Raw genomic sequence first — 115343 nt, forward strand, 5'->3', positions numbered from 1 at the left:
GGAGTTGATGTTCAGGATATCTCAGGAACAGCGGTTGATAATGATACCAGCACAGAGACGACTATCCCAAAATCAGGATCATTAGCCTTTGTTAAAACCGGAGTTTATAATGGCGATGCGACTAAAGCAGTAGTAGGAGATAAGATTACCTACACTTTTACAGTAAGCAATACCGGAAATGTAACGGTAAGTAATATTGTAATCAATGATGCTAAATTAGGAACGACAGCTTTGGCCTTAGTTCCATCTACTTTAGCGCCATTAGCAACAGGAGTAGTCACACAGGAATATACGATTACTCAGGCTGATATTGATGCAGGAGTGGTAAGCAATACAGCTATTACAATCGGTCAGGACCCACAGGGAGTTGATGTTCAGGATATCTCAGGAACTGCGGTTGATAATGATGACCCAACAATTACAAATTTACCCGAAAATGCAAAAATCGCATTGTTGTTAAAAGGTATACTTCAGGATGAAATTCCAGATGGACAAGCTCAGATAGGAGAGACTATTAGGTATGAATATACTATCATGAATATGGGAGATGTTCCATTGTCTAATGTATGGATAGAAGATGCAATGGTGGGCTTAGATATGAATTCAGGAACAATCAATTTGCCTATTGGTGCTATGGACAGTACTACTTTCTCTGCCACTTATGTAATCACTCAGGCAGATATTATTGCAGGAAATGTTAGTAATCAGGCAACAGTTTACGGTACAACTCCATTAGGAAGAGTGGTTCAGGATTTATCACATGAGACAAATCCTCTTGAAGATGGAATGACTGTGGTAGGTGTTGATGGATGTGTATTAAAAGTGTTTAATGCAGTTGCTCCAAATTCAGGTTCAGAATTTGAAAAAATATTATACATAAGAGGTATAGATTGTTACCCTGATAATTCGGTTCAAATATTTGACCGTTGGGGAGTGAAGGTGTTTGAAGTAGATGGTTACGATAACAATGCTAAAGCTTTTAGAGGAATATCTGAAGGTAGAGTAACAGTAAATCAATCCAAAGGACTGCCAAACGGAACTTATTTCTATGTGATTAATTATGTAGACAAAGATGGTAATGGGTTGAATAAATCAGGCTATCTGCATTTAATTAATGATTAATGAATGCAGAATACGAAAAAGAAAGGTTCTTTTAGAATAAAATTAAAATTAATAGTATGAAAACAAATTCTATAATAATACTTCTGTTATTAGTAATGGTGTCTGGTTTTGCCCAACAAGATTCACAGTACACGCATTATATGTATAATACCATCAATATCAATCCTGCTTATGCCGGAAGTCGCGGTGTAACAAGTATTTTTGGACTACATCGTACACAGTGGGTAGGTCTGGACGGAGCACCAACAACAAATGCATTTTCTATCAATACGCCTATACGGAATTCAAGATTGGGTCTTGGACTGTCTTTTGTAAATGATAAAATTGGAGCTTCAGATCAGAATAATATTTCAGCAGATGTATCCTATACGATTCCAACTTCTGAAAAGTATAACTTGTCTTTTGGTATTAAAGCTACTGCCAATTTATTAAATGTGGATTATACAAAACTGGATCGCTATAATGGAGGCAGTCCGGTATTTCAAAACAACATTGATAATGAATTTTCTCCTAACATTGGAGCAGGTGTTTACTACCATTCGGATAAATTATATGTAGGTTTTTCGGTTCCAAACTTTTTAGATGTAAAACATTTTGATGACAATGCTTCGGCTGCTGTTCAGGACAGATTACATTATTATTTAATGGGAGGATATGTTTTTGATGTAAGTCCTACAGTAAAATTAAAACCAAGTGTTTTGACAAAAATGGTATCAGGAGCACCTTTACAAGTGGATGTTTCTGCGAATGTTTTGTTACAGGATAAGTTTTCGCTGGGGCTTTCTTACCGATGGAGTGCTGCTGCTACAGCCATGGCAGGAATTCAGGTTACTGATGGATTGCTTATAGGATATAGCTATGATTTTGATACCACTAGTTTGGAAAATTATAATTCAGGTTCTCACGAAATATTTTTACGTTTTGAATTATTCAACATTCAAAAGAGAATAATAACTCCAAGATTTTTCTAAAAAAATAGCTTATGAAAAAGTATTACATATCAATATTGTTGTTTAGTTTTTTTGCTTTACAACTCTCAGCACAGGTTAGTCCGGACAGTAAAGCAGATAAAGAATACGATAGATTCGCTTACATTGATGCTATCAAGACCTATGAAAGAATGTATGAAAGAGGGTATAAATCGCCCGATATGTTATTAAAATTAGCTAATGCATATTATTTTAATGGTGATTTAGAAAATGCAGCCAAATATTACAAAGAACTTTATGCTGCGGGAACAATCGTAAAGCCAGAATTTTATTATCGTTTTGCCCAATCCTTAAAATCCATTAAGGAGTATGAAAAAGCGGATGAAATGATGGCCAGATTTAACAAAGAAAACGGAAATGATCTTAGAGCCAAATTAGCTTTAACGCAAAAGGATTATCTGGAGGTTATCAAAAAGAATTCCGGCAGATATATAATTGAAAATGCAGGAATCAATTCAGAATACTCCGATTACGGAAGCTCTTATTATAAAGAAAATTTAGTATTCACCACTGCCCGTGATACCGGAAATTTTGTAAAAAGAATGGATCCCTGGACAGGAGAAGGTTTTACTAATTTATATCAATCCAGCATTGATGGCGATGGATCTTTGAAAGACGTTAGAAGGGCATTCAAAAAACTGAATACTAAATTTCACGAGTCAACCCCTGTTTTTACTAAAGACGGAACTACAGTTTACTTTACCCGAAATAACTACAATAACGGTAAACGAGGTAAAGATGCTAATGAAACTACTTTATTAAAAGTTTATAAAGCTACTTTAAAAGGGGAAAGCTGGGATGATATTACTGAACTGCCTTTTAATAGTGATAATTACAGTACGGCACATCCTGCTTTGAGTTTTGATGAAAAAACCATGTATTTTGCTTCAGATATGCCGGGAACTTTAGGTCAGTCAGATATTTATAAAGTAAGTATCAACGAGGATGGAACCTTTGGGACTCCTGAAAATTTAGGCAAAACAATTAATACTGAAGGAAGAGAAACCTTTCCTTATATAACAGAAAAAAATGAACTTTATTTTGCCTCAGACGGTCATCCGGGTCTTGGTGGGTTGGATGTTTTTGTGTCCAAAGCCAGACAGGACGGAAGCTTTAAAGACGTTTTAAATGTAGGGGAACCTTTAAATAGCTCAAAAGATGATTTTGGCTTTTTATTCAACACTAATACCAAGATAGGTTATGTTACTTCTAACAGAGACGGTGGTATGGGAGGAGACGATATTTATAAAGCAAAAGAAACCAGACCAATTGAATATCCGTGTGAACAATTTTTAGCAGGTACTGTTGCGGATGTAGAAACCGGCGAAATGATCGAAAATGCTAAAGTGAGTTTATACGATAGTAGTTATAAGCTTTTAAAATCAGCTACTACAAATGCAAAAGGGGAGTTTGATTTTGGCGAAGTAGACTGTGAAGCTAAATATTATATCAAAACAGAAAAAGAAGCCTATAACACTGATGAGATTTCAACAACAATTGCTGATAATACAGGAAAAACAATTGTTCCTATTACCATAGAAAAAACACTTAAAAAGGTAACAGTTGGAGATGATATCGCTAAGGCTTTCGGAATCAAAATCATCTATTTTGATTTGAATAAATACAACATACGTCCGGATGCAGCTTTAGAATTATCTAAAATTCTGGATGTTATGGTGCAAAATCCAGCAATCAAAATTGATATTCGCTCGCATACCGACAGTAGAAATACAGCAGCATATAATGAAAAACTTTCAGAAAGAAGAGCTACTTCAACTAAAGAATGGCTGATTGAAAACGGAATTGATAAATCCCGTTTGACTGCTAAAGGATATGGAGAATCTCAGTTAGTTAATAAATGTGCTGACGGAGTTGAATGTACAGAAGAAGAACATCAGGCGAACAGAAGAAGTGAGTTTGTTATTGTTTCTATCCAATAACTAAGTTTTTAGTTAGGTTAGTTTTTGTATCGCTATCCTATAACGGGGGTTAATTAGGATAGCATTTTAAACACACTAATCGACCATATATTTGGTTGATTAGTGTTTGTTTAAAAATACATTAAAAATTTCCGGCCAGTTTAAATCAGACTTTATTTCAGAAAGTCCTTTGTAATCGTTGATTTCATCTAAATTTTTAATAGTAAAGAGGTCTTGTTCTATGTAGGGAACAAGGCCTTCTTTTTTTAGTTTTTTAGCTAAATATTCTTGTTCATACTGTCCGGGAGTGGGAATGAAAAAAGCTTTTTTATTGAGTTTTGCTAAATCCATTATGGAGGTATATCCGGAACGGCAAACAATAAGCCGACTTTCATTAAATGCCTGATCCAGCTGACGGCTGTGCATGAAATTATAAAAAGTTACATTATCTTTTTGTTCCTTTTTCTGCTCTTTTTCTATGATGCCTTTTATAAAGAGAATATTGCCATTATAAAGAGGAATCTCTTTTTTTAATTTTTCCTCCAGCATCCCGCGTTGGGGTTCCGGTCCGGAAAGAATAATCATCAAGTCATATTTTTCAGCTGTTTTTTTAGGATGCATTCTGCTCAGCGGACCTATATATCTGATATTTAAATCGGGATTTTTTAGATGACTTAATTCTCCTGCCAGATTTGGTTTTTCTGCTACATCAGGCACCCAGCATTCGGTATATTTTTTTATAATATTCTGATGCAATAAACTCGTTAACCATGTGGTGTTTCCTGTCATAACATTGAGTTGATGCGTAATAAATACCGAAGGCACTTTTTTACTGTAAACCCCCAATCTGTTATCAGAAATAATGCCGTCTATATCATGTTTTTTAATCCATTTTTTTACCAGCCTTTTTTCTTCTAAAATGGCTTCAATCATTTTAGGACAATTTTTAAGCAATTTCCATTTAAAATGTTTGCCGTTTTTTGCATATTCTATTTCGTAGGAAGGTAATTCAAGAAATTTTAGATATGGAAATTCTTTTTTTAATAAGTCCAAAGCAATTCCGTCAGAAGCAATAACGGGAATGTGATTGTTGTCTTGTAAGGCTTTAATAATAGGAATACATCTTGTAGCATGACCCAGACCCCAGTTTAGCGGAGCCACTAAAATTGTTTTACTTGGCGTATTTAAATTCATTGCTTTGTTCATTTTAAGGATAAAAATAAGTAAACAAAGTTGCTATAGACTTTCTTATGAATTATCAAACTATTAAGTTATTATTTCCTAATTTAATAATTACACAGGAATCCGTTTTTAAATAAAAAAGACATTGCGTTTGTCATTAAACACAATGTCTTTAAAATATATTAAAAGAAAATTTTAGTTTTCTTTAGTTACAATCTGCATGGTTTCTGTACCTAATTGTTTTAGTAAAACGGTTTTGCCTTCACTAACGGTTTGAGCAGCAGCATCGTTAAAATGTCTGATAGTATATAAGGTAACATTTTCATTATAACCTACTTTGAATTTTTTAGATAAAATGGCCAATAAATCTTTAAAGTTGCCAAATTTATCCTCCACACAAACAGAGAAACTGATGGCAGAGTTTTGAATCAGGTTTACTTTGATTTTAAACTCATGGAATAATCTAAATATTTCACTAATGTTTTCCTCCATTATAAATGAAAAATCAATAGAAGAAAGCGAAATCAGTAATTGTTCTCTTTTTACAATAAAACAAGGCATAAAGGGTTCCAGAGTTGCTCCTTTGCTCACTACAGTTCCTTTTAATAATGGATTAATAAAGGATTTTACATGTAAAGGAATTTCCTTTTTTTGTAAAGGTTGTAATGTTTTTGGGTGAATAACCGTTGCTCCGTAAAATGCTAATTCAATGGCTTCACGATACGAAATCTGGTTTAGCAAACTTGCGTTTTCAAAATACCTTGGATCAGCATTCATAACTCCGGGAACGTCTTTCCAGATGGTTACACTTTCGGCATTTAAGCAATATGCAAAAATAGCAGCAGTGTAATCTGAACCTTCACGTCCTAAGGTAGTGGTGAAATTATTTTCGTCAGAACCTAAGAATCCCTGAGTGATGTTTAAACTTTTGGTCTTAATATTTTTAGAAATATTACTTTGAGTAAGTTCCCAGTCTACTTCGGCATCACGGTAATTATTATTGGTTTTAATAAAATTACGCACATCAATCCATTGGGTTTCAATTCCCATAAAATTCATGTAATAGCTCAGGATTGTTGTGGAGATAATTTCTCCCATGCTTACAATCTGATCATAAACAAAGTTGTAATTAGGAGATTTATTGTGTGCTAAGAAATATTCTAAGTCTGAAAAGTGTTCATTTACAGCTGCAAATACGGCATGATTTTCATCTTCGAATAAGTCTAATAAAATTTGATTATGGTATTTTTTTATCTCCTGTACCGAGGCATTCAGTTCAGCCGATTTGTCAAAATAATTTTTAATTACTAATTCTAAGGCATTAGTTGTTTTCCCCATTGCCGAAACCACTAATAACACATCCTGATATCCTGCTTTTTGTAAAACGTCATACACGTTTCTTATTCCGGCAGCATCTTTTACTGATGCTCCACCAAACTTAAATACTTTCATATTTTTATTTCTCTAATATTGTTTTAATCTGTTCTTTAAAAAATCAGCAATTCCTGATTCATCCATTTGAGCAACATGCCATTCTTTTAATACTTTTGCTCCCGTTTTTTCATAAAAATCAATCGCCGGTGTATTCCAGTCCAGTACATTCCAGTCAATTCGTTTTACCCCATCTTTTTGTGCCTGCCTGATGATTTCTGAATATAAGGCGTAACCTATTCCTTTACCTCTCATACTGTTTTTGACCACTAAATCTTCAAGATGGATAATTTTTCCTTTCCAGGTAGAATAGCGATAATAGTAAAATGCAATACCTACAATTTCCAAATTAATCTCGGCTACAAAAACATGGAATAAAGGCTGATTCCCAAAACCATCCCGAATCAAATCCTCTTCAGTAATCAATACGGCATCTGGCTCCTTCTCAAATTCTGCTAATTCCTGAATAAGTCCAAGAACGGCTGCCATATCTTCTTTTTTGCCTACTCTAATATTCATAAATTCGTATTATTAGGGTTTAAAATTTAACAATATGACTTTCTTAAATTCTATTAAGCAATTAATTGTTAGCAAATATACAATACTGACAAACTTAGTAAGTTTTATTGAGTCATTATCACAAAAAAAGCGATATTTGTTACTTCAAATTCAAATTATATCGATTTCGTAATGGAAGAAAGCAGTAAAACCTTAGGAGAATTTATTATTGAAAACCAAAAAGCTTTTCAATATTCATCAGGTGAATTATCAAGAATAATCAATTCAATTCGTTTAGCAGCAAAAGTAGTTAGTTATAAAGTAAACAAAGCAGGATTAGTAGATATTACCGGAGCCGCAGGAGAAACTAATATTCAGGGCGAAGATCAGCAAAAATTAGATGTATATGCTAATGAAATTTTTATTCAGACTTTAACCAATCGCGAAATTGTTTGCGGAATTGCCTCTGAAGAAAACGATGATTTTATTACCGTAGAAGGCAAGGATAAAAGCCATAAAAATAAGTATGTTGTATTGATGGATCCTCTGGACGGTTCTTCTAATATTGATGTAAATGTTTCGGTAGGTACCGTTTTTTCTGTGTACCGAAGAATTACTCCAATCGGGACACCTGTTACTCTGGAAGATTTTTTACAGCCGGGAACCATGCAGGTTGCTGCAGGGTATGTAATTTACGGAACATCGACTATGTTAGTATACACAACAGGACATGGAGTAAACGGATTTACGTTAAACCCGGCGATAGGTACTTTTTACCTTTCACATCCTGATATGAAGTTTTCGAGAGACGGACATATTTATTCTATTAATGAAGGGAATTATGTTCAGTTTCCTCAAGGTGTAAAAGACTATATTAAATATTGTCAGTCTGAAGAAGAAGACAGACCTTATACATCAAGGTATATTGGGAGTCTGGTTTCTGATATTCACAGAAATATGATAAAAGGAGGTATTTATATTTATCCTACCAGTTCTAAAGCGCCCAAAGGAAAATTAAGATTGTTGTATGAATGCAATCCAATGGCTTTTATTGCCGAGCAGGCAGGAGGAAAAGCGTCAGATGGTTTCGGACGAATAATGGAAATCAAACCAAAAGAACTGCATGAACGGGTACCTTTCTTTTGTGGAAGCTATAACATGGTAGCTAAAGCGGAAGAGTTTATGCTTAAAGCAAAAAAATAACAACAATTTATATATACAAAAAAGCTCTTGAATGCTAAATTCAAGAGCTTTTTCAGTATGTGAAAAGTAAAAATTACTTGTGCATGTTTTGCATTTCGTAAGCAAAAGTGTCAAAGTCAACTTTTTTGTCAACCAGAGACATTGCTTTTGCAATAATATAATTTACGTTACTTGGCGTGAATCCTAAACCAACGGCAATTTTCTTCAAAACCACTTCCTGTTTGTCTCCTAACTGATGATCAACATGTACCATTCTTGCTAAATCGTATAAGCGCTCCAGTCTTTGAGAGTATAAGTATGGAGGGTTAATCGGATGAATTGCTGGGTTCTCTAAAATTTCTTCGTACTCTGAAGGTGAAATTTCAAGTTTTGTAGCTAGTTTGTCTAAGAAGTTTTTTTCTTCAGCAGATACAATTCCGTCAGCTAGAGCAACACGAACAATCGCAGAAAAATGTCCCTTATTTCTTTGTTTAAATTCGCTATCAAATAAATCTGAAAATGACATAATTATTGTGTTTTTTTATTCGGCAAATATAATTCAATTTTTAAATTATTAATTTTCTTTTAAACTTAATTTAAGGATAAATTTAATTTATAATAAAATTATTCTAATGAATTGCCGGATTGAATTGAGGGGTTTCAAAATTAATCGTAAGTTTACAAACCCTTTATCAATTAATTAGTGCTATGATGTCCCAATTTTTAATCTATTTTCAATTAGGATTAAAACATATTTTAAATATCTATTCCTACGATCATATTCTGTTTTTAATTGCGCTGGCAATACCGCTTTCTTTTAAAGACTGGAAACGGATTTTGCTTCTGGTTACCACATTTACCGTTGGTCATACTGTGGCTTTGTTATTGTCTGTTTACGGAGTTATAGCAGTAAAAGTAGCAGTTGTAGAGTTGTTAATCCCTGTAACCATTTTAATAGTAGCTTTGTTTCATCTCTTTACAGCCGGAAAGTCAGGAAAAAAAGAAAGTATTAATCTGATTTTTTTCATTACGCTTTTCTTCGGAATTATTCATGGTTTAGGATTTTCTAATTATTTTAAATCCATACACCACGGAACAATAACTTCTAAATTGCTGCCTATATTAGAATTTGGATTGGGTATTGAAGCAGGGCAATTAGCAGTTATCTTAGTTTTTTTAATTATTGCGTATATTGTGCAGACTGTTTTTAGATTTTCTAAAAGAGATTGGACTTTAGTTGTGTCGGCATTTATTATTGGAGTAGTTTTGCCAATGATTATTGGAAATGAAATTTGGTTAAGATGATTATGGATCAAAAAAAATTAAATAAATACGATAAAGCTTATTTACGTATTGCTAAGGAATGGGGACTTTTATCTTACTGCAAACGCAAACAGGTAGGAGCTATTATTGTAAAAGACAGAATGATAATTTCTGACGGGTATAACGGCACACCCTCAGGTTTTGATAATTGCTGTGAAGATGAAGAAGGTTTGACCAGATGGGATGTTTTACATGCCGAGGCTAATGCGATTCTTAAAGTCGCACGTTCCACACAATCCTGTGAAGGAGCAACTCTTTATATCACACTTTCTCCCTGCAAGGAATGCAGTAAATTAATTCATCAGTCCGGGATTAAAAGAGTGGTGTATCAAAACGGTTACCGTGACGACTCAGGGATTCAATTTTTAAAAAAAGCAGGTGTAATAGTGGATCATATTCCGGAATTGGAGGATTAAAGTGAAGATAAATTTTAAATACATACCTGTTTATATTGCTGTTATTCTTTCCATAGGAATATTTATTGGCGGTTTTTTAAATTTCTCAAGTCAAAACAGGTTTTTAGTAACTAATAATTCTAAAGCTAAACTCAATAAATTAATTGATTTTATTGATAATGAATATGTTGATGAACTCGATACAGATTCTATTGTTAATAGAACAGTAGATAACATTTTGTCGCAGTTAGATCCGCATTCAGTTTATATACCTCCTTCAGAACAAGTCGTAGCGGCTGAGAATATGAAAGGTGATTTTGTAGGTATAGGAGTTCGTTTTTATGTTTACAAAGATACTGTAGCGGTTATTCAACCATTAGAAAATGGCCCTTCGGCAAAAGCAGGAATCAAATCCGGGGACCGTATTCTGTATGCAGACGGGGCTAGGTTATTTGGTCGTAAATTGGCTAATGACAGTTTATCTGCCAGACTTAAAGGAGAAGAAGGTTCAGAGGTGGTTCTTACTGTTTACAGAAAATCAGAAAAGAGAAAAATAGAATTTAAGCTTAAGCGGGGTATTGTTCCGTTGCAGAGTATAGATGCGGCACTCCTGCTTAATTCTTCAACAGCCTATATTAAAATAAATCGTTTTGCCGAAACGACTTATGAAGAGTTTAAATCTAATTTGCTCAGGTTGAAAAAACAAGGGGCTCAATCGCTGTTGATTGATCTTCGTGACAATGGTGGCGGTTATATGGAAGAGGCTATTGCTATTGCCGATGAATTATTGCCGGATAAACAGCTGATTGTTTTTACAAAAAATAAAAACGGAAGAATTGAAAAAACCTATGCGACCAAAAAAGGTGCTTTTGAAAAAGGAAAATTATTCGTTTTAATCAATGAAAACTCAGCGTCAGCAAGCGAAATTCTAGCGGGAGCTATTCAGGATAATGACAGAGGGACAATTGTAGGAAGGCGTTCTTTTGGTAAAGGTTTGGTACAACGGGAAATGGATTTTGCTGATGGTTCTGCCGTGCGATTGACCGTAGCCCGCTATTATACACCTACGGGAAGATCTATTCAGAAACCGTATTTTAAAGGAACGGAGCAATATTTTAAAGAATCAGAATTGCGTTTTAAAAACGGCGAATTGTATGATAAAGACAGTATCAAAGTAGCAGACAGTTTAAAATTTAAAACACCAAAAGGGAAAATTGTATACGGCGGCGGCGGAATCGTGCCTGATGTTTTTGTTCCGCTTGAATTTGAAAATGCCGATGAAGCAGCGGTTTATATAATGGAATCGGGGATTTTGGGTAATTTTGTTTTTGAACAATTGGATAAAAAAAGAAATACTTTTAAAGGACTTTCATTTGAACAGTTTTTAAAAAAAATGAATGCCACAGATGTGTATTATAGTACTTTTGAGAAATTCATTTCTAAACATATACCTGGAATTCAGTTAGGTAAAAGTAAATCTGTTGTAAAGCGTTATATTAATGCTGAATTTGCAAGGCAGTTGTATGATAATAAGGCTTATTATGATGTGGTTTTAAAACATGATAAAATGATTAAAACGATTTTAAATAAAAAATAAAAAGATGAAAAAGTTTCTGAGTTTATTATTTTTAATGGGGATGATTTTTTCCTGTGCTTCGGTAAAAGATAAAAATCAGCTGACAGGAAATGTGGAATCTGTAACATATGGTAAAGATGGTTATACTGCTAAGATAAAAACCGATGATAATCAGGTTTATCAGGCGACTGTGAGCAGAATTAATCTGACAGATGCACAGGAGTACAGAGTATTTCAAATAGGCGAAAAAGTGACTTTGAAAGGAGAATTTTGGAAAGCAGAAACAGAAAATTACATTAAAGTTACCGATATCGTTTTGGTTAAGTAGTCAGAAAACTATTTAAAGTATTGATAAAGAATGAGACTAAGTGGAAAGCTTAAATTCTGAAAGGTTTGAATATTGAATGTTGTGAAGAAATTTATCGGATACTGTCGTGAGCATGAGTCTGAGTGCCATTATTCCATAAAGTAAGAATATCAGTAGCAACTGCTGCACCGCTTCCTGCGGCAATAGAAAGCTGGCTTCTCCATCCGGCCAAAGTTCCAATAACATAAATACCATCGGCAACTTTATGGTCGTTGTTTTGTAGTTGTATCCTTTGTTTTTCAGGAAGTGCTTTTTGATGTGGGATAACATATTGCATTAATCCTTCAATTGCAAATGTATTTGCTGAGCCAATTCCTACTACGATTATTTTCGTTTTATAGCTGTTTTTATTAGTGATTACAGTAAAATCAGGAGAATTTCCTTCAATGCGAAGTACTTTTTCGTTTGGAATCTGATTAATATGTGGATAGCTTTTTTCTAAATGTTCGATGCTTTCGCTAAGGAGTTCAGACCCTAATTTTCCTGCCGGAATTCCGTAAGCATTATTAAACAAAGCATCTTGTAATGAAGAGGATTTCTGATGTGAGAAGATGCCAATTTTTTTGTCCGTTACAAAGCTTTTGTTTTTGGCTGAGCCAAGAACTAAAGCACATGACATTCCGGAAACTCCGCCCCCTATGATTAAAACGTCAAACATGGATTATTTGTCGTTCATTTTGTCTTCAATTTTTTTAGACATTCTAAAAATGATTAAAATTAAAATGGCACAGCAAGAAGCGGCTATTCCAATAAAAGCTATAGCGTTATCTTCTTTAAAAAGATTTTTAAAATCTAATTGAGTGATGTTAAAAATAACAAGAGCTGCTGCCAGAATCACTAAGATGTTAGTAAAGATTTTCATAATATTTTTTTTGCTTGTAGTTATTAAACAGACCTGATTTTTGAAATAACTTATTACTACAGGCTAAATTATGGGGTAAAATTATAAAAAAATAATTTAGAGCAATACTCCTTTAACATTAGAAGCTTATAATTTAACAGCAGACTGTTAAAATAAACAGATTTTATGATTTCAGATAGTTCTTAATAGGCAGATACGCTATTCTGTGCTGGAGATTGATTATCTTTGCATTTTATAAATTATAGTAAGACAAGTCATGTTTCAATTAGGGAAAACCATAGTCTCAGAAGATATATTGGAGAAAAATTTTGTTTGTAATCTATCAGCTTGTCATGGTGGTTGTTGTGTTGACGGTGATGCAGGTGCACCATTAAATGAAAAAGAAACTAAAATTCTGGAAGAAATATATCCTAAGGTAAAGCCTTTTCTGAGAAAAGAAGGAATCGCTGCAATTGAAGCTCAGGGAACCTGGATAAAAGGAACCGATGGTGATCTGGAAACACCATTAATTGATAACAAGGACTGTGCTTATGTGATTTTTGACGGTAAAACAGCACTTTGCGGAATTGAACAGGCTTATAATCAAGGGATTGTAGACTGGAAAAAACCGGTTTCCTGTCACTTGTATCCTGTTAGGGTAAAAGATTTTACGGAATTTGCTGCTGTGAATTATGATAAATGGGATATTTGTGATGCAGCCTGTTCTTTAGGTAAAGAATTAGAAGTTCCTGTATATAAATTTGTCAAAGAAGCTTTAGTCAGGAGATTTGGAGAAGATTGGTATTCGGAACTCGAAATTGTTGCTCAGGAATGGGCAAAAACAAAGATAAAATAAAGTATTTTTTTCTTGGTTTCTATTTTTTAAATCCTATATTTTACGGCTTTTTACAACGTTTTCGAATTTTTAAATACCTGATTGTTAAAGGTTTATTTTTATTGATGGATTTGAATGTCTTTTCTGTCTTTGTTAAAAACTAGGGGGTATTGTGAATAAGTTTGGCTTTTAATTGCCGCAATATTTCACAATCTTTGTAAAGCTTCAAAAAGCAAAAAACTATCCTTAAATCTCATTAAAAATAGAATTACAATGTCGCAAATTGAACCCATTTTACAAGAGAATAAAAATCGTTTCGTAATATTTCCAATTAAACACCATGATATTTGGGAGTGGTATAAAAAAATGGAGGCAAGTTTTTGGACTGCAGAAGAAATTGATTTGTCTCAGGATTTGCATGATTGGAATAATAAACTGAATTCGGATGAGAAATATTTTATCAAGCATATTTTAGCTTTCTTCGCTGCTTCTGACGGAATTGTAAATGAAAATCTGGCTGAAAATTTTGTGAATGAAGTACAATATGCTGAAGCTAAATTTTTCTATGGTTTCCAGATTATGATGGAAAATATTCATAGTGAAACTTATTCGCTTTTGATTGATACGTATGTAAAAGACGAAAAAGAAAAAGATGAATTATTTAATGCTTTAGATGTTTTTCCTGCTATTAGAAAAAAGGCAGACTGGGCTTTGAAATGGATAGAGTCAGATTCTTTTGCTGAAAGACTAATTGCTTTTGCTGCTGTGGAAGGAATCTTCTTTTCAGGTGCTTTCTGTTCTATTTACTGGTTGAAAAAACGTGGATTGATGCCGGGATTAACGTTCTCTAACGAATTAATTTCCCGTGACGAAGGAGTTCACTGTGATTTTGCGGTGCATTTACACAACCACCATTTGGTAAACAAAGTACCAAAAGAAAGAATCAAAGAAATTATAGTAAACGCTTTAGATATTGAAAGAGAGTTTATCACAGAGTCGCTTCCTGTAAGTTTAATTGGGATGAACGCTGGTTTGATGACTCAATACTTAGAATTTGTTACCGATAGATTATTGGTAGAACTAGGTTGTGAAAGAATATATAATACTGCCAATCCGTTTGATTTTATGGATATGATTTCATTGCAGGGAAAAACTAATTTCTTTGAGAAAAAAGTATCTGAATATCAAAAATCGGGAGTTTTAAACAGTGGAACAGCAAATGATTCTGATGCTCAGAAAATTTCTTTCGACGCTGATTTTTAATATAAAATAAAAGCGGTATGCTTTATCGCCCACGGGCAAAACAAAGATTACAAATAACCCAAAGCAGAGAAGGGATTTTCTGTTTTACAAAACCAAAAAACTTATGTACGTAGTAAAAAGAGACGGCCACAAAGAGCCAGTAATGTTCGACAAAATCACAGAAAGAATTAAAAAACTTTGCTATGGTTTAAATGATTTAGTGGATGCCGTAAAAGTGGCAATGCGAGTAATCGAAGGATTATATGATGGAGTTTCTACGTCAGAGTTAGATAATTTAGCTGCCGAGACTGCGGCTTCGATGACAATTGCACATCCGGATTATGCTCAGTTGGCTGCGAGAATTGCAATTTCAAACTTGCATTCGAATACAAAAAAATCATTTTCGGAAACAATGACCGAAATGTATCATTATGTGAATCCTAGAAACGGTCAGGAAGCTCCGTTAATTTCGGATGAGGTTTTTAAAGTAATACAGGAAAATGCAGAGTTTTTAGATTCGCATATTATTTATACCAGAGATTTTAATTATGATTATTTTGGTTTCAAAACATTAGAACGTTCTTATTTGTTAAAAATAAACGGTAAAATTGTTGAAAGACCACAACATATGTTAATGCGTGTAGCTGTAGGGATTCATTTAGATGATTTAACTGCTGTTTTAGAAACATATGACCTGATGTCTAAAAAGTTCTTTACACATGCTACTCCAACATTATTCAACGCAGGGACACCGAAACCTCAAATGTCTTCGTGCTTCCTTTTGGCAATGCAGGATGATAGTATTGACGGAATTTACGATACGTTGAAGCAAACGGCTAAAATTTCGCAATCGGCGGGAGGAATTGGACTTTCTATTCATAACGTTCGTGCTACAGGTTCTTATATTCGTGGTACTAACGGAACTTCCAACGGAATTGTTCCAATGTTGAGAGTATTTAACGATACGGCTCGTTATGTAGATCAGGGTGGAGGAAAACGTAAAGGTAGTTTTGCGATTTATATCGAAACATGGCATGCTGATATTTTCGAATTCTTAGATTTGAAAAAAAATACCGGAAAGGAAGAAATGCGTGCAAGAGATTTATTCTTTGCAATGTGGACTTCGGACTTGTTCATGAAACGTGTACAGGAAGACGGACAATGGACTTTAATGTGTCCTAATGAATGTCCTGGATTGTATGATGTATACGGAGAAGAATTTGAAGCTTTGTATACAGATTATGAAGCTAAAGGAAAAGGTAGAAAAACTATCAGAGCACGTGAGTTATGGGAAAAAATTCTGGAATCTCAAATAGAGACAGGAACTCCTTATATGTTGTATAAAGATTCAGTTAACCGTAAATCGAACCAAAAGAACTTAGGAACAATTCGTTCTTCTAACTTGTGTACCGAAATTATGGAGTACACGTCTAAGGATGAAATTGCTGTTTGTAATCTGGCTTCGCTTTCATTACCAATGTTTGTGGAGAACGGAAAATTTGATCATGAAGCTTTATTTAATGTTACCAAACGTGTTACCAGAAACCTGAATAAAGTAATTGACAGAAATTACTATCCGGTTCAGGAAGCTGAGAATTCTAACCTTCGTCACAGACCGGTAGGTTTAGGGGTTCAGGGGTTAGCCGATGCTTTTATCATGTTGCGTATGCCGTTTACAAGTGATGAAGCTAAGAAACTGAATCAGGAAATTTTTGAAACGTTATACTTTGCTGCTGTAACCGCTTCTATGGAAATGGCAAAAGAAGAAGGACCTTATTCAACTTATGAAGGTTCTCCAATTTCTAAAGGAGAATTCCAACATAATTTATGGGGATTAAAAGACGAAGAATTATCCGGGCGTTGGGATTGGGCTTCATTAAGAAAAGAAGTAATGGAGCATGGAGTGCGTAACTCATTATTAGTAGCGCCAATGCCTACGGCTTCTACCTCTCAAATCTTAGGAAACAACGAAGCATTTGAACCTTATACTTCAAATATTTATACACGTCGTGTATTGTCAGGTGAGTTTATTGTGGTAAACAAACATTTATTACATGATTTAGTTGAACGCGGATTGTGGAATGAAAGTCTGAAACAAGAAATCATGCGTCACAACGGATCAGTTCAAAACATTGATGTGATTCCTCAAGACCTGAAAGAATTGTATAAAACCGTTTGGGAAATGTCTATGAAAGACATTATTGATATGTCCCGTCAAAGAGGGTATTTTATTGACCAGTCACAATCATTAAACTTGTTCATGCAGGATGCTAATTATGCTAAATTGACATCAATGCATTTCTATGCATGGCAATCAGGATTGAAAACAGGAATGTATTATTTAAGAACAAAATCAGCTGTAGATGCGATTAAGTTTACCTTAAATAATGATAAAAAAGAGGAAACCCCTGTGGCTAATGAAGAAATTAAAACAGAATCTATTAATATTGACGATTATAAAAAAATGATTTTACAGGCACAGGCTGGCGGTCCGGAAGACTGCGAAATGTGTGGAGCATAAATATTTCCTATTAAAAAATATTTATATATAGATATTTTCTATATTTTTGTATTGTAAACAAGAAAGGCTTCTTAATTGAGGCCTTTTATAAAAATAATAACTTTAAATAATTACGGAGGTAAAGAAAAAACAAGAATAGCATACATAAAAAAGGGATATCTTCTAGATATCCCTAACTTGGAAAACTTAATAATAATGCCGTCGGAAGCTTTTAATTAAGTAATATAAAGATGATGAGGTTACCTCACCCGCTTATTTTATACTTCAAAAGTATAAAATTCAAGTCTTCTTTCCAAGTTAAATTTTTCATCACAAAGCATATCTCCCATAAAAAACTACGTTAGTGGTTGTGGATTCTGATGTTGTGATTTATTAACAATAAAATTTAATAACTTTTAAAATAAGAAGACAATGACGAATTTGAATATTTACAGATTTGAGCTTTTAAATAAAGCAAAAGAACAACAAGTCCTAAGTTTTTACAATGAAGAAGAAGACTTGTTAGACACAATGAATGATTTTTGTAGTTATATCCACGAAAATATAAGGAAATATATTGATAATCAAGGTAAATATCGGACTTTTACGCTTGATAAGATTCAAAAAAAAGACTCAGAGGAAAGAATTATTTCTGGTTATTTTGATTCAGCTTATACAGGAGAAAAAGGTAAAGTAAAAGATGGTTCAACCAATCGTTTAAAATTTGATATTTTCAAAAAGGATTTAGTTTCAAAAGATTTCTTCTATTTGATTCATGTTCCAAAAGGAGCTAAACAGGGTTTTCTGATAGTTGAAAAGAAGGAAAATCATGGTGTAAAGCAAATTTTTGAAAATGCTTTTAATAAGTTTATGCAATTAAAAGGAGTCTCAAATTATCATTTGCATTTAAAACAAGCTCCACCTAGATACTTTATAAAAAATTTCTTAGAATATGGTATATTAAAGGAGTTTAGGTTGATAGATGGTGATGAAACTGATAATGTTGGTAATATTAATTTAGGTAAAGAAGAGAGGATTTTTAAACCCAAAGGAATCTCAAATGAAGGTAAGGAATTAAAGAACATATTAGTTGCTCTTTTCAATTCATTTGCTTCAACTGAAGATAGAATTCCTTTTTTAGATAAAGGTGAATTTAATGAGATAGCTTTTGTTTTAGAGTATGGTAGAGCATCAAAAACTTTCTATATTAAAAATAAAGATAAAATTAGGTCAAACGTTGATGTGACAAGTTTAATAGAATTTGAAGATGGAGAACCAACTACTGAGTCTTTAATTAGAATTTCATTAGGTTTAATTAATCTAGCTGCTTAAATAGTTAATGAAACGGTCATCGAAACGATGGCTGTTTTTTTTTTAGAGCTATTCCATTTGGATAACGGAGTTAAAAACGATTCTTATTTAAACTTAAATTTGCTTAAATGGTAATAATTAAAACTAATTCAGTTGGTTATGGAAATTAAAAATTTGTCTAAATACAGCGATGCTGAAAAAATTGTTCTCGCTGAACAATTGTGGGATAGTGTTTCTAAAAATGATTTAGAAATTTCTGATGAGGTAAAAAGAGAGTTGGATATTCGAATACAAAATTTAGAAGAAGGGAAAACAGAATTATATACTTGGGATGAGGTTAAAAATCACTTGAAAGCCATCCGAAGTGTATAAAATTTGTTCGTTAAAGAGCTATTTAAAAAATAAAAAGTCTGTTTGAAAAGTGTTTTTCGAATAGATTTTTTGCTTTATTTGAAAAACATAAAGCCTGATTTCTTTCTGTTTTAGCTAATAATTACTTATATTTGAGATAGACATTGGTCGTGAATTTCTTTTTTTAACACTAAATTTAATAGTATGGAAAATGAAAAATTTGTAATCACAGATAATTTGCAGGCAACCCAGTTTCAGCGCTTTCTGAATTGGTTTGTTGATTTAATATTTATTTATATTTTAATCCTGAGTTTAGGAACTACAATTATTTTAATTGCACTTGCTGTAGATAATTTTGAGTTATCCAATTGGGTTAAAAATATGAGCAAATCTGAAATAGGTGTTTATTCTTTAATAATTGCCTTTTTGTACTATTGGCTTACTGAGATGTATTTTTCCCGTACTATTGCAAAATTAATTACTCATACAATAGTTGTAAACAGTGACGGATCTAAGCCTGCTAAAAAAACCTTTTTTATCCGAAGCTGTTGTCGTTTTATTCCTTTTGAAGTGTTTTCTTTTTTGGGGTCTGTTCCCAGAGGCTGGCATGATGTTTTTTCAAAAACCTATGTGGTTAAGAAGAGAGAATTGCTCAATGTCAGAAAAAATCAAAATAAACTTATTACGGATGTGATGTAAAATGTTGAAGTAGAAATATTAAAGTTTAAAACAGCTATTGTTCTAATGGCTGTTTTTTTATTTTATTCAGAATTTCATAAAACTATCCTGAAATAGTATAAATAGTCAGAGCCTTTTCTAATTTACATTTGTATTAGTACTAAATGAAATAGTTATGAAAGCAATTCAGTATATAAAAAATACAGGTACGGCTATTATTCGTTTAATGTATGCTGTATGTACAAATGATATGATTATGTATTCCAGACAGGCTAGTAATATTGAGGTTTTTGTAGTCGCTTTTTTTATAGAATTCAACCGCCTTTTTATTGCAGATAGTTTATTTATGAATGCCTTGCAAAAACATTTGTTTTTAAATATTAAAAAAGATTTTAAGTATAAAAGTAATTTGTATAAAACAATTCTTTTGGAAAATAAGAGTTGTTTTTTAAAATATCTTGACAGTATTCCATTCAATAAACTGAAAAAAAATACTGTTTTTTAAAATTCTCAAAAGAGAAAAATAGATTATTTTGAAAACAGTTCAATCCTTTCTTCGATGTGTAGATTCAGGGAATAGCAAATATTTTATTGTAAGTTCCGTATATTGTTTTGTCCGTTAATTCTTGTCTGAAAAAATTTTTAAATATAAATATCGAAATAAATCGATTTATTTATTATCTTTGCCTCATGATTACCCCATTAAATATAAAACAGGTAGAAAAAATATCCAAAGCGTTAGGAGATCCTTATCGGTTAAAAATACTGGATATGATTAGTAAGCGTAAAGATTTTATGCAGTGTTGTGAAGTTTCTGAATGTTTTAATCTGGCACAATCAACGATGTCTCATCATTTGAAACAATTAGTAGAAGCTGAATTGTTATTGTCAGAAAAAGAAGGACGGAATCTGAAGTTTGTTATCAATAAAGAAATGTGCGAGGCTTATAGCCGGTATATTGCGAATTTAGGCTTTTAGCCTTTTTTCTAATCATATAAATCGAAATATTTAGATATTTAAATACTTATAATAATTAAATTGTTAATGCAAAAAATGAAAAAATTAGAAAACAAAGTTGCTGTTGTTACAGGAGGGAACAGCGGTATCGGATTAGCAACAGCTAAATTATTTGCTGAAGAAGGAGCTAAAGTTGCCATAACAGGACGTAATAAAGCTACCATTGATGCAGCGGTTTTTGAAATAGGAAATGCAGCAATCGGAGTCATAAGTGATGTTTCGGATATCAAAAACATTGATAAAAGCTACTTGGCTGTAAAAGATACTTTTGGAAAAATTGACGTATTAGTGATTAATGCAGGTGTTTTTATTGCATCGCCCCTTGCTGATTTTACCGAAGAGATGTTTGATCAGACGAGCGATATCAACTTTAAAGGTGTGTTCTTTAGTGTACAAAAAGCATTACCCTATCTGAATGACGGGGCTTCAATTATTCTTACAGCATCCACGGTTGCTCATAAAGGTTTTGCTACTTTGGCAGCTTATTCGGCATCAAAAGCTGCTGTTCGTTCGTTAGCAAGAACTTTATCGGCAGAATTATTAGACAGAAATATTCGTGTAAATGTACTTTCGCCCGGACCAATTGATACACCACTCTTTGCAAGAAACGGGGCTTCAAAAGAAGAAGTAAACGGAACTAAAAATCATTTGGCTTCAGGAATTCCGGCTAAACGATTAGGAACTTCAGAAGAAATAGCAGCAGGATTTCTTTACCTGGCTTCCGATGATTCTAAATTTATGATAGGAGGTGAGTTGTTACTTGACGGAGGTGCAGCAACACTGTAACTATAAAATAAATACTTTCATCATAATTATAAATAGTTTTTTTCAAGAGGATGAAACATCCGGGGAAATTTAGCCCAGACCGGATGTTCACTTTTAAAATTTAAATAAAAATCGTATTCTGAAACGCTTGTTTCAAAAATAATTATATCTTTGCAAAATGTAAATTAAACTCATATGGCTCGCTGTGTAGAATTTAACGAAGTGGAAAAAATTGAAAAAGCAATGAATGTCTTTTGGGAAAAAGGATATAATGCTACTTCAATGCAGGATCTCGTAGATGCTATGCAGATTAACAGAAGCAGTTTATACAACACCATCGGCGACAAACACCAATTGTTTATGAAGTGCATCAGCAATTATTTTGATAATGCGATGACTGAAGTAAAAGAAAAAGTGGTTAAATATCCATCAGCTAAAGAGGCACTGATTAAAATTATTACTGATAAAGCAGATTGGATTGTTGATTGTGATAAAGGATGTTTGGGAATGAAAACAATTTTTGAAATAGCTCCCGATGATTGTAGTGTTCGCAATCAAATGAGTAAAAACAATGATGTTTTTATCGAATTTATAGCTACCGTGGTTCAAAAAGCAATGGATGATGGTGAAATGGATGATTCAGAAGATGCCGCTTTAATGGCAGAATATATTGTTACTTCTTTCACAGGATGGAAGCAATCCTATATCCTTCATGGCAACCCAATAAAAATCAAAAAAATGTCAGAATTTCTGATTAAAAACATATTTAAATAATTTCCTTTTTTTTTTATCTGAATTCTGAAACGTTTATTTCAGAAAACAATACATACTAAAAGCATCATTTTTAAATTACAGCATTGATTCTGAAACGTTTATTTCAGAATAAGTGATTATACAACAAACATTAATATTAATTAAAAACAGCATGAATTCTGAAACGATTATTCCAAAAACAATAGTAATTACCAAATTAAATCAAATCTTCATTATGAAAAAAGTTACTTTTCTAAGCCTAATAGCACTATTTTTTATCAGTTGCGCCGATAAGAATGCAGCTCCTCCAGCTCCTGAAGCACCTAAGTTACCTGTTTTAAGTATTATTAACGAAAATGTGACTACTGAAACCGAATATCCCGCATCAATTCAGGGAACTGTAGATGTGGAAATTCGTCCGCAGGTAAGCGGAAATCTTGACCGTGTTTTAGTAGACGAAGGTGCTTACGTAAATAAAGGACAGACTTTATTTAAAATAAATGAGCGTCCTTTTCGTGAACAGTTAAACAATGCTCTGGCCAGTCTTCATGCTGCTGAAGCAGCTTTGATTAATGCTCAGTTAGAAGTAGATAAATTAGCTCCTTTAGTGCAAAACAAAGTAGTTTCAGATTATCAGTTAAAAACAGCTAAAGCTTCTCAAAAAATTGCTGCAGCCAATATTGAGCAGGCAAGAGCGATGGTAGCATCAGCCAGAATCAATTTAGGATATACGAATGTGATAGCCCCGGTTAGCGGTTACATAGGCAGGCTGCCTAAAAAGCAGGGAAGTTTAGTTTCTGCTACCGATATTGAACCTTTAACAACTCTTTCGGATGTACACGAGGTTTTTGTTTATTTCTCATTGAGCGAAACTGATTTTATCAAATTCAAATCACAATATAACGGTAATACAATTGGAGATAAAATTAAAAATCTGCCTCCTGTAACCTTGATTCTTGCGGATAATAATGCTTATGCAAAATCCGGAAAAATTGATATGGTAGACGGTCAGTTTGATAAAACTACAGGAGCCATTACTTTGAGAGCTACTTTCCCAAATGCAAACGGAACTTTGCGTTCCGGAAATACGGGGAAAATTCGTTTAGGAATCAATCATGACGATGCTATTTTGATACCACAATCAGCAACAATTGAAATGCAGGATAAAGTATTTGTTTTCACTTTAAACAAAGAAAATAAAGTAAGTAAAATGCCTGTCAGCATTATTGGTAAAAGCGGCACAAACTATCTGGTTAGTGAGGGAGTAAAATCCGGAGACCAAATTGTATTAAGCGGCATTGATAAACTTCAGGAAGGACAGGAAATTCAGCCTCAAAAAGCAGCTGTTGAGGTTGCACAAATCATTACTAAAAAATAATTTTTATAAAAATGTTCAAAATATTTATACAAAGACCTGTACTGGCAACGGTTATCTCCATATTGTTAGTCATTCTCGGGGTGCTTGGACTTACAAAATTGCCTTTACAACAGTTTCCTGATATTGCACCTCCCTCGGTTTTAGTAACGGCAGTGTATCCTGGAGCAAATGCCGAAACAGTTTTACGTTCTGTAGCACCATCACTGGAAGAATCTATAAATGGAGTAGAAAACATGACTTACATGAGTTCTACCGCCAGTAATGATGGAACTTTAGCCATTACCGTTTTCTTTAAACTAGGGACAGATGCCGACCAAGCAGCGGTTAACGTGCAAAACAGAGTTGCACAAGCCACCAGTCAATTGCCTGCCGAAGTAGTGCAGCAAGGAGTGATCACCGCCAAACAACAAAATAGTTTCATCATGGCGATTGGTATGTATACTGATGACGAAGCTAAATACGATCAGACTTTTGTTGCCAATTATGCTCAAATTAATATTATCCCTGAAATCAAACGTATTCCGGGAGTTGGTTCTGCCAGTATTTTTGGAGGTGTAAAAGATTACTCGATGCGGGTTTGGCTGAATCCAACTCAAATGGCGACACACAATGTAACGCCTAATGAAGTTATGGCAGCAATTCAGGACAAAAGTCTGGAAGCTGCTCCGGGTAAATTTGGAGAACGAAGTAAAGAGGTTTTTGAATACGTAATCAAATACAAAGGAAAACTTACTAAACCGGAAGATTATCAAAATATTGCTATTCGATCCAATGCTGATGGTTCTGTACTTCGATTAAAAGATGTTGCCCGAGTGGAACTTGGTGCTTACTCTTATAACAGTTTAACACGTTTGAACGGTAAAAAAGGAATTGTAATTGGTGTTATTCAGTTGGCTGGATCTAACTCCAATGATATTCAGATTGCTATTAATAAATTAATGGAGAAAGCTTCGAAGGATTTTCCAAAAGATATCAAACATAATATTTTTTATAGTACCAAAGTGTCATTGGATCAATCCATCGATCAGGTAAAACATACTTTATTAGAAGCTTTTCTATTAGTATTTATAGTGGTATTTATTTTCTTACAGGATTTTAGATCTACTTTAATTCCGGCCATAGCGGTTCCGGTAGCTATTTTAGGAACCTTCTTTTTCATGCAGTTATTTGGGTTTTCGATTAATCTATTAACACTTTTTGCTTTAATTCTGGCAATTGGAATTGTGGTGGATGATGCTATTGTGGTTGTGGAAGCGGTGCATGCCAAAATGGAGCACAAACATCTGTCTCCAAAAATAGCTACACATGAAGCGATGCATGAAATTACGGGAGCTATTATCTCAATTACGCTGGTAATGGCCGCTGTATTCCTGCCGGTTGGTTTTATGGAAGGTTCGACCGGAGTTTTCTATCGTCAGTTTGCTTTTACAATGGCTATTGCGATTGTAATTTCAGCTGTAAACGCATTAACATTGAGTCCAGCATTGGCGGCTTTATTTTTAAAAGATAATCACGCACCACATGATGGAAATATTCCTTATACCAAACCAGGTTTTAAAGAGAAATTCTTTACCGGATTCAATAATAGTTTCGAATCCTTGACCAACCGTTATATAGGTGGATTAAAATTCTTAATTCGTAACAAATGGGTTTCTTTGGGTGGATTGGCTTTAATTACTATTGCTACAATTGTAATGGTAAAAACAACGCCGGCCGGGTTTATCCCGACAGAAGATCAGGGATTTATTGCCATTGCAGTTAACACACCTTCGGGAACTTCGCTTGACGGAACACAGAAAGTAATGACAGAAGCTGAAAATATTTTAAGCAAATTAGATGCTTCCAGAGACGTTACTGCTATTTCAGGGTTTAATTTATTAACTAATTCTACCAGTCCGTCATCAGCGGTTGTTTTTGTATTGTTGAAACCAAATGAAGAGCGTGGCGAAGTGAAAAACATCGACGAAATTATGAATCAGGTTCGTGGTAAATTAGGTGCAATTTCAGGCGGAAGTTTCTTTGTATTTAGTTTTCCTACTGTTCCCGGATTTAGTAATGTGGAAGCTTTAGATTTGGTGTTGCAGGATAAAACCGGCGGTAAACTGGATAAATTCAGTGGAATTTCTCAAACCTTTATTGGCGAATTAATGAAACGTCCAGAAGTTGCAGTTGCCTTTACCTCTTTCAAAGCCGATTATCCGCAATTGCAATTGGATATCAACGATGAAAAAGCCGATCAATTGGGAGTGAAAGTAAAAGACATTTTACAAACCATGCAGGCATATTTTGGTAGTGCCCAGGCATCTGATTTTAACCGATTTGGTAAATATTACCGAGTAGTTGTGCAGGCTGATATTGATGACAGAGCCGATCCGTCATCTATTGACAGAGTTTTTGTGAAAAATAACAATGGCGAAATGGTTCCTATCAACACATTGGTAAAACTAAGTCGTATTTATGGTTCAGAAACCGCTTCGAGATACAATTTGTTTAACTCTATTTCTATCAATGCTATTCCTGCACCTGGATTTAGTTCTGGTGATGCTATTAAAGCAATCGAAGAAGTAGCTGCACAACAACTGCCGGCAGGTTATGCCTATGAATTTTCAGGACAAACCCGGGAAGAGATTTCATCCGGAGGGCAGTCGGCAACTATTTTCTTATTGTGTCTGATATTCATTTACTTTTTACTTGCTGCACAATATGAAAGTTACATTTTGCCATTAGCAGTTATATTTTCTATTCCGGCAGGAATTTTTGGAGTATTTGCTGCAATAGGTTTAACAGGAATCGAAAATAATATTTATGTACAGGTGGCATTGGTAATGCTTATAGGATTGCTTGCCAAAAATGCGATTCTGATTGTTGAATTTGCCGTTCAGAAAAGAAAATCCGGACAAGCATTAGTCAAAGCATCAATAGAGGCGGCTAAACTACGTTTGCGTCCTATTATCATGACATCACTGGCTTTCGTAGTAGGATTAATTCCGATGATGGGTGCTACAGGACCGTCTGCACAGGGAAACCATTCCATTAGTATTGGCGCTGCGGGAGGTATGGTTTCAGGAGTAATTCTGGGGTTATTAATCATTCCGGTTTTATTCATCGTATTCCAGCATTTACAGGAAAAAGTTACCGGAAAACCGATAGCCGTAATTCATAACGAAGAAAAATAAAAAAATGGAAAATTTTATAACGACAATTCTGCTGGCCGTCATTATTGGCATCGGCTATATATCGTACAGGATTTCTAAAGATTTAGAAAGCAGAAAAGATACTTGTACAGAAATTTAATGACAATTTATAAAATGAAAAAATATATAACTAAAATTGTGATGGTCGCCATTTTGATCCTCACAATACTATCCTGTACCGTTTCAAAGGATATTGAAGCTCCCAAAGAGGCACTTCCTGAGAATTTCAGGAATCAAAAGACTGCTGATACCACAAGTAGTGCGGATATTAAATGGAAATCTTTTTTTGAAGAACCTGATTTAGTAAAGCTTATTGATGTTGCATTAGAAAAAAATAACGATTTACAAATTGCGGAGCAAAATATAGCAATTGCTAACTTGAAATTTAAGCAGGCTAAATGGGGAAATGTTCCTCAGCTGAATGCCTATGCTACGGCAGTAACGAACCGTCTTTCCGATAATAGTCTGAACGGATTAAGTACCTCTCAGTTTTTAGGACAAAAACACCTGGAAGATTTTTCAGCCGGATTAAATTTATCTTGGGAAGCGGATATTTGGGGTAAAATAAAAAACCAGAAAAAAAGTGCTCTAGCTGAATTTATGCAAACAGCTGAAGCTAAAAAAGCATTGCAAACTACTATTGTAGCTACAGTGTCAAAAGGGTTTTATGATTTGCTTATGCTCGATGCACAGCTGGAAATTGCCAGAAAAACGTTGGTTCTAAATGACAGTACGCTCTTCATTGTTAATTTACAGTTTGAATCCGGTCAGTTAAGCTCGCTGGCAAAAGATCAAACCGAAGCACAACGATTAGTAGCGGCTCAGTTAATTCCCAAATTAGAGCAGGATATAGAAATTCAGGAAAATGCTTTAAGTGTTTTATCAGGAAGTTTTCCGGATGCTAAAGAAAGGGAAAGTAAACTAAACACAATTCTTGTCAAAGAAAATCTTTCAGCAGGGATTCCGTCTGAGTTGTTGGAAAAAAGACCGGATGTTAAGAGTGCTGAACTGGCGTTAAAAATGGCGAATGCAAAAGTTGGAATTACAAAATCAAGTTTGTACCCGGCTTTGAATATCACTGCCGTAACCGGTGTGAACTCATTTGAGTTTAACAACTGGTTTAATATTCCGGCTTCTTTATTTGGATCAGTAACAGGTGGATTAACAGCTCCGGTTTTGAACGGTAAAAAACTAAAAACCCAATATGAAGTGGCTAAGGTTCAAAGAGAACAGGCAATCTTACAGTTTAAACAAACCGTTTTAGTTGCGGTACAGGAAGTATCTGATGCTCTGGCAAAAATTAACAAGCAGGAAGAACAATTTGCTATTGCAAAACAACGCGTGGAAAAGCTTCAAAAAGCAATTGGAAATGCAGATTTGCTTTTTAAAAGCGGAATGGCTACTTATCTTGAAGTGATTGTTGCTCAAGGAAACCTTTTGGCTGCAGAACTGGAACTCGCATCAATAAAAAAGGAACGTTTGTCGTCAAATGTCGAATTGTATCGTGCTCTTGGTGGTGGATGGGAATAACCGGTTTATAACTATTTTTTAAATAATTTTAAGCAGAAAAAAATGAATTCAAAATTTAATAATTATCTTTTTAATACCGATCTTAACTCTGTGTATCAGAAATTTTGGGTTACTTATGATCTTTTAAATTTAAGTCCCAATGCTATTTTGAAATTTAAAAAGCAGGAAAAGAATAGTCTGATTTCTATCGAAAATTCGAATTTGTCTTATTCAGAAATCCAGTTAATTTTTATGGAACATCAAATTAAATACAATCAGATGGCTTTGTAATCAGGTATCAATAAATGCAAAAACCCTGGCTGAGATTAACTCAGCCAGGGTTTTTAAATAATAAAAAAAAAATTAAGCAAGAACAGTATTTTTGGCAGCAATACGCATTTTTTTAGCGGCATTTACCATTTCAATCAGTGCTTTTTTAGTTTCTTCCCAATGACTGTTTTTTGTAATGTGCGTCTTAAAGAGCATGCAAAAAATGTAGGAGCCAATTTTGTAAAAGATATTGTGGCGCTTCCGGAGATTATTGAGTGCTATAATATTGCAGGTGATTATGATTTTATGCTGAAAATTTTAATCGAAGATATTATCTACTATTGAGAATATAGGAAACACTCAAACTATATTTGTCATGGGCGAAATTAAAAATAGTACGGAATTGAATTTTTGAGATATATATTTTTACCACAGATTTTCATGTGAATCAATAAATGAAAATCTCAGAATCTACTTTTTTTGATGTGATTGTGTTTCCTCGAATTTACCTTATAAATCGTAAAATAAATGTATTTTTGATTTTTTTATCTAAACTTATAAATCTACAATCTACCATCAATATGAACTGGGAACAACTTTTATCTTTAAAAAGGCAAGGCGATACAAGTAAACGATTACGAATTGAACAGGATGACACCCGTTTAGGATTTGAAGTAGATTATGATCGTATTATTTTTTCGGCTGCTTTTAGAAGTTTACAGGATAAAACCCAGGTAATTCCGCTTTCTAAAACTGACTTTGTACATACCCGATTAACGCATAGTTTGGAAGTTTCTGTAGTGGGAAGGTCTTTAGGACGTTTGGTTGGAAAAAAAATTATAGAAAAATATCCGTATTTAAAAGATATTCATGGATTTCACATGAATGATTTTGGAGCTATTGTTGCCGCAGCATCATTAGCGCATGATATTGGAAATCCTCCATTTGGGCATTCCGGAGAGAAAGCTATAGGAGAATATTTTTCTATTGGAAAAGGAAAAAAATACCAGGAATATCTGAGCCCAAAACAATGGCAGGATTTAATTGATTTTGAAGGAAATGCCAATGGTTTTTCGGTAATGACTTCAAGCCGTCCGGGAATTGAGGGCGGGCTTCGCATTTCCTACGCTACTCTGGGTGCGTTTATGAAATATCCAAAGGAGAGTTTGCCCAAAAAACCTACCCGAAATATCTCCGATAAAAAATATGGCTTCTTTCAGGCTGATGCGGCTTTTTTTAAAGAAGCCGCTCAGGATATGGGTTTGATTCCCAATAAATCCGGTGAGGATATTGGTTTTGAAAGACATCCGCTGGCTTATTTAGTTGAAGCTGCAGATGATATCTGTTACACTATCATTGACTTTGAAGACGGTATAAATTTAGGTTTGGTTTCCGAAGATTTTGCTTTGGAATATTTGATTAAATTAGTAAAAGACAGTATTAATACTTCCAAATATAAAACTTTAGAAACTAAAGAAGACCGTATAAGTTATTTAAGGGCATTAGCGATAAGCAGCCTGATAAATGATGCCGTAAAAGTGTTTATCGCTAATGAAGAGGCTATTTTAAAAGGGCAATTTCCATTTGCATTAATGGACAAAAGCAAATACAAAGCTCAGATGGATGACATTATCAAAATTAGTATTGATAAAATTTATCAAAGCCGTGAAGTCATTGAAAAAGAATTAGTAGGTTATCAGATTATACAGACTTTACTGGATAAATTTATTACTGCTTATGACAATACATTTAATGGTACAGCTTCTAATTATGATAAGTTAATATTAAAATTATTGCCGGAAAAACACCATCTGGAAAAAGAGAATCTATATGATCGTTTGCTGCACATTTGTCACTACGTATCCTTGCTTACAGATGGAAATGCATTAGAATTATATGAGACCATTAATGGTAGCAAAAAAAGATAATGGCTTAAAAAGCATATGTAATACCTACTCCTAAAACCTGTTTTAACTGGGTTTTAGGTCCTTCGGTAACCTCAACGCCATCAATTTCTGTTTTGTTTTTGATGTCATCATCGTATAAAATACGGGCACCAATATTTGCTTTTACATATTGATTTACGACTAAATTTAAAGCTAAATCACAGTCTACATCGACATTTCCAAATTTGTTAATGTAGTCTGAATAGAGACTCACATTGCTCACAAAAATCACATTTTTGGAAATTTCACTTTTGTAATGATTTGTAATCAATACACCGACTTCATTTTTAGCTCTTCTTCCTCTTTTGACAATATTTCCGTCTTCATCATAAATCGCTTTTTCGACCCCGAAAGATCCATTGTTAGCTAAATCCTGATCCCACACTAATGTTGCTTTATAAGTAAAAGGAGAAGCGTAAAAAACAAAATCTTTATTTTTCTTGCTATACTCCGCTCCGGTTCCTAAAAACATATATGCCGGTGCAAAGAGTCGTGAAATAGGATTGTCTTTGTTCGGATATTTGTATCCGTTAGTCAGCTGAGTGTTAAAATTAAGTTTTCCCGAATGAAACCAGTTGCTTTCAGGGTTTTTTCGGTATCCAAAAGTAGAATTAAACCGAAAAGCATCGTCGGTTTTACGAACTTCAACACCGTCCTGTTTATTCATTCCGTATCTGATACTGAGTTCGTTCACCCATTTCATGTATTTTCTCTCATAAGTTCGGTTGAAATCTCCTTTGAGTAATCCTGAAATAGAACTGGTACCACCCGCACTCCAGTTTACAAACGCAATTTCGGAAATGTCAAATCCTAAAATGTTTTTGCCGTGCCAGTGTGAGTAATGTGGTTCTATTTTTATAATTTCAGGAAGTTTAACCGTTCTTGCAATTGTGTATCTTAATTTAGGAGGAGAAGGTTTTCTGTAAAAATTATCATGTAATACCGGCTGAAGTATTATTTTAGGGATTGAATCTGTAGCAATGGAATCCGCAACAATTGTATCTTTAACAACCTGCGAAAAACTACTGGTCCCAGTAATAAATAGTAATAACAGAATAAGAAGAGTTTGTTTTTGTACTTTCATTATTGAATCGGTATTTAATGTCAGCAAATTTCTTGTTTTAATAACTCAAAAAGAGTGATTTTAGTGTTTCAACGCTAATTGTGCAATATTGTTGTAATTGGTTTACAGTTCCTTGTCCAATAAACTCATCCGGAATTCCTAATGTTTTAATATTGGACCGGTAGTTATTCTGAGCTGCAAATTCCAGAATTCCGCTTCCGAAACCACCAATAACTGTGCCATCTTCAATTGTAATGATGAATTTGAATTTTTGAAATATTTCGTGTAATAATTTCTCGTCTAAAGGTTTTACAAATGCAAAATCAAAATGGGCAATTTTTTCAGGATTTTCTATTTCGTTCAGCGCCATTTTTACATTGTTTCCTATGGTTCCGCTCGATAAAACGGCTACTTTACTTCCATTTTTGATACAAAAAGCTTTCCCAATATCAATTTTTTGATAGTGACCAAAATATTCTTTTTTCCAATCAGGAATTACACCGCGACCTCGGGGATAACGGATAGCTATAGGATGTTCCAGTCCTGACTGAGCGGTATACATAATGTTTTGTAATGCTATTTCATTCATAGGAGCATAAATAATCAGATTAGGAATGCAGCGTAAGTAAGCAATGTCAAATACGCCATGGTGTGTTGCTCCGTCTTCACCTACTAATCCTGCTCTGTCCAGGCAAAATATTACAGCTAAATTTTGCAAAGCCACATCATGAATGACCTGATCATAAGCTCTTTGTAAAAAAGTAGAATAAATATTGCAAAAAACAGTCATCCCCTGTGTTGCCATTCCGGCGGCTAAAGTTACTGCGTGTTGCTCGGCAATTCCTACATCAAAAGCGCGTTCCGGTAAGGCATCCATCATAAATTTTAATGAACTTCCTGAAGGCATTGCAGGTGTGATACCTATAATTTTTTCATTGGCTTTTGCCAGATCTAAAATAGTCAGACCAAAAACATCCTGATATTTTGGAGGTAGATCCGCTTCTGATTTTGGTATAATTTCACCGGTTAAGCGATTAAATTTTCCGGGAGAATGATAGACGACCTGATTTTCTTCTGCCTGTTGTAATCCTTTCCCTTTTTTAGTAATTACATGCAAAAATTTAGGTCCTTTTATTTTTTGTAAACGCTTTAATTCTTTGGTTACTGCAAAAATATCGTTGCCGTCAATTGGTCCTGAATAATTAAAATTCAGGGATTTAATCATATTATTTTGTCTGGGATTTTTGCCTTCTTTTACCGCCGTAAGATAGTTTTTCAAAGCACCGACGCTTGGGTCAATTCCGATGGCGTTATCATTGAGAATGACTAATAAATTGGCATTAGTCACTCCGGCATGATTCAGTCCTTCAAAAGCCATTCCTGAAGCTATCGAAGCATCACCAATTACGGCAATATGTTGTTTTTCGAAATCTCCTTTCAGATTTGATGCAATTGCCATTCCCAGTGCGGCTGAAATGGAAGTCGAGGAATGACCTACGCCAAAGGCATCATAAATACTTTCGCTCCTTTTGGGAAAACCTGAAATCCCGCCTAATTGTCTGTTAGTGTGGAAAACATCTCTTCTTTCCGTTAGGATTTTATGTCCGTAAGCCTGGTGACCCACATCCCATATTAAAGCATCAGCGGGTGTGTTAAATACATAATGCAAAGCAATGGTTAATTCAATCACTCCTAAACTCGCACCCAGATGTCCTTCTTTTACTGAAACGATATCGATAATAAAATTGCGTAATTCCTGAGCCAACTGAGGAAGTTGGGCTTCGTCAAGGACACGTAAATCAGAAGGAGAATTGATATTTTGGAGTAGACTGCTTTTCATTAGGAATTCTAAAAAAGCAAATTTACGGTTTTAAATTTAAATCTGTTTTTGTATCTGCAGATTGAATTGAATTTTAAAGCAGGAAGGCATTATAAAACGATTTTAAATTATACTGTTATTGTTTATTCGTCTTGCTAAAATTTCAAGATTCAAATTGAAAAAACGCCATAACAATTGCTGCAAGAGATTTAGATCTTAATTTTAAGCTCCCGAAAATTATTTCAAAATCGTACTTTTGCTGTATGGAAAATATTTTCACCGACGAATATTTTATGAAAAAGGCTTTGCAGGAAGCCGAAAAGGCTTTTGAGAAAGGCGAAATTCCTGTAGGAGCAATTATTGTAGTCAATAATACCATCATTGCCCGCAGTCATAATCTGACTGAAATGCTTCATGATGTTACTGCTCATGCCGAAATGCAGTCGATAACTGCTGCTGCAAATTATTTAGGCGGGAAATATTTAAAAGATTGTACGCTGTATGTAACTCTGGAACCTTGCCAGATGTGTGCCGGAGCTTTATACTGGAGTCAGATTTCTAAAATTGTTTTTGGTGCCCGTGATGAACAACGTGGTTTTATGACTCTGGGAACAAAACTACATCCTAAAACTACTGTGGTTTCAGGAATCATGGCAAATGAAGCTGCTGATTTGATGAAACATTTTTTTGTTTCGAGGAGAAAATAATTTTTGTAAACGATTATAATATTCCTCTGGCCTTAATTTCAAGATATTTGTTAATGGTGTCTAAGGTCAGATTTTCGGGTTGTGTCAAAACCGAATGAATTCCGTATTTTTTAAGTTCGTTTACAATAAGCTTTTTTTCAAAAATAAACTTTTCAGCAATGACTTTGTCGTAGACTTGCTGGATTGTTTCTGCTTTTTTAGTGGTTATCTGATTCAATTCGGTATTTTGAAAAAAAACGACTACCAGTAAATGGCTTTTTGCAATTCCTTTTAAATAAGGTAACTGACGGTGGAGGCTATCTAATGTTTCAAAGTTGGTATACAAAATAATCAGACTTCGCTGGCTGATGTTTTTCTTGATGTCCGCATAGAGTCTGGAATAATCACTTTCAAAATAATCCGTTTTAATTTTATAGAGATTTTCCAGAATTTTTTGCATTTGCAACGTTCTTTTTTCTGAAACGACACGGTTTTCTACTTTTTTAGAAAAAGAAAACATACCGGCTTTATCTTGTTTTTTCAGAATCACATTAGACATCACTAAAGTGGCATTTATAGCATAATCAAGCAGACTCATTCCGTTAAAAGGCATTTTCATCGTACGCCCTTTATCAATTGCCATATAAATATTTTGGGATTTTTCGTCCTGAAACTGATTCACCATTAAACTGTTTTTCTTGGCAGTAGCTTTCCAGTTCAGGGTTCTGATATCATCACCGGGAACATATTCTTTAATTTGTTCGAATTCCATTGTATGTCCCAGTCGTCTTATTTTTTTAACCCCGTACTGAAACAAATTATTAGAAAAAGCAATCAGATCGTATTTTCTTAACTGAATGTAAGAAGGGTAGACCGGAACCATTACATCTTTATTGAAAATATAGCGCTTAGAAAGCAACTTTAATGGAGAAGAAATATAAATATTTAAATTTCCAAAATGATATTCACCGCGTTCTGTGGGTCTGAGATAATATTGAAAATCATCAACTGAAGCATTTTTTATTTTTCGTTTAATTTCAAAGTCTCTGATTTGGAACTGAAAGGGAATTTCGTCAATTACTTTAGCATAAACACTAAAAGCATAGAAATTTTTAATGCTAATGATTATTGGATTTTCATCACCGTTAGATAATTTTTCGGGCGTTATTCTTTGTGCTTCTATTCCGTTTTTTGTCAGAAACAAAATGATAAAATCCAAAACGAAAAAGCACATTAAAGCAAGCAGAATATATTCCGCAGCCTGATACAAAGCTGGAAATATAAACGACAGACAAAATATCCCTATTATGCCTGCCAGCAAATAGAAGAACAGCAGATTGATATAAAATTGTTTAAAATAGTTCAATATTTATAGCGCTTATGATTTGTAAAAGGATTTTTTTTTGAAATTTATTTATCTGGGAATTTCAATGTTTTCTAATATTTGTTTAATGATTTCGACACTTGTTAATCCTTCCATTTCACGTTCAGGAGTAACAATTACCCGGTGCTGCAATACGGGAATTGCGGCCTCTTTAATATCCTCTGGAGTAACAAAATCCCTGCCTCTGATAGCAGCAAAACCTTTGGCTGCATTCAGGATTGCAATAGAAGCGCGTGGAGAAGCACCTAAATATAAAAATGCATTTTCGCGGGTATTCACCACAATTTTAGCAATGTATTCAATCAGGTTTGCATCTAGCAGTACTTGTTTTACTAAAGCCTGATAGCTGTTGATTTCACTCGCCGAAATAATGCTGGCAATGGTATCTAATTTTCCGTGATTCTGAAGAGAATGCTCTCTTTGTAAAATTATAATTTCCTCATCCAGAACCGGATAATCAATGTTGATTTTAAACAGAAAACGGTCTAATTGTGCTTCGGGTAAACGATAGGTTCCTTCCTGTTCTATGGGGTTTTGTGTCGCTAAAACAATAAATGGTGTTTCTAATGTATATGTTGTTCCGTCCATAGTGATCTGGCGTTCTTCCATAACTTCAAAAAGAGCAGCCTGCGTTTTGGCCGGAGCACGATTGATTTCGTCAATTAAAATCAGGTTAGAAAAAACAGGTCCTTTTTTAAATTCGAATTCGGATTTTTTTAAATCATATACCGATGTTCCCAAGATGTCCGATGGCATTAAATCCGGTGTAAACTGGATGCGGCTGAATCCTATTGAGAGTGTTTTTGACAGAATTTTAGCAGTTATGGTCTTAGCAACTCCGGGAACGCCTTCGATTAAAACATGACCATTGGATAAAATAGCAACCAGCAACTGATCAATCATTTTATGCTGACCCACAATTACGGTTTCTAATTCTTTTTTTATTTTTTGAATGCTTTCGCTTAATGCTCCTAAATCTAATCGGGATTCAAAGGTTACATTTTCTGAATCCGGATGGCTGTTTTCTGTATTTTCCATTAGCTGATAATTTTTTCTATTGCATTATTAATTTCAATTAAATCTTCTTCAACACATAAGTAATAAGGATCATTCAGACGTTTAATTAGCCATACCAGCTCTTTAATGTCCTGCATGCTTTTACCTGTTTTCAGTTGTAATTTTTTTTCAAAATTCTCGTCTAAAACAGTAGTGTCAATTAAATATTCATTCCTTATTTTTTCAAAAAAATAAATTATTTTTTTATTGATAATATTTTGATGATCGCCTTCCTGATAATATAAATTACCAATAGTCTTTGTAAAATCGACTGTTGTATTGGCTAATGGTTTCACGATAGGAACGATACGCTGTTTCCTCTTAGCATTAAAAATCATAAACAGCAGCATGCCGGAAAGGAACAGTAACCAGGCCCATTTTAAAGCAGGCTGACTCAAAATATAGCGCAAAGGAGAATTAGAAATAACTTCTCCATTTTGGCCTTTTACTAACCAGAAAAGATTACCTTCAGGGATATAAGAAAGAATTTTTTCGGTATATTCAAAATGATTGCTTTTTAATAAATGATAATTTGTAAAACAGGCCGGTTGTGTGTGCAGGTAAAAATAACCTTCTTTGTAAGGTACTTTTATAAAATTAATTTCTTTTTTATTGTCTTTTCCCTGATACCCCAAAACGGTTGTTGTCAGGGTGTCTATTTCTGAAAAGTAAATATTCCCGGCTCCAATATTTAAATTGTATTTTTCAGAACCTAAATTTTTATTAGCCATCCACACATTTACCGTGTCAGATAATTTTAAACTGGAGTTAATGCTGAAATTTAAACTGTCCATTAGCGTTTCAGGAAAATCTTTGCAGCTTATAAAAGCGGTATTGCCATCACCGACAAAATAAAAAAGTTCTTTGTCTGATTTGCTGTCTAAGTTGTAATTTTCAGAGACAGAAAAAATAGTTCCGCGGTAGTCGTACGCTACATCGACTAAAGCATTTTTGCTGTTAAAAAATTCATAGAGTGTTTTTATTACTTTTTGGATTTTGTTTTGTTTAAATAAACCGCTGGCTTCTTTGTCAAAAACATAGAGTCCAAAAGGAATTTTTTCGGTTAAATCATAAGAGGGAAACCAATTTACAGGTTTGGGCTTAACAGCGTCAATATAAACAATGCCTGCTAAAAACAAGATGAAAAAAACAATATATATTTTAATGGTATTGTTCATTTATGAGATGGATTGTAACGTTTTTTCAAATGTTTTTTTTGCTTTTTCAAAAGTGATTTCGTCCAGATCAAATTCGCCGTACCAAATGTAATTGTACAAATAAGACACATAACCAAAGTCATTCCTAATGCTTTCATTTTTTATCTCATACAGATAATCTGAATTTGTTTTTTCAGGATTCCAGTCGATTACATTTTTCTCCGACATTTTCTTCAGTAACCATAAATAATAGTATCGGATAGCTAATCGTTGCTCCCCGGATTTTAAGGTGTCCTTTATTAATTTTTCAAAATCTATATGTTTCAGATTTAGCTCTATATCATCATATTTCAGGATTTTTTGAGCAGTTGATTTCCCAAAAATCCATTGTTCTTCTTTATTGAGGATGAGCTTCACAATACTATAAATAACATACACTATGAGAAGTATTGCAATAGTTTTTAAAGTCAGATTAACATATTTTCCTGAAACATCCATGTTAGGGAGCCCAAAAATCTTTTTAAACCAAAATGATAACCAATTTAAAAAGCGATCCCAAATTCCTTTTTCGGCAATTTTTACATCATAGATAAAATCAGACGACTGATAACTTTTTTTATAATTTGGATCAAATTTCAGCGGTTTAATGATACTGTTGTCAACTAGGATTTCTTTTTCATTGATAGGCATAGTGCTGCTTTTGGCTACAGCCAAAGAATCCTGCGATCGGGAAGAAACGCCTGTTAAAAGCAGAAAAAATAAGATTAATTTATTCACTGTCACTACCTATCAAGTCTATAGAATGGTTAGCCGAAGTATTCTCTTCCGTTTCTTTCTGGCTGTAATAAATTAGCCCCTGATTGACAATAATTAAATTGCTGAGAATATAATTGGCAACAAGAGAAATAACCATTACAACTGTCATTAACATAGGCAGTGCCGAAAATTGTTCGGGATTAATTGGTCCGGACTGAGGTGAAAAATCGGTAAACATATTTACCATGCCTAACAGATACGGTATTGTGGTAAAAATGGTCATTACAATCTGAATAATAATTATCATAATCATTGTTGATCCTACATTGGTCCAGAACTGTTGTTTTAAATATTTAAAACCTAAAGCTAGAGAAGGAAACAATCTGTCAGTTGAATTCAGATAATGATAAAAACTAATGTTTACCCAGCTAAGGGCAGCCGGAGCTGTGATAAAAAACAATGGGATTCCTATGATTATGAAAAATAAAAGGATGTTGAGTCCAAAAATGAGAACTATTATGGGAGTTATTATAAATATTAATGCGATAAAGAATTTAAAAATTTTAAAAGATTTCTGTTTCAGACTCTGGAGTATTTCCGAAGGTTCGATATCATCAGTGTTTTTTTTGTCAAATAAATCAAAATAAATTACCGGAAATGCATATTGTAAAACAGAAATAAAGAAAAATAAAACCATTATAAGTATGGCAAAAAAAGCAATAAAACCGACATTGTCAGTAAGCATATTTACCATTGGGTTCGAATCTAATCCGGGGTTGCCTAAATTAGAAAACAGCGTCTGAAAGTAAAACTGAAAACCAAAAAATACAATTGCAATTAATAGCAACAGCAAGGCACCGTTTATAATGAAATAGTTTTTAAAATAGCTTTTTCCGTGCATTTTAAAAAACAGAAAAGTATCATTAATATAAGTGCTAAACGAACGGTTTTTGTGAAGCTGAAACATCATTTAGATTTATTTTTTTGTTAATAATAAACGGGTATATTAAATAATAAAAAGCAATAAAGGAAAGTGTTGAAATGATAATAAAGACACTTAACCAGACTGGCATTTCAATGGAATACCGGGTGATAAAACCTTCCAGAAATCCAGCTGCAATGGTGAAAGGAATAGTACTCAGGAAAATTTTTAAGCTGTTTTTAAAACCAATTTTAAAGGAATTCATTCTGGAAAAAGTTCTAGGAAATAAAATAGATGCGCCTAATATGAAACCGCATGCAGCTTCTACCACCATCCCAAAAATTTCCATTGTGCCATGAATCCAGATACCGCGAACGCTTTCCCAAAAAACACCCTGCTGGTGGAAAAAATACTGAAAAGCACCGAGCATGATAGAGTTTTGCAATAAAACAGTAAAGGTTCCAATTCCTAGAAAAACCCCATAAATAAAACAACGGGTTCCTACATATAAATTATTGAGTGTTATCCCAATGAAACTCCCCACATTCCCGCCGGATTTATAAACTGCCATCGGATTGCCTTTTTTTATGTTTTCCAAAGTCATATTTACGTAATCGTCACCCAGAATAAGGCGTACAAAATCCTGATCATATTTAGCAGAAACAACTCCGATACTGACGCAACAAAAAAACAGAATAAAGGCATACAACAGATAGCGTTTGTATTGATAGACTAAAAGAGGTACTTCGGCTGAAAAGAAATGTATAAAGCGATTTTTATCTTCTCTTTTGGTTTTGTAAATCTTTTGATATATCTGAGAAGCCAAATAATTCAGATAGATTACCGTTTTACTTTTGGGGTAATAAGTTTGTGCATAAGATAAATCATTTACCAAATGAATGTACAAGTTTGCCATTTCATCAGGATTTTTCTTAGATTTACCAAAAATTGCCTGTTCAAATTCAAGCCATTTTTCTTTGTTTTGTTTTATGAATGCAACTTCTCTCATTGAGGCTAAAATAATAAAATATGTCAGAATTATCGATAAATACTACACAAAATGTTGTTATTAAATTTTCTGCTGCTTCTGTAGGAGAAAGAATGGGTGCTTACGCCTTAGATTTGGTTATAAAAATCGCCTATTTATTTACGGTATTCTATATTTTTTACTGGCTGAAATTAGACCGGATTTTTGGCGGAGACCGATGGACGATAATGTCTGTTATGATGATTTTGGCGCTGCCCTATGTTTTTTATTCTTTAGTTCTGGAAACTCTTTTTGAAGGACAAACTTTAGGGAAGAAGATTTGTAAAATTAAAGTGGTGAAAATAGATGGTTATCAGGCCTCTTTCGGGGATTATATTATACGTTGGCTTTTTCGTCTTATTGATTTTATTTCCAGTAGTGGTCTGGTGGGGTTGACAGCCATGATTATTAGTGAAAAAACGCAGCGACTGGGAGATATGGCATCCGGAACAGCTGTCATTACTTTGAAAAATAAAATTACAATAAACAGTACTATTCTCGAAGAAATAGGTGATGCTTATGTGCCGGTTTATCCTTTGGTTATCAGGCTTTCAGATAATGATATCCGTATAGTAAAAGAAACCTATCAGACCACATTAGTGCAAAAAAAGATTGATTTTGAAATTCTGGGAAAATTAAAAGATAAAATCGAAAGTGTAACCGGAATAACAAAACAATCCGGTACAACAAACGAAGAATTTATCAAAACTATCTTAAAAGATTATAACTTTTATACTCAGCATATGTAATGTGGCAGATAAAAAATAAACACATTAACTATAGCTTTTTAAGCTCACTAGGTTTCAAATTTCTTTGTTTTTTAAAATAATTAGAAAGGTGGCTTTCATCGGTAAAGCCAAATTCATAAGCAATTTGTTTCATAGATAACTGCTTGTTTAAAATTCTTTTTTCTATTAATTGTGTTCGCAGTTTATTGCAGTAATCTCTATAACTCAACAAAAAATTTCGTTTGAAATAAGTACCAAAATAACTATGAGAGATATTAAAATGTGCTGCAATGGTTTTTATCTGAACTAGTTTTGGTTTGTAAATATTCTGATGAATATAAGAGATAATCTGGTCGTTATCTACTCCTGAATGAGCAATTTTTATATTTTGCTGTTGTAAACTTTCTTTAATTAACCCAAAAATAGACAGGATTTGGTAAAAAGCAATTGGCGAAGTCGAAATGTTTGAATTACTGTTATAAGTTCGGATGTTGTCGATGGTATTTTTTAATATCACAGCATATGTTTCGTCCAGTTTTAAAACATTTTCCTTCAGAGATTTATCCCTCATGAAATTCTCGGGTGTATTGAGTAAAAACTCATCACAGGAAAGTTTTTTATTCGAATTAAAATAAGTATCGGTGAATTTTATAAAGAAAAAGCGTGTTCGTTCCTGAATATCAAAATAATGCTCATCATCAGTTGAAAGAACAAATAAATCTCCTGCCTGATACGGAATCAGATTTTTGTTTAACTGATGGATTCCGCTTCCTTTTATAATATAAATAATCTCATAATAGGTGTGACTATGTCTGGGAAGATGGTATTGGTCTTCTTCAAATTCGTCAATGACTAAGGTGTCAAATTGATTTAATTTTTTCATATGTAGCTATTTATTGTTTTTTATAGGTTATATATAATTGCTTCGCCTGTTCGCTATCGCTCGAGTCGCATATCACTATTGATGTTTACGGGGGATTTAGGGTATGCTAATTCCATAGTCTATAGTTGCAAGTTTATGAGGTAAAATTACAATTTTATTGAATTGCCGGTCTGTAAATTTGCAGTGTAAATAGACGTTGAGGTAAAATCAATCTTCGCTAGTATTAATTTTTTAGAATAAAAATGAAAAAAAGTTTGCTTTCACTCTCTTTGGGTGGTTTGACTATAGGGATTACGGAATTTGTGATGATGGGAATACTACCAGATATTGCATCCGATTTAAAAGTAAGTATTCCCATTGCGGGTTATTTAATTTCGGCTTATGCACTTGGAGTGGTTATTGGCGCACCTTTATTAGTGATTATAGCTAGAAATGAGCCGCCTAAAAAAACACTTTTAATCCTCGCGGCAATGCTTGCTTTTTTTAATGCATTATCAATTGTGGTGCCGGGTTATGGTTTTTTCTTTTTAACGCGATTGCTTTCCGGTTTACCGCACGGTGCGTTTTTTGGTGTTGGAGCGGTAGTAGCCAGCAGACTTGCGGAGAAAGGAAAAGAAGCTCAGGCAATATCCATTATGTTTGCTGGTTTAACAATTGCTAATCTGATTGGAGTGCCTATCGGAACTTATATTGGGCATCATTTTTCCTGGCGCTACACTTTTATTCTGATAGCTTTTTTAGGTGTTGTAACCTTTATTTCGCTTTACTTTTGGATGCCAGATGTAGAATCGAATGAGAAAGTTTCGATAAAAGACCAAATGCAGTTTTTTAAGAAGGTCGAAGCCTGGTTGGTTATTTTAATTACGGCAATTGGGGTAGGAGGTTTGTTTTGCTGGATTAGTTACATTGCTCCTTTATTGACTGATATTTCAGGTTTTGAAGCTACCGATGTGCCTTATATTATGATACTTGCTGGTGCAGGAATGGTTGTAGGGAATGTTATAGGGGGTAAATTAGCTGATCAATTTTCACCGGAGAAAACCTTAATTGTTTTGCTTTTGCTGATGGCTTTCGATTTAGCAATGGTATTTTTTTTATCATCAAACCCATATATTAGTTTGATTTTAGTTTTTTGTACGGGTTGCATTGCTTTTGCATTGATTGCTCCTATTCAGATGTTGATGATTCAAATTGCAGTAGGAGCCGAAATGATTGCTTCGGCAGCCATACAGGCCTCTTTTAATATCGGGAATGCTCTGGGTGCTTTTTTAGGTGGTTTGCCTTTGATTGCCGGATTTAGTTATGCTTCGCCTAATTTAGTTGGAGTTGGAATGTCTCTAATAGGGGTTTTAGTGATTGTAATTTTGATACAAAGACGCCGAAGAATTTTAAAATTTGAAACTGTTTAAATTTAATAATTTATATTTTTTAAGAACCGCTTTTGTCCCGATAACTATCGGGAGATTGGCGGTTTTTTGTTTGATTAAAATCAAATTTAAGTATGGCATTCTTTTAAATGTGCTCAATATTTTTATATTATATTTAGCTTGGTTTAAAAAGGAGTCTTTCTTTGATACATTCAATTGGTCTTCTGTAAATATCTTTATAAGTTATTTCTACGGTATAATTGTTAAGTTTTGCTTTTATTAATTCTGTATATTCTTTGTTCTGAATATTATCATTTTTAAAATATAATTTAAATAAAAAATGGGATTGATCTTTGCCAATAGCGCCATTTTTAGAGTTGATTTCAAAATAATCATATTTAGGTTCTGTTGCTTGGAATGGAAAATTTTCATTTTCATCGATTTCACATATTAAATCATAAAAATTCGGATAAATTTTTCCTGTATTATCTAGTATTCTAAATTTAGTAATAATCATTGGTCCTAATCCAATATTATGAATTGAGATTTCTATGGTTTCTTCAGAATTTTGTAGATGTATGCTTCCAAATGGTCTTGCTAGTTCTTGTATAGTCCATTTGTTTCTGTCATCTTCAATTTTTACTAAATTAATACTTATATAAGTTAATATTATGAGATTTATTAATGTAAATAAAGTATTGATTATCCCGCTAAAGTAATTAGCAAAATTAACCCAGTCTTCGCTGTTGTCTGATAATTTTAAGCTCCCGAATTTAAATAAATATAGGCCAATTGTTGTAAAAATTATAATAGAGGTTGATAACCAAACTATTTTCAATAAGTTTTTTGATTTCATCTTTTTTATGGTTCTTAATGCAAATTTTTAATATGAATAAATTAAATATTGAAATTTATTCGTACAAAAATAAGAATTAGATTTTTATAAAAATAGTTAGTTTGAAATCAAAATCCCTAGTCCAGATAGTCCTGAGGTTTCGGGAGAAATCCTTTATTGTTTTTCTTTAAAACAATAAAGATTGTAACGGATAGCTTGAAAAAGCTTCAAAAAAAGCCACAAAAAAACCGCTAATCTTTCGAAAAGCGGTTTTTTGTTTAGTCTTTTATAGCATTTCCTTTTTTGTCAAAGAAATGATATTCTAAATACGTGTAAGCGTCACGTGGTATAATTTTCACCCATTTTTTATGTTCAAAAAACCATTTTGAACGTAATGATGGAAAACCTTTGCTGAGGTAAGCAGCCACAAAAGGATGTGCATTAAGTACTACTTTTTTGTGGTTTTTTAAAACTCTTTCCAGGTCAGATTGGATTTTGTCAATGATTAATATTGGCGCTTCAATTTCACCATTTTCATTGTTTGGATCTTCTTCTCTGGTTTTAATATTTCTTTCTGGTCTTACTCTTTGTCTGGTAATCTGGACTAATCCAAATTTACTAGGAGGTAAGATTTTATGTTTCGCTTTATCGTCGCTCATTTCTTCTCGAAGGAAGTCGAACAGGACTTTGCGATTTTCGGGATTAGACATGTCGATAAAATCCACGACTATGATACCGCCCATATCACGCAAACGCAATTGTCTGGCTATTTCGGCAGCGGCAATCATATTTACTTCCATGGCTGTGTCTTCCTGATTAGTCGCTTTATTAGAACGGTTTCCGCTATTCACGTCTATAACGTGTAATGCTTCAGTATGTTCAATGATAAGGTAAGCTCCTTTACTCATGGAAACTGTTTTTCCAAAAGAAGTTTTGATTTGTCTCTCTATATTGTATTTCTCGAAGATAGGTGTGTCGTTTGACTGATAAAACTTCACAATAGATTGTTTGGATGGTGCAATTTCTTGCAGATAATCCTTTGTTTGTTGGTACAACTCTTCATCATCTATCTGGATACTGGTAAAAGTATCGTTAAAAACATCTCTAAGAATAGAGGAAGCTCGGTTGAGTTCGCCTAATACTTTTGAGGGATGATGAGCAGTTGGTAATTTCTTACACATTGCAGTCCATCTGTTGAGCAGATTCTGCAAATCTTTTTCTAATTCGGCTGTGTTTTTGCCTTCGGCTACTGTGCGAACAATAACACCAAATCCTTTAGGTTTGATGGATTGTACAAGTTTTTTTAGACGGTCTTTTTCTTTTTTGTCTTCTATTTTTTGAGAAATAGACACGCGATCAGAGAAAGGAACTAAAACAATAAAACGTCCGGCAAGAGAAAGCTCAGCGCTAATTCTTGGTCCTTTGGTAGATATTGGTTCTTTTACAACTTGCACTAAGATAGATTGATTGGCATTTATTACGTCTGTAATGGTCCCGTCTTTGTCTATCTCTTTTTCAAACTGAAAGTTTTTTAGGGAGAAATCTTTTATTTTACCTGCGCTTACAAGTTTTATGAATTTCAGCTGGGAAGTGAGATTAGGTCCTAAATCATGATAGTGTAAAAAGGCATCTTTTTCAAAGCCTACATTTACAAAAGCAGCGTTAAGTCCGGCAACCGGTTTTCTGATTTTGGCAATAAAAATATCACCTACCTGAAAGTTGCTTGTCTCTTCTTCTTTGTGTAATTCAATTAGTTTTCCATCTTTTAATAAGGCAAAATCTACGGAATCAGAACTAGATCGAATGATTAATTCTTTATTCACGTTGTAAATTTTTATCCAAGAATTGGTTGTTAGTTGTTAGTTGTCGGTTGTTGGTAAAAACCATCAACCATTAACTATTAACCATCAACTTCTACAAGGATGGATTAAACAATATTTTGAACAGGTATTGAACCCGGAGAAAAGAAGATTAGTAGAAAATAGAATAAAGAGAATAGACTTTTTTGCGCCTATTTTCTATTTTCTTTTTTCTTTCATCTTTTTTCAATTTCAATGAACGTTTAAAAAGAAAAAAGTAGTTAAAAACTACTTTTTCTTTTTGTGACGGTTAGCTCTCGCTCTTTTCTTACGTTTGTGAGTAGCTACCTTATGTCTTTTTCTTTTTTTACCACTTGGCATAATCTTTTAGATTTTATGATTAATAATATTATTTTGCTTCGTTATTTGTTTTTACTCCTTCTACAAAAACTTTTGCAGGTTTGAAAGCAGGAATGTTGTGTGCAGGTATTTTAATTGTAGTGTTTTTTGAGATATTTCTACCTGTTTTCTCAGCTCTTGTCTTTACGATAAAGCTACCAAAACCTCTTAAATAAACATTGTCTCCAGTTTCTAATGAAGTTTTTACTTCCTCCATAAAGGTCTCTACTGTTGCTTGCACATCACCTTTTTCAAGACCTAACTTTTCTGAAATTTTCGCTACGATATCTGCTTTCGTCATTTTCTTTCCTTATTTATTATTCTGTAATAATTTTTTTGAGTGTGCAAATATATGAATTAAAAAAACAATTATTCAAGCTAATTCATTAAATTTTAATTACATAAACTTTTACTTTTGTGAACAAATATTTAATAATGAATTTTCATAACTTGCTAATAAACTGGTATTTACAAAATAAGCGCAATTTGCCGTGGCGAAATACCGCTAATCCGTACCATATTTGGCTCTCCGAAATCATGCTGCAACAGACACGGGTAGCGCAGGGAATGCCCTATTTTTTGTCTTTTACAACTGCTTTTCCAACCGTTTTTGATTTGGCTAAAGCTCAAGAAGAACAAGTCTTAAAATTATGGCAGGGTTTAGGATATTATTCACGTGCCCGTAACCTGCATAAAACCGCTCAATATATAGCGACTGAACGCAACGGAATTTTTCCCGATAACTATAAGGATTTATTGCAATTAAAAGGAGTAGGCGAATATACCGCAGCGGCAATTGCTTCTTTTTCTTATAATGAAGTGGTGCCGGTGGTAGATGGAAATGTGTTTCGGGTGCTTTCTCGTTATTTTGATATTGAAACTGATATTGCCCAGGCTTCCGCCAAAAAAGAATTCGCAGCCTTGGCTTTCGAATTAATGCCAAAAGACAACCCGGCTATTTTTAACCAGGCTATTATGGAGTTTGGTGCTTTGCAATGTGTGCCTAAAAATCCTGATTGTACAATTTGTATTTTTAACGATAGTTGTGCCGCTCTCCAAAAAAAGAAAGTGAATCAGTTACCTGTGAAATCAAAGAAGTTAAAAGTAAGAAATCGATACTTTAATTATGTTATGCTTTCTGATGCTGAAGAGAATACTTTGATTCAGAAACGAACCACAAAAGGAATCTGGCATAACTTATATGAGTTCCCTTTAATAGAAACGTTACAGGAAGAAGATTTTGAGTTTGTGTCTAATGCTGTTCAGCAGGAATTATTTTTTACTAATCCTATTATAAGTATGCAAGCCTGCAATGAAAAAAGCATTGTGCATAAATTGTCGCATCAGCATTTGCATATTAAGTTCTGGAAGCTGAATGTAAAAGGTAAAGTGGAGAATGGAATCTCTAAAGAAGAGTTAAAGCGGTATCCTTTTCCCATTGTAATTCATAATTTTATTGAATCAGAATAGAATTACAGCACAAAAAAATGTACCTTTGGTATAAGTACGACGCATTAATACAACTATGAACGGAACATTAAATAAGGTAATGCTGATTGGTCATCTGGGGGACGATGTTAAGATGCACTATTTTGAGGCAGGCAATTGTATTGGGAGATTTCAACTGGCTACTAATGAGGTGTATATTAATAAGACGACCAATGAGAAAATCGTTTCTACCGAATGGCATAATCTGGTAGTGCGTAATAAAGCGGCAGAAATATGTGAAAAATATTTGTCAAAAGGAGATAAAATTTACGTGGAAGGAAGGATTAAATCCCGTCAATGGCAGGCAGAAGATGGTTCAATGAAGCATACTACTGAGATTCAGGTGACGGAATTTACTTTTTTATCAACTAAAAAAGATACTGAAAACAACAAGCAAAATCAGAGTCCGGAATCCGCAAAAAACACTAACTTTGACACACCAAATAAAGGCTTGCCTATCAATGATTTGCCTTTTTGATTGTTTAACTAATCTTTTTTAATTTGGACCCAGAGCCCAGTTTAAATTTCGTTTATACTTTAGATATTAATCTATTGTTTGGTTTCGCCGGAATATTTGTATTGCTGTTTTGTTCTGCAGTAGTTTCGGGAGCTGAAGTTGCCTTGTTTTCGCTGTCGCAAAAGGATATTGACGATACGCTTCAGGAAAACCTTTCTACAGGAAAAATACTCTCAGAATTATTACAAAGACCTAAAAAACTATTGGCGACACTGCTTGTGGCTAATAATTTTATAAATATTGGAGTAGTTATTCTTTTCTCTTTTATAGGTTCTGATTTGTTTGCGGCTGTTACTTCGCCGGTTTTAAAATTTATCTTAGAAGTTATCGTTGTTACTTCGTTATTATTACTTTTTGGTGAAGTTTTACCAAAAGTTTATGCTAGCAGAAACAATGTTAAGTTTGCTAAAAGAATCGCTTATCCTATATCTTTTTTAGATAATATTCTGTCGCCCATTAGTATTCCGATGCGTTCTACAACTGTTTATTTGCACAATAAACTGGGAAAACAAAGAACAAGTTTTTCGGTTGACCAATTGTCTCAGGCTTTAGAATTGACTGCAACGGATGAAACTTCGACCGATGAACAAAAAATATTGGAAGGAATTGTTTCTTTTGGAAATACTGATACCAAGCAGGTTATGAGTCCGCGTATTGATATTTTTGCATTAGAAATTTCAGAATCTTTTAGTGAAATATACGTCAAGATTCTTGAAAAAGGCTATTCCAGAATTCCGGTTTATCGCGATAATATTGATCAGATTGAAGGTGTGCTGTTTATCAAAGATTTATTACCTTATATTGATAAAAAAGAATTTGACTGGACGACTTTAATCAGAGAAGCATTTTTTGTGCCTGAAAATAAAAAACTGGATAATCTGCTCAAAGATTTTCAGTCTATGAAAAGTCATCTTGCTATTGTTGTGGATGAATATGGCGGTACTTCCGGTTTGGTTTCGTTAGAAGATGTTATTGAGGAAATTGTAGGGGATATTAGCGATGAGTTTGATGATGAGGATATTAATTTTTCTCAAATTGACGATAGAAATTACCTTTTTGAAGGAAAAATAAACCTGAAAGATTTCTACAGAATTGTAGATGTTGACGAGGAATTATTTGAAGAGCAAAAAGGAGAAGCTGAAACTTTAGCAGGATTTATTCTGGAAATTTCTGGAAATTTCCCCGCCAAAGGGCAAAAAATTGCTTTTGAAAACTGCCTTTTTACTATTGAGGTTGTAGATAAAAAACGTATCAAACAGATAAAAGTGACTATTGATGTTTAATTTAAAAAGTGTTCATACAAAGTTTAACAGAACAAAAATTGCGGTGATACCCGTCTTTTTTGGATTAATACTTTTTTCCAGTTGTAAAGATAATGTGTTGCCTAAACCCGCAGGTTATTTGCGACTGGATTATCCTGTGGCTGAATATGAACATTTTGAAAATCAATGTCCTTTTGCATTTGATATGAATGCTAAGGCAATTATAAAGGGCGAAAAAGACTGTGGTTTTACCATTTCGTATCCCAAGATGAAAGCCACAATCTATCTGACTTATAAGCCTGTGAAAAATAATCTGAATATATTACTTCGCGATGCTCAGAAACTTACTTTTGAGCATGTTATTAAAGCTGATGATATTCTGGAACAACCCTATTTAAATCCGGAAAGGAAGGTATACGGAATGTTTTATCAGGTAGATGGGAATGCAGCGACTAATTCCCAATTTTATGTAACTGACAGTACCAGGCATTTTTTAACAGGTTCTGTTTATTTTTACGCTAAACCTAATTTTGATTCTATTATGCCGGCAGCGAGTTATATTAAAAACGATATGCAGCATTTGATGGAGACTTTATCTTGGAAATAATTTTTCTTTTAATAATTCTGTCTCGTTAAAATTGTACAATTCAGACTAAAATAAAAGCTTTGGAATCAAAACAAGTAAAATGGGGTTATTTAGGTTTGCTTTCCTTGGTTTGGGGAAGTTCTTTTATTCTAATTAAAAAAGGGTTAATAGGATTATCAGCTATTCAGGTGGGTTCTTTGCGAATTATATTTGCGGCTTTGTTTTTGTTGTTAATAGGATTTAAAAGTTTATCGAAAATCCCAAAAGATAAATGGAAATTTATAGCCTTAACTTCTGTATTTGGAACCTTTGTTCCTGCATTTCTTTTTGCGCTGGCTCAGACAGAAATTGATAGTTCAGTAAGCTCTATTTTGAACTCGTTGACTCCTTTGAACACCTTGGTTTTAGGTGTTTTATTTTTTGGTGTTGGTTTTCAGAAAAGACAAGTTTGGGGTGTTTTTATAGGATTAATTGGGAGTTTGCTTCTTGTTTTTAACGGAGCACTTAATCATCCGGGTCAAAATTATTATTATGCTGTTTTGGTTATTATCGCTTCACTTTGTTATGCGGTAAATGTCAATTTGCTTAAGCGTTTTTTGTCTGATTTAAGTCCAATAAGTATTACCACAGGAAATTTTTTGTTTCTGATTTTTCCGGCATTAATTATCCTTTATTTCACTGGATTTTATGATGTGCTTGCAGTTGAAAAAGTACAGCATTCTGTATTGTTTATTATGATTTTAGGTATAGTAGGAACCGGAATTGCTAATATTTTGTTTTTTAAATTAATTCAAATTTCATCACCGGTTTTTGCAACTTCTGTAACGTATTTAATTCCTGTTGTGGCTTTCTTTTGGGGATTGCTGGATCATGAAACGTTGACAGCAGTTCAGTTTTTTGGCGCATTCATTATTCTGATAGGAGTTTATTTGTCAGCTAAAAAATAGTGGAGTTAAATAAAAATAAGAAAGGCTGCCCGAAAGACAGCCTTTATGTTTTAAAAATGATTTCTTATTCAAAAAGAGGTTTTTCTAGCGGATTTCCGTATTTGTCGAAATAGAAAATAGGGATGTTGAGTTTTTCTAATTCCGGAATGACTTCTTTGCCTTTTCCTACAATGATTATTCGGCTGTTGTCGATTAAGAAATATTTATTGGCAGCGTTTATAACGTCTTCTTTGGTAACTGCATTGATGGTTTTAATGTAGTTTTCGTAGAAATCAGCTGGTAAATCCTCAGTCTCAGTGTTTAAAGCATATCGTGCAACTGATTCCGGTTTTTCGGCTTTCATTACAAATCGGCCTATATAGCTGGCTTTGGCGTTATCAAGTTGTTCTATGGTTACTTTTTCAGTCCTTATTTTTTTGATTTCTTTGATGAACTCAACTACAGCGCTGTCGGTTACATTGTTTTTTACAGCAGACGACGAGCGAATACTGGTTACATATTTTCCTGCGCCAATACTAGTACTTGCTCCGTAAGTCCAGCCGTGAGCTTCTCTTAAATTCATGTTCAGGTAGCTGTTAAAACCTCCGCCTAAAATGTAGCTTGCAATTACCGCCGGAAAAAAATCCTTTTCATTCATTCTTAATTTATAAGTGTTTACTAATGAGATTTCAGATTGCACCGCATTAGGAACGTCAATAAAATTGATTTGGGTTGATGCTACATTGTCGGGATCAGGATAGATGATTTTGTTAGTGTTTGTTCTTTTCCAGGAACCAAACAGTTGTTCGACAAGTGGTTTTATTTCTTCATATTTAACATCGCCTACTATGGCTAAATAAGCATTCTGAGGCGCAAAATTAGTATTGTAAATTTTTATGATATCTTCTAGTGTGATTTTAGAAATGCTTTCTTCAGTCATGAATTCACCTGACGGATGGTTTTTTCCATATGCCAGTGCATTAACTAATCTGTTGGCTACGGTGGAAACGCTCTTTTCCTGAGAGCGTAACCCTTCGATTGCTTTTGCTTTTTCTTTGTCTAATTCTTCCTGAGTGAAATTTGGATCCAGAGCTCCGTAAGCCAGAAGTTCCAGTGTGCGTTTTGAAAATTTAGAAAGTGAACTTCCGTAAGCGCTATTAGAACTAAATGAAACACTGGCTCCCATAAAATCAATTTCTTCATTGAAGTCTTCCTTTGAAATCCTGCTGCTGCCGTTACCTATCAGATTGCTGCATAATTCGTCCATTCCTTTTTTCTCTCCTTCTGCAAATGGGGGATTGTCTATGGTTAGGTTATAAGTTACTTTGGGTAATTTATGATTTTCAACAACCATTACCTTTAGTCCGTTTGCTAAAATAAAAGTTTTTGGTTTTTTTATATTGACAACAGGAGGTTTTCCGGCTACAGGTTGTTTTCGTTCTTGTGCTTGCATCATTGCGGTGACTAAAATTAGAATGATTAAAATACTTGATTTTTTCATGGTTCGAAAGGACTTAGTTTTCGTTTTTTTCAGGATTAGGAATGTAATCTAATAAAAGACGCTGGTTTGGATTAAGGTATTTTTTTGCAACGGCCTGAATTTCTTCTCTGGTGACAGAACGGTAGATGTCAATGTCACTATTGATAAGATTTACATCTCCATGAAGTAAGTAATATTTGGCCAGGTTTTCGGCAATTCCCTCTACGCTTGAATTTTCATTGATATATTGATTTTCAAATTGGTTCAGTAATTTTTGGTAATCTCTCTCGGAAATTAAATTGGTTTGAATTTTCACTATTTCTTCGTCAATTTCTTTCAGTAAATCTTCATTGGTAAAATTAGTCATAGGCAGACCATATATAATGTACATGCCGTAATCCTCCTGATTAAAACTTACAGCTCCAATCTGTAATGCTTTTTTCTGATCGTCAACTATTTTTTTATATAGTTTTGAACTTTTTCCGTCACTTAAATAAACGGAAATAAAATCCAGAACACGGGCGTCTCTGGTTTTCATTGAAGGAGTCCGGTATGCAGCTACAAGCATCGGGATCTGGATGTTTGGGTCGATATGAGTAGCTTTGATAGTTTCGGTTATTGGTTTTTCAACAAATGTTTCTCTTTTTATCGGAGCCCCTTTTTTAATCGGTCCAAAATATTTCTGAACCCAATCTTTGGTTTGTTTTGGTTCGAAATCTCCGGCAATCACCAGAACGGCATTGTTAGGGACATAAAATTTTTCATTAAAGGCTTTAAAATCTTCCAGTTTGGCCGAGTTTAAATGTTCGGTAGAGCCTATAGTGGTCCAGCGGTAAGGATGGTTGATGAACAGGTTTTCTTTAACAGCCTGGATTATTTTGCCGTATGGCTGATTGTCATAACGGGAGTTTTTTTCTTCCTTAATTACCTGTTTTTGGGTGTCAACACCAATTTGATTAATCACGGGATGCATCAGTCTTTCAGATTCCATCCATAAAGCCAATTCTAAATTATTGGAAGGAAAAACTTCATAATAATAAGTACGGTCATCTGAGGTGTTAGCGTTGTTTACGCCGCCATTGGCAGTAACAATATTAAACCATTCGCCTCTTTTAATGTTTTCAGTTCCTTCAAATAACAGGTGTTCGAAAAAATGTGCAAATCCTGTTTTGTTAGGGTTTTCGTCTTTAGAACCCACATGGTACATTACCGAAGTGATTACCACCGGAGCACTGTTGTCCTGATGCAGGATAACGTGCATGCCATTATCTAAATCATATTCTTCGAAAGCTATTTTTTGAGCAGAGGCGACACCGCCAAGGAAAAGTGCAGTACTTATTGCCATTATTGTTTTTTTCATATTAAGATTAATAAAAATAAGGTTGCAATACTTTAATGAGTAATATTGTTTCTCCAAAAATACTTTTTTTTAGTATTGGTTGTGTAGTGTGGTTTTTTTTAACAGAAAAATAAGTTGTAATCCGGTTTCTAAAGTATTGAAAATAAAGTAAAAAAGAGAATAAAAACTTTTTTAAATTTAGGGATTGTGTGATAAAAAAATAATTGTATATTTGCAACCTTAAAAATCAATAAATCAATTTGGTATGTATGCAATCGTAGAGATAGCAGGGCAACAATTTAAAGTAAGCAAAGACTTAAAGGTTTATGTTCACCGTTTGTCTAACGAAGAAGGATCAAAAGTTTCTTTTGATAAAGTTCTTTTATTAGATGACAATGGGAATGTAACTTTGGGCGCCCCAGCTATAGAAGGTGCTTCAGTAGAAGCTAAAGTGTTACAACACTTAAAAGGAGATAAAGTTATCGTTTTCAAAAAGAAAAGAAGAAAAGGATACAAAAAAAGAAATGGTCACAGACAATATCTTACTCAAATTGTAATTGAAGGTATTACTGCAGCAGGTGCTAAAAAAGCGGCTTCTAAAAAAGCAGCAGCTGAAGCAACTACAGAAACAGCTGAAGCTCCAAAGAAAAAGGCAGCTAAAGCTAAAAAAGAAGATACTCAAGAATAATAACAATATTAAAACTAAAACATCATGGCTCACAAGAAAGGTGTCGGTAGTTCTAAGAATGGTAGAGAATCAGAATCAAAACGTTTAGGTGTTAAGATTTTTGGAGGACAGGCTGCTATCGCAGGGAACATCATCGTAAGACAAAGAGGTTCAAAACACAATCCAGGTGAAAATGTTTACATCAGTAAAGATCACACCCTACACGCAAGAGTAGACGGAATTGTTAAGTTCCAAAAGAAAAGAGACAACAAATCATACGTTTCAATCCTTCCGTTTGAAGTAGAAGCATAATTGATTTTCTCAATTTATTTAAAAACCTGTTAGCGGACGCTAACAGGTTTTTTTTGTGCTTAAAAGTTACTGATTCAATCAAATGGTTTTATAAAATATTTTAGCACAGAAAATCTATTTGGTTAATATCTTTTGCAAAAGCAATATTGCTAGTTAGCTATTGAATCTGGTATTTTTAAGTTAAGCAGTTACAGAGTTTCCTGTGTAGTATAAACAACAAATCCCCTGCTTAATTTAAAAACAAGGGGATTTGTTGCAAAAACCTGAATTAATAATTGTCTTAATCCATTGGGCCTCCGCGTCTCTCGCCTCCAAATCCTTCCGGACGTTCCCCTCTGCCTGTATTTCTGTTTTTTCCGGGAGCTTTTCCGGCAAAGTTTTGGATTTTATAGGTCAAAGAGAACATAGCATAACGTCTCAAGACAGTATTTTCGTTATCGCTAACCGATGTAGTCGAAATACTTCTGGTAATACTCTGATTTTGGTTTAAAAGGTCATATACTTTTACTTTAGCAACAAATGCTTTGTTTAAGAAGGTATACGATAAACTGGTATTCCATAAGTAAAAACTTTGATTGATAGAATTGTAAGTATATCCAAAATCATTACCCCAAATCCAGTTAGCAGGCCAGTAGCTTGTAGTTTGAAGGTTAAGTCTGTGAACCACATTAGATCTAGCGTTTAGAGTACTAATGTCGTATTTTGTTTCATTGTAAGAGAAATTATAAGAAGGAGCAATGGTAAAAAATTCGCCATAATCATAATTAAGATATACTCTTGGAGAAATTCCGATAGCTTTAGCTCCGTATAAAACACCGTTAGTAAAACCTTTGGAGAAGGAATGATTAGCATTTAAGGCTATTCCGTAGCGTAATAAATTACCTTCTTGTTTGATGGATTTATTCCAGCTGGCACCTGCTGAAAGCGAATAGGTACCTGAAATGTTTTCATAAGAAGTCCGTCTGTTATTGTCTTCATCATATATAGAAGTAGTGATTACATCATTATTATAAAAATTACTGTTAAGATATAAATTGTAACCGGAACGGGTACGGAAATCAAAATTTCTATAGTTAATATTGGCACTATGTGTTTCTGTAGGATTTAAGTTTGGGTTTCCTGTTACTGTGTTTAAGGTATTTGATACGTTCTCTATAGGAAGTAACTCTGATGCTGAAGGCAGAGACTGACTGTAATTGTATCTGGCTGTGAAAAATTTAGAACGGTCTATTCTGTACCGGATTTGTGCGCTGCCAAAAGGCAGAACATACTTTTTATTTAAATCAATTGTTTCTCCTTTGTAAAAAGAGTGGTTGTCGTATTGTACAATTGATGTTGTAGAATTGACGTCAAAAGTAAATTTGTTTTTTTGAAATCGTATACCGGCTTTTGGAGCAATACTATTTTGTTTAGAAGTCAGGTAAGTGGTTTGTTCCTCATTTAAGTTGGTATATACATCATTTCCGATATCATCATAGGTTTTGTTATCGTTAATATTGTTTTGAAAATTATATTCCATACCTATTTTAAAACGAATAGAATCGGTTACTGGTTCAGTGTACTCAATTTCGGCAGAATAAGAGTCGCTAATACTGTTGTTTTTAATGTTTTGATCCCGAATGACTTGTCGGTCTGTTATGTAATAATTTGTTTCTGATTGGTTAAAGTTGTTCGAATTTGAATTGTTATTGCTGTTGTTGAATACAAAACTCAGGTTTCTTGCTCTTTTCTCGAATGTTTTATTAAAGTTAATGGAATTGCTAAAGCTGTTGGATTCATTTCTGTTTTCGGATTTAGAGTACGCATCATTAGTTAATGTGCCATCTTCTGCAGTTGTAGTGCTGTTAGATTGAGGATTGCTTTCTGATGTAGAAGTGCTGAATCTTGGCGCAACAAATAATCGTATGCTAGGCGATATTTTATATTCTAATTCCACATTCGCCTTATTGCTGTTGTTTCTGTTGTCTGTTATAGATTCAGAAACTGTGTTGAAATTTCCGTCAGGTCTAAAATTAGTCGAGTTAGATTTATTTATGTTCTCCGTATGAGTATCAGTATAATTGTAATTGGCGTTTACCTCAAAATCTTTAAATAATTCATCAGAATAATTAAGTCCTAATAAGTTTGATGTGGTGATACCATTGGCCTGACTCCTGTTAACAGTTGAACCTCTACTGTTTCTTCCGCCGCCCATATTGTCAAATACTTCGTCCTGAGAAAATCCCTGAGCATTAATATTATTAGAGGAGCCGAGCAAACTTATTTTTCTGTTGTTATTAAAATAGTTTACTATAAAGCTGGATTCATAACGATCATCGGTACCGTATCCGCCAAGGAATTTTCCAAAATAGCCTTTGTTTTTTTCTTCATCAATAGTCAGATTGATGCTGGCATTGTCTGAAGCTGCCTGATCTTTAGAATATTCTTCTTTTTTAGTTTTAAAGTCAGAAACCTGAATTTTATTGATGATTTCAGCAGGCAGATTTTTTAAAGCCATAGCACCATCGCGGTCAAAAAAGGGCTTCCCGTTTACTAGAACCTGAGTCACTTCTTTTCCGTTGGCAGTAATTTTACCATCACTATCCACTTCGAGTCCGGGAAGTTGTTTTAGTAGTGTTTCAACATTCGAATCCGGACGAACCTTAAATAAAGCAGCATTGTATTCTATTGTATCATTTTTGACTCTGATTGGTGGAGCTTCTCCTTTTACAACCACTTCGTTAAGTGTATTGGTTGATTCAGCAAGATAAATGTTGCTGAAATCCTTGTTAGCGGTAAGGTCTTTTTGCTCTTCTGTAAAAGTTTCAAAACCTACATAAGTCACTTTTAAAAAGACAGGTTTGTCATTTTTTTTAACTGCAAAATTAAAATCCCCGTTTTTATCTGTAAGGGTGTATTCCAAAATAGTCGAGTCTTTTACTGTCGTAATATATACTGTAGCAGACTCCAGCGGAAGTTGTGTGTTGATGTTGAGTACTTTTCCTTTTAAAGTATAGCTTTGGGCATTAGCGTGAAAAGAAAATGCAAGTAAAAATAGAAATGATAAATATTTACACATGATAATTTGGTTAAACTGAACATAAGATGTTAATTAAAAGAAAAGGTTTAACTGCAAGTGTAAATTTTATATTTGTTTTTTCCGGATGTTATTGAATTATCGTAAAAAAAACCCTCGCTCCCGAAACTTCGGGACAGCAAGGGTTCTGCTTTATTAAAAAAAAAGACTAAGCACTATTGACTAGTGACTAATCACTAAAATTTAATATCTGTAGTACTCTGGCTTAAACGGACCTTCAACTTCAACACCAATATAAGCCGCCTGGTCAGGACGTAAAGTTTCTAACTCAACACCTAATTTAGCTAAGTGTAAAGCTGCTACTTTTTCATCCAAATGTTTTGGTAACATATAAACGTTGTTTTCATATTTATCAGAGTGATTCCATAATTCAATTTGAGCTAAAGTCTGGTTGGTGAATGAGTTACTCATTACAAAACTTGGGTGACCTGTAGCACAACCAAGGTTTACTAAACGACCTTCAGCCAAAATGATGATATCTTTTCCATCGATTGTATATTTGTCCACCTGAGGTTTGATTTCGATTTTAGAAGCACCGTGGTTTTTGTTCAACCAGGCCATATCAATTTCGTTATCAAAGTGTCCGATGTTACAAACAACAGTTTTATCTTTCATTTGTTCGAAATGCTCTCCAAGAACGATATCTTTATTTCCTGTAGTGGTAATGATGATATCAGCATTAGCAATTACAGTATTTAATTTCTTCACTTCATAACCGTCCATTGCAGCTTGTAAAGCACAAATTGGATCGATTTCAGTAACTGTCACAATAGATCCTGCACCTCTGAAAGAAGCAGCAGTTCCTTTTCCAACATCACCGTATCCGCAAACAACAACTCTTTTTCCGGCTAACATCAAGTCAGTTGCACGACGAACTGCATCTACAGCAGATTCTTTACAACCGTATTTGTTATCAAATTTGGATTTAGTAACCGAGTCGTTAATGTTGATTGCAGGCATTGGCAAAGTTCCGGCTTTTACTCTTTCGTACAATCTGTGAACACCAGTTGTAGTTTCTTCAGAAAGACCTTTAATTCCAGGAACCAATTCCGGGTAACGGTCAATAACCATATTAGTTAAATCTCCACCATCATCAAGAATCATGTTTAATGGTTTTCTTTCTTCACCAAAGAACAGAGTCTGCTCAATACACCAGTCAAATTCTTCTTCATTTAAACCTTTCCAAGCGTAAACTGAAATACCGGCAGCAGCAATAGCAGCGGCAGCCTGATCCTGAGTAGAGAAAATGTTACAGGAAGACCAGGTAACTTCAGCACCAAGAGCAATTAAAGTTTCAATTAAAACTGCAGTTTGGATTGTCATATGCAAACATCCTGCAATACGAGCACCTTTCAATGGTTGTTCGTCTTTATATTCAGCACGAAGCGCCATTAACCCTGGCATTTCAGCTTCAGCCAGTTCAATTTCTTTTCTTCCCCAGGCGGCCAGAGAAATGTCTTTTACTTTGAAAGCCACATAAGGCGTAGTCGTTGTACTCATTTATAGTATATTTGTAATTATAAATTTTTTGCAAAATTACGTAATAACTTATTATATAAAAAGGATTCGCAAACATTTATGAAATGTTTAATGTCTTAATCTTTTGAATATTAACTGAATAATTTTATTTTAGTAAAGAGCTTATTTCGTTTAGAAGCTATTCCCGTTATCCGCTGTATCTTTTACTCCTTAAAGAAAGGAGTAAAAGGATGCCGCTACTACCGGGGCTAGAAGGACAGCTGAGTTAAGAGGCAAAACTCATAACTCATAATTCATAATTTAAAAATGCCTTTATACAAAAAAATACAATTTAATAACAACACTCAAATTTATATTTGGAAAATCACTGAATCCTACGAACAATTGTTTGCAGAAGTTAGTTTGACTACTAAATGTCAATTGCGAATTAAGGGCATGAAATCGGAATTGCATCAACGTGGTTTTCTAAGTGTCCGAAAATTATTAAATGAAGCAGGTTATACCGATTTTGACTTGTATTATGACGAATTTGGGAAGCCACATCTTCAGGATGGTAAACATATTTCAATTACTCATTCTCATGAGTTTTCATCCATTATTATCAGTAATGAAACCGTAGGAATTGATATCGAATTGCAAAGAGAAAAAATTATTCGCATTGCTGACAAATTCTGTGATGCAGAATTCCAGTACTTAGACCGCGAAAAAACAGCCGAATACATAAAAAAACTCACGGTAATCTGGGGTGCTAAAGAAGCTATTTTTAAAATCAGAAACGAAAAAGGAATCAGTTTTAAAGATCATATTGCAGTCGGGGCATTTAGCTTAAATCAAACCGGGACTACTGCGCATTTAAACTTTGGAGGGTTACAGACACAATTTGATATTTATTTTGAAGAAGTGGAAGACTTTACACTTGTTTACGCATTAGAGCAATTGTAATTTCTCAACTATAAAAAACTTGTTTTTTTTATAGTTGTTGCTTTTTAAGTTTTCTAAAAAAAATTACTGGAGCCAGGTAGTTTCTTAAGAGATTTTTAAAAACGCTTAATTTTTTTTCACTGGTGTATCGGACTCTTTTAATCTGTTTTTAAACATATTAAGATAAAGGAAACTACCCATTTTGCGGGCTCTTCGTTTCAGGATTGCTGCATTTTCTCCTTCAAAATGTTCGTCTAAGGTCTGAAACCAGTGATTGAGCCAGATTCCAAACTCATTAGCACTAATTTTACCTTCAAAATGAGAATCTACTTCATTATGCACTGCATGAGGGTTTCCTTTGTATTTCTTAACCGCAAACAAATTGGTTTCCCAAAAATCAGTCAGTTTTTCCAAATGTGCATCCCAATCTTTTATCATCGTATTAAAATAAAAACCAATTTCTTCATCTGTTCTTATTTTAGCATAGAACTGATGTACTAAAAATTTGACATCAGTTCTGCTTTCTATTTCTTTCATATCAGGCTATTTATGATGATTAATAAAATACTTAAAAACACACTGCTGATAATTAAATTAAAAACGGTTCTATGACTCAGTTGTGCGAGAATAGAAGTGTTGGCAAAAATATTAGCAAATACAATAATTGCCAGTTGAACCATTTGGACTACAGATGTGCCATTAGAAAGTATAAACATCGCTGCTGTAGCTCCCAGACAGCTTTGTCCGATTATAGCCATAGTGGCAGAACCAATGTAACTTTTGTTGAAATTTTCGAATGTTGTGTTATAAAGTGTCATGATATATTTGTTTTATAGGACAAATTTACCACGATAAAACACCTCAGTTTTATGACTAAAATCATAAAACAAAAACTTTTTTAGCGGTATACTTTTCGGTTGATAATTTTTAAACAGCCTTTTTTTTCTAATGATTTTATAGCTCTGATAACCGTTTCTACTCTTAGACCTGTTAGATCAGCTAATTGCTGACGGGTAAAATTAATCAGAAAACCGGCTTCTTCTTTTTTAAAACGGAATTGTTCTATTGAATAGTCTATTAAGCGTAAAATCCGGTGTTCCGGATCCTGAGAAGAAATTTCGGCCGCCATAACCGATTTATAATACAGCCGTTGCGATAAATTTTTAATTATTTTTAAACTAATCTCGGGATTGTTTTTAAGTAATTCCAGAAACTTGTTTTTTGTGATTGAAATTATTTCACAGTCAGTTACTGCGACAGCATTAGCAGGATAGGCCTGATTTATAAAAAGTGGCGGTTCTCCAAAACACTGATCCTGATGAAATATTCCCTGAATAAATTCTTTACCTTCATCATTATAATTATTCATCTTAACTTCACCTGAAATAATTTGATAATAATAGGCAGGCTGATTGCCTTCTTCAAAAATAAGTTCTCCATTTTTGAAAAGTTTTTTTATTCCGCCATATGCTTCCAGTATTATTCCGGCAATCATTGTAAAATTTTAAGACATCTAAAAGGCTTACAAATATAATTGTTTAGAAATAGTTCTTGTGGTGTAAAAACTTTTTACTTTTACATTCTCATGGAAAAAACAACAATCTATCAGGAAATACAGCTAGCTAAAGCTGCTAATCAAAAATTATTAGCCATTCTTCTGGATCCGGATAAAATAATTTGGGAAAAATTAGATAGTTTGATTTTTAAGATAAATCAATCACCGGCAACGCATGTTTTTATCGGCGGAAGCCAAGTAGAAAGCAACATTTTAGACGATTTGATTGTTAGAATAAAACAAAATTGCATTTTACCAATCGTTCTTTTTCCGGGGCATCCTTCGCAGATTTCTAAATATGCGGATGGAATTTTGTTTTTATCATTGATATCCGGAAGAAATCCGGATTACCTGATAGAACATCAGCTTAATGCCGTACCAGTTTTAAATAAAACACAACTCGAAATCATTTCAACGGGCTATGTTTTGATAGAAAGCGGACACGAAACCGCTGTAGAACGCGTTAGTAAAACGAAGCCTTTGGACAGAAATAATCCGGAATTAGTTTTGCATACTGCTCAGGCCGGAGAAATGCTGGGGAATAAACTGATTTATCTTGAGGCCGGAAGCGGTGCTAAACAGGCAGTTCCATTAGAAATGATAAGCCAGGTTTCTAAAAATATTCAGATTCCCTTAATTGTAGGTGGTGGAATTGTTGATTTGACGGCTATTGAAAAAGCCTATCAGGCAGGAGCTGATTTAGTGGTAATTGGAACTGCTTTTGAAAAAAATGCTGATTTTTTTAACACTAAAATTAAATTATAAATGATAGATTTTTTTTTCGCACAATACGCGAATTATCCTGCGTCAGAAATTGCACTGGAATTAATGGGAGTTTTTTTTGGATTGGCCAGTGTATGGTTTGCAAAAAAAGATAATATTCTGGTCTTTCCCACAGGGTTAATTAGCACTTTTATTTATGCTTATTTGTTGTGGAAATGGGAATTGCTTGGTGATTCTATGATTAACGGTTATTATTTTATAATGAGTATTTATGGATGGTATCACTGGACCAGAAAAAAAGGCGGAGAAGAAGAATTTCCTGTTTCTTTAATAACCAAAAAAGAAAAAAGTACTGCAGTTGTTATTTTTATATTAACTTTAGTTTTTGTGTATCTGGTGTATCAGTATTTTGATAAATTTATTAACTGGTTCAATTATGTAGATACTTTTTTAACCGCAACTTTTTTTGTAGGAATGTGGTTAATGGCAAAACGAAAAATAGAAAACTGGATTTTTTGGATTGTAGGAGATTTCATTTCAATACCTTTGTATTTTTTTAAGGGATATACCTTTACGGCTTTGCAATATTTAATTTTCACAATTCTGGCGATATATGGCTATTTAGAATGGAAAGAAATTTTAAATAAAAAAAAGACTGAAAAGAACCTCTTTTTTAATGATGCTTTATAATAAATATATGAGTGAAATTACTGTTTCCGGGTTTGAAAGATCTAAATTAATTAATGAGTTAAAAAGAGTTAAAAGTATGGGGTTTTCAGATCAGGATTTTGAACAAATCAATGAACACGGTGTTTTATTAGAAGATATTAAAAAGCAACTGGCAATTTTTAAAAGAGGAATTGCTAAAATGGAATTAATAGAAGCTGCAACCGTAGGAAATGGAATTTTAAAATTAACTCACGAAGAATTTGTTGAGAAAGCAGTTTTTTTTGATGAGCATAAAACAAATCTTAAATTATTAAAATTTGTTCCTGCATCAGGGGCTGCAAGCAGGATGTTTAAATTCCTGACCACATTTATGAATGAATATGATATTGATAAAGAAAGTATTAATGCTTATATCAATAGAAAAAAAAATACGAAGCTGCGTGTTTTTATTGTGGGGATGGAGAAGTTACCCTTTTTTGAGATTATTTATAAAAAATTAAAAGAAGAACATCCGGATTTTGACTCTTTTTCCAGAGATTACAAAAATTATTATTTTATAAAATTCATGTTGGATGCCAGGTATTTTGATTTTGCATCCAAACCTAAAGGAATTTTGCCTTTTCACAAATATGCTACTACAATTGCTACACCTATAGAAGAACATTTATATGAATGTGGTTATTATTCAAGCAGCAATAACCAGTCATACCTCCATTTTACAGTTTCAGAAGAACATCAGGAACATTTTGAACAGATTATAGATAGAGTAAAAGACAAGGTAGAAATAGAAACTCAAACCAGTATTAATGTCACTTATTCGTATCAGGATAAAAAAACAGATACTATTGCCGTAACTATGAATAATAAGCCTTTTAGAAAGGAAAATGGCGAATTGCTTTTCAGACCGGGTGGACATGGAGCTTTGTTAGAAAATTTAAATCAGCTTGATGCCGATATCATTTTTATTAAAAATATTGATAATGTAATTCTGCATAATAATGATACGATAGCACTTTATAAAAAAGCACTTGCCGGCATTCTGTTAGAGCTGCAACAGGAAATATTTGCCTGCCTGAATCTAATTGACAGTTTTACTGCTACAGATCATCAGATAGAAGAAATCAAGGTTTTCCTGAAAGAAAAAATAAATATAGAAGTCAAAGCAGATTTTGATTTATACACTTTCGAAAATAAAATCAAAGTGCTGAAAAGCATTCTGAACCGTCCCATCAGGATATGCGGAATGGTTAAAAATGAAGGGGAACCTGGTGGAGGACCTTTCTGGGTAAAAAATGGACACAAAGAAATTTCATTACAGATTGTAGAATCTTCGCAAGTAGATTTAAGCAATAAAAAGCAGGTTAATATTATGAAACATGCAACTCATTTTAATCCTGTGGATTTAGTTTGTGCCACAAAAAATTATAAAAATGAAAAATTTGATTTACATCAGTTTGTAGATCAGGATAGTGGTTTTATTGTAGAAAAAAATTATTTAGGAAAAGATATTAAAAGCTACGAATTGCCTGGTTTGTGGAACGGAGCAATGGCAAACTGGCTGACTGTTTTTGCAGAAGTGCCTCTGGTTACTTTTAATCCGGTAAAAAATGTAAATGATTTATTAAAAGAGGCGCATCAGTCTTAAAAAAAGATGGAAATTCAAAAAATTATATCAGAGTTACATTATAAGGCGGTCAGAAGCAGTGGTGCAGGCGGTCAAAATGTAAATAAGGTTTCGTCTAAAGTGGTGCTGTCTTTTGATTTGAAAAACTCGCAGGCATTATCAGAGGAAGAAAAAACGTTGTTAGAAACAAATCTTTCTTCAAGGTTGACTACTGATGCAGTTTTGATTCTAAATTGTGATGAAGACAGAAGCCAGCTAAAAAATAAAGAAATAGTTACCAAACGATTTTTGGAACTAATTAAAAAAGCATTGATTGTTCCTAAAATCAGAAAAGCAACTAAAATTCCTAAATCAGTGATTAAAAAGAGAATTAAAGACAAAAAGAATCTTTCGGAAATAAAGAAAACTCGCAGAAAGCCAAATTTTTAGGATCAAGATTCATAGAATTAATTATTAAAAAAATTAAATCTTTGTTCTTAATTTTTTTATCTTAATTCTTTTCTATCTTTGCGCCGTCTCAAAGGGGTGCTTAAATCTGAATTTATTTCAGATTCTGAAACAAGTTCAGAATGAAGCTGAGATTATACCCAACGAACCTGAGCGAGTAATGTTGCTAAGGGAAATAAGGATAAATTAGTAGTTAAAACTGTTGATTTATTTATTGAACAATTTATTACATAACAAAAAGAATAATTCCCCCTTTTATTCGTAAAAAAACAATTACGGATGAAAACTTTTTTTTCCAGCCGAAAAGGCATAAAGGCACAAAGTTTAAGGTTTTTGATGTCTCTTTTCTTTTCTCTTTTCTCTTTTCTCTCTTTTTCTCAGGTAAAGGATACCACTAAGGTAAATCAACTTGATGAGGTTTTGGTTTCAGCAGTTCGTGTCACCACAAAAACTCCGGTGAGCTTTTCTAATTTGGACAAAAAAGAAATAGCTCCACGCAATTTAGGACAGGATATTCCAGCTTTGATGAATTATTTGCCTTCGGTGGTGAGTACATCTTACGCAGGAAATGGAATTGGTTATGCGGGAATTCGTGTTCGTGGTAGTGATGCTACCCGTGTGAATATTACAGTTAATGGAATTCCGTATAATGATTCGGAAAGTCACGGAACTTTTTGGGTAAACATGCCTGATTTTGCCTCTTCGGTAGAGAATATGCAATTACAACGCGGAGTAGGAACTTCGACTAATGGATCGGGGGCTTTTGGTGCAAGTTTGAATTTATTAACCGATGCTTATTCAAAAAAGAGCAGTGGCGAAATTGCTAATTCTTTTGGAAGTTTTAATACCAGAAAGCATACAGTAAAATTTAGTTCCGGTTTAATGAATGATCATTTCGAATTAGCTGGACGTTTGTCAGCTTTAAAATCAGATGGTTATGTTGACAGAGCAAGTTCTGATTTAAAGTCTTATTTTTTACAGGGAACTTATGTGGGCAAAACCACTCTGATTAAAGCCTTGGCCTTTGGAGGAACGGAAGAAACATACCAAGCCTGGAACGGAATTGATGGTGCTACTTTGGCTTCTGACAGAACTTTTAATTTTGGTGGAATTTATACAGATGAATCCGGGAATACTCGTTTTTATGACAACGAAACCGATAATTACCAACAAGACCATTATCAGTTGCATTGGAACGAGAAATTTTCCTCTAACTGGAATACCAATTTGGCTTTTCATTATACTAAAGGGAAAGGTTACTACGAGAATTACAAAGAAGACGCTGATTTTGGAGATTATGGTTTAAATCCTGTAGGATCAGAGGTTACAACTGATTTAGTGCGCCAAAAATGGCTGGACAATGATTTTTACGGGACTACTTTTTCAGCAAATTATAAAAATGAAGCGTTGGATGTTATTTTAGGCGGAGGCTGGAATAAATATGAAGGCGATCATTTTGGAAAGGTAATTTGGGCACGATTTGCTTCTCAAAGCGAATTAGGAGATCGCTATTATGAAGACTTTGCTTCAAAAACGGATGGGAATGTTTTTGCAAAAATCAATTATCAAATTGGAAATTTTGTCAATGTTTATGTTGATGCACAGTATAGAAATGTACACTATAAGGCCAATAGCGCAGAAACAGGATTGGTAAATGATAATTTTAATTTCTTTAATCCTAAAGCGGGTTTGAATTTTACGTTAAACAATAAAAATGCTGTGTATGTGTCTTATGCCAGAGCTAATCGTGAACCAAACCGAACGGATTATGAAGGCGGAAATGTGAAACCGGAAAGAATGGATGATTTTGAATTGGGTTGGCGATTTTTAACTCCAAAGACACAGATAAATATCAACGGTTATTATATGAAATACAAAGACCAGTTGGTTTTAACAGGTGAGTTGGATGATGTAGGAAATCCGGTTCGAACTAATGTGGGCGAAAGTTATCGCTTAGGTTTAGAGGTTGATGCGAGTTTTCAATTGGATAAAAAATGGGCAATCCGACCTAATTTTACCTTGAGTGATAATAAAAATATTGATTTTGTATTGGATAGCGGAAACGGTACAGCTAATTTAGAGAATACTAATATTGCTTTTTCCCCTAAATTAATTGCAGCTAACAGTCTTTTATTTTCTCCTTTAGCAAATTTGCAATTGAACCTGTTGTCTAAATTTGTGGGAAGTCAATATTTGAACAATATGAATGACGGACAAGGAAAGTTGAATGATTATTTTGTAAACGATTTTAATGCTACTTACACTATTTTTCCTAAAAGCGTTTTTAAATCAATTACAATAAGTGTATTGGCAAATAATTTTGCAAATAAACATTATGTTTCGGATGGAGCTGATTATGGTGGAGGTTATGTTTATTATTATCCCCAAGCCGGAGCTAATTTCCTGGCCGGACTTAACCTGAAGTTTTAATTTGTAGTTTATATTTTAAAAAGCCTGAAAGTTTAACATTTCAGGCTTTTTTGCTTTTAATTATATATTCTCAGGATATTTCCGCTTTTCTCAACCCGATATTGTTTCAAAGGATATTTTGATTTTCCCAGACCTGTAAATAAGCTGTACTCTTCATCATCACAGGGGCAAACTACATTAATCCCATCCAGAGTTAATGTAGAACAACTGCTCAGTGGTTGATTAGGACAGGCAGCATCAAAGGCATTGTATCCGGATCCGGTATTAAAAACATAAATCCCTTTCGGACCTACTTCGGGACCGGAATAATAAACAGCATTAACTGGGGTTGTAAGATTCGAATACTGTGGTAAACTCAGGTTAAAAGTTACTGAAAAATTGTAATTTGGAATATAAGGATTGTTATTATTGAACCCATCATCTGAACACGAAAAAAACAAAAGACTGATTAGAAAAAGAGAGATAATTTTTTTCATATTTTTAATTTGTAAAAGTATTAGTGAAACAAATTTAATTTATTTACATTTGAAATAATAATGGTTAACATATAATTATACACTATAAAAAAATATATTATCTTTGTGGAAAGAAATCCCGTTCCGATGGGATTTTTTCTATTTTATAAAATGATGAAGTTATGAGTACAGTATCTTATTACACAGCAGAAGGACTTAAAAAATTAAGAGAAGAATTAGATTATTTGAAGACAGTGATGCGTCCAAAAGCATCTCAGGATATAGCCGATGCAAGAGATAAAGGAGACTTATCTGAGAATGCAGAATACGATGCTGCAAAAGAGGCACAGGGAATGTTAGAAATGAAAATTGCCAAGTTGGAGGAAATTCATGCTAATGCCCGATTAATTGATGAGTCAAATCTTGATTTGTCAAAGGTTTTGGTATTGTCAAGTGTAAAAATCAAAAATCAGGCAAATGGTATGGAAATGAAATATACTCTGGTTGCCGAAAGTGAAGCCGATTTAAAAACAGGAAAAATCTCTGTTACTTCTCCTATTGGTAAAGGATTATTAGGAAAATCAATAGGCGAGGTGGCTGAAATTAAAGTGCCAAACGGTGTTTTGAAATTTGAAATTTTAGAAATTACAAGAGAGTAAATATTTTAAAAGTTTAACCGTTTATTTGTTTAATCGGTTAAGCGGATAAACGATAAACAACTAAACTATGTCATCAATATTCACCAAAATAATAAACGGAGAAATTCCATGTTATAAGATTGCTGAAGACGATAACTATTTTGCATTCTTAGATATTAATCCTAATGCAAAAGGACATACTTTATGCATTCCTAAATTTGAAATCGATAAGATTTTTGATATGGATGAAGCGCATTATTTAGGATTGATGCATTTTTCCAGAAAAGTGGCTAAGGCTTTAGAAAAAACAGTTCCGTGTAATAGAATAGCTATTTCAGTTATCGGACTGGAAGTGCCTCATGCCCATGTTCACCTGATTCCGTTAAACAGTATGGAAGATATACGCTTTCAGAAAAAAGTGCAATTGAGTAAAGAAGAATTTGAAAATCTGGCTCAGGAAATCAGAGCTAATTTGTAGTTTTAGTTATCGCCCTGATAAACATAATATAAATCGTTTAGAGAATTTCTTTAAACGATTTTTTTTATTAATTTTTCAGCATCAGATAATTTTAACTGAGCTTTTTAAAACTCATTTGCATCGTAGTGCCTTTGCCTATTTCGGAATGTAAGACTTTAATGTTTCCTTTGTGGTATTCTTTTACAATTCGTTTGGTCAACGAAAGCCCTAGTCCCCAGCCTCTTTTTTTAGTCGTAAATCCCGGTTCAAAAATGGTTTGGAATTGTTTTTTAGAGATTCCGCTGCCAGTATCTGAAATATTTATTTTTACATACACAGGATCTTCCAGTATTAAAACGGTAATTTTTCCTTTACCTTTCATTGCATCAATAGCGTTTTTAATCAGGTTTTCTATAGTCCAGCTATGTAAAACAGGATTGAGCATCGTGTAAATTGGTGACTTGGGACTGTCGAAAGAAAATTCCAGCTGTTTAGAAAAACGTGATTGCAGATAGTTATAAGTTTGCAATGTTTCGTTTGTAATATTTCTTTTTTCTAAAACCGGTTCTGAACCTATTTTAGAAAAACGATCAGTAATCGTTTGCAGGCGGTCAATGTCTTTTTCTATTTCAGCTGTTGTGGTTTCGTCAATATTTTCACTTTTTAAAATTTCGACCCAACCAATTAAGGAGGAAAGTGGTGTGCCTATCTGATGGGCGGTTTCCTTAGCCATTCCTGCCCAGAGTTTATTTTGAGTAGCAATTTTAGTACTGCGGTAGAAATAATAAATCAAGGCCGAAAACAGGAAAATAATCAACAGCAAAGCAATAGGATAATATTTAAGCTTATTCAGTAAAGCGGAGTTTCCATAATACCATTTTTGAAATTTGTCAGGAGCATACTCAATAATAATCGGTTCATTTTCTTTTTTTAAGTTAGCTAAAAATGCCATCGATTTCACCTTGTCTTTTACAATGCTTTCCTCAATGTTGAGGGTGTTAATGATACTGTCGTTTTCAGTGAGTATAACCGGAATGGAATTATTATTATTAAAAATTTGAAGCGGGAGTTCCACATCCGTATTTTCATCAGCGTTAATGAGTGTTTTTTGGGCTTTAGCCAAAAGATTCATTTTCAGACGTTCCTCGTTTTTAAAAATCTGAAAAAAAGTATAAGTATTCCAAAGAATAATCGAAATGATGAAAAATGAAGCAAAAACAAGAATCCATCGTCCGGTATTTCTTTTGTCAGAAAATTGCATACGTAATATTTTGGAGTATAAATATAACGAAATATACCGTCATATTATTTTAGTTTTTTTAAGTTTTATAAACGAATGTAAATCATGAGAAAGCTCTCAAATGTAGCTGTTCATCAGAGAATTAAAAATTAAAATGGAAATTGTAAAACAAACATTATTATCGGTTAAAAGAAGTTACTATATTTGTATATTCAATGTTTTTCTGTAAAAAAGTTTTTCTTTTGAAGTTAAAAGGCTTAAATGAAAATGATATACTTCTGATTAGAAGTGCTTTTGGAAAAATAATAATCAATAACAATTAAAATAACGAAGATGGAAGTTACAGGAAAAATTAGAGTTGTTAATCCGGAACAACAAGTTAGTGCATCATTTAAAAAGAGAGAATTAGTTGTTACAACAGATGAGCAATATCCACAACATATTTTGATAGAGTTCACTCAGGATAAATGTGATTTATTGAATAACTATTCTATTGGAGAACCTGTAAAAGTTTCAATCAATTTAAGAGGAAGAGAATGGGTTAATCCACAAGGAGAAACAAGATTTTTTAACAGTATTCAGGGATGGAGAATTGAGAAACTGGCTACCGAAGCTCCGGCTGCGCCAATTCCTGCTGCACCGGCTTTTGCACCGGCAACAAACTTAAACGAAGACGAACCGGACGATTTACCGTTTTAATTCAAAACAATAAAAAGACAAGCCCTGATGATTCAGGGCTTTTTTTTGCCTTAAAACGAAGGTTTAATAAGTATTCCAAGTCCTATTTGACTTCCTATCTGAGGATAAATAAATGCTGAGGCTTCATTCTTTTTTCCAAAATAAATTTTTTGGAGCGGATTATAATAAGAAACGATAATCCCGGAAGCAAGTCCAATTCCGGCTCCTGTTAGAATATCTGAAGTATAATGTTTGTTGTTTGCTACACGCAATATCCCGGTAGCAGTCGCAAATACAAAACCGCTGCTGGCATACCAAAAATCAGCATCTTTGTATTCCTGATATAAAAGCGCTGCATGTGTAAAAGCTATTGCGGTATGACCTGATGGAAAACTCAATTGATTTGAACTATCAGGGCGATGTGCTTTTACTGAATTTTTTATTGCTGTAACTACAATATAACTGATAGCATCGGCAGTAACAACATCAATAGTCTGATGCATGACAGTGTTTTTTGGCTTAAATCCTAAAAGTTTTCCGGTGTACATTTGTACTAAAGGAACAAAAACGGTAAAATTATCTGCTCCGGTACGAAAATCTGAACCAAAAAAGGATTGTGATTCTTTTTGAAGGTCTTTGTTAAGTTGCGTTTTAAATAATAAGACTCCTGAACCCATTAAAGCTGTAGGGATAAGGAGTGATTTGTAAGACAGCTTTTTAGCGCTAACAACGGAATCTATCGCTTGTCCATTTATTTTTAGAATCAAAAAAAAGAACATTACTACAAACAAAATGTTTCTCATCTAAATAAAATTAGAAGTTTATTAGGGCTAACCACATAAAGTAAATTACATTTGTCAAATGTAAGAGTATATCCTTTTAGAATAAAATAGTTATGTATTATTTATCCGAAGATTTATTTTTCCCACCCGTTCATTTAGCTCATTCTTCGGGAATTATTGGGTTAGGCGGTGATTTATCTCCAGAGCGATTGCAATTGGCCTATAAAAGCGGAATTTTTCCGTGGTTTGAAGATGGAGAACCTATTACCTGGTGGGCACCAAATCCCCGGATGGTATTGTTTTTGGACGAGTTGATTGTTTCAAAAAGTATGCGGAATATCATCAACAGGAAAATCTTTCGTGTTACTTTTAATCAAAATTTCAGAGCTGTTATTTCTAATTGCCAACAAGTAAAAAGAGAAGGGCAAAACGGTACCTGGATTACTAATGACATGATTGAGGCTTATTGTAAACTACATGATCTAGGAATAGCGAAATCTGTTGAAGTTTGGGAAAACGACCAATTAGTGGGTGGTTTATACGGTGTTGATTTAGGTCATGTTTTTTGTGGCGAAAGTATGTTTTCATTGGTTTCCAATGCTTCAAAAGTGGCTTTTATTTTTTTGGTAAACCAATTAAAAATGGAGAATTACAAACTTCTTGATTGTCAGGTTTATAATGAACATTTAGAAAGTTTAGGCTGTCGCGAAATTGCCCGCGAGGAATTTATGGCTATTTTAAATAGTTTCTAATCCGGAGGCTATCAACTGCCATTGCAATTTCATTTGGTCTTCCCAAGGCATTGCATAAACTCCTTTGGACTCCATATCAATTTTTAATGCATTGGCAGAGACGGTGCCGGAAATTAAGTCCGTTTTCCATTGGGTAAATTGGTCACGCCACTGATCCAAATAGGTATCTGGCCACACTAATTTTCGTTCTTTTTTTGGAAAAATAAATAAAGGCATTTCAGAAACCAGAGTTAAGCAATCACCTCCTAAACTTCTGATGGATTCCATCGAACTGGCATGAAATTGTGCCGCTGTTTTAGTATCGCCTAAGTTTAAAAAATGTTCCCGCATCTTGCCCCCATCCGGACGCGTACAAAATCCCTCATCAATTCTCGAAAATCCTTTTTCACCATTACGGTCTAAATCATACAAGTCATATCCTAGTTCAATTGTTTTTTGTTTGCAATCTTGTCGTAGTTTTCTTGTTCGGTCAATCCAGTCTTCATCAATTAAAAACCAGGCACCATAACTGGATTTCATTCCATGAAGTGAAGCATGTAGCGAAAAAGGAGCATTCGCTGTTTTCCAAAAATTATATACCGCAGTATTCTCAGGACGCAAAGCAGGAATTTTGCCTTCAATTGGGTAGCCAAATTCTAAATCACGGCCGGGTAATTCCCGTTGTACATGAAGTAAATATTGGTCTAAATCAGTTTTTGAATCCGTGTAATGATACCATTTTAGGTTTTGTTTTTCACCATCGGGATTGGTGTGAGGAACAATCCACCAACTGAATTTTTCAAATAATGGGTGGTTTTCAGAAAGTGAAGAGAAGTAAGATACTAATTTTTTCAAAAGTAACGGACCTATCGGTTCGTCAGCATGATTTCCCGCAATAAGACTAATGTTTTTATTGCCTTTTCCAAAACGAAATCCTTCTATTGTTTGTCCCTCAACAGAAGTACCAATTTTAATTCCTTCTATTTTTTCTAAAGGAGCTTTCAGTATCGAATCGATATAATCGTATGCTTTCATGATGTTTATTTAGGAAGTATAAAGATACAACGGAATCATAAATAGCTTTTGATTTTTAAATTTAAATTAAAAATTCAGTTTTGTAAAACTCCAATCTAAGGTTTTGTAAAGAACCAATTGGTTTTTCAAACTCGGTAAACCGATAATTAGTTTTAAAGTTTCGTGTGCCATCATCGTTCCAATCATGCCCGGTAAAGTCCCTAAAACGCCGTTAAAGCTACAATTGGGTACGTCTTTGGGATTAGGTGGTTCTGGAAATAAATCACGTAAATTTTTACTTCCCTGATGATTAAAAACCGCAAGTTGCCCTTCGAATCCCAGAATGCTGCCATAAACCAAAGGTTTTTCCAACCTTACACAAGTATCGTTGACTAAATAGCGCGTACTAAAATTATCCGATCCATCCACTACAATATCAAAATCAGCAATAATTCTGGCAGCATTTTCTACAGTCAGTTTTTCTTCAAATGCTAAAACTTTTATTAATGGATTTAGTTTTTCAACGGTTTCTTTCGCGGTCAAAGCTTTCGATAAACCCACTTGATTTTCGGTATAAAGAATTTGGCGATGTAAATTATGAATTTCGATTTTGTCAAAATCCACAATGCCAATAGTTCCCACTCCGGCGGGAGCTAAATATTGTAAAATAGGACAGCCTAAACCGCCTGCGCCAATCACCAATACTTTGGCGTTTTTTAATTTTTTCTGCCCTTCTTCACCAATTTCAGGTAAAATGACTTGTCTGTTGTATCGTAAAAAATCCTGTATAATGCTCATTTTTTAAGTCTTAAAGTAATGAAGTCGAAAGTTATAAAGTCAAAATAATGTTTAATGTAAAACCGAATTTTCTTTAAGACTTTCGACTTTCGACGTTTGACTAAAAGTTCTGTCCCAATCTTTCCAAACGGGTTCGTATCCTCTTTGACTGATAATTGTTGCTATTTCAGCAACCGAACGTTCGTCGCTAATTTCGAATTGTTCCAATGATTGTGGGTCTACCACATAACCACCTGGATTGGTTTTAGAACCAGCGCTCATACTGGTTGTTCCAAGTGGGATAATATTGTTTCTGAATTTTTCGTTCTCACGGGTCGAAATTGAAATTTCTAAATCTTCATTCCACAAACGGTAGGCACAAATAAGTTGCGTCAAATCTTTGTCATCCATGATGAAATTGGGTTCGATAATGCCTTCTGCAGGACGCAATCGAGGGAAGGAAACAGAATATTTAGTTTGCCAATAGGTTTTTTGCAAATAATCCAAATGCAAAGCATTGAAAAAACTATCTGTTCGCCAATCCTCTAACCCCAATAAAACACCTAAGCCTATTTTGTGAATGCCGGCTTTCCCAATTCGGTCCGGCGTATCTAATCTAAAATCAAAATTCGATTTCTTGCCTTTAGTATGGTATTTTTTATACACTTCCTGATGATAGGTTTCCTGATACACTAGAACGGAATACACACCGGCTTGATGCAATTGTTCGTATTCTTCCTGAGAAAGGGGTTGCACTTCAACGGAAATAATGGAAAAATCAGTTCTGATTTGCTCGATTGCATTCAGGAAGTAATTAATATTTACGGTGTAATTAGCTTCTCCGGTTACCAATAAAACATGGTCAAATCCTGCTTTTTTCAATGCTTCTACTTCTAATTTTATTTCAGAATCGGTCAGGGTTTTACGTTTGATTTTGTTATCCAGACTAAAACCGCAATAGGTACAGATGTTTTGGCATTCGTTACTAAGGTATAACGGAGCATACATTTGGATGGTTTTTCCAAAACGTTTCTTGGTCAATTCATGACTTATTTGCGCCATTTGTTCTAAATAAGGTTGCGCTGCTGGAGAAATCATCGCCAAAAAATCATCAAGATTTCTTTTGGATTTAGCTAATGCTTGTTCTACCTGCTTAGCTGTAGTAGCATAAATTTGGGATTGAATTTCGTTCCAATTGTATTGCTCGAAAGTAGATTTGAAGTTTGTCATTTTATTTTTTAAACACAAAGAGCACTAAGATATTTCACAAGTAACACAAAGCTTAGTGAACTTAGCCGTTAAGAAAATTACTCATATAAAAAAGCGGTCAAAGGACTGGAAGCAACTGCCTGAGAATATTGTTGTCCCAGTTTAGCTTCAAAAGCTTTCCTTCCTGCAATAACAGCTTCTTTGAATGCTTCCGCCATCAATTTTGGGTTTCCGGCTACTGCAATGGCGGTGTTGACTAAAACGGCATCAGCACCCAGTTCCATTGCTTTTGCCGCATCCGAAGGAGCTCCAATTCCAGCATCAATAATCACAGGAACCTTAGATTGTTCGATAATGATTTCCAGAAAATCAATGGTTTTTAATCCTTTATTACTGCCAATAGGAGAACCAAGCGGCATTACAGCTGATGTTCCTGCATCTTCTAATCGCTTGCACAAAACCGGATCAGCATGAATGTAAGGCAAAACGATAAACCCCAGTTTTGCTAATTCCTCAGTGGCTTTTAAAGTTTCAATAGGATCCGGTAAAAGATACCTTGGGTCGGGATGAATTTCCAGTTTGAGCCAGTTTGTTTCCAAAGCTTCCCTGGCTAACTGAGCCGCAAAAACAGCTTCTTTTGCATTTCTGGCGCCTGATGTATTGGGTAATAAATTGATTCGGGGATGTTTTAAATGGGATAAAATTGCATCGGTTTCGGTTTCTAAATCAACACGTTTTAAGGCAACGGTCACCAGTTCGCTTCCGGATGCTAAAATGGCCTCTTCCATTTGGGCATTCGAACCAAATTTTCCTGTTCCTAAGAATAAGCGGGATTCAAAAGTTTTGTCTCCAATATTAAATGGTTGCATATAATTTCTTGTTTAAATCATTAATTAATTGTACAGGATTTTTACTTTCTGTAATTAATCCCGAAACAGCTATTCCGTGTATTCCTGTTTTCAGGATATTTTCGGTATTTTCTAAAGTAATACCTCCAATAGCATAAATAGGAATTTTGATATTTTCAGTGTTTAATTTGTTCAGGATGGAAGTATAACCCTCCAGTCCTAAAATAGGACTTAAATTTTCTTTTGTTACGGTATATTGAAAAGGACCAAGTCCAATGTAATCACATTTTTCTTCAATTCTTTGCAAAACATCTTCTATGGTATTAGCTGTTCCTCCAATAATTTTTTCGTAGCCTAAAATGGTTCTTGCTTCTTCCACTTTCATATCAGACAGCCCTAAATGAACTCCATCGGCATGAATTTCTTTTGCTAAATGAACATTGTCGTTAATTATAAAAGTAGCATTGTTCACATCACACAGCTTTTTTGTATATTCAGCTAAAGTGTACAATTGCAATTCAGGTGCATTTTTAAACCGCAGTTGTATCCAGTTACAGCCACCTTCGAGTGCTTTTCTAATATTGTCTAACTGCTCTTCACTTGTTTGTCCTTGCGAAATGTACTGTAATTTCTTATTCATAATGATATCCAATTAAATTGTAGGTTGATTTGAGGTAATTTTCGACATACCTTTTAGCATAACGGCAAGAAGTTGTTAAATCTTGTCCTAATGCCAGATTAGCTGTAACAGCAGATGACAAAATGCAACCTGAACCGTGCTTTTTAGGAAGTGAATTTTCATCCGTTGAAAGCTTTATGAACTCATTTTTCAGATATAAATAATCAACACCAATTTCTTCCTGACGATGACCGCCTTTGAGTAAAACGGCACAGTAGACTGACAGTTCAGCTGCAATAAAATCAGCGTCCTTTTCCTCAGAAGACAATTTTAAAATCTCATTGTAATTAGGTGTAATCAGGTCAGTTTTTTCTAAAACAGCAATCAGATTATTTTGGTTTTGGATGTTTAAAAAGTTAAATTCAGTGGTTGATTTTAAAACAGTGTCCCAAATAATTTTTGTCTTTGGCGAAAGCTTTTTTATCAAAAAGATAATCGATTTTAAGTATTGTAAACTGGGAATGATACCTATTTTTACCGCTTTGATTTCATAAGAATCAAATAAAGTTTTGATAGATTGCAATACAAACTCAATAGTTGTCCATTTAATGGCAACAAATTTATCTTCGGTCTGAATGGTATTGGCTGTATTGATGGCAAGGCCATATACTTTATGCTGCTCAAATGTTTTTATATCAGCGAGGACGCCTGCACCAGCCGAAGGATCAAAACCTGCAATACTTAGAACGAATGGGCGATTTGTTGACATAATAAGAAATTTTTAACGGGTTTTTCTGAATTCCAAATAGTTCCTAAGAGTGCTACGTCATCAAAACCATGTTCTAAAGTTTGTTTTACATTTGCTGCCGAAATTCCCCCTAGAGCAACCAGTTTCGTGTTGAAATTGGTTCTTTTTTTTACTTCTTCGAACAAATCTGTTTTCGAAATATAGTTTTCCTTGGAAATTGAAGGGAAAACAGGACTCAAAAATGCATATTCGTAGTCGTCGTTTGAAAGCGTATTAAATTCAGCTGTCGAATGAGTTGATGTTGAAATAATCCCATCAGGGTTCGAAACTCTGATAGAGTTGGTTCTGGCTTTTTCAGTGAAATGAATTCTGTTTATTCCTAAATCTTCGGCTAAATGATGATGGCTATGCAAAACCAGTTTTTGACTATATTTCAATCCAATTGAAGTTACAAAATCTGTGATTTCTCTTTCGGAAAAATTTGGTTTTCGAATATGAAATAGATCCATTCCTTCTTCAAAAAGAGCATGGATGGTATTGATTTCGTTTGCTATCGCAATTGGATTGGATATAATTATCATTTTAAGAATTTAGAATATAGAACATAGAAAAGAGAGAATAGACAGTAATCGAAAATAAATCAAATCTATATTCTCTTCTCTATGTTCTTTTTTCTTTTTATACGTAAATCTCTTTTCCTTGTTCAATAAATTCCTCTGATTTCTCCTGCATTCCTTTTTTAGCTTCTTCCACATCACGGATTTCCTGTGATATTTTCATGGAACAGAATTTTGGTCCACACATCGAGCAAAAATGCGCTACTTTAGCTCCATCAGCAGGTAAGGTTTCGTCATGGAATTCACGTGCTGTATCTGGGTCTAATGAAAGGTTGAATTGATCTTCCCAACGGAATTCAAAACGGGCTTTACTTAAGGCGTTATCACGGTATTGCGCTCCCGGATGACCTTTGGCTAAATCGGCAGCATGAGCAGCAATTTTATAAGTAATCACACCATCTTTTACATCTTTTTTGTTGGGTAAACCAAGGTGTTCTTTTGGAGTTACATAGCACAACATTGCACAGCCATACCAGCCAATCATCGCTGCTCCAATAGCTGAGGTAATGTGGTCGTAACCCGGAGCAATATCAGTAGTTAATGGTCCAAGAGTGTAAAAAGGAGCTTCAGAACAATGTTCCAATTGCTTGTCCATATTTTCTTTAATCATGTGCATTGGTACGTGTCCTGGTCCTTCGATAAATACCTGAACATCATGTTTCCAGGCAATTTTAGTCAATTCGCCCAAAGTCTCTAATTCGGCAAACTGAGCGGCATCATTTGCATCGGCAATAGAACCCGGACGTAAACCATCTCCAAGAGAAAAAGCCACATCGTATTGTTTCATGATTTCGCAGATTTCTTCAAAATGCGTGTACAGGAAATTTTCTTTGTGGTGAAACAAACACCATTTAGCCATAATAGAGCCTCCACGAGAAACGATTCCCGTAACACGATTGGCAGTTAAATGAATGTATCTTAAAAGAACTCCGGCGTGAATGGTGAAATAAGAAACGCCTTGTTCTGCCTGTTCGATCAGTGTATCACGGAATACTTCCCAAGTTAAATCTTCAGCAATTCCGTTTACTTTTTCAAGAGCCTGATAAATTGGCACCGTTCCAATTGGCACGGGTGAATTTCGGATAATCCATTCTCTGGTTTCGTGGATGTTTTTTCCGGTTGATAAATCCATAATCGTATCCGCTCCCCAACGGCAGGCCCAAACCGCTTTTTCAACTTCTTCTTCGATAGATGAAGTTACAGCACTGTTTCCAATATTAGCATTAATTTTTACCAGGAAATTACGTCCCACAATCATCGGTTCACTTTCAGGGTGATTGATGTTGTTAGGAATAATGGCACGACCAGCGGCAATTTCAGAGCGTACAAATTCGGCAGTGATTTTGTTTTTTGGTGTGTTAGCGCCAAAACTATGACCTGGATGTTGGCATTGCATGGCTTTAGTTTGATTTTCTATTTGCTCAATACGTTGGTTTTCACGAATGGCTATGTATTCCATTTCAGGAGTAATAATTCCTTTTTTGGCATAATGCAATTGAGAAACATTGGCTCCTTTTTTAGCACGCATCGGTTTGTGCAGGTATTCAAAACGCAAATGATTCAGTTTCACATCATGCAATCGTTCCTTTCCGTAATTAGAAGTGATTTCGGTTAATTCTTCTACATCACCACGGTCTAAAATCCATTGTTCGCGAATGCGAGGTAATCCTTTTCTAACATCTATTTCAATATTCGGATCCGTGTAAGGTCCTGATGTATCGTAAATGGTTACCGGTGGATTATGTTCAACACCGCCTTTGGATAATTTAGTGTCAGATAATTTGATTTCGCGCATCGCCACTTTTATTGGGTGGATTTCACCATCGATATATACTTTGGTCGAATTAGGAAAAGGTTGTCTGGATATTTGTTCTTCGTTTGTCATATTTTTTTAATTGAAAGATTTAATGATTAAAAAATTGAAAGATTGAAGAAGTGGATTTGATAAATATTTTAATCCTTAAATTTTTCAATCTTTAAATTAAAATATTAGCCGCCCTGAGTGGCAGAAATTATTAGAATGTCGTCAGTTTCATTGAGGAATTGAGAATCCCAATTGGATTTAGGGATTACATTGTTGTTGACAGCTACCGCAATGCCATTTTGTTTTTGTGGAATTTCAATATCGAGCAGTGCTTGGATGCTTAGTGCATTTGCCTGAAATTGTTTGATTTGGTTGTTGATTTTTAGTTCCATTCCTTTCATTTTTTAGATAAAAAATACTTTAGGAATGGCTACAATTGCCCAAAAATGGGACTATGGAAGTCATCTTACTTTTCCCTACGCTGGTGTTAACCAGATCAGGTTCAGAGGGTAAAATCTCAGCCTTTTTCCGAATTATCGGAGCAGACACCCCTAAAGTGTAAGACAAATGTAATCAAAAAGATAGAAATAGATACTCCGGAATCAGAAGTTTAACAATTTTGTGCAGAATATTTGTAAACCGAAACAGCTTATTGGTTTCTTGTCCAACAGCTTTCGATATGGTCATTGACCATTCCTGTTGCCTGCATATGAGCATAAACAACAGTAGAACCAACAAATTTAAATCCCCTTTTTTTTAAATCTTTGCTAATCGTATCCGAGAGTGGAGTAGTGGCGGTAACGTCTTTCAGTGTTTTGGGTTTATTGTCAATAGGTTTACCGTCTGTAAAACCCCAGATGTATTTAGAAAAACTACCATATTCTTCTTGGATTTTTATGAAATTTTGTGCGTTAGTTACTGCCGAATAGACCTTTAATTTGTTACGGATAATACCGGGGTTTAATAGCAATTCCTGAATTTTATCATCAGAATAAAGGGCTATTTTTTTATAATCGAAATTATCAAATGCTTTACGGAAGTTTTCTCTTTTATTGAGAATAGTAATCCAGCTTAATCCAGCCTGAAAGGTTTCCAGTAGTAAAAATTCGAATAAAGTTGCATCATCATAAACAGGTTTTCCCCATTCCTGATCGTGGTATTCTTTGTATAAATCGCTGGATAAACACCAGCTGCATCTGTTTTTTTCTTCCATGATTACGGTTTGTGAATGTATTTTTCAATAATTGAATGACCTAAATATATTAAAGGGGTTAGTAAAACCGCAATGATTAATTTTACAAAATAACCTGTAAATGCTGAGGAAATATATTGTTCGGTGGTGATTTTTCCGGTCATCCAAAAAGCAATTCCAAGGACAATAAAACTATCAAATAACTGAGAAACAACGGTAGATCCTGTACTTCTCAGCCAAATCATTTTGTTTCCTGTTTTGTTTTTAAAAAAATGGAAAATAGTGACATCGATTAGTTGTGAAACAAGAAAGGCAGTAATACTCCCTACAATAATCCACATACTTTGTCCAAAAACACCATTAAATTGCGCATCACTGACCAGTCCTTCTCCTTTTACAGCAGGGATTTTTAAAGCAAAATAGAGTAAAATAAAGCAATAAGAAATCAGGCAGGCTGTGATAACGGAGAGTTTTTTTACTTCTTTTTGACCAAAATATTCATTAATTAAATCAGTAGTTAAAAAAACCACCGGCCACGGTAGGATTCCAATGCTCATTAGATAAGGGCCAATATAAATAAGTTTTCCTCCTATTAATTCGGCTACAATAGCATTCGTTATAAAAATTCCGGCAAGAATGACAAATACAGTGTCTTTTCTGGATTGTGACATAGTAACAATTTGTATTCAAATTTAGACTATTATTTTGAAAAGACATAAAAAAAGAAATCCATCTCATGTAAAACGAGATGGATTTGTATGGGGAAATTTTAGGTGTTTTTTGATTATCCTAAAGTAACTCTTTTGAAACCTGTAATTTCAACATTGAATCCTTTAACATAGTCAGCTACTTTTTTACTGTCATCTTTGATAAAGTTTTGATCCAATAAAGCTTTTTCCTGATCTAAAGTAGTGTTGTCAGAGATGAAACGTTGTACTTTTCCAGGAATAATTTTATCCCAAATTTGCTCTGGTTTACCTTCTGCTTTTAATTCAGCTTTAGCATCTTCTTCAGCTTGTTTGATAACTTCGTCAGTTAATTGAGCGAAAGAAATATATTTAGGAACATTTTTCAAAGTTTTACCTAAACGTTTTGCTTCTTCATTTTCTTTTTCAATTACTGCAATACGAGCATCTAGTTCAGCAGCGATGAAAGCAGGATCAAAATCTTTGTAAGATAATGTGTCAGCTCCCATAGAAGCAACTTGCATAGAGATATCTTTAGTTAATGTCTCTGCGTTAGCAATTGGAGCAGAAATAGCTGTTAATGCAGCAATTTTGTTAACGTGAACATAAGATCCAACGTAAGCACCTTCTAAAATTTCAAAACCACCGATTTCGATTTTTTCACCGATAACTCCGGTTTGCTCAATTAATTTTTCAGCAACTGTAATTCCGTTGAAATCAGAAGCTAAGAAATCTTCTTTAGAAGAGAAATTGATTGCTTTTTCAACTAATTCTTTAGCTAAAGCTACGAATGTTTCGTTTTTACCTACGAAATCTGTTTCACAGTTTAATGTAATGATAGCTCCTTTAGTTTTGTCAGCATTAATAAAAGAAACAGCAGCTCCTTCAGAAGACTCACGGTCAGAACGGTTAGCGGCTACTTTTTGTCCTTTTTTTCTAAGGTTTTCAATAGCTTTATCGAAATCTCCTTCAGCTTCAACTAAAGCTTTTTTACAGTCCATCATTCCGGCACCTGTAGCTTGTCTTAATTTGTTTACGTCTGCAGCAGTAATTGTTGCCATAATATATCTTGTGTTTTAATGTTAAAAGTAAAAATTCCAATTTTCAAATCCCAAATCCCAACGTTATCAGATCGTTAAAAATCTGATTTTGGAATTTGGAATTTAAAACTTGGAATTTAAAAAATTATTTATTCTTCAGTTGCCGGAGCAGCAGTTTCAGTTGCTACAGGAGCTTCTTCAGTTGCAGCAGCTTCAGCAGTTTCTTTTTCAGAACCTCTATCAGAAAGTCCTTCGATAACCGCAGCAGTTACTAAAGATAAAATTTTATCGATTGATTTAGAAGCATCGTCGTTGGCCGGGATAACGTAATCTACTTCACGTGGATCAGAGTTAGTATCAACCATTGCGAAAACTGGAATGTTTAATTTTTGTGCTTCTTTTATTGCGATGTGCTCAGCTTTGATATCTACTACGAACAATGCAGCTGGAAGTCTTGACATATCAGCGATTGAACCTAAGTTTTTTTCTAATTTAGCACGAAGACGATCTACTTGTAAACGCTCTTTTTTAGATAGCGTGTTAAAAGTACCATCTTTCTTCATTTTATCAATAGAAGACATTTTTTTAACTGCTTTACGGATAGTAACAAAGTTTGTTAACATTCCACCAGGCCATCTTTCAGTGATGTAAGGCATGTTTGCAGCAGCTGCTTTTTCAGCAACGATGTCTTTTGCTTGTTTTTTGGTAGCAACAAATAATATTTTTCTACCTGATGTAGCAATTTTTTTCAAAGCTTCGTTAGCTTCTTCAATTTTAGCTGCAGTTTTATATAGGTTGATAATGTGAATACCATTACGCTCCATATAAATGTAAGGAGCCATGTTTGGATCCCATTTTCTAGTCATGTGTCCAAAGTGAACACCTGCTTCTAGTAATTCTTTTACTTCTACTTTGTTTGACATTTTTTGTACTAGTTTACGTTCTGTTGAGTAAGCAATGCATGAATGGCGGTTTCCCGGCTAAATGCATTTAGATGCTAAACTAATTTCTCACCTCAGTGAGACAACAACAACATTGTTTAAATTCAATAATAAATTCAATAAAGTCTTGCTCCTGTGAACAAGACAGGCAATATTAACGTTTAGAGAACTGGAATCTCTTACGAGCTTTCTTCTGACCGAATTTCTTACGTTCAACCATTCTTGGGTCTCTTGTTAATAAACCTTCTGGTTTTAAAACACCTCTGTTTTCAGCATTTACTTCACACATTGCGCGAGCGATTGCCATTCTTACAGCTTCTGCCTGACCAGTTACACCACCTCCGTAAACATTTACTTTTACGTCAAAGTTAGCTGCATTTTCTGTCATAGACATTGGTTGCATTACTTTGTACTGTAAAGTAGCTGTAGGGAAATAAGTTGCAAATTCTTTTTTGTTTACAGTGATTACTCCTGTTCCTTCTGAAACATAAACACGTGCAACAGCGGTTTTTCTTCTACCGATTTTGTGAATAACTCCCATTACTTAAGATCGTTTAGGTTAACAGTTCTAGGTTTTTGAGCTCCTTGTTTGTGCTCAGCTCCTACAACAACATTTAAATTTCTGAAAAGTTCAGCTCCTAATTTATTTTTAGGTAACATTCCTTTTACTGCTTTTTCTACCAAAGCTGCAGGGTTTTTTGCTTGCAATACTTTAGCAGTTAAAGTTCTTTGTCCTCCTGGATAACCTGTGTGACGCATGTAAATTTTCTCGTCCATTTTGTTACCTGTAAGGTTGATTTTCTCTGCGTTGATAACAATTACGTTATCTCCACAGTCCACGTGTGGGGTATAGCTTGGCTTGTACTTTCCTCTTAAAATCATAGCGACTTTAGAAGCAAGACGTCCTAAGTTATGACCCTCTGCATCTACAACGATCCACTCTTTAGTAGAGTTTGCCTTTGTAGTTGAAATTGTCTTGTAGCTTAATGCGTTCACAATAAAAATTTTTTAATTAAACATTCCATCCCCAATAAAGGGGTTGCAAAAGTACAATTAATTATTTTAAAACCAAATACCTTAAATGAATAATTTTTTTTAGGTTTTGTGCTGATAATCAAATGAATATTTATTGTGCGTTATGCCGGTCGTTTTTTATAATTTCGGTTGCTGTTTTGGTTCTAAAATTATCTTACATTTGATTTGAAAAAGAATTTGATTATCTTGCAATCTTGCAATCGAAAGAAAAAGACACAATAGGATTTTTTTAATGTAAAGATGATATATTTTTTAGAATATAGATTCAGCAATCCATTATAAGACAATAATTCATTATGAAAGTTAAAGCAACACTGAAGCAAATTGCAAAAGAACTGAATGTTTCTGTTTCTACAGTTTCTAAAGCGCTGAATGATAGTCCGGAGATTAGTAATCAGACTAAGGTAAAGATTAAGGAGTATGCTAAACTCAAAAATTACAAACCTAATATTATTGGTTTGAATTTAAAAAACAGAAAAACAAAAACGATAGGGGTAATTATCCCTAATATTTTGAATTCTTTTTTTGCCAAAGTTTTTAGTGGAATCGAAAAGGTAGCCGATGCAAAAGGATATAACGTAATTACTTGTATTTCGAATGAATCCTTAGTCAAAGAAATCAATACTTTAGAGATGTTGAGTAATGGAACTACCGATGGCTTTATATTGTCCGTTTCACAGGAGGCTCAAAAACTTCAGGATTACTCTCATTTTATCGATATTATTAATGAAGGTACACCAATTGTGATGTTTGATCGCATTGCTGATGAAGTAGAGTGTGATAAAGTAGTGGTAGATGATTATGATTCGGCATTAAATGTTACCCAACGTTTAATTGATACCGGTTGTAAAAATATTGCATTGATTTCCTCGGTAGATGATTTAAGTGTTGGGAAATTAAGAACCGAAGGTTATTTGAAAGCCTTGGCTGATAATGGAATTGCAGTAAACGAAAATATTATTCTTCGCACTAATTCTGAAGATGATATGAAGAAAAAAATTGAAGCTGTTTTTGAAAATAATGCTATAGATGGTGTTTTTGCTTTAGACGAACGTGATTCGGTTGCAGCTTTGAAAGTAGCGATTAAAAAAGGTTATAAAATTCCGGAAGAGTTATCCATTATTGGTTTTGCTGATGGAATTTTGGCTTCCCGACGCTTGACACCAAGTTTAAGTACAGTAAGCCAACATGGAGTAGAGATTGGAGAAGTAGCTGCCAAATTACTCATTGAACGTTTGGAAGGTGATGAAGAAAATGAAGCACCTTATCAAACTGTTGTAATAAAAACGAATCTAAAAGAAAGAGAATCTTCCAGAACAAAAAAATCCATCCCGAAAACTTTCGGGACTAAGAAATAAGAAATGGATTTTTTGTTTAAAGTGTTGTTTGTTGCTGAAATCTAAAATTAATAACAATAAAGGGCTTTAATTCAGGTTGTATTTGAATTTAGGATTTTTATACTTTTTTAATTTTTCAAAAGAAACTAAAAAAGTTTCTTGACAAGCTCTCATTGCATGTGGAAAAGAGGGAGTGAATTCGATCCCTTTTTCGGTGTAAATCCATCCTTCAGCGTTCCACCATTTGTCTAAATCTGTCAAATCACAAGGTTCTTCTTCGTTGTCCTTAGGTTTTTGAAAATGTTGTTCAGCGTTTATAATTGCATATAGTTTTGGGGCAAAATAGGTCTGTCTGTATTTAACCCAATTGTTAAAACTACTTTCCTTTTCGGTGGTAACACTTTTGTCAAATGCGATTATATGATCTAGTTCGTAGTTTTGTCCGGTGTTTAAGTCGATTAAATATCCTCTAGTACTAGTGTCGGGATAAGCTCCACCACAGTAATAATCCGAAAAAACTTTAAATCCAAGTAAATCGTTATTTAAAAATGTAAAATCGGCTTCAAATGATATACCGCCTCCTGTGTTGTAGTTGTTATCAGTTGAGCAGTCCAACTGCCATATAACATTTTTAATGTGAATTTTTTCTAAAACAGCATTGACTTTGTTTTTGCTGTTTTCGGAAAAATTATCTCCTAACCTAAAAAAAGGAACATTACAGTGTTTTTCAGAATACCAATCGATTGTTTTGTTCTTATAAAAAGTGGTTTTTTCTTTTTTGAATTCAAGGAATTTCAATTTTATGAGATCAAATTTTTCGTCTGTGTAATAAACATCTGTCAGAGTCGATTTGTAATTAGTAAAATCAATAGGAGACAGTTTCACGGGAAATGATTTTCCTTGAGCATTATTCCATGTTCCTTCAAAATTAGTATTAGCTACTTTTTTCAGGGTAAATTTTTCTCTAATTGTGTCGTTATGTTTCACTATAAAAACAAATTCCTTATTCTTAAATGAACCTTCCAACGGAATGTCTTTTAATGAATTTTGATAGAAATAAGTCGCATTAGGTTCGTCAGAAGAATCTAAAACATTTATTTGCATAAAGATTTTACTTTTTGCCAAAGTACCTTCTAAATAATAGGTCTGACTTTGACAAAATATCGATATGGTTTGAAATAAGAAAAAACACAGGATTATTTTCTTCATAAAATTATATATGCTAATTTTTACTGCCTTCTAAAATCTAAAATCTGCAATCTAAAATCCTAATGCGCTTCCAGCCAGTTTTTCCCCATTCCTAAATCGACAACTAATGGAACTTCTAATTTAAAAGCATTTTCCATTTCGTGTTGAATCATCGGTTGGATTCGTTCTAATTCGGAGTTGTGAACGTCAAACACAAGTTCGTCATGAACCTGCAATAACATTTTCGATTTCCAGTTTTCGGCGATTAATTTATTATGAATATTAATCATCGCAATTTTGATAATATCAGCTGCTGATCCCTGAATAGGGGCGTTCACTGCATTTCGCTCCGCACCACCTCGAACCACAGCATTTTGTGAATTAATATCTTTTAAATAACGACGGCGACCGGAAACTGTTTGCACATAACCATGATCTCTGGCAAAATCGATTTGCTCGCCGATATAGGATTTCAATCTTGGATACGATTTGTAATAAGCATCAATGAGTTCAGCACTTTCAGAGCGGGACAGATTGGTTTGATTCGAAAGCCCAAATGCCGAAACACCATAGATGATTCCGAAGTTTACCGTTTTAGCGTGACTACGTTGTTCACGGGTTACCTCTTCAAGTGGTACATTGAAAACCTTTGAAGCAGTCGATCTGTGAATGTCTTCATTGTTTTGGAAAGCTTTAATCATATTTTCTTCACCACTCAAAGCCGCAATCACGCGTAATTCTATTTGGGAATAATCGGCAGAAACCAGAGTGTAATCTTCGTCACGCGCAATAAAAGCTTTACGGATTAATCGTCCTCTCTCGGTACGGATAGGAATGTTTTGTAAGTTTGGATTATTCGAACTCAAACGTCCCGTTGCCGCAACAGTTTGCATATAATCGGTATGAACGCGACCAGTTTTGGTGTCAACCTGGTTTGGTAAAGCATCAATATAGGTACTTTGTAATTTTACCATTTGGCGCCATTCCAGAATATCACGCACAATTTCGTGTTCGTTAGCCAGATAACTCAGGACTTCTTCGCCAGTAGCATATTGTCCGGTTTTGGTTTTCTTTTGTTTGGCACCGCCTATTTTCATTTTGTCAAACAAAATATCCCCGAGTTGTTTTGGCGAAGCCAAATTGAATTTTTCTCCTGCAGTTTCGTATATTTTTTGTTCCAATGCGTTGCTTTCGGCAGCCATTTTGACCGACATGCTTTTTAAAAACTGAACGTCTAAGTTGATTCCTTCTGTTTCCATTGCTGCCAGAACAGGGATTAGCGGAATTTCAATCTCGTCAAATAGTTTTTGAGTAGCTGTTTTTTCTAATTCTCCTGCAAATAATTCTTTTAATTGAAAAGTTACATCGGCATCTTCAGCAGCATATTCTTTGATGTCTTCCAATGCTACTTCGCGCATCGATTTTTGATTTTTTCCTTTTTTACCAATTAAATCTTCAATGGATTTTGGCGAATATTTTAAATAGGTTTCCGATAAAATATCCATATTATGACGCATATCCGGATTAATCAGATAATGCGCAATCATGGTGTCGAATAATTTTCCGGCTACATGAATGCCGTAATTCGATAATATTTTTAAATCGTATTTGATATTTTGACCAATTTTTTCGATGGTTTCGTTTTCAAAAAAAGGAATAAATTTCTCTGCCAAAGCCCGTGCTTCTTCCTGATTTTCCGGAAAAGGAACATAAAATGCTTTTCCTTTTTCGTAAGCAAATGAAATACCTACTAGTTCAGCATGCAAAGCATCTAATCCGGTGGTTTCGGTATCAAAGCAAACAGAGGTTTGTTTCAGTAAATTTTGCAATAATAATTTAATGCCCAGATCGCCCTGAATAATCTGGTACGAATGGGGGGTGTTCTCTAAGGTGCTGTAAAATTGCAGGTGCGATACTTCGCTGTCATGAGTAGGCAGCGTGCTCGAAAAAAGATCAAATTGCTCTTCGTTCTTAGGTTGCGGTTTTTTGTATAATTTGGTTTCGTCAACTGCGGTTGCCTCATTTTGGGTCACCTGCGACGGACTTTTAAAAATAGCATCAAATTGTTCTGCCATTCTTCTAAACTCCAGTTCATGAAACAGAGCATCTGTTTTTTCTACGTCCGGAGTAGAGAGTTCATAATCTGTTTCGTTGAAAGCTACCGGGCAATCAATGCAGATGGTAGCTAGTTTTTTTGATAATAATCCTAACTCGGCATTGGCTTCAATTTTTGTTTTAATAGCGCCTTTAAGCTGGTGTGTATTCGCTAATAAATTTTCGAGTGAACCAAATTCAGCCAGGAATTTTTTAGCCGTTTTTTCACCTACACCCGGTAATCCGGGAATATTATCGGCAGAGTCGCCCATCATTCCCAGATAATCAATCACCTGTTCCGGTCTTTCTATTTCAAATTTTGCTAAAACTTCCGGAATTCCCCAAATCTCGATTCCGTTCCCCATACGGGCGGGTTTGTACATAAATATATTTTCGGAAACTAACTGGGCAAAATCTTTATCAGGAGTAACCATAAAGACTTTGTAGTTTTGTTTTTCAGCCTGCTTAGCAATCGTTCCGATCAAGTCATCGGCTTCATAACCCGCTTCTTCAATAATAGGAATATGCATGGCATTTAGTAAGGCCTGTATGTAAGGAATGGCTATTTTAATAGCTTCGGGAGTAGCATCACGGTGGGCTTTGTATTCCGGATAAAGTTCGTTACGCATATCACTGCCGCCTTTGTCAAAAGCTACCGCCAGATGATCCGGTTTTTCACGCTTAATGACATCCATTAACGAATTCATAAATCCCATAATGGCCGAGGTGTCCATGCCCTTAGAATTAATTCTTGGATTTTTAATAAAGGCATAATACCCTCTAAAAATTAAAGCATAGGCATCGAGTAGGAAAAGACGTTTTTGTGACATTGAATTGTAAATTGAATTTAAAATGTAAAAATATAGAATTCAATTTACTTTATGATTATTTCTAATTGCTTTGTTGAGATTGCTTTGTTGTAGGATAAATAATTTTTCTCAATCTTGTCATCCCGAAGAATGAGGGATTTCATTCAGTAATTCCGTAAAGATTGGGTAAAAGTGATAAATCAAATAATTTGTGTGTTAGCCGCGTTACAAACGCTTCGTTTTGTTTTTACAAGAAAGTAGGCACTCGATGCACTCGAGCGCCAGATTTGGGTTGGTTTGTATAACTTGAAAAGATTGTCTCTTTTATATCCTGCAAGGTTTTTTTGTTGACCTTGTAGGTGTTTAAATTGAAAAACAAACTTATATCTACAAGGTTTTAGAAACCTTGCAGGATATAATAATTGTAATTTGTATTGGATTTTGTTTTTCAAAAAAATGACATTCGGTGCAATTGAGCGTTAAATTGAGGGATAGGTTCTTTATTCGTATGTTCTATATTAAACTTTAATTACTTTTAAGATAATGCTAACAACAAAAACTATCTGAGAAAAAATCATACCGAATAACGTTGTTACACATATATAAGTTAAGTATTGGTTGATTTTTATAGATTTTAAAATTTCTTCAAAATTTTTAGTCGGATTATTGTTGATTCTTTTTAGTAACAACCATATTAAAATTAGACCTCCAATGGTTAGAATAGTATGTGTATAGGTTATCCACTGGTTTAACTGTATTCCTTTTTTGTCTAAGCAGAAATAAATTAAGCCAAGAAGAAAATAAAATACAGCCAAGAGAATTCCTAAGTGTAAATTTAGAATAACAAAATAGGTGTCCCCAATATTGATATCAAAGGTGTTTTTCGGTTTGTAATATGAAAATGCAAGTATTAAAGGGATGATTAAAAAGAAAAAATGATGCGGTTTGTTAATAGCTAAATTCATTTTGAATGATATTTTTTCAAATATATTAAAATATTCTTACAAAATTAATTAATGGAATCAAATCGTTCTCTTTAGCCCTGATCGTAGCGGCATCCTTTTTATTTTGTCCTTCGATCCTTCGATGAACTCTGGACAGGCTAAGCTCAGGATGACAAAATAAAAAGATAGAGCGGAGAGCAGGAGAGAACGTAATTAAATACTTTATTATTCTGCTCCTAAAAATGCGGTATCAAGTTAAAGTTTGTTTAAGATTTTCTAAATTACGGGGAAGATGTTGTTATTTTGTGTAAAAATATATTCAAATGGGTTTTAGGTTGCTCTTTTTTGTGGTGTTTCTTTTTGTGATTGAACTCTACGCTTTTCAGGCTTTTAAGACAATTGTAAAGGATAAGTGGTTTCTGGTAGCTTATGGTGCTCTGAGTTTTGCTGTTTTAATTTATATCGTTTATGGGTTTTTTAGCTTTGACCGTTCGGTGGGGCAAACGCATCAAACAATGTTTCTAATGGGCTTAATGCTGGTGATTTATGTTCCAAAAATCGTTTTGGCAATTGTTTTATTAGGTGAAGATATTTTTAGAGTAGGAGCAAGTGTGGTTAATTATTGTATGTATAATTCGCCGCGGAGTGAAATAATGCCTGACAGACGCAGGTTTATAAGTCAGTTGGGTCTAGGTCTTGCCGCGATTCCGTTTTTGTCTTTACTGTATGGGGTGACAATTGGGAAATACAATTATAAGGTGATTAAACAGCGTATTTTTTTTCCTGATTTGCCTGATGCATTTGATGGTTTTAAGATTACTCAAATTTCAGATGTGCATTCGGGGAGTTTTGATAATCCGGATAAAATTAATTATGCAATTGATCTGATTAATGAGCAGGATTCGGATATGATTTTGTTTACGGGTGATATTGTCAATACACATGCTAACGAAATGCATCCGTGGATTGAAACTTTTAAACGGATAAAAAAACACGAATACGGTAAATATTCTGTTTTAGGAAATCATGATTATGGGGAATATGTTACCTGGTCAAATGAAGCTGATAAAGTGCAAAATTTTAAAGAGATAAAAGATTTGTACGGGCAAATTGATTTTAAACTGATGTTAAACGAACATACTCTTATTGAAAAAGGGAATGATAAAATTGCCTTAGTAGGTGTTGAAAACTGGGGAAATAATTTTAAAAAAGCCGGTGATTTAAATAAAGCTTCGGAAGGTTTAGGGGAAAAGGATTTTAAAATCCTGATGAGTCATGATCCCAGTCATTGGGATTTTGAAGTAAAAGAACATACAAAGAATTTTCATTTGACTTTTTCGGGTCATACCCACGGAATGCAGTTTGGTATTGAAATTCCGGGTTATTTTAAATGGAGTTTAGCGCAATACGTTTATGCGCAATGGGCAGGTTTGTATGAACATTTAGGTCGTTATGTGTATGTAAACAGGGGATTTGGTTTCCATGCATATCCCGGAAGAGTGGGAATTATGCCAGAAATTACAGTTATCGAACTAAAAAAAGGGGATAAAGTAACATAATTCGTTAAAAATGCTACATTTGTAGATAAGAAATATTATTTTTTTCTTAGATTTAAAAAATTAATTCGTTGGTTTTATGTCAAAATTTGGAGAACTTATAAGTGCACACGTTCCTGTGTTAATTGATTTTTACACAGATTGGAATGAATCTTCGGTTTCTATGCACGATGTGATTAGAGATGTTGCGGCTGCTTTGGGTGATAAAGCAAAAGTAATAAAGATTGATGTGGATAAAAATCAAGAACTTGCCGAAGCATTACGAATTAAAGGATTGCCTACTTTGATGGTGTATAAGAACGGTCAGATGGTTTGGAGACAATCCGGAGAATTAGATGCAAATTCGCTAATAAGCATCGTTCAGGAGCAAATTTAGTTTTTTATTGTTTCGAAAGAAAAGTGATTTTCTACCAGGTATTCAAGTACTTTGGGTAATACATATTTTAGATTTTCGAAAGCTTTTATGCTGTCGTGAAATACGATAATACTTCCTGACCGGGTGTTGTTTACCACATTTTTCAGGCATTTTTCCTTAGTGATGTTTTGGTCAAAATCAGCACTAAGAACATCCCACATTATTATTTTATAGCCTTTTTGTCTGAGCTTTTTAGCCTGGGCTCTTTTTATTTTACCGTAAGGTGGGCGGAAAAGTTGGTTGTCGGTTGTTTGTGGTTTGTTGTTGGAAAACTGATTACTAATTACTGAACACTGAACACTATTTTCTATGTATTCGTTAGTATTTGTTTTCCATCCATTCAAATGGTTGAATGTGTGATTTCCTATTGCGTGTCCTTTTTCGATTACTTTTTTGAAGATTTCAGGATGTTGCTCTATGTTTTTTCCAATACAAAAAAAAGTAGCTTTGGCATTATATTGTTCTAATTGATTTAAAACCCATGCTGTTATTTCGGGTGTAGGACCGTCATCAAAAGTAAGGTAGATTTTATTTTCTTTATTAGGGATGTCCCAAACATAGTTAGAAAATAGTTTTTTAATAAGACGATTTGTTTTAACCCAATAAGCTTTCATTTGTAAAAAAAGTTTAAAATTAAAGATAAAAAAAATGTAGCAATCTTGTGTTTGAAGATTGCTACATTTTTTTTTAAGAAAATAGATTTTCTTTTATTCTTTATCTCTTCCGAAACGCTCGAAGATATCAATATAGGTGTTGAAAGTAGCCCGGTGTTTCTGGAAAAAAGCAGTATCGTTGTTTTTCTTCATTACTCCCAGCAGCGCTCTGTAGCGTTCAATGTCTGTAACAATATCGATAACAATATCAGACTGGTCTGTCGCGCTCATCTTACTGTAGTAATTTAAGTTTTCTTTGTATTTACCTACTAACTTATTTAGAAGTTGCTGTGCTTTTTCTTTTTCACCTACCTGATAATATCCATTGGTAAAAGGTTCTAATAAGGAATAGTAGCCAAACTTGTCTACAGGCATTTTTTCCATGGCTAAATTAATTACTTTTTTAGCCTTGTCCATTTTACCTTCTTTAATCAGTTGATCCATTAATCGGGAAAGATTTGTTCTGTAAGTAATACTTTCACGGCGGGTTTCAGGGTCGTGATAAATATCACCATTACTGTTGCCCCAATCCCATTTCATTACAATGTTGTACATTTTATCAGCATCAATTTTTCCCATTTCCATAGGATTACCGTCTTTAGGAATAGTAGTTTTTACAGGAATCAGTTTGTAAACCATACCATCCAGTTGAAGGTAATCTTTCATCCAAAGATATTCTTCATCTTCAAAAGCTCCTCCGCTAAAATAGATTGGTCTTTTCCAATTGTTATTTGCAATAAGGTCGAGCATCATTAGTCTGTTTTTGTATAGGGCACTTCCCTGAATATCGATATCTATGTAAGGAACAATTGAGTCGTAATCTTTCTCAGATACCATTTTGTTTTTAATAATAGCATTTTTGTCCACAGGTATTCTAACCTGATTAGTAGGGTAGAAATGAATGGTCTGACCGTTTTGCATGTCAACAGTTGATTTAGGATGTTTGATAAAATCCATAAATCCTTTTACGGTCCAGCGGCTTTTTATCTTTGGAATACTGACCACATAATCTAATTTATCTCCCACATATTGATCGTGTGTAAACGAAATAGGCAAAGGATCAGATTCATAAGTTTTAGTTTTCATCTGATCAATGTACCAATCGGTCATGAAAAGGCTGGTGTTTACAATTTTTACATCGGTTCTGATGCTTTCAATTTCTTGTGCATACCATAACGGGAAGGTATCATTGTCTCCAATAGTGAATAAAATGGCATCAGGATCACATGAATTTAAATAGGCTTTTGCCATTGCTAACGCAGTGTATTTCCCAGAACGATTGTGATCATCCCAGTTTTGCGAAGCCATTAAAACCGGTGCAGCTAATAAAGAAGCGGCTATAATTACAGGACCGGCAATTTTTGCGTTCAGGTATTTAGTAGCACTTTCGTATAACGAATAAACACCAAGTCCGATCCAGATAGCAAACACATAGAAAGAGCCTACTAAGGCATAATCTCTTTCTCTGGGTTCAAAAGGTCTTTCATTAAGGTAGATTTTTAATGCAATTCCGGTAAAAAGAAATAGTATCAACAGCACATAAAAACTTTTTAAGTCTTTCCCTGCATGATACATTAAACCGATAAGTCCCAGGATAAAAGGGATGAAATAATAAACATTACGGCCTTTGTTGTTTAAGGCATCCGTAGGTAGATTGTCTTGCGGACCTAAGTGGATTTCATCAATAAACTTAATTCCGCTTAACCAGTTTCCGTCCTGATTGTCATATCTCCCCTGATTGTCGCTCTGACGCCCAACAAAATTCCACATTAAGTATCTCCAATACATATAGCCAAATTGAAATTCAACCATGAAACTAAGATTGTCTGCTGTGGTAGGTTTTTCAATGATTAAATAATCACTGTAGCTTCTTAGGAATTTTACATAACCTTCATTATCAATTTGTTTCTGAGCATATGCTTTCCTGAATTCGCTAATGGTTTTTTCTACTTCATTTCTTAATTGTGCAGTAGCTCTATTGTAATCTTCTTCAGATAATTTGCTTGCGTCAATTCCGTAGCGTGCTAAATCATTTTCGTATGGATAATTAGGATTTATCTTGAATTGAGGCGGATTAGTAAAGTTGATATAGTTTTCAATATTGCCTGTGCTCCACATTCTTGGTAAGAACGCTTTTTGGGAATCATCGCTATTCTGTTCCGCATTTTTATAGTTGTTTACAATAACATACTTTCCGGTTTTGTAATCTCTCTCGTAGTTAGGTGCTTTATCGCGGTATGGATTATCAGGGTCTAAACCAACAAAGGTTTCCGTGTACTGAGGGCCATAAAACAAAGGGTTTGAGCCATACTGTTCTCTGTTGTAATAAGCCAGAACTTCTCGTGCGTCTGATGGTTTGTTTTCGTTAATAATAACATTGGCATTAGCGCGAATAGGAAGCATCAGCCAGGTAGAAAAACCAATTAAAATAAATAAAATACAAAGAATAAGTGTGTTGTATGTTACTAAACCTTTGTCTTTAGTGAATTTTAGGCCAAAATAAAAAGCAGCGATTAGTGCTAATGCAGCTAAAATAGTTCCGGAGTTAAACGGCATTCCAAGGCTATTTACAGTGAAAACTTCTGCTTTTGCAAAAAATGCCATAGTTAAAGGAAGCAGTAATTTAAAAATAAATAATAAAACAGAGATCACAACCACATTGGCTATGATGAAGTTTTTGATTGTTATTGTTTTGTAATTTTTAAAATAATATAAAAATCCAATAGCCGGAATGGTTAATAATGCCATAAAATGCACTCCAAATGAAAGTCCTGTTACTAGTGATATAATAAGTAGCCATTTATTTCCTCTTGGTTTATCCATATCCTGTTCCCAGCGTAATCCAAGCCAAAAAAGTAAGGCGATCAGTAAAGAGGCCATTGCATATACTTCGGCTTCAACAGCGTTGAACCAAAAACTATCCGAGAAAGTATAAGCTAAAGCACCTACAAAGGAACTTCCTAAAATTACAATGCCATTATTTTTATTGTATTCTTCAGAGCTGTTTATGATTTTTTTCAAAATCATAGTGGAAGACCAAAACATAAAAAGGATTGTAAAAGCGCTCGAAAAAACAGAAGTCATATTCACCATTAAAGCAACATGTTGAGGACTTGCGGCAAACATGGCAAAAAAAGCACCAATCATTTGAAATAAAGGGGCTCCCGGCGGATGACCAACTTCCAGTTTTGCTGCTGTGGCAATATATTCTCCACAATCCCAAAAGCTCATTGTGGGCTCAACAGTAAGAGAATAGGTTATTAATGCGATTCCAAATGCAAGCCATCCGATGATGGTATTCCATTTTTTGAAATTGAAAGACTCCTTATTCATGTAATAAAATTTAGTTAATTTTTCGAGTTACAAAGAAAATGTTTTTTTATTTAAGGATACTGCCATTAACAAAATTTTCTATAAAACTAATCTGGTTTTTAACTGCCTGATTATAAAAGAGTTTTTATTTTTTTTATTTTTTTTAGAAAAAAAAGTCAAAAAAAATTTGTGTAAACTGAAAAAGCTTGTAAATTTGCACTCGCAATAAAGCACTGCTGGTCTATGGTGTAATGGTAACACAACTGTTTTTGGTGCAGTCTTTCTAGGTTCGAGTCCTAGTAGACCAACGTAAAAAGCCTCTCATTCGAGAGGCTTTTTTATTTTTAGTTTATGCGTTGTTATATTTTAAATATGATAAGTGGTTTAGAGGCGTGATTGGCCAGATCTTCGCTAATGCTTCCGGTGAAAAAATGGGAAAGACCTGTTCTTCCATGGGTGCAGAAGCTAATTAAATCAGCATTGATTTCCTTGGAAAAATGAATGATACCTTTCTCGATGTTGCTGTCATTGTAAATGTTTGTTGAGAAGTTTTTAATTGCAAATTCACTGGTAAATTCATTCATTATTTTATTTGCGACAGCGGTTGTTTTAAAGCTGTTTGGGGTGCAGATGGTCACCAGATTTAATTTGGCGTCAAATAAATTGACAAAATCAAGTATTTTTGTAAACGGTTTTTTGATTTCTTCAGTAAAATCAGAAGCAAAGACAATGTTTTTTGGGTTAAAAACCGGAATTTCTTCTTTGATAACTATAACCGGTGCTGAGGATCTGCGAACTACTTTTTCGGTATTGGAGCCTATGATTATTTCTTCAATTCCTGAAACTCCGTTAGAACCCATTACTACAAGGTCTATATTGTATTCGTCTATGTAAGAGAGGATTCCTGTGGATGCTTTTTCCATTTTGATGGAATCGATGATGGTGAGTTCTTTAAGGTAGTCTTTTTCTTTTGTAAAGCGCAGTGTTTCTTTTGCTTTTTGGATAAAAAACATGATATCAGGTATTGGTGTGGCGCCTGTAATCGCATCATTCATCTGGCTGGGAATTTCCATTATGTGTAGTAGATGAATTTCATAATTGTTATTTTGGGCTAGTTGTGCAGCTAGTTTCAGGGCGTTTTCAGCTTGAATTGAAAAATCTGTAGGGACTAATATTTTCTTCATGATTATGATTGGGTTTGTGTTTGTAGTTTTTTATTGAAATAAAGGTAAGGAATAATTTTACAGCAGTCAATTATTTTTGGTTTATAAAAATAAACACTATATTTGTGCCGTTATTTATTAAAATCTAGATAATGAGGGGACTAAATGTCCCCTCTTTTTATAAAAAATATGACATTTAAAGAAAAAGTAAATACATTATTGCAGGAAGCTCTTGAAGAGCGTCCTTCGCTTTTTTTGATTGACCTGACTATTACCGATGCGTTTAAGGTAATTATAACTTTGGATGATGATAACGGAGTGGTTTTGCAGGATTGTATCGATATTAGTCGTGCTATAGAGAGTAATCTTGACAGAGAAGAGCAGGATTTTTCGCTTGAAGTAGCTTCAGTAGGGGTGGGATCGCCACTAAAATTAGTTCGTCAGTATAAAAAAAATATTGGTAGAACACTGATAGTGACTACAAATGAAGAAAAAATCGAAGCAGAATTGATTGATGCTAATGAAGATTTTATAATTTTGTCTTGGAAAGCAAGAGAGCCTAAAAAAATAGGAAAAGGAAAAGAAACAGTACAGAAAGAACAACAGATACCTTATACAGAAATTAAAGAGGCGGTTGTTACAGTAACATTTTAATTTAAAGAATTCGCATGGAAAATTTAGCATTAATCGATTCATTTTCAGAGTTTAAAGATGATAAACTTATTGATCGTGTAACGCTTATGGCAATTTTAGAAGATGTATTTAGAAATGCATTGAAGAAAAAATACGGTTCAGATGATAATTTCGATATCATTATCAATCCTGATAAGGGAGATATGGAAATTTGGAGAAGAAGGGTAATCGTTGCTGACGAAGATTTAGATTTTGAAAATGAAGAGATTACTTTAACAGAAGCCAGAAAAATTGAAGCAGATTTTGAAATTGGTGAAGAGGTTTCTGAAGAAGTAAAATTGATTGATTTAGGAAGAAGAGCTATTTTGGCTTTGCGTCAGAATTTGATATCAAAAATACATGAGCATGATAATACGAATCTTTACAAGCAATTTAAAGATTTAATAGGTGATATTTATACTGCCGAAGTACATCATGTGAGACCAAGAGTAGTTATTCTGGTAGATGATGAAGGAAACGAAATTGTACTTCCAAAAGAAAAACAAATTCCATCTGATTTCTTCCGTAAAGGAGATAATGTACGTGGTATTATTGAAAGTGTTGAGCTAAAAGGAAATAAACCTCAGATTATTATGTCCAGAACTTCAGAGAAGTTTTTGGAAAAATTGTTTGAACAGGAAATTCCGGAAGTGTTTGACGGTTTAATAATGATTAAAAAAGTAGTAAGAATTCCGGGTGAAAAAGCTAAAGTAGCCGTAGATTCTTATGATGACAGAATTGATCCGGTAGGAGCTTGTGTGGGAATGAAAGGTTCCCGTATCCACGGAATTGTTCGTGAATTAGGAAATGAAAATATTGATGTTATTAATTATACCAGTAACATTCAATTGTTTATAACAAGAGCATTAAGCCCGGCTAAGGTTTCTTCGATTAAAATTAATGAAGAAGCAAAGCGTGCTGATGTATTCTTAAAATTAGAAGAAGTTTCAAAAGCAATTGGTAGAGGCGGTCATAACATTAAATTAGCGGGTTTATTAACCGGTTATGAGTTAGATGTTATCAGAGAAGGTGATATCGCAGGCGCTACTGCTGATGAGGATGATGTTGAATTAACAGAATTCTCAGATGAAATTGAAGAGTGGATTATAGAGGAATTTGCAAAAATTGGTTTAGATACTGCAAAAAGTATTTTGAAGCATGATGTAGAAGACTTAGTAAGAAGAACAGATTTAGAAGAAGAAACAATTCTGGATGTAATGAAAATATTGAAAGAAGAGTTTGATAGTTAGTTCTATGCTTCTAACAACACAACAAAATAGGTAATAATAAAAAGGTTATATGTCTGAAGAGAGAGTAATAAGAATAAACAAAGTTTTAAGGGAATTGAATATTTCTTTGGAAAGAGCTGTGGATTATCTTAAAGATAAAGGGATTGCAATAGAATCCAATCCGAACACAAAAATTTCCAACGATGTATACGATGTCTTGTGCGGTCAGTTTGCGGGTGACAGAGGGAAAAAAGAAGCTTCTAAGGAAGTAGGTGAAGAAAAAAGAAAAGAAAAAGAGGCTTTACGTATTGAACGCGACAGAGAAGCGGAAGATAAGCGTAAGCAAGAAGAAGAATTACAAAGACAACAACAGGAAGTAATTAAAGCAAGAGCTGTAATTTCAGGACCTGTTCAGGTTGGAAAAATTGATTTAAATCCTTCTAAACCTACACCTCCGTCTGTTCCGGCAGAAGAAAAAGTTGTTTCTCCAAAGCCTGAAGCTACAGAAGAAAAACCGGCTGCTAAAACTGTTTCTCAAGAGAAATCGGAATCAGACAAAAAAGAAGAAAAACCTGTTGTTGCGGAAACGAACAAGCCAGTAACTGAAGATAAATCCCCTAAGAAAGAAGAGGTAGTATCGGCTTCAAAATCTAAAGAAAATGAAGAGGTTAAGGCGGTTAAAGAAACAGCTAAAACTGATGAAGCGCCAGCTGAAGAAGCTATAGCTACGCAATATCAAAAACTTTCAGGAGCTAAGCTGACAGGGCAAACTATTGATTTGTCGCAGTTCAATAAGCCTAAAAAGAAAAAAGAAGATCCTAAAATTACTCCTAATAAACCAGGCACTCCTGGAGCTGCCGGAGCTAATGCTAATAAAAATAAGCGTAAAAGAATTGCTCCTAAACCAGGAACGTCTAATACGTCAGGTACATCCAGGCCTCCTGGAACTCCTAATCCGAATAAAATTACACCTAATACAACTGGTGGAGGATTTAATGCAAACAGAGGTGCAAGACCTGGATTTGTAAAAGGAAATCGTCCTGCTATTGTGGCTAAAGTAGAGCCAACAGAAGAGGAAGTTAAAAATCAAATTAGAGAGACTTTAGAAAAACTTCAGGGCAAAAAAGGAGGGAAATCTAAAGCGGCTAAATACAGAAGAGATAAAAGAGATACACACCGTCAAAAATCTGATGATGAGCAAAGAGCTTTAGACGAAGAAAGTAAGACTATTAAGGTTACGGAATTCGTTACTGTAGGTGAAATTGCTATCATGATGGATGTGCCAATTAACAAAGTAATTGGAACCTGTATGTCTCTTGGTATCATGGTGACCCAAAATCAACGTCTGGATGCGGAAACGCTAACAATTGTTGCAGACGAGTTTGGTTATGATGTAGAGTTTATCACTGTAGATATTGAAGAGGCTATCGAGGTAGTTGAAGATAAAGAAGAAGACTTAGTAACCAGAGCGCCTATTGTTACCGTAATGGGACACGTAGATCACGGTAAAACCTCTTTATTGGATTATATTCGTAAAGAAAATGTTATCGCTGGTGAGTCTGGAGGTATTACACAACACATTGGTGCTTATGGAGTAACTTTAGATAATGGTCAAAAAATAGCATTCTTAGATACACCGGGTCACGAGGCGTTTACCGCAATGCGTGCGCGTGGTGCTCAGGTAACCGATATTGCTATTATTGTAATTGCTGCCGATGATGATATCATGCCACAAACTAAAGAGGCAATTTCTCATGCTCAGGCCGCAGGTGTACCAATTATATTTGCTATCAATAAGGTGGATAAGCCAAATGCCAATCCGGAAAAAATTAAAGAGCGTCTAGCTGGAATGAATTTGTTAGTAGAAGACTGGGGTGGAAAAATCCAATCGCATGATATCTCTGCTAAAAAAGGTACCGGTGTAAAAGAGCTTTTGGAAAAAGTATTGTTAGAGGCTGAAATATTAGATTTGAAATCTAATCCAAATAAATTAGCTCAAGGTACGGTAGTGGAAGCATTCTTAGATAAAGGAAAAGGATATGTATCTACTATTTTAGTACAACATGGAACATTAAAAATTGGAGATTACTTACTAGCAGGTAAACATCATGGTAAAGTTAAGGCTATGCATGATGAGCGTGGTAATGTTGTTACTGTTGCGGGGCCTTCAACGCCGGTATCTATATTAGGTCTGGATGGTGCAGCTACTGCAGGAGATAAATTCAATGTATTTGAAGACGAAAAAGAAGCAAAACAAATTGCAGCTAAACGTTCTCAATTAATGCGTGAGCAATCCGTACGTACACAACGTCACATTACATTAGATGAAATTGGTCGTCGTATTGCATTAGGTCAGTTTAAAGAATTGAACGTTATCCTTAAAGGAGACGTGGATGGTTCTGTAGAAGCATTATCTGATTCGTTCTCTAAATTGTCTACTGAAGAGATTCAAATTAATATCATTCATAAAGGAGTTGGAGCAATTACGGAGACTGACGTTATGTTGGCTTCTGCTTCTGATGCAATCATTATCGGATTTAACGTTCGTCCTGCCGGAAATGCAAGACAATTGGCTGATAAGGAAGAAATCGATATCCGTTACTATTCTATTATCTACGCGGCAATTGATGACCTGAAAGATGCAATGGAAGGAATGCTTGCTCCTGAAATGAAAGAGGAAGTATTAGGAACTGCTGAAATCAGAGAGCTATTCAAAATTTCTAAAGTGGGTACAATTGCAGGATGTATGGTTATGGATGGTAAGATTACCAGAAATGCTAAAATCAGAATCATTAGAGAAGGTGTCGTTGTTCATGAAGGTGAGCTAATAGCATTGAAGCGTTTCAAAGATGATGTGAAAGAAGTAACTAAGGGTTATGACTGTGGTATCCAGATTAAAGGATACAATGACATTGAAGAGAGGGATGTTATTGAAGCTTATCATGAAGTTGCTATCAAAAAGAAACTGAAATAATATTTCAATTATAGTTTATAAACAAAAATCCCGATTCGTCGGGATTTTTTTTGTTTTTACATTACAATTAATTCGTCAGATAATATAATGTTTGGGTGTAAAGATTTCAGTACTACATTTCAATAAAACGGAATATAAAATTATTACAAAAGAGTAGTTGAAGAGAAGTGGTTTGCAGAGAATTTGCGGAATAATTTGTTGAAGAGATTGACCAATCGTTTTCAAAATAAAAAGGATTGCAGGTGTTATGAAATCTGAAATTTCGAGGGTGTTTGCAGTTGGTGGCAAATATTCTGGACCAGGTTCTTATTTTGATTGTATTGATTTAGAATGGAATAATTGTATATAGATTTAAACAAATTAAATTCGCGCTTTTTAAGGTGGATTTAGAGAAAAAAAAGGAGCGTAATAAAGAATAAAGTACTTTATTACGCTCCTTTTTTTGTAACAAATAGTGTTAAAATTTTATTTCTTAGGTTTTATCAGAAATGCATTTTCGTAATTTTTTCTGATTTCTGCTAAATTTCGTTCCGCTTCAATTCTGCTTTTGAAATTCCCTATCCAGACTTTGTAATTTGGGGTGTTAAAAACAATAGTTCCGTCGAGTTCAGGAAAATTTTGTCTGCAGTTGTATAATGTGCTTTTTGCTTTTTCACTGTTGCCGCTAAAAACCTGAATTTTATATCCTTCATTTACAGCTATTGAGCTGTTTATTTTTCTTTTTTCGTTTAAAAGCTGTTCAAATTTAGGATTTTGATGAATGTTAATTTTAGCCTCTTGTGCGGCCAATTTGAAAGTACAAATTGTAAAAATAGTAATGTAAATTGTAGTCGTTCGAATAGTTAAAATTCTCATAATGTGAAGATTTTTAAGTAAAATTAATATTTATATGCTGAATGTGAAACAAAAAATTTATTTAGAATTATTATAAATTGAGTTTTGTGCTATTTTAGGGTTTTGAGAATAGTTCTTAAGTCGTATTTTTGTGGCTGTTTAAAATAAAGGGACATTTTTATATGAAATTGTTGTATAAAAAATTGTGCCAATTTTTAGTAGATAATCATTATACTTTATGAAAAAGGTGGGTAACCATAATTCGAACTCAAGGAAAATGTTTTTAAGTTTAGCGATGATGCTGGCTTTTTCCTTCTCTTCATTTGCGCAAGACGCTGCTCCTGCAGCTGCAACCGAAGCTCCAGCAGCTGCTCAGTCTGGTGGTGATCCAGTAAAAGGTAAGGCGCTTTTTAATTCTAATTGTGCTGCGTGCCATAAACTTGATGCAAAATCAACAGGTCCTGCACTTAGAGGTGTTGCTGATAAGCACGATAAAGAATGGCTTTATAAGTGGGTTCATAACAGTTCTGATATGATTAAATCAGGGGATCCTGTTGCAGTGAAATTATTTGAAGAAAATAATAAATCAGTAATGACTTCTTTTCCTCAGTTGTCTACAGAGGATATAGATAATATTATTGCTTATACTTCTGAACCTAAAGCTGAACCAGCGGCTGCTTTGCCAACTGGTGATGTTAAAGGCTCAGCTAATGAGGGGAGTTCTAATAATTTAATTTTAGGAGTTCTTGCGTTGGTTTTAGTAGTGTTAGTAGTAATGCTGATAATGGTTAACAATGTATTAAGAAAAGTTGCCAAAGCTAACGGTATTGAAGTTGCTCCTAAAGCGGAGCGTACTCCATTGTGGAAGGCTTTTGTTAAAAATCAATTTTTAGTACTGATTGCTTCTATTTTCTTATTATTGGCAAGTGGGTATTTTGTATACGGTTTCTTAATGCAGGTGGGTGTTGATCAGGATTATCAACCTATTCAGCCAATTCATTATTCTCACAAAATTCACGCCGGTGATAATGAGATTAACTGTAAATATTGTCACTCTGCTGCCAGAGTTAGTAAAACTGCAGGTATTCCTTCTTTGAACGTTTGTATGAACTGTCATAAAAATATTTCTGAAGTTGCTGAAACTACTGCTACTCCTGAGTACAGTAAAGCTTTTTATGATGCTCAGATCCAAAAGTTATATGACGCAGTGGGATGGGATAAAACCACTCAGTCTTATACTGGAAAAACTAAACCGGTAAAATGGGTTCGTATTCATAATTTACCTGATTTTGTTTACTTTAATCACTCTCAACACGTAACTGTTGGAGGTATTGAATGTCAAACGTGTCATGGTCCTGTTGAAACTTACGAAGTTCAAAAACAATTTGCTCCTTTAACAATGGGATGGTGTATTGATTGCCATAGAAAAACAGATGTTAAAATGGAAGGAAATGGGTATTATACTAAGATACATGAAGAACTTTCTAAGAAATATGGTGTGGAGAAATTAACCGAAGCACAAATGGGAGGTTTAGAATGTGGAAAATGCCACTATTAATCAAATTATTAAGATTTTAATATATATATACAATGTCATCAAACAAAAAATACTGGAAAAGTGTTGAGGAACTAGAAAATGGTTCTATTGTTGAGGCGCTTAGAAATAACGAATTTGTTGAAGAGATTCCTACAGATGAATTTTTAGGAAATACAGATGCTATGTCGTCTTCTTCAACATCAAGACGTGATTTTTTAAAGTACGTTGGTTTTAGTACTGCTGCGGCAACACTTGCTGCATGTGAAGGGCCTGTGAACAAGACAATTCCTTATGTATTACAACCGGAGCAAATCATCCCTGGGGTAGCTGATTATTATGCAACTTCTGTTTTTGACGGTTTTGATTTTGCAAATCTACTTGTTAAAACACGTGAGGGGCGTCCTATTAAAATAGATAATAATACTATTTTGGGAGCTAAATTTGCTGCAAATGCCAGAGTTCATGCCTCAATATTGTCATTGTATGATAATATGCGTTTGAAAGCACCAAAAATAGAAGCGAAAGATTCTAGCTGGTCTGCAGTAGATGCAAAAATTAAATCAAGTATCGCTGATGCAAAAGCAACTGGTGGTCAGGTTGTTTTACTGACTAATACTTTAGCGAGTCCTTCAACAGAAAAATTAATTGCTGATTTTATAGCTGTAAACCCAAATGCAAAACATGTAGTTTATGATGCGGTTTCTTCGTCAGCTGCATTAGATGCTTTTGAAACAGTTTATGGTGAAAGAGCTTTAGTGGATTATGATTTTTCAAAAGCTTCTCTTATCGTTTCTGTTGGAGCTGATTTCTTGGGAGATTGGCAAGGTGGTGGATACGATTCAGGGTATGCACAAGGCAGAATTCCAAAAAATGGAAAAATGTCCCGTCATTTCCAGTTAGAAGCAAATATGACTTTGTCTGGTGCTGCTGCTGATAAGCGTCTGCCAATGACGGTTGCAAATCAAAAACAAGCATTAGTACTTATATATAATATTATTACAGGTTCATCAGTTGCTGTAAATCTTGCTCATGAAGTAAAAGCTGAAGTTACTAAAGCAGCTCAGCAATTAAAAGCTGCCGGTTCTAAAGGTCTTTTAGTTTCTGGTATTCAGGATAAAAATGCACAATTGTTAGTTTTAGCTATCAACCAGGTGTTGGCTAGTGAAGCTTTTTCAACTGTTGGAACAAGACAAATAAGAAAAGGGTCTGATGAAAAAGTAGCTCAGTTAGTTAAGGATATGAATGCGGGAAGTGTTCATACTTTAATCATGAGCGGTGTAAATCCGGTTTATACTTTAGCTGATTCTGCTTCTTTTGCAGAAGGACTTAAAAAAGTAAAAACTTCTGTAGCTTTATCTTTAAAAGAAGATGAAACTGCTGCTGTTGCAACTATTGCTGCTCCGGTTCCTCATTATTTAGAAGCTTGGGGAGATTTAGTTCTTACTAAAGGAACTTATAGTTTAACGCAACCTACAATTCGTCCTTTATTTGATACTAAACAATTTCAGGATGTTTTAATGTCTATAAATGGACTTACTGGAACTTATTACGATTATTTAAAAGCATATTCTTCATCATTTATTACAGGTTCATCTTGGAATAAAGTTTTACATGATGGAGTATTTGTTGGAGCTCCACAAGCTGCTGCCGGAGGTACTGCTGATTATGCTGGTGCTGCTTCTGAATTAGCAAAATCTAAAGCTGCTTCTGGTTTAGAATTAGTATTGTATACTAAAACTGGTATGGGAGATGGTCAGCAGGCTAACAACCCTTGGTTGCAAGAGTTTCCGGATCCAATCACAAGAGTTTCCTGGGATAATTATGTAACTGTTTCTCATGCTGATGCAAAAGAACTGGGCTTGTCTAATGAAATCGTTGCTAATGGTGGTTTGAATGGTAGTTATGCTACTCTTACAACTGCTGACGGAACAAAACTAGAGCAGGTTCCTGTTATTGTTCAGCCAGGTCAGGCTGTTGGTACAATTGGTCTTTCTTTAGGATACGGTCGTAAGGCTGCTTTGAAAGAAGAAATGCAGGTAGGTGTTAATGCTTACGCTTTATATAAAGGTTTTAATGATGTTCAGTCAGTTGAGTTGGTTGAAGCTGGTGGAGAGCATGAATTTGCTTGTGTTCAGGGACAAAAAACTTTGATGGGTAGAGGAGATATTATTAAAGAAACGACTTTAGAGATTTTCAATACCAAGGATTCTAAAATTTGGAATGAAACTCCAAAAGTATCTTTAGACCATAAAGAAGTTGAATCAACTACTGTGGATTTATGGGAATCTTTTGATCGTTCAGTTGGTCACCACTTTAATCTTTCTATTGATTTAAATGCCTGTACGGGTTGCGGGGCTTGTGTAATTGCCTGTCACGCTGAAAATAATGTACCTGTAGTAGGGAAGTCTGAAGTTAGAAGAAGTCGTGATATGCACTGGCTGCGTATCGACAGATATTATTCATCTGATGCTACTTTTGCTGAAGATGTTGAAAGAAAAGAGAATATAGCTGGTTTATCAAGTTCATTGTCTACATTTAATGAAATGGAGAAAGCGGGAGATAACCCTCAGGTTTCTTTCCAACCGGTAATGTGTCAGCATTGTAACCACGCTCCTTGTGAAACAGTATGTCCTGTAGCTGCAACTTCTCATGGTCGTCAGGGACAAAACCATATGGCTTATAACAGATGTGTTGGTACTCGTTACTGTGCTAATAACTGTCCTTATAAAGTACGTCGTTTTAACTGGTTCTTATATAACAAAAACAGCGAATTTGATTATCATATGAATGATGATTTAGGACGTATGGTGTTAAATCCTGATGTTAACGTTCGTTCTCGTGGAGTTATGGAAAAATGTTCTATGTGTATTCAAATGACACAAGCTACTATTTTAAATGCGAAGAGAGAAGGAAGGGAAGTGGTTGATGGAGAATTCCAAACAGCATGTTCAAGTGCTTGTTCTTCCGGAGCAATGATATTTGGTGATGTTAATGATAAAACAAGTAAAGTGGCTGAATTAGCGGCTGATGAAAGATCTTATCACTTATTGGAGCATATTGGAACAAAACCTAATGTGGTTTATCACGTAAAAGTTAGAAATACTTAGAAATAAATTTAAAATCAATATAAAGGAATATGTCTCATATATACGACTCTAGTATTAGAAAGCCTTTAGTTATAGGTGATAAAACTTATCATGATGTAACAGTAGATGTGGCAGCGCCTGTCGAAGGTTTGGCTAATAAACATTGGTGGATTGTATTTTCAATCGCCTTAACAGCCTTTCTTTGGGGAATAGGATGTATAGTTTATACAGTATCTACAGGTATTGGAACATGGGGATTAAATAAAACAGTTGGTTGGGCCTGGGATATCACAAACTTCGTTTGGTGGGTTGGTATCGGTCACGCCGGAACCTTAATTTCTGCAGTATTATTGTTATTCCGTCAAAGATGGAGAATGGCAATTAACCGTTCAGCAGAGGCAATGACAATTTTCTCTGTTGTACAGGCAGGTTTATTCCCTATTATTCACATGGGACGCCCTTGGTTAGCTTACTGGGTATTGCCAATTCCAAATCAATTTGGATCATTATGGGTTAACTTTAACTCTCCATTGCTTTGGGACGTATTTGCAATCTCGACTTATTTATCTGTGTCATTAGTCTTCTGGTGGACTGGTTTATTGCCTGACTTTGCAATGCTTAGAGACCGAGCTATTACACCATTTAATAAAAGAATATACTCTATTTTGAGTTTTGGATGGAGTGGTAGAGCTAAAGACTGGCAACGTTTTGAAGAAGTGTCTTTAGTTTTGGCAGGTTTAGCAACTCCTCTTGTACTTTCAGTACATACTATTGTATCTATGGACTTTGCTACTTCGGTAATTCCTGGATGGCACACCACAATCTTCCCTCCATACTTCGTTGCTGGAGCGGTATTCTCAGGATTTGCGATGGTAAACACATTGCTTATCATTATGAGAAAAGTATCTAATCTTGAAGCTTACATTACTTTACAACATATCGAATTGATGAATCTTATCATCATGATTACAGGATCTATTGTAGGTGTTGCTTATATTACTGAGTTGTTTATTGCTTGGTACTCAGGAGTAGAGTATGAACAATATGCATTCTTAAACAGAGCTACAGGACCTTACTGGTGGGCATATTGGTCAATGATGACTTGTAACGTGTTTTCTCCACAATTTATGTGGTTTAAAAAATTAAGAACAAGTATTATGTTTTCTTTCATTATTTCCATTGTTGTAAACATAGGAATGTGGTTTGAAAGATTCGTAATTATAGTTACGTCTTTACATAGAGATTATTTACCGTCTTCTTGGACAATGTTCTCTCCAACATTTGTTGATATTGGGATTTTCATCGGGACAATAGGTTTCTTCTTTGTATTGTTTTTATTGTATTCCAGAACTTTCCCTGTAATTGCACAGGCAGAGGTTAAAACAATTTTAAAAGCAACAGGAGATAATTACATAAGAGAAAGAGAAGCAAATAAAGATTCACACCATGAGTAATAAAGTAATATACGCCATTTATAATGACGATGATGTATTGATGAATGCGGTTAAGAAAACCAGAGCAGCTCATCATCATATTGAGGAAGTTTTTACTCCATTTCCAGTTCACGGTTTGGATAAAGCTATGGGATTAGCACCTTCAAGATTAGCTATTTGTGCATTCTTATACGGATGTGTAGGTATCTCTTTTGCAACTTTCATGATGAGTTATATTATGATTCATGACTGGCCGCAGGACATCGGAGGTAAACCAAGTTTTAGTTATATTCAGAATATGCCGTCTTTTGTGCCTATTATGTTTGAGATGACTGTATTTTTTGCAGCTCACTTAATGGTAATTACTTTTTATATGAGAAGTAAATTATGGCCTTTTAAAGAAGCTGAAAATCCAGATGTCAGAACTACTGATGACCATTTTTTAATGGAAGTAGCTGTAAATAATAATGAAGAGGAATTAGTTTCTTTTTTCCAAAATACAGGTGCTGTAGAAGTTAAAGTAATTGAAAAGAATTAATTTAGATATGAAAAGGGTATATAAAATAACACTATTGTTAGGCATAACTATATTAGTAGCTTCCTGCCATAACGATAAAGCGCCGAATTATCAGTATTTTCCAAATATGTACGAATCAGTAGGCTATGAAACTTATTCAGAGTCTAAAGCTTTTGCAAATGGTCAGGAAGGTCAACTACCTGCTGAGGGTAGTATAAACAGAGGTTTTGAACCTTATGAGTATCCAAATACTACTGAGGGTTATGAATTAGCGAAAGCAAATTTAAAATCACCTCTTGATTCTTTGGATAGAAATTCCGGAAAAGGAAAAGAACTTTTTGATATTTATTGCGCTATTTGTCATGGTACAACTGGTAATGGTAAAGGAAAATTAGTTGAAAGAGAAAAATTTCTTGGAGTTCCTAGTTATGCGGATAGAGTTATCACTGAAGGAAGTGTTTTCCACGTTGAGACTTATGGTTTAAATGCAATGGGTTCTCATGCTAATCAATTAACTAAACACGAACGTTGGTTGATTGCTGACTACGTGCTTAAACTTAAAAGCCAATTATAATTGTTGAACAAACTGATCGTATTAGATATGTATACATTTTCAAGTAAATTAAAAACTTTTTCTTTTATCTTAATGGCCGTAGGTATATTAGGAATAGGGTATGGTTTTTTAAACGCACCAAAAGATATTCATGAAGTAGAGAGTATCCTTTCTGCATCATCACATGGTGGACATGGTGAAGCACAACATCATGAGGAAAAGCCTGCTCACGAAGAAGCTCATGCAACAGCAAATCATGCTGGCGCAAGTGAAGCAGATGCACATGCGGAACACGAAGAGCATTTAACTCACGTGTTACATCAATTGCAAAACAAGCCTTGGGCTGCATTGTATGTTGCTAGTATTTTCTTTTTGTTGATAACAATGGGAACTTTAGTTTTTTATGCTATTCAGCAAGTTGCTGTAGCAGGATGGTCTCCGGTTTTGTTTAGAGTTATGCAGGGTATAACCTCTTTTCTTCCTGTAGCTTCTGTTATCTTTTTTATAATATTAGTATTATGCGGTCTTCATTTTAATCATCTTTTTGCCTGGATGGCAGACGGTGTAACGGATCCGGCAAGTGCAAATTATGATAAAATGATTGCTGGTAAATCAGGGTATTTAAATTTCGGATTTTGGATTGTAAGAGCAGCTATTTTCTTAATTGGATGGAATTTATACCGTCATTATTCCAGAAAAAACTGTTTAGCACAGGATGATTCGAATGATAATAGTTTTTATAAAAAGAACTTTAATATTTCTGCAGGTTTCTTGGTTTTCTTCATCGTATCGGAGTCTATCATGTCCTGGGACTGGATTATGTCATTTGATCCTCACTGGTTTTCTACATTATTTGGCTGGTATGTTTTTGCAAGTTTCTTTGTGAGCGGAATCACTTTAATTGCAATGGTAACGGTTTATTTAAAATCAAGAGGCTTCTTAGAGTATATTAATACAAGTCATATTCATGATTTAGCAAAATTCATGTTTGGTATTAGTATTTTCTGGACTTACTTATGGTTCTCTCAGTTCATGTTAATCTGGTATGCTGATATTCCTGAAGAAATTACTTATTTCGTAACCAGAATTAATTTATATAACCTTCCTTTCTTTGGAGCTGTTGTTATGAATTTTGTTTTCCCATTATTAATTCTTATCAATACTGATTTCAAAAGAATTACTTGGGTAATCGTTATGGCTGGTATTGTTATTTTGGCAGGTCATTATATTGATTTCTTTAATATGATTATGCCTGGTACTGTTGGTGATCAGTGGTTTATAGGTGTTCCTGAAATTTCATCAGTTCTTTTCTTCCTTGGATTGTTTATTTTTACAGTGTTTACTGCATTAACTAAAGCTCCTTTATTAGCAAAAAGAAATCCTTATATCGAAGAAAGTAAACATTTTCATTATTAATTTTTAAAGAAATAAACAGATGACAAGTTTGTTGGTAATTATAGTTTTAGTTTTATTAGCTGTTGCTTTATGGCAATTGACTAAAATATTCGACCTTACTCAAGTGGGTACTTCTTCAGATAGTTCTCAGGTAGCTAATGATAGAGACAATAATATTCAGGGATATTTGATGTTTGGTTTTTTAGCATTCCTGTATGTTTTTACAATATATGGTTTGTTAGCCTGGGGTAATTTACCCTTGCATACTCCTGCCTCTGAGCACGGAGGGCAGGTAGATAATCTGATGAATATTACCTGGGTTTTAATTTTTACTGTTCAGGCAATTACACAGGTTTTATTATATTATTTTGCTTTTAAATATAAAGGAAAAAAAGATCAGAAAGCCTTATATTTTGCTGATAATAATAAATTAGAAGCCTTATGGAGTATTATTCCTGCTGTTGTTTTAGCTGGTTTGATTCTTTATGGATTATATGCCTGGACAAATATTATGTTTGTTGATGAAGATGAGGATACTATTGTAGTTGAATTATATGCTCAACAATTCAAATGGACTGCCAGAATAGCTGGTGAAGATAACGTATTAGGTAAAGCTAATGTAAGATATATCGAAGGTGTAAATACTTTAGGTGTAGATTTATCAGATAAAAATGCAGAGGATGATATAGTAGTGAGTGAGTTACATATTCCTAAAGGAAAAAAAATACATTTTAAATTCCGTTCTCAGGATGTTTTACACTCAGCTTATTTTCCACATTTCAGAGCTCAGATGAACTGTGTTCCGGGTATGGTTACTGAGTTTGCTTTTACTCCTGTTTATACTACTTCAGAGTACAGAGAATTACCTTATATGGTTGAAAAAGTAGCTCATATTAATGAGTTAAGAGCTAAAAAAAGTGTTGAATTAATTGCTAAGGGTGAATCAGGATTAGATCCTTATACATTTGATTATTTATTGCTTTGTAATAAAATTTGTGGTGCTTCACACTATAATATGCAAATGAAAATTGTTGTTGATACACCAGAGGATTATAAAAAATGGTTAGCAGATCAAACAACTTTGGTTGCTCAGGTAAAAGCATCATTAGAGAAACCAGTTGAAGAAACTGGGGTTGAAGCTAAAGAGAATGATACTGTGGCAGCTCCTGCGGCTCCTGAAGTAGCTATGAAATAATAAATTATTAAGAAAATTTAAAGTATAATATATGTCAGCAGAAGCTCACGATCACGCACACGATCACGAACATGAACACCACCATAAAGAGACATTCATTACTAAATATATTTTTAGTATTGATCACAAAATGATTGCTAAACAATACCTTATTACAGGTATTATTATGGGAGTTATTGGGATAGCTATGTCTTTGCTTTTCAGAATGCAGTTAGCATGGCCTGAAGAATCTTTTAAAATATTTAATGTTTTATTAGGTGATAAATTTGCTCCTGATGGTGTAATGGCAAATGATATTTATTTGGCCTTAGTTACAATTCATGGTACTATCATGGTATTCTTTGTACTGACGGCTGGTTTGAGTGGAACTTTTAGTAACTTACTTATTCCTCTTCAAATTGGAGCCAGAGATATGGCTTCCGGATTTATGAACATGATTTCATACTGGTTGTTTTTCTTATCTGCTGTAATTATGTTATGTTCACTGTTTGTTGAGGCTGGACCAGCTTCTGCAGGTTGGACAATTTATCCTCCGTTAAGTGCTTTACCTCAGGCTATTCCTGGCTCTGGAACAGGTATGACTCTTTGGTTAGTGTCTATGGCAATCTTTATCGCATCTTCTTTGATGGGATCTTTGAACTACATTGTTACTGTAATTAATTTAAGAACTAAAGGAATGTCTATGACAAGATTGCCTCTTACAATCTGGACATTTTTTGTTACGGCGGTAATTGGAGTAATTTCTTTCCCTGTGTTATTATCAGCAGCTTTGTTGTTAATTTTTGACAGAAGTTTTGGAACGTCATTCTTCTTATCTGATATCTATATCGCCGGTGAAGTTTTGCATTACCAGGGAGGTTCTCCTGTTTTGTTTGAACACTTATTCTGGTTTTTAGGACACCCTGAAGTATACATTGTAATTTTACCTGCAATGGGTCTTGTTTCTGAAATTATGGCAACTAACTCACGTAAACCAATTT

Annotated in this window: 108 protein-coding genes, 1 tRNA gene and 1 riboswitch (1 of these 110 running past the window's edge); of the genes, 59 read left to right on the forward strand and 50 right to left on the reverse strand. The window is 34.2% G+C overall.

From position 1 onward, the window contains the following. The 3 genes from ABS764_RS05365 to ABS764_RS05375 all read left to right on the forward strand — a co-directional run. The coding region (locus tag ABS764_RS05365) for a DUF7507 domain-containing protein (RefSeq protein ID WP_408080758.1) at window positions 1-1122 on the forward strand (1122 nt) is incomplete at its 5' end. Between the two features lie 56 nt (window positions 1123-1178). After that, window positions 1179-2093, forward strand: a complete 915-nt coding sequence (locus ABS764_RS05370; RefSeq protein ID WP_408080760.1) for a PorP/SprF family type IX secretion system membrane protein — start codon at window positions 1179-1181, stop codon at window positions 2091-2093. Window positions 2094-2104: 11 nt separating this feature from the next. Further along, the gene (locus ABS764_RS05375) at window positions 2105-4051 is read left to right on the forward strand and encodes an OmpA family protein (RefSeq protein ID WP_408080762.1); all 1947 of its coding nucleotides are present in this window, start codon (window positions 2105-2107) and stop codon (window positions 4049-4051) included. 99 nt (window positions 4052-4150) lie between these two features. Here the strand turns inward: ABS764_RS05375 and ABS764_RS05380 are convergent, their stop codons facing one another. From ABS764_RS05380 to ABS764_RS05390, 3 genes are all read right to left on the reverse strand, one after another. Further along, window positions 4151-5224: a glycosyltransferase gene (locus tag ABS764_RS05380; protein ID WP_408080764.1), complete on the reverse strand. Its 1074-nt coding sequence runs from the start codon at window positions 5222-5224 to the stop codon at window positions 4151-4153. A gap of 183 nt (window positions 5225-5407) precedes the next feature. After that, window positions 5408-6664, reverse strand: coding sequence for an aspartate kinase (locus tag ABS764_RS05385; RefSeq protein ID WP_408080766.1), 1257 nt, complete (start codon window positions 6662-6664; stop codon window positions 5408-5410). Window positions 6665-6676: 12 nt separating this feature from the next. Beyond that, window positions 6677-7162 carry a GNAT family N-acetyltransferase gene (locus tag ABS764_RS05390; RefSeq protein ID WP_408080768.1) on the reverse strand — a complete coding sequence of 162 codons (486 nt, stop codon included), beginning with the start codon at window positions 7160-7162 and terminating at the stop codon, window positions 6677-6679. A gap of 171 nt (window positions 7163-7333) precedes the next feature. Between ABS764_RS05390 and fbp the strand changes: the two genes are divergently transcribed. Continuing rightward, window positions 7334-8344, forward strand: a complete 1011-nt coding sequence (gene fbp, locus ABS764_RS05395; RefSeq protein ID WP_408080770.1) for a class 1 fructose-bisphosphatase — start codon at window positions 7334-7336, stop codon at window positions 8342-8344. Between the two features lie 73 nt (window positions 8345-8417). On the opposite strand, the gene ABS764_RS05400 is transcribed toward fbp, so the two are convergent. Beyond that, window positions 8418-8849 carry a TerB family tellurite resistance protein gene (locus ABS764_RS05400; RefSeq protein ID WP_408080772.1) on the reverse strand — a complete coding sequence of 144 codons (432 nt, stop codon included), beginning with the start codon at window positions 8847-8849 and terminating at the stop codon, window positions 8418-8420. 185 nt (window positions 8850-9034) lie between these two features. Here ABS764_RS05400 and ABS764_RS05405 point away from each other — a divergent pair, with 185 nt between their 5' ends. Genes ABS764_RS05405 through ABS764_RS05420 form a run of 4 tightly spaced genes read left to right on the forward strand, consistent with a single transcriptional unit; the run spans window position 9035 to window position 11945 of the window. Beyond that, window positions 9035-9628, forward strand: coding sequence for a HupE/UreJ family protein (locus ABS764_RS05405; protein WP_408080773.1), 594 nt, complete (start codon window positions 9035-9037; stop codon window positions 9626-9628). Window positions 9629-9630: 2 nt separating this feature from the next. Then, the gene (locus tag ABS764_RS05410; RefSeq protein WP_408080774.1) at window positions 9631-10062 is read left to right on the forward strand and encodes a deoxycytidylate deaminase; all 432 of its coding nucleotides are present in this window, start codon (window positions 9631-9633) and stop codon (window positions 10060-10062) included. Between the two features lies 1 nt (window position 10063). After that, window positions 10064-11638, forward strand: coding sequence for a S41 family peptidase (locus tag ABS764_RS05415; protein WP_408080776.1), 1575 nt, complete (start codon window positions 10064-10066; stop codon window positions 11636-11638). A gap of 4 nt (window positions 11639-11642) precedes the next feature. Beyond that, window positions 11643-11945: a hypothetical protein gene (locus ABS764_RS05420; RefSeq protein ID WP_408080778.1), complete on the forward strand. Its 303-nt coding sequence runs from the start codon at window positions 11643-11645 to the stop codon at window positions 11943-11945. A 91-nt stretch (window positions 11946-12036) separates the two neighbouring features. Here ABS764_RS05420 and ABS764_RS05425 read toward each other — a convergent pair whose 3' ends face one another. Continuing rightward, window positions 12037-12642 (reverse strand): FAD-dependent oxidoreductase, encoded by a 606-nt coding sequence (locus ABS764_RS05425; protein ID WP_408080780.1) that lies wholly within the window; start codon window positions 12640-12642, stop codon window positions 12037-12039. Window positions 12643-12645: 3 nt separating this feature from the next. After that, the gene (locus ABS764_RS05430; RefSeq protein ID WP_408080782.1) at window positions 12646-12846 is read right to left on the reverse strand and encodes a hypothetical protein; all 201 of its coding nucleotides are present in this window, start codon (window positions 12844-12846) and stop codon (window positions 12646-12648) included. A gap of 256 nt (window positions 12847-13102) precedes the next feature. On the opposite strand from ABS764_RS05430, the gene ABS764_RS05435 reads away from it, so the two are divergent. The 16 genes from ABS764_RS05435 (at window position 13103) to ABS764_RS05510 (ending at window position 30556) form a co-directional block, all read left to right on the forward strand. After that, window positions 13103-13681: a DUF3109 family protein gene (locus ABS764_RS05435; protein WP_408080784.1), complete on the forward strand. Its 579-nt coding sequence runs from the start codon at window positions 13103-13105 to the stop codon at window positions 13679-13681. 252 nt (window positions 13682-13933) lie between these two features. Beyond that, window positions 13934-14923, forward strand: a complete 990-nt coding sequence (locus tag ABS764_RS05440; protein ID WP_408080786.1) for a ribonucleotide-diphosphate reductase subunit beta — start codon at window positions 13934-13936, stop codon at window positions 14921-14923. A 103-nt stretch (window positions 14924-15026) separates the two neighbouring features. Further along, window positions 15027-17423, forward strand: coding sequence for a ribonucleoside-diphosphate reductase subunit alpha (locus ABS764_RS05445; RefSeq protein ID WP_408080788.1), 2397 nt, complete (start codon window positions 15027-15029; stop codon window positions 17421-17423). A gap of 411 nt (window positions 17424-17834) precedes the next feature. Beyond that, window positions 17835-18734, forward strand: coding sequence for a hypothetical protein (locus ABS764_RS05450; protein WP_408080790.1), 900 nt, complete (start codon window positions 17835-17837; stop codon window positions 18732-18734). A gap of 138 nt (window positions 18735-18872) precedes the next feature. Continuing rightward, window positions 18873-19085, forward strand: a complete 213-nt coding sequence (locus tag ABS764_RS05455; RefSeq protein WP_408080792.1) for an addiction module protein — start codon at window positions 18873-18875, stop codon at window positions 19083-19085. Window positions 19086-19268: 183 nt separating this feature from the next. Beyond that, window positions 19269-19763, forward strand: a complete 495-nt coding sequence (locus ABS764_RS05460; RefSeq protein WP_408080794.1) for an RDD family protein — start codon at window positions 19269-19271, stop codon at window positions 19761-19763. A gap of 154 nt (window positions 19764-19917) precedes the next feature. Further along, the gene (locus ABS764_RS05465) at window positions 19918-20247 is read left to right on the forward strand and encodes a hypothetical protein (protein WP_408080795.1); all 330 of its coding nucleotides are present in this window, start codon (window positions 19918-19920) and stop codon (window positions 20245-20247) included. Between the two features lie 185 nt (window positions 20248-20432). Next, entirely contained in the window at window positions 20433-20720 is a 288-nt protein-coding gene (locus ABS764_RS05470) for an ArsR/SmtB family transcription factor (RefSeq protein WP_408080796.1), read from the forward strand. A gap of 75 nt (window positions 20721-20795) precedes the next feature. Further along, entirely contained in the window at window positions 20796-21545 is a 750-nt protein-coding gene (locus ABS764_RS05475) for an SDR family oxidoreductase (protein ID WP_408080797.1), read from the forward strand. Between the two features lie 174 nt (window positions 21546-21719). Beyond that, window positions 21720-22298, forward strand: coding sequence for a TetR/AcrR family transcriptional regulator (locus ABS764_RS05480; RefSeq protein WP_408080798.1), 579 nt, complete (start codon window positions 21720-21722; stop codon window positions 22296-22298). A gap of 214 nt (window positions 22299-22512) precedes the next feature. After that, on the forward strand, window positions 22513-23655 hold the full coding sequence (locus tag ABS764_RS05485; protein WP_408080799.1) for an efflux RND transporter periplasmic adaptor subunit: 1143 nt from the start codon (window positions 22513-22515) through the stop codon (window positions 23653-23655). 11 nt (window positions 23656-23666) lie between these two features. Then, window positions 23667-26831 carry an efflux RND transporter permease subunit gene (locus ABS764_RS05490; protein WP_408080800.1) on the forward strand — a complete coding sequence of 1055 codons (3165 nt, stop codon included), beginning with the start codon at window positions 23667-23669 and terminating at the stop codon, window positions 26829-26831. 132 nt (window positions 26832-26963) lie between these two features. After that, window positions 26964-28379 (forward strand): efflux transporter outer membrane subunit, encoded by a 1416-nt coding sequence (locus ABS764_RS05495; RefSeq protein WP_408080801.1) that lies wholly within the window; start codon window positions 26964-26966, stop codon window positions 28377-28379. 42 nt (window positions 28380-28421) lie between these two features. Further along, window positions 28422-28649: a hypothetical protein gene (locus ABS764_RS05500; RefSeq protein WP_408080802.1), complete on the forward strand. Its 228-nt coding sequence runs from the start codon at window positions 28422-28424 to the stop codon at window positions 28647-28649. A gap of 159 nt (window positions 28650-28808) precedes the next feature. Further along, window positions 28809-28973 (forward strand): Lrp/AsnC ligand binding domain-containing protein, encoded by a 165-nt coding sequence (locus tag ABS764_RS05505; RefSeq protein WP_408080803.1) that lies wholly within the window; start codon window positions 28809-28811, stop codon window positions 28971-28973. A 236-nt stretch (window positions 28974-29209) separates the two neighbouring features. After that, entirely contained in the window at window positions 29210-30556 is a 1347-nt protein-coding gene (locus ABS764_RS05510; RefSeq protein WP_408080804.1) for a deoxyguanosinetriphosphate triphosphohydrolase, read from the forward strand. Window positions 30557-30560: 4 nt separating this feature from the next. Here ABS764_RS05510 and ABS764_RS05515 read toward each other — a convergent pair whose 3' ends face one another. Together ABS764_RS05515 and ABS764_RS05520 are read right to left on the reverse strand one after the other, a co-directional pair. Then, complete coding sequence (locus ABS764_RS05515; RefSeq protein ID WP_408080805.1) at window positions 30561-31658, reverse strand: DUF3078 domain-containing protein; 1098 nt, start codon at window positions 31656-31658, stop codon at window positions 30561-30563. A 37-nt stretch (window positions 31659-31695) separates the two neighbouring features. Beyond that, the gene (locus ABS764_RS05520) at window positions 31696-33477 is read right to left on the reverse strand and encodes a 1-deoxy-D-xylulose-5-phosphate synthase (protein ID WP_408080806.1); all 1782 of its coding nucleotides are present in this window, start codon (window positions 33475-33477) and stop codon (window positions 31696-31698) included. Between the two features lie 242 nt (window positions 33478-33719). On the opposite strand from ABS764_RS05520, the gene ABS764_RS05525 reads away from it, so the two are divergent. Then, window positions 33720-34163, forward strand: a complete 444-nt coding sequence (locus ABS764_RS05525; protein ID WP_408080807.1) for a nucleoside deaminase — start codon at window positions 33720-33722, stop codon at window positions 34161-34163. A gap of 13 nt (window positions 34164-34176) precedes the next feature. Here ABS764_RS05525 and ABS764_RS05530 read toward each other — a convergent pair whose 3' ends face one another. The 6 genes from ABS764_RS05530 to ABS764_RS05555 are packed head-to-tail and all read right to left on the reverse strand — an operon-like array spanning window position 34177 to window position 40426. Next, window positions 34177-35508: a DUF58 domain-containing protein gene (locus ABS764_RS05530; RefSeq protein ID WP_408080808.1), complete on the reverse strand. Its 1332-nt coding sequence runs from the start codon at window positions 35506-35508 to the stop codon at window positions 34177-34179. Window positions 35509-35556: 48 nt separating this feature from the next. Further along, the gene (locus ABS764_RS05535; RefSeq protein ID WP_408080809.1) at window positions 35557-36564 is read right to left on the reverse strand and encodes an AAA family ATPase; all 1008 of its coding nucleotides are present in this window, start codon (window positions 36562-36564) and stop codon (window positions 35557-35559) included. Then, a complete protein-coding gene (locus ABS764_RS05540; protein WP_408080810.1) occupies window positions 36564-37760 on the reverse strand; it encodes a DUF4350 domain-containing protein in 1197 nt (398 codons plus the stop codon). The genes ABS764_RS05535 and ABS764_RS05540 overlap by 1 nt, the downstream gene beginning before the upstream one ends. Beyond that, on the reverse strand, window positions 37761-38516 hold the full coding sequence (locus ABS764_RS05545) for a DUF4129 domain-containing protein (protein ID WP_408080811.1): 756 nt from the start codon (window positions 38514-38516) through the stop codon (window positions 37761-37763). Then, window positions 38509-39465, reverse strand: coding sequence for a hypothetical protein (locus ABS764_RS05550; protein WP_408080812.1), 957 nt, complete (start codon window positions 39463-39465; stop codon window positions 38509-38511). Before ABS764_RS05550 ends, ABS764_RS05545 begins: the two co-directional genes overlap by 8 nt. Further along, entirely contained in the window at window positions 39431-40426 is a 996-nt protein-coding gene (locus ABS764_RS05555; RefSeq protein ID WP_408080813.1) for a stage II sporulation protein M, read from the reverse strand. The genes ABS764_RS05550 and ABS764_RS05555 overlap by 35 nt, the downstream gene beginning before the upstream one ends. Before the next feature lie 20 nt (window positions 40427-40446). Between ABS764_RS05555 and ABS764_RS05560 the strand changes: the two genes are divergently transcribed. After that, window positions 40447-41193 (forward strand): RDD family protein, encoded by a 747-nt coding sequence (locus ABS764_RS05560; protein ID WP_408080814.1) that lies wholly within the window; start codon window positions 40447-40449, stop codon window positions 41191-41193. Window positions 41194-41221: 28 nt separating this feature from the next. Here the strand turns inward: ABS764_RS05560 and ABS764_RS05565 are convergent, their stop codons facing one another. After that, window positions 41222-42055, reverse strand: coding sequence for an AraC family transcriptional regulator (locus tag ABS764_RS05565; protein WP_408080815.1), 834 nt, complete (start codon window positions 42053-42055; stop codon window positions 41222-41224). Window positions 42056-42297: 242 nt separating this feature from the next. On the opposite strand from ABS764_RS05565, the gene ABS764_RS05570 reads away from it, so the two are divergent. Beyond that, window positions 42298-43464: an MFS transporter gene (locus tag ABS764_RS05570; RefSeq protein ID WP_408080816.1), complete on the forward strand. Its 1167-nt coding sequence runs from the start codon at window positions 42298-42300 to the stop codon at window positions 43462-43464. Between the two features lie 133 nt (window positions 43465-43597). Here ABS764_RS05570 and ABS764_RS05575 read toward each other — a convergent pair whose 3' ends face one another. The 3 genes from ABS764_RS05575 to ABS764_RS05585 all read right to left on the reverse strand — a co-directional run bounded on the left by ABS764_RS05575 (window position 43598) and on the right by ABS764_RS05585 (window position 46756). Next, entirely contained in the window at window positions 43598-44278 is a 681-nt protein-coding gene (locus tag ABS764_RS05575; protein ID WP_408080817.1) for a hypothetical protein, read from the reverse strand. Between the two features lie 257 nt (window positions 44279-44535). Continuing rightward, window positions 44536-46080 carry an Rne/Rng family ribonuclease gene (locus ABS764_RS05580; protein WP_408080818.1) on the reverse strand — a complete coding sequence of 515 codons (1545 nt, stop codon included), beginning with the start codon at window positions 46078-46080 and terminating at the stop codon, window positions 44536-44538. A gap of 385 nt (window positions 46081-46465) precedes the next feature. Beyond that, a complete protein-coding gene (locus tag ABS764_RS05585; RefSeq protein ID WP_007805026.1) occupies window positions 46466-46756 on the reverse strand; it encodes an HU family DNA-binding protein in 291 nt (96 codons plus the stop codon). A gap of 134 nt (window positions 46757-46890) precedes the next feature. Between ABS764_RS05585 and mutY the strand changes: the two genes are divergently transcribed. Genes mutY through ABS764_RS05610 form a run of 5 tightly spaced genes read left to right on the forward strand, consistent with a single transcriptional unit; the run spans window position 46891 to window position 51255 of the window. Next, on the forward strand, window positions 46891-47925 hold the full coding sequence (mutY, locus tag ABS764_RS05590; protein ID WP_408080819.1) for an A/G-specific adenine glycosylase: 1035 nt from the start codon (window positions 46891-46893) through the stop codon (window positions 47923-47925). A 55-nt stretch (window positions 47926-47980) separates the two neighbouring features. Further along, the gene (locus ABS764_RS05595; protein WP_408080820.1) at window positions 47981-48421 is read left to right on the forward strand and encodes a single-stranded DNA-binding protein; all 441 of its coding nucleotides are present in this window, start codon (window positions 47981-47983) and stop codon (window positions 48419-48421) included. Between the two features lie 23 nt (window positions 48422-48444). Beyond that, complete coding sequence (locus ABS764_RS05600; RefSeq protein WP_408080821.1) at window positions 48445-49743, forward strand: gliding motility-associated protein GldE; 1299 nt, start codon at window positions 48445-48447, stop codon at window positions 49741-49743. Beyond that, entirely contained in the window at window positions 49736-50329 is a 594-nt protein-coding gene (gldD, locus tag ABS764_RS05605) for a gliding motility lipoprotein GldD (RefSeq protein WP_408080822.1), read from the forward strand. Before ABS764_RS05600 ends, gldD begins: the two co-directional genes overlap by 8 nt. Window positions 50330-50388: 59 nt before the next feature. After that, window positions 50389-51255: a DMT family transporter gene (locus tag ABS764_RS05610; RefSeq protein WP_408080823.1), complete on the forward strand. Its 867-nt coding sequence runs from the start codon at window positions 50389-50391 to the stop codon at window positions 51253-51255. Window positions 51256-51319: 64 nt separating this feature from the next. On the opposite strand, the gene ABS764_RS05615 is transcribed toward ABS764_RS05610, so the two are convergent. Both ABS764_RS05615 and ABS764_RS05620 read right to left on the reverse strand, forming a co-directional pair. Next, complete coding sequence (locus tag ABS764_RS05615) at window positions 51320-52735, reverse strand: M16 family metallopeptidase (RefSeq protein ID WP_408080824.1); 1416 nt, start codon at window positions 52733-52735, stop codon at window positions 51320-51322. Window positions 52736-52748: 13 nt separating this feature from the next. Further along, window positions 52749-54074: a M16 family metallopeptidase gene (locus ABS764_RS05620; protein WP_408080825.1), complete on the reverse strand. Its 1326-nt coding sequence runs from the start codon at window positions 54072-54074 to the stop codon at window positions 52749-52751. A 244-nt stretch (window positions 54075-54318) separates the two neighbouring features. Here ABS764_RS05620 and rplU point away from each other — a divergent pair, with 244 nt between their 5' ends. Beyond that, entirely contained in the window at window positions 54319-54741 is a 423-nt protein-coding gene (gene rplU / locus ABS764_RS05625) for a 50S ribosomal protein L21 (protein WP_408080826.1), read from the forward strand. 24 nt (window positions 54742-54765) lie between these two features. Beyond that, entirely contained in the window at window positions 54766-55032 is a 267-nt protein-coding gene (gene rpmA, locus ABS764_RS05630) for a 50S ribosomal protein L27 (protein WP_073241682.1), read from the forward strand. A gap of 280 nt (window positions 55033-55312) precedes the next feature. On the opposite strand, the gene ABS764_RS05635 is transcribed toward rpmA, so the two are convergent. Together ABS764_RS05635 and ahcY are read right to left on the reverse strand one after the other, a co-directional pair. Continuing rightward, complete coding sequence (locus ABS764_RS05635) at window positions 55313-58090, reverse strand: outer membrane beta-barrel protein (protein ID WP_408080827.1); 2778 nt, start codon at window positions 58088-58090, stop codon at window positions 55313-55315. Window positions 58091-58291: 201 nt separating this feature from the next. Further along, on the reverse strand, window positions 58292-59608 hold the full coding sequence (ahcY, locus tag ABS764_RS05640) for an adenosylhomocysteinase (protein WP_408080828.1): 1317 nt from the start codon (window positions 59606-59608) through the stop codon (window positions 58292-58294). Window positions 59609-59893: 285 nt separating this feature from the next. Here ahcY and ABS764_RS05645 point away from each other — a divergent pair, with 285 nt between their 5' ends. Further along, on the forward strand, window positions 59894-60529 hold the full coding sequence (locus ABS764_RS05645) for a 4'-phosphopantetheinyl transferase family protein (protein ID WP_408080829.1): 636 nt from the start codon (window positions 59894-59896) through the stop codon (window positions 60527-60529). Window positions 60530-60634: 105 nt separating this feature from the next. Here ABS764_RS05645 and ABS764_RS05650 read toward each other — a convergent pair whose 3' ends face one another. From ABS764_RS05650 to ABS764_RS05660, 3 genes are all read right to left on the reverse strand, one after another. Beyond that, a complete protein-coding gene (locus ABS764_RS05650; protein WP_408080830.1) occupies window positions 60635-61045 on the reverse strand; it encodes a group III truncated hemoglobin in 411 nt (136 codons plus the stop codon). Then, window positions 61042-61326 carry a hypothetical protein gene (locus ABS764_RS05655; RefSeq protein WP_408080831.1) on the reverse strand — a complete coding sequence of 95 codons (285 nt, stop codon included), beginning with the start codon at window positions 61324-61326 and terminating at the stop codon, window positions 61042-61044. Before ABS764_RS05655 ends, ABS764_RS05650 begins: the two co-directional genes overlap by 4 nt. 80 nt (window positions 61327-61406) lie before the next feature. Next, window positions 61407-62003 (reverse strand): Crp/Fnr family transcriptional regulator, encoded by a 597-nt coding sequence (locus ABS764_RS05660; RefSeq protein WP_408080832.1) that lies wholly within the window; start codon window positions 62001-62003, stop codon window positions 61407-61409. A gap of 90 nt (window positions 62004-62093) precedes the next feature. On the opposite strand from ABS764_RS05660, the gene ABS764_RS05665 reads away from it, so the two are divergent. The 5 genes from ABS764_RS05665 (at window position 62094) to ABS764_RS05685 (ending at window position 67956) form a co-directional block, all read left to right on the forward strand. Continuing rightward, window positions 62094-62828, forward strand: coding sequence for a phosphoglycerol geranylgeranyltransferase (locus ABS764_RS05665; RefSeq protein ID WP_408080833.1), 735 nt, complete (start codon window positions 62094-62096; stop codon window positions 62826-62828). Further along, window positions 62829-63476 (forward strand): nicotinamide riboside transporter PnuC, encoded by a 648-nt coding sequence (gene pnuC, locus ABS764_RS05670; RefSeq protein ID WP_408080834.1) that lies wholly within the window; start codon window positions 62829-62831, stop codon window positions 63474-63476. It abuts the gene before it with no gap. A 7-nt stretch (window positions 63477-63483) separates the two neighbouring features. Then, window positions 63484-65100 (forward strand): DUF4301 family protein, encoded by a 1617-nt coding sequence (locus ABS764_RS05675; RefSeq protein ID WP_408080835.1) that lies wholly within the window; start codon window positions 63484-63486, stop codon window positions 65098-65100. A gap of 6 nt (window positions 65101-65106) precedes the next feature. After that, window positions 65107-65508 (forward strand): alternative ribosome rescue aminoacyl-tRNA hydrolase ArfB, encoded by a 402-nt coding sequence (gene arfB / locus ABS764_RS05680; RefSeq protein ID WP_408080836.1) that lies wholly within the window; start codon window positions 65107-65109, stop codon window positions 65506-65508. A gap of 297 nt (window positions 65509-65805) precedes the next feature. Beyond that, window positions 65806-67956, forward strand: coding sequence for a TonB-dependent receptor (locus ABS764_RS05685; protein ID WP_408080837.1), 2151 nt, complete (start codon window positions 65806-65808; stop codon window positions 67954-67956). A gap of 56 nt (window positions 67957-68012) precedes the next feature. Here ABS764_RS05685 and ABS764_RS05690 read toward each other — a convergent pair whose 3' ends face one another. Beyond that, a complete protein-coding gene (locus ABS764_RS05690; RefSeq protein ID WP_408080838.1) occupies window positions 68013-68432 on the reverse strand; it encodes a Rieske (2Fe-2S) protein in 420 nt (139 codons plus the stop codon). Window positions 68433-68593: 161 nt separating this feature from the next. On the opposite strand from ABS764_RS05690, the gene greA reads away from it, so the two are divergent. Together greA and ABS764_RS05700 are read left to right on the forward strand one after the other, a co-directional pair. Beyond that, window positions 68594-69070, forward strand: a complete 477-nt coding sequence (gene greA, locus ABS764_RS05695) for a transcription elongation factor GreA (RefSeq protein WP_035656904.1) — start codon at window positions 68594-68596, stop codon at window positions 69068-69070. A gap of 67 nt (window positions 69071-69137) precedes the next feature. After that, on the forward strand, window positions 69138-69527 hold the full coding sequence (locus tag ABS764_RS05700) for an HIT family protein (protein WP_408080839.1): 390 nt from the start codon (window positions 69138-69140) through the stop codon (window positions 69525-69527). 91 nt (window positions 69528-69618) lie between these two features. Here ABS764_RS05700 and ABS764_RS05705 read toward each other — a convergent pair whose 3' ends face one another. Then, window positions 69619-70767: a sensor histidine kinase gene (locus ABS764_RS05705; RefSeq protein WP_408080840.1), complete on the reverse strand. Its 1149-nt coding sequence runs from the start codon at window positions 70765-70767 to the stop codon at window positions 69619-69621. Window positions 70768-71079: 312 nt separating this feature from the next. Here ABS764_RS05705 and ABS764_RS05710 point away from each other — a divergent pair, with 312 nt between their 5' ends. After that, window positions 71080-71445, forward strand: coding sequence for a DUF3127 domain-containing protein (locus ABS764_RS05710; protein ID WP_408080841.1), 366 nt, complete (start codon window positions 71080-71082; stop codon window positions 71443-71445). Between the two features lie 50 nt (window positions 71446-71495). On the opposite strand, the gene ABS764_RS05715 is transcribed toward ABS764_RS05710, so the two are convergent. Next, entirely contained in the window at window positions 71496-72227 is a 732-nt protein-coding gene (locus tag ABS764_RS05715; protein ID WP_408080842.1) for a phosphatase PAP2 family protein, read from the reverse strand. A 92-nt stretch (window positions 72228-72319) separates the two neighbouring features. On the opposite strand from ABS764_RS05715, the gene aat reads away from it, so the two are divergent. Beyond that, a complete protein-coding gene (aat, locus tag ABS764_RS05720; RefSeq protein WP_408080843.1) occupies window positions 72320-72958 on the forward strand; it encodes a leucyl/phenylalanyl-tRNA--protein transferase in 639 nt (212 codons plus the stop codon). Here aat and ABS764_RS05725 read toward each other — a convergent pair. The 15 genes from ABS764_RS05725 to rplM form a co-directional block, all read right to left on the reverse strand. Beyond that, window positions 72944-73972, reverse strand: coding sequence for a M14 family zinc carboxypeptidase (locus tag ABS764_RS05725; protein WP_408080844.1), 1029 nt, complete (start codon window positions 73970-73972; stop codon window positions 72944-72946). The genes aat and ABS764_RS05725 overlap by 15 nt on opposite strands. Window positions 73973-74038: 66 nt before the next feature. Next, window positions 74039-74749, reverse strand: coding sequence for a HesA/MoeB/ThiF family protein (locus ABS764_RS05730; RefSeq protein ID WP_408080845.1), 711 nt, complete (start codon window positions 74747-74749; stop codon window positions 74039-74041). A 51-nt stretch (window positions 74750-74800) separates the two neighbouring features. After that, entirely contained in the window at window positions 74801-75958 is a 1158-nt protein-coding gene (gene thiH / locus ABS764_RS05735) for a 2-iminoacetate synthase ThiH (RefSeq protein WP_408080846.1), read from the reverse strand. A gap of 77 nt (window positions 75959-76035) precedes the next feature. After that, window positions 76036-76806, reverse strand: coding sequence for a thiazole synthase (locus ABS764_RS05740; RefSeq protein ID WP_408080847.1), 771 nt, complete (start codon window positions 76804-76806; stop codon window positions 76036-76038). Further along, entirely contained in the window at window positions 76793-77425 is a 633-nt protein-coding gene (locus ABS764_RS05745) for a thiamine phosphate synthase (RefSeq protein WP_408080848.1), read from the reverse strand. The genes ABS764_RS05740 and ABS764_RS05745 overlap by 14 nt, the downstream gene beginning before the upstream one ends. Continuing rightward, entirely contained in the window at window positions 77418-78173 is a 756-nt protein-coding gene (locus ABS764_RS05750) for a hydroxymethylpyrimidine/phosphomethylpyrimidine kinase (protein WP_408080849.1), read from the reverse strand. The genes ABS764_RS05745 and ABS764_RS05750 overlap by 8 nt, the downstream gene beginning before the upstream one ends. Next, a complete protein-coding gene (locus ABS764_RS05755; RefSeq protein ID WP_408080850.1) occupies window positions 78146-78733 on the reverse strand; it encodes a thiamine phosphate synthase in 588 nt (195 codons plus the stop codon). Before ABS764_RS05755 ends, ABS764_RS05750 begins: the two co-directional genes overlap by 28 nt. A 97-nt stretch (window positions 78734-78830) precedes the next feature. Beyond that, on the reverse strand, window positions 78831-80654 hold the full coding sequence (gene thiC / locus ABS764_RS05760; RefSeq protein WP_408080851.1) for a phosphomethylpyrimidine synthase ThiC: 1824 nt from the start codon (window positions 80652-80654) through the stop codon (window positions 78831-78833). A gap of 104 nt (window positions 80655-80758) precedes the next feature. Then, entirely contained in the window at window positions 80759-80965 is a 207-nt protein-coding gene (gene thiS / locus ABS764_RS05765; RefSeq protein ID WP_408080852.1) for a sulfur carrier protein ThiS, read from the reverse strand. Window positions 80966-81029: 64 nt separating this feature from the next. Then, a riboswitch (TPP riboswitch) is annotated at window positions 81030-81136 on the reverse strand. Window positions 81137-81222: 86 nt separating this feature from the next. Continuing rightward, window positions 81223-81786: a DNA-3-methyladenine glycosylase I gene (locus ABS764_RS05770; RefSeq protein WP_408080853.1), complete on the reverse strand. Its 564-nt coding sequence runs from the start codon at window positions 81784-81786 to the stop codon at window positions 81223-81225. A gap of 2 nt (window positions 81787-81788) precedes the next feature. Further along, entirely contained in the window at window positions 81789-82436 is a 648-nt protein-coding gene (locus tag ABS764_RS05775) for a queuosine precursor transporter (RefSeq protein ID WP_408080854.1), read from the reverse strand. A gap of 113 nt (window positions 82437-82549) precedes the next feature. Further along, the gene (gene tsf / locus ABS764_RS05780; RefSeq protein ID WP_408080855.1) at window positions 82550-83512 is read right to left on the reverse strand and encodes a translation elongation factor Ts; all 963 of its coding nucleotides are present in this window, start codon (window positions 83510-83512) and stop codon (window positions 82550-82552) included. Window positions 83513-83640: 128 nt separating this feature from the next. Next, on the reverse strand, window positions 83641-84414 hold the full coding sequence (gene rpsB / locus ABS764_RS05785) for a 30S ribosomal protein S2 (protein WP_408080856.1): 774 nt from the start codon (window positions 84412-84414) through the stop codon (window positions 83641-83643). Window positions 84415-84586: 172 nt separating this feature from the next. Further along, a complete protein-coding gene (rpsI, locus tag ABS764_RS05790; RefSeq protein WP_408080857.1) occupies window positions 84587-84973 on the reverse strand; it encodes a 30S ribosomal protein S9 in 387 nt (128 codons plus the stop codon). Continuing rightward, on the reverse strand, window positions 84973-85428 hold the full coding sequence (gene rplM, locus ABS764_RS05795; protein ID WP_128193672.1) for a 50S ribosomal protein L13: 456 nt from the start codon (window positions 85426-85428) through the stop codon (window positions 84973-84975). The genes rpsI and rplM overlap by 1 nt, the downstream gene beginning before the upstream one ends. Before the next feature lie 335 nt (window positions 85429-85763). On the opposite strand from rplM, the gene ABS764_RS05800 reads away from it, so the two are divergent. Further along, entirely contained in the window at window positions 85764-86825 is a 1062-nt protein-coding gene (locus ABS764_RS05800; protein ID WP_408080858.1) for a LacI family DNA-binding transcriptional regulator, read from the forward strand. A gap of 66 nt (window positions 86826-86891) precedes the next feature. Here ABS764_RS05800 and ABS764_RS05805 read toward each other — a convergent pair whose 3' ends face one another. The 3 genes from ABS764_RS05805 to ABS764_RS05815 form a co-directional block, all read right to left on the reverse strand. Then, window positions 86892-87908: a hypothetical protein gene (locus tag ABS764_RS05805; RefSeq protein ID WP_408080859.1), complete on the reverse strand. Its 1017-nt coding sequence runs from the start codon at window positions 87906-87908 to the stop codon at window positions 86892-86894. A 164-nt stretch (window positions 87909-88072) separates the two neighbouring features. Beyond that, the gene (polA, locus tag ABS764_RS05810; RefSeq protein WP_408080860.1) at window positions 88073-90916 is read right to left on the reverse strand and encodes a DNA polymerase I; all 2844 of its coding nucleotides are present in this window, start codon (window positions 90914-90916) and stop codon (window positions 88073-88075) included. A gap of 497 nt (window positions 90917-91413) precedes the next feature. Continuing rightward, window positions 91414-91860 (reverse strand): hypothetical protein, encoded by a 447-nt coding sequence (locus ABS764_RS05815; protein ID WP_408080861.1) that lies wholly within the window; start codon window positions 91858-91860, stop codon window positions 91414-91416. 302 nt (window positions 91861-92162) lie between these two features. Here ABS764_RS05815 and ABS764_RS05820 point away from each other — a divergent pair, with 302 nt between their 5' ends. Together ABS764_RS05820 and ABS764_RS05825 are read left to right on the forward strand one after the other, a co-directional pair. Continuing rightward, entirely contained in the window at window positions 92163-93398 is a 1236-nt protein-coding gene (locus tag ABS764_RS05820) for a metallophosphoesterase (protein ID WP_408080862.1), read from the forward strand. A gap of 76 nt (window positions 93399-93474) precedes the next feature. Then, complete coding sequence (locus ABS764_RS05825) at window positions 93475-93771, forward strand: thioredoxin family protein (protein WP_073241610.1); 297 nt, start codon at window positions 93475-93477, stop codon at window positions 93769-93771. On the opposite strand, the gene ABS764_RS05830 is transcribed toward ABS764_RS05825, so the two are convergent. Then, on the reverse strand, window positions 93768-94424 hold the full coding sequence (locus ABS764_RS05830; RefSeq protein WP_408080863.1) for a polysaccharide deacetylase family protein: 657 nt from the start codon (window positions 94422-94424) through the stop codon (window positions 93768-93770). The genes ABS764_RS05825 and ABS764_RS05830 overlap by 4 nt on opposite strands. A gap of 93 nt (window positions 94425-94517) precedes the next feature. After that, on the reverse strand, window positions 94518-97796 hold the full coding sequence (locus tag ABS764_RS05835; protein WP_408080864.1) for a glycosyltransferase family 117 protein: 3279 nt from the start codon (window positions 97794-97796) through the stop codon (window positions 94518-94520). A 216-nt stretch (window positions 97797-98012) separates the two neighbouring features. Between ABS764_RS05835 and ABS764_RS05840 the strand changes: the two genes are divergently transcribed. After that, window positions 98013-98083 (forward strand) — tRNA-Gln (locus ABS764_RS05840). Between the two features lie 51 nt (window positions 98084-98134). On the opposite strand, the gene ABS764_RS05845 is transcribed toward ABS764_RS05840, so the two are convergent. Continuing rightward, window positions 98135-98959: a universal stress protein gene (locus ABS764_RS05845; RefSeq protein WP_408080865.1), complete on the reverse strand. Its 825-nt coding sequence runs from the start codon at window positions 98957-98959 to the stop codon at window positions 98135-98137. Between the two features lie 168 nt (window positions 98960-99127). On the opposite strand from ABS764_RS05845, the gene rimP reads away from it, so the two are divergent. The 3 genes from rimP to infB are packed head-to-tail and all read left to right on the forward strand — an operon-like array spanning window position 99128 to window position 103813. Further along, a complete protein-coding gene (rimP, locus tag ABS764_RS05850; protein ID WP_408080866.1) occupies window positions 99128-99592 on the forward strand; it encodes a ribosome assembly cofactor RimP in 465 nt (154 codons plus the stop codon). A gap of 14 nt (window positions 99593-99606) precedes the next feature. After that, window positions 99607-100860: a transcription termination factor NusA gene (gene nusA / locus ABS764_RS05855; protein WP_073241599.1), complete on the forward strand. Its 1254-nt coding sequence runs from the start codon at window positions 99607-99609 to the stop codon at window positions 100858-100860. Between the two features lie 49 nt (window positions 100861-100909). Continuing rightward, window positions 100910-103813 (forward strand): translation initiation factor IF-2, encoded by a 2904-nt coding sequence (gene infB / locus ABS764_RS05860; protein WP_408080867.1) that lies wholly within the window; start codon window positions 100910-100912, stop codon window positions 103811-103813. Window positions 103814-104278: 465 nt separating this feature from the next. Here infB and ABS764_RS05865 read toward each other — a convergent pair whose 3' ends face one another. After that, window positions 104279-104668 carry an SPOR domain-containing protein gene (locus ABS764_RS05865; protein ID WP_408080868.1) on the reverse strand — a complete coding sequence of 130 codons (390 nt, stop codon included), beginning with the start codon at window positions 104666-104668 and terminating at the stop codon, window positions 104279-104281. 217 nt (window positions 104669-104885) lie between these two features. On the opposite strand from ABS764_RS05865, the gene ABS764_RS05870 reads away from it, so the two are divergent. The 8 genes in view from ABS764_RS05870 to ABS764_RS05905 are tightly spaced (at most 32 nt apart) and all read left to right on the forward strand, a layout consistent with a single transcriptional unit that may run on beyond the window. Next, window positions 104886-106205 (forward strand): c-type cytochrome, encoded by a 1320-nt coding sequence (locus ABS764_RS05870; protein ID WP_408080869.1) that lies wholly within the window; start codon window positions 104886-104888, stop codon window positions 106203-106205. Window positions 106206-106237: 32 nt separating this feature from the next. Further along, a complete protein-coding gene (locus tag ABS764_RS05875; protein WP_408080870.1) occupies window positions 106238-109291 on the forward strand; it encodes a TAT-variant-translocated molybdopterin oxidoreductase in 3054 nt (1017 codons plus the stop codon). Between the two features lie 29 nt (window positions 109292-109320). Then, window positions 109321-110724 (forward strand): NrfD/PsrC family molybdoenzyme membrane anchor subunit, encoded by a 1404-nt coding sequence (gene nrfD / locus ABS764_RS05880; protein ID WP_073241589.1) that lies wholly within the window; start codon window positions 109321-109323, stop codon window positions 110722-110724. Further along, entirely contained in the window at window positions 110717-111241 is a 525-nt protein-coding gene (locus tag ABS764_RS05885) for a DUF3341 domain-containing protein (RefSeq protein WP_408080871.1), read from the forward strand. Before nrfD ends, ABS764_RS05885 begins: the two co-directional genes overlap by 8 nt. Window positions 111242-111248: 7 nt before the next feature. Continuing rightward, window positions 111249-111794 (forward strand): c-type cytochrome, encoded by a 546-nt coding sequence (locus ABS764_RS05890; protein WP_408080872.1) that lies wholly within the window; start codon window positions 111249-111251, stop codon window positions 111792-111794. Window positions 111795-111821: 27 nt separating this feature from the next. Then, the gene (locus ABS764_RS05895) at window positions 111822-113189 is read left to right on the forward strand and encodes a quinol:cytochrome C oxidoreductase (RefSeq protein WP_408080873.1); all 1368 of its coding nucleotides are present in this window, start codon (window positions 111822-111824) and stop codon (window positions 113187-113189) included. Window positions 113190-113208: 19 nt separating this feature from the next. Then, window positions 113209-114363 carry a cytochrome c oxidase subunit II gene (locus ABS764_RS05900; protein WP_408080874.1) on the forward strand — a complete coding sequence of 385 codons (1155 nt, stop codon included), beginning with the start codon at window positions 113209-113211 and terminating at the stop codon, window positions 114361-114363. A gap of 31 nt (window positions 114364-114394) precedes the next feature. Then, on the forward strand, window positions 114395-115343 hold the 5' portion of the coding sequence (locus ABS764_RS05905) for a cytochrome c oxidase subunit I (protein ID WP_408080875.1). It continues 848 nt past the right edge of the window; the window shows 949 of its 1797 coding nt (coding positions 1-949); the start codon lies at window positions 114395-114397; its stop codon lies off the right edge, out of view.

Origin of the sequence: Flavobacterium plantiphilum, from assembly GCF_046000495.1 — a bacterium.
In the GTDB taxonomy this organism is placed as follows: domain Bacteria; phylum Bacteroidota; class Bacteroidia; order Flavobacteriales; family Flavobacteriaceae; genus Flavobacterium; species Flavobacterium plantiphilum.

Excerpts from the sequence above, each read along its gene's own strand:
- ABS764_RS05405 (WP_408080773.1), top strand. The coding sequence starts at position 9,035 with ATGTCCCAATTTTTAATCTATTTTCAATTAGGATTAAAACATATTTTA.
- ABS764_RS05835 (WP_408080864.1), bottom strand. The coding sequence starts at position 97,796 with ATGAATAAGGAGTCTTTCAATTTCAAAAAATGGAATACCATCATCGGA.
- fbp (WP_408080770.1), top strand. The coding sequence starts at position 7,334 with ATGGAAGAAAGCAGTAAAACCTTAGGAGAATTTATTATTGAAAACCAA.
- ABS764_RS05490 (WP_408080800.1), top strand. The coding sequence starts at position 23,667 with ATGTTCAAAATATTTATACAAAGACCTGTACTGGCAACGGTTATCTCC.
- ABS764_RS05500 (WP_408080802.1), top strand. The coding sequence starts at position 28,422 with ATGAATTCAAAATTTAATAATTATCTTTTTAATACCGATCTTAACTCT.
- ABS764_RS05740 (WP_408080847.1), bottom strand. The coding sequence starts at position 76,806 with ATGCAACCATTTAATATTGGAGACAAAACTTTTGAATCCCGCTTATTC.
- ABS764_RS05750 (WP_408080849.1), bottom strand. The coding sequence starts at position 78,173 with ATGTCAACAAATCGCCCATTCGTTCTAAGTATTGCAGGTTTTGATCCT.
- ABS764_RS05745 (WP_408080848.1), bottom strand. The coding sequence starts at position 77,425 with ATGAATAAGAAATTACAGTACATTTCGCAAGGACAAACAAGTGAAGAG.
- infB (WP_408080867.1), top strand. The coding sequence starts at position 100,910 with ATGTCTGAAGAGAGAGTAATAAGAATAAACAAAGTTTTAAGGGAATTG.
- ABS764_RS05520 (WP_408080806.1), bottom strand. The coding sequence starts at position 33,477 with ATGAAAAGCAGTCTACTCCAAAATATCAATTCTCCTTCTGATTTACGT.
- rplU (WP_408080826.1), top strand. The coding sequence starts at position 54,319 with ATGTATGCAATCGTAGAGATAGCAGGGCAACAATTTAAAGTAAGCAAA.
- ABS764_RS05565 (WP_408080815.1), bottom strand. The coding sequence starts at position 42,055 with ATGAAAAAATTAAATCAATTTGACACCTTAGTCATTGACGAATTTGAA.
- ABS764_RS05510 (WP_408080804.1), top strand. The coding sequence starts at position 29,210 with ATGAACTGGGAACAACTTTTATCTTTAAAAAGGCAAGGCGATACAAGT.
- ahcY (WP_408080828.1), bottom strand. The coding sequence starts at position 59,608 with ATGAGTACAACGACTACGCCTTATGTGGCTTTCAAAGTAAAAGACATT.
- ABS764_RS05890 (WP_408080872.1), top strand. The coding sequence starts at position 111,249 with ATGAAAAGGGTATATAAAATAACACTATTGTTAGGCATAACTATATTA.
- ABS764_RS05475 (WP_408080797.1), top strand. The coding sequence starts at position 20,796 with ATGAAAAAATTAGAAAACAAAGTTGCTGTTGTTACAGGAGGGAACAGC.
- ABS764_RS05725 (WP_408080844.1), bottom strand. The coding sequence starts at position 73,972 with ATGAAAGCATACGATTATATCGATTCGATACTGAAAGCTCCTTTAGAA.
- ABS764_RS05900 (WP_408080874.1), top strand. The coding sequence starts at position 113,209 with ATGACAAGTTTGTTGGTAATTATAGTTTTAGTTTTATTAGCTGTTGCT.
- ABS764_RS05755 (WP_408080850.1), bottom strand. The coding sequence starts at position 78,733 with ATGATAATTATATCCAATCCAATTGCGATAGCAAACGAAATCAATACC.
- ABS764_RS05410 (WP_408080774.1), top strand. The coding sequence starts at position 9,631 with ATGGATCAAAAAAAATTAAATAAATACGATAAAGCTTATTTACGTATT.
- ABS764_RS05820 (WP_408080862.1), top strand. The coding sequence starts at position 92,163 with ATGGGTTTTAGGTTGCTCTTTTTTGTGGTGTTTCTTTTTGTGATTGAA.
- ABS764_RS05400 (WP_408080772.1), bottom strand. The coding sequence starts at position 8,849 with ATGTCATTTTCAGATTTATTTGATAGCGAATTTAAACAAAGAAATAAG.
- ABS764_RS05460 (WP_408080794.1), top strand. The coding sequence starts at position 19,269 with ATGGAAAATGAAAAATTTGTAATCACAGATAATTTGCAGGCAACCCAG.
- ABS764_RS05465 (WP_408080795.1), top strand. The coding sequence starts at position 19,918 with ATGAAAGCAATTCAGTATATAAAAAATACAGGTACGGCTATTATTCGT.
- ABS764_RS05435 (WP_408080784.1), top strand. The coding sequence starts at position 13,103 with ATGTTTCAATTAGGGAAAACCATAGTCTCAGAAGATATATTGGAGAAA.
- ABS764_RS05830 (WP_408080863.1), bottom strand. The coding sequence starts at position 94,424 with ATGAAAGCTTATTGGGTTAAAACAAATCGTCTTATTAAAAAACTATTT.
- rpsI (WP_408080857.1), bottom strand. The coding sequence starts at position 84,973 with ATGGGAGTTATTCACAAAATCGGTAGAAGAAAAACCGCTGTTGCACGT.
- polA (WP_408080860.1), bottom strand. The coding sequence starts at position 90,916 with ATGTCACAAAAACGTCTTTTCCTACTCGATGCCTATGCTTTAATTTTT.
- ABS764_RS05650 (WP_408080830.1), bottom strand. The coding sequence starts at position 61,045 with ATGAAAGAAATAGAAAGCAGAACTGATGTCAAATTTTTAGTACATCAG.
- ABS764_RS05535 (WP_408080809.1), bottom strand. The coding sequence starts at position 36,564 with ATGGAAAATACAGAAAACAGCCATCCGGATTCAGAAAATGTAACCTTT.
- ABS764_RS05770 (WP_408080853.1), bottom strand. The coding sequence starts at position 81,786 with ATGGAAGAAAAAAACAGATGCAGCTGGTGTTTATCCAGCGATTTATAC.
- ABS764_RS05800 (WP_408080858.1), top strand. The coding sequence starts at position 85,764 with ATGAAAGTTAAAGCAACACTGAAGCAAATTGCAAAAGAACTGAATGTT.
- ABS764_RS05665 (WP_408080833.1), top strand. The coding sequence starts at position 62,094 with ATGGAAAAAACAACAATCTATCAGGAAATACAGCTAGCTAAAGCTGCT.
- ABS764_RS05370 (WP_408080760.1), top strand. The coding sequence starts at position 1,179 with ATGAAAACAAATTCTATAATAATACTTCTGTTATTAGTAATGGTGTCT.
- thiC (WP_408080851.1), bottom strand. The coding sequence starts at position 80,654 with ATGACAAACGAAGAACAAATATCCAGACAACCTTTTCCTAATTCGACC.
- ABS764_RS05870 (WP_408080869.1), top strand. The coding sequence starts at position 104,886 with ATGAAAAAGGTGGGTAACCATAATTCGAACTCAAGGAAAATGTTTTTA.
- ABS764_RS05865 (WP_408080868.1), bottom strand. The coding sequence starts at position 104,668 with ATGAGAATTTTAACTATTCGAACGACTACAATTTACATTACTATTTTT.
- ABS764_RS05825 (WP_073241610.1), top strand. The coding sequence starts at position 93,475 with ATGTCAAAATTTGGAGAACTTATAAGTGCACACGTTCCTGTGTTAATT.
- pnuC (WP_408080834.1), top strand. The coding sequence starts at position 62,829 with ATGATAGATTTTTTTTTCGCACAATACGCGAATTATCCTGCGTCAGAA.
- ABS764_RS05450 (WP_408080790.1), top strand. The coding sequence starts at position 17,835 with ATGACGAATTTGAATATTTACAGATTTGAGCTTTTAAATAAAGCAAAA.
- ABS764_RS05420 (WP_408080778.1), top strand. The coding sequence starts at position 11,643 with ATGAAAAAGTTTCTGAGTTTATTATTTTTAATGGGGATGATTTTTTCC.
- ABS764_RS05655 (WP_408080831.1), bottom strand. The coding sequence starts at position 61,326 with ATGACACTTTATAACACAACATTCGAAAATTTCAACAAAAGTTACATT.
- aat (WP_408080843.1), top strand. The coding sequence starts at position 72,320 with ATGTATTATTTATCCGAAGATTTATTTTTCCCACCCGTTCATTTAGCT.
- ABS764_RS05620 (WP_408080825.1), bottom strand. The coding sequence starts at position 54,074 with ATGAAAAAAACAATAATGGCAATAAGTACTGCACTTTTCCTTGGCGGT.
- ABS764_RS05675 (WP_408080835.1), top strand. The coding sequence starts at position 63,484 with ATGAGTGAAATTACTGTTTCCGGGTTTGAAAGATCTAAATTAATTAAT.
- ABS764_RS05815 (WP_408080861.1), bottom strand. The coding sequence starts at position 91,860 with ATGAATTTAGCTATTAACAAACCGCATCATTTTTTCTTTTTAATCATC.
- ABS764_RS05595 (WP_408080820.1), top strand. The coding sequence starts at position 47,981 with ATGAACGGAACATTAAATAAGGTAATGCTGATTGGTCATCTGGGGGAC.
- ABS764_RS05705 (WP_408080840.1), bottom strand. The coding sequence starts at position 70,767 with ATGCAATTTTCTGACAAAAGAAATACCGGACGATGGATTCTTGTTTTT.
- nusA (WP_073241599.1), top strand. The coding sequence starts at position 99,607 with ATGGAAAATTTAGCATTAATCGATTCATTTTCAGAGTTTAAAGATGAT.
- ABS764_RS05515 (WP_408080805.1), bottom strand. The coding sequence starts at position 31,658 with ATGAAAGTACAAAAACAAACTCTTCTTATTCTGTTATTACTATTTATT.
- ABS764_RS05585 (WP_007805026.1), bottom strand. The coding sequence starts at position 46,756 with ATGACGAAAGCAGATATCGTAGCGAAAATTTCAGAAAAGTTAGGTCTT.
- ABS764_RS05635 (WP_408080827.1), bottom strand. The coding sequence starts at position 58,090 with ATGTGTAAATATTTATCATTTCTATTTTTACTTGCATTTTCTTTTCAC.
- ABS764_RS05885 (WP_408080871.1), top strand. The coding sequence starts at position 110,717 with ATGAGTAATAAAGTAATATACGCCATTTATAATGACGATGATGTATTG.
- arfB (WP_408080836.1), top strand. The coding sequence starts at position 65,107 with ATGGAAATTCAAAAAATTATATCAGAGTTACATTATAAGGCGGTCAGA.
- ABS764_RS05685 (WP_408080837.1), top strand. The coding sequence starts at position 65,806 with ATGAAAACTTTTTTTTCCAGCCGAAAAGGCATAAAGGCACAAAGTTTA.
- ABS764_RS05445 (WP_408080788.1), top strand. The coding sequence starts at position 15,027 with ATGTACGTAGTAAAAAGAGACGGCCACAAAGAGCCAGTAATGTTCGAC.
- ABS764_RS05390 (WP_408080768.1), bottom strand. The coding sequence starts at position 7,162 with ATGAATATTAGAGTAGGCAAAAAAGAAGATATGGCAGCCGTTCTTGGA.
- ABS764_RS05875 (WP_408080870.1), top strand. The coding sequence starts at position 106,238 with ATGTCATCAAACAAAAAATACTGGAAAAGTGTTGAGGAACTAGAAAAT.
- nrfD (WP_073241589.1), top strand. The coding sequence starts at position 109,321 with ATGTCTCATATATACGACTCTAGTATTAGAAAGCCTTTAGTTATAGGT.
- ABS764_RS05575 (WP_408080817.1), bottom strand. The coding sequence starts at position 44,278 with ATGAAATCAAAAAACTTATTGAAAATAGTTTGGTTATCAACCTCTATT.
- ABS764_RS05895 (WP_408080873.1), top strand. The coding sequence starts at position 111,822 with ATGTATACATTTTCAAGTAAATTAAAAACTTTTTCTTTTATCTTAATG.
- rpmA (WP_073241682.1), top strand. The coding sequence starts at position 54,766 with ATGGCTCACAAGAAAGGTGTCGGTAGTTCTAAGAATGGTAGAGAATCA.
- ABS764_RS05805 (WP_408080859.1), bottom strand. The coding sequence starts at position 87,908 with ATGCAAATAAATGTTTTAGATTCTTCTGACGAACCTAATGCGACTTAT.
- ABS764_RS05505 (WP_408080803.1), top strand. The coding sequence starts at position 28,809 with ATGACTGTTTTTTGTAATGTGCGTCTTAAAGAGCATGCAAAAAATGTA.
- mutY (WP_408080819.1), top strand. The coding sequence starts at position 46,891 with ATGAATTTTCATAACTTGCTAATAAACTGGTATTTACAAAATAAGCGC.
- ABS764_RS05690 (WP_408080838.1), bottom strand. The coding sequence starts at position 68,432 with ATGAAAAAAATTATCTCTCTTTTTCTAATCAGTCTTTTGTTTTTTTCG.
- greA (WP_035656904.1), top strand. The coding sequence starts at position 68,594 with ATGAGTACAGTATCTTATTACACAGCAGAAGGACTTAAAAAATTAAGA.
- thiH (WP_408080846.1), bottom strand. The coding sequence starts at position 75,958 with ATGACAAACTTCAAATCTACTTTCGAGCAATACAATTGGAACGAAATT.
- ABS764_RS05775 (WP_408080854.1), bottom strand. The coding sequence starts at position 82,436 with ATGTCACAATCCAGAAAAGACACTGTATTTGTCATTCTTGCCGGAATT.
- ABS764_RS05615 (WP_408080824.1), bottom strand. The coding sequence starts at position 52,735 with ATGAAAAAATCAAGTATTTTAATCATTCTAATTTTAGTCACCGCAATG.
- ABS764_RS05540 (WP_408080810.1), bottom strand. The coding sequence starts at position 37,760 with ATGAACAATACCATTAAAATATATATTGTTTTTTTCATCTTGTTTTTA.
- gldD (WP_408080822.1), top strand. The coding sequence starts at position 49,736 with ATGTTTAATTTAAAAAGTGTTCATACAAAGTTTAACAGAACAAAAATT.
- ABS764_RS05440 (WP_408080786.1), top strand. The coding sequence starts at position 13,934 with ATGTCGCAAATTGAACCCATTTTACAAGAGAATAAAAATCGTTTCGTA.
- ABS764_RS05430 (WP_408080782.1), bottom strand. The coding sequence starts at position 12,846 with ATGAAAATCTTTACTAACATCTTAGTGATTCTGGCAGCAGCTCTTGTT.
- ABS764_RS05700 (WP_408080839.1), top strand. The coding sequence starts at position 69,138 with ATGTCATCAATATTCACCAAAATAATAAACGGAGAAATTCCATGTTAT.
- ABS764_RS05480 (WP_408080798.1), top strand. The coding sequence starts at position 21,720 with ATGGCTCGCTGTGTAGAATTTAACGAAGTGGAAAAAATTGAAAAAGCA.
- ABS764_RS05470 (WP_408080796.1), top strand. The coding sequence starts at position 20,433 with ATGATTACCCCATTAAATATAAAACAGGTAGAAAAAATATCCAAAGCG.
- tsf (WP_408080855.1), bottom strand. The coding sequence starts at position 83,512 with ATGGCAACAATTACTGCTGCAGACGTAAACAAATTAAGACAAGCTACA.
- ABS764_RS05845 (WP_408080865.1), bottom strand. The coding sequence starts at position 98,959 with ATGAAGAAAATATTAGTCCCTACAGATTTTTCAATTCAAGCTGAAAAC.
- rpsB (WP_408080856.1), bottom strand. The coding sequence starts at position 84,414 with ATGTCAAACAAAGTAGAAGTAAAAGAATTACTAGAAGCAGGTGTTCAC.
- ABS764_RS05570 (WP_408080816.1), top strand. The coding sequence starts at position 42,298 with ATGAAAAAAAGTTTGCTTTCACTCTCTTTGGGTGGTTTGACTATAGGG.
- ABS764_RS05730 (WP_408080845.1), bottom strand. The coding sequence starts at position 74,749 with ATGAGCATTATACAGGATTTTTTACGATACAACAGACAAGTCATTTTA.
- ABS764_RS05550 (WP_408080812.1), bottom strand. The coding sequence starts at position 39,465 with ATGATGTTTCAGCTTCACAAAAACCGTTCGTTTAGCACTTATATTAAT.
- thiS (WP_408080852.1), bottom strand. The coding sequence starts at position 80,965 with ATGGAACTAAAAATCAACAACCAAATCAAACAATTTCAGGCAAATGCA.
- ABS764_RS05555 (WP_408080813.1), bottom strand. The coding sequence starts at position 40,426 with ATGAGAGAAGTTGCATTCATAAAACAAAACAAAGAAAAATGGCTTGAA.
- ABS764_RS05715 (WP_408080842.1), bottom strand. The coding sequence starts at position 72,227 with ATGAGAAACATTTTGTTTGTAGTAATGTTCTTTTTTTTGATTCTAAAA.
- ABS764_RS05660 (WP_408080832.1), bottom strand. The coding sequence starts at position 62,003 with ATGATTGCCGGAATAATACTGGAAGCATATGGCGGAATAAAAAAACTT.
- ABS764_RS05385 (WP_408080766.1), bottom strand. The coding sequence starts at position 6,664 with ATGAAAGTATTTAAGTTTGGTGGAGCATCAGTAAAAGATGCTGCCGGA.
- ABS764_RS05485 (WP_408080799.1), top strand. The coding sequence starts at position 22,513 with ATGAAAAAAGTTACTTTTCTAAGCCTAATAGCACTATTTTTTATCAGT.
- ABS764_RS05560 (WP_408080814.1), top strand. The coding sequence starts at position 40,447 with ATGTCAGAATTATCGATAAATACTACACAAAATGTTGTTATTAAATTT.
- ABS764_RS05380 (WP_408080764.1), bottom strand. The coding sequence starts at position 5,224 with ATGAATTTAAATACGCCAAGTAAAACAATTTTAGTGGCTCCGCTAAAC.
- ABS764_RS05425 (WP_408080780.1), bottom strand. The coding sequence starts at position 12,642 with ATGTTTGACGTTTTAATCATAGGGGGCGGAGTTTCCGGAATGTCATGT.
- ABS764_RS05645 (WP_408080829.1), top strand. The coding sequence starts at position 59,894 with ATGCCTTTATACAAAAAAATACAATTTAATAACAACACTCAAATTTAT.
- ABS764_RS05525 (WP_408080807.1), top strand. The coding sequence starts at position 33,720 with ATGGAAAATATTTTCACCGACGAATATTTTATGAAAAAGGCTTTGCAG.
- ABS764_RS05375 (WP_408080762.1), top strand. The coding sequence starts at position 2,105 with ATGAAAAAGTATTACATATCAATATTGTTGTTTAGTTTTTTTGCTTTA.
- ABS764_RS05455 (WP_408080792.1), top strand. The coding sequence starts at position 18,873 with ATGGAAATTAAAAATTTGTCTAAATACAGCGATGCTGAAAAAATTGTT.
- ABS764_RS05495 (WP_408080801.1), top strand. The coding sequence starts at position 26,964 with ATGAAAAAATATATAACTAAAATTGTGATGGTCGCCATTTTGATCCTC.
- rimP (WP_408080866.1), top strand. The coding sequence starts at position 99,128 with ATGACATTTAAAGAAAAAGTAAATACATTATTGCAGGAAGCTCTTGAA.
- ABS764_RS05710 (WP_408080841.1), top strand. The coding sequence starts at position 71,080 with ATGGAAGTTACAGGAAAAATTAGAGTTGTTAATCCGGAACAACAAGTT.